Origin of the sequence: Pseudomonas sp. IzPS59 (assembly GCF_014863505.1) — a bacterium.
In the GTDB taxonomy this organism is placed as follows: Bacteria; Pseudomonadota; Gammaproteobacteria; order Pseudomonadales; family Pseudomonadaceae; genus Aquipseudomonas; species Aquipseudomonas kribbensis.
Genome location: NZ_CP062251.1, coordinates 5864014 through 5976125 on the forward strand (window position 1 = coordinate 5864014; position 112112 = coordinate 5976125).

A 112112-nucleotide genomic window follows, 5' to 3' on the forward strand; every position below is an offset into this window, starting at 1 on the left:
CGACGATCATCTTCAGGAACTCAGGCGCGGCCTCCTTGAACAGCGAGGCGATGCGAATCTCTTTCTTGGCCTTGAGCTTGCCGCCCTGCACCCGCGACACCGTGGTGTGCAGACCGAGAGCGCGGTGGGTCAGGTCGAGACGGTTGTCGAACAGTACCTTGTCGATGGCCGGGGCGTTGCGCAGGTATTCCTGTTTCAGGTCCAGCGCGTAGCCGTACAACGCCTTGTCGCTCTGCACATCGTGGCGGCCCGGATAACGTTGGCTCAGGTAATCACCGAGGCGATCGTCGGCAATCAATTGGCGCACCTGATCCTGCAATTGCGCGGGATAGGCCTGGAGGTATTTCAACGCGGTCATGGGCGGCACGGGTCATGAAAAGGCCGCCAGTGTAGCGAATTCAACCGGCCAACGCGCTCCAGTCGAACGGCTCGGCAAAGCGCGTCGCGTCCTCGGCGACCAGCGGCCGCGCCACCAGGAAGCCTTGCACGTACTCACACCCGTGGGCTTGCAGCCATTGATATTGCTCGACGGTCTCCACACCTTCGGCAATTACCAGCAACCCGTATTCCTTGCACAGCTCGATGACCGTGCGCACCAGCGAGGCGTCCCGGGACGAGTCCGGCAATCGGGCGATCAGGTGGCGATCGAGCTTGAGGGTGTCCAGCTCCAGATCCCGCAGATGCGACAGCGAGCAGGACCCGGAGCCGAAATCGTCCAGCGCCACCCGCACCCCGAGATTGCGCAGCAGCTTCAGTTGTTTACGGGTCTCGTCCGGGTTGATCGTCAGCGCCTCTTCGGTCACTTCCACTTCCATCTGATGTGGCTGCAAACCATGGCGCTCCAGAACCTGGCGCAACTCGGTCACCAGATTCGGCAAACCAAACTGGGTATTGCTCAGGCTCACCCCAAGCACCAGATCCCTGGAAAACTCGAACTCCCAGGCCTTACGCTGCCCGGCGCTGCGGTGATAGATCCAGCTGCCGAGCCGGCTGATCAACGTCGCCTCTTCCAGCAACGGCAGGAACAGCCCCGGCGGCACGTCGCCGACACTCGGATGCTGCCAGCGCAGCAACGCCTCGAAACCACGAATCCGGCCGTCGCCAATCGCCACCTGCGGCTGATACACCAGATTGAAATCCCGGTTCTCGATGGCGTTGCGCACGCTCTCTTCCAGCATCAGCCTTGAGCGCGCACGGCCGTTCATTTCGTGATCGTAAAAGCGATATTGCTGACGCCCGGCGCGCTTGGCTTCGTACATGGCGATGTCCGAGGCACGCATCAAACCGTCGAGGTTGTTGCCGCAATCCGGGTACGTGGCGATGCCGATACTGGCGCCCAGGGCAATGTCCATGCCTTCGATCTGCTGACAGATCGACACCCGTTCGATGAGCTTCTCGGCGATCTTCGCCGCTTGTTCGGGGAATTCCAGATCCAGCAGCGCGGTGAACTCGTCACCGCCCATCCGCGCCAGAATGTCGAACGGCCGCAGGCAGGCTTTCAGTTGTTCGGAGACCCAGCGCAACACCCGGTCGCCGGCGTCATGGCCGAGGGAGTCGTTGACCCGTTTGAAGCCATCGAGATCGAGGTACATCAGCACCCAGCTGCTGTCACTGCGCTCACCGCGCAACAGCAGGTTCTCCACCGTCTGGTAAAAGCCACGACGATTGAGCAGCCCGGTCAACGGATCGGTGACAGCCTGAAATTCCAGCTGCTGATGCAGATGCCGCACCACCGACATGTCCAGCACCGTCACCACCATCGCATGCTGTTCGCTCGGCAGCGGCGCGCAGGACAACGCCACCGGCACTTGCTGGCCTGGCGCGGTACGCAGCAACGCATCGTGTAAACGCAGCGTCTCGCCACGTTTGTAACTGGCATAAAACTCGGAATCGGCCCACAGCGGAATGTGCGGTTTCTGCAGGAAATCGAGAAACTCCTGCCCTTCCAGTTCTTTCACCGGCGCGTTGAGCAAGCGGGAAATCGCCGGGTTGGCGAAACGGATCAAACCATCCTCGGCCAACACCAGAATCCCTTCGGCGGCGTTATCCAGCACCGACGCATTGAAGGCCCGCGCCGATTCCAGATCCTGACTCAAGCGCTGCAAGGCCCGGCGATTACGCTGATGCTCCAGCAACGCCTGGACCTTGGGCTTGAGAATCTGCGGGTCGAAGGGTTTGAACAGGTAATCCACCGCGCCACTGGCATAGCCCTTGATCACGGCGTCCTGGGACTGTTCGTTGGCGGTAAGGAAAATGATGGGAGTGAGCCGCGTTCGCTGGCTGCCGCGCATCAGGCGCGCGACTTCGAAACCGTCCATGCCCGGCATCTGCACATCCAGCAGCACCAGGTCGATGTCGTGTTCAAGCAACAGGCTGAGGGCTTCGAAACCGGAAGCCGCGGTCATGACCTGCCAGTCCTGGCGCTGCAGCAACGCGCGCATGCTGATCAGATTTTCAGGGTAATCATCAACGATCAAAAGGACGGAGCTGCCTTCACCTGGCTGGGTTTGCGCGCATTCCATGCTGCTTCTCTTGTCGGGACATCCAATCGGGACGCGGCCGGTTTCTCGTGAAAACCGTACTGTTACTGAGCCTTCACTCTAGTCCTGGATCCGAAAAAGCAGTAGCTGTCATCAGGCCATCATTTAACCAAACCGGTAAGTAGCCGACTAACGGTCATCGCTGCAGCCCCCGAAAACCGGGAAACATGGCATTTCGACAGGATGTTGGCGCCAATCATCCGCCAGACGGCCGTTAACAAAAAATCCCTCTACGCTTATAAAGGCCGCCCCCAAGAGGCGCGGGCTAGAGCTTCTGGCACGCGCGTGCAGCAGAAACAGAGTGGAAGAACCGACATGATCGACCTCGCAACCTGGAACCTCAGCGTTCCCGTTGGCAGCCCGCCCCACACCGTCGAAACCTCCAGACTGGTGAACGGCTTCAAGGATCAGTACTTCCATTCCGACACCGGCACCCTGTTCTTCTGGTCCCCGGTGACCGGCTCGAAAACCGAAAACGCCATCTACCCGCGCACCGAACTGCGCGAAACCTTCAGCAACGGCACCCTGCGCAACTGGTACTACCCGGACGCCGACAACCTGCTGCGCGCGACCCTTTCGGTCAACAAGGTGCCCAGCTCCGGGAAGATCGTTATCGGGCAGATCCACGCCTATGAAAGCCAGAAGCCGCTGGTGAAACTCGAGTATCAGTACAAGAGCAAACTGGATTCCGGCAACCTGGTGATCAAGGTGCGCATGCACCCGGATGACGACGAGGGCCGGGTGATTACTCTGGCGACCGGGATCAAACTGGATCGCGAGTTCAATTACCTGATTCACCTGAGCCCCGGTGGCGCGCTGGGTATCAGCGCGGCCGGGTATCAGTGGGACTCGCAGATCAGCGCGACCTGGCGCAACAAGCCGCTGTACTTCAAGGCCGGCGTGTATGTGCAGGACAACACCGGGTACACCAGCGAGGGTGGGCAGGTGACGTTCAGCAAGCTGGATATCGATCACGATAAATAGTGGCAACGTGCTCGTTTAAGGCCGCTGTTTAAAGGCAGTGCGCGTTACTTCCTGAAGCCTACAACGGCTTGCGTCGCGGCCTACCGCTACGCCAGAATCCGCCGGCTTGTGCGCCTGGAGGGCCGTCGGTAACTTGATTCGGGTCACTGATTCGCAGTGATCGGGTTTAGTAGCCCGAGGGTTCGCGAGGCGTATTTGCACTCCAGAAAGTGAGATATCTCGATATCTGCGCTTGATGGTAGCTGTACGCAGGGCGCTTTCGGGCGCGCCGGTTCGCGTCTCCCCGGTCTACTAACCTGCGTTCAGCTGCCACCCCATCGTTTAGTAGCGATCCGGTGTCGGCTCCATTTCCCGGAGACGAAACATGATTCAATCTACGCCTCATCCACCGGTCACAGACCCGGCCTCCCCCTACGAATCCCTCGATTCCAAAAAACTCAACGAAGCCGCCGAGCGCGCCCTCGACCACTACCTCTGCCCCGGCGCCCGCATCATGGCCACGGTCAACGAACCCGACCCCATGTACTTCGCCAACCCCGCCTGCAACACCGAATCCCTGCTGGCCAACGCCAGCGAAACCCTCGGCTCCGCCAGCGAAATGCTCAACAACTTCGCCGCCACCCTCGCCCCCGCCGACCGCAAAACCGCGATAGGCATTGCGCAACTGGTGATGCTTGGAGAACTGGCGGTAAATCAGGCGCTGGATCACATCGAGCCGAAGTAGGATCGACTACCCGACCAGAGCAGTTCCAAATAAACCCGCCTTTCGGCGGGTTTCTTGCGAGCCCAAGAAAAAATAATTTTTTAATTAAAGCCTGTACCACACAACAAAGGAATTCTTCTCCATTTCTTTCTAGAAAAGCCGTCCCCTAAGAACAAAATGGAATTTTATTAATATAAAAAATTATAAAAAACTGTCAGATATGACAGTAGAAACTTCGACTCTCCTGAATAAAAATGAATATACGCAACACAAACAAGGAGAGAAAAATGGCAACCCCTACCAGTACATCGTATCCGAAACTAACTCCACAAAATGTCCCACTGGGAGAAGTGGTTCCTGGCGGTAAGTATTGGATTAAGAATTCAACCGGAAACTTTGAGCAAATCATCCTTAGAAAAATCAACTTAAAAAATGGAACCATTGAGGTCGTTAAAACCGACCAAAGCGCATTGAGCTTTAACAGCCCAACAATGGATTTCTATCAGGAAGCAGACCCTATGACATGGGTCCTCTATGAACAAAAATAACCCTACATAAAACTAAAATAGATCGGAGAAATAAAATGTATTTCAACGACACCCAATCCAGCGCCTTGGAACTAAAACCAAATGAGCCATTCATCTGTCTACACCAAGGAAAGCTAAGGGAAGACCTTATATTTATTGCCCTCGCGAAAGATGCATTCATCCTCGCGCCCAGTAATTCTCCAAGCAAAGTCAAACCCTACGCAATGAATCAAACAGTACTTCTCATAAAAATCAATGCCCAAAAAATATTTGATGCTTACAACTCCCCCAAAGGAACAGAATACAGTGTCGGATTTACCGGTCCGACTACGCGGAGTCGCCCGTTTTTTCAACAGGCAATCGAAGATGACAACTTTTTTGGTCATAAATGGGGGCACACTAATACCACCAATTGGGAGGAAGAAAATTTTCAAATATCAACCATTCAAGGCACCCAAAGCATCGGCGGCCTTCCCCCCGACAGAAGGCACCCAACAAATCCGGTGTGCTGGTGCAGCCGTTGCAATGGTAATCCCATAGGAGGTTGGGCTCGTATCGAACCGGTTACAAACCCAACTAGCGATCTTCAAACCTATCGGGATAGTCTAACCAGTATAGGAATATCTTGGTAGTCCATTAACTATTAAAGTGCTTGAAAAAAATAAAAAAGAAAAGAAAAAAGAAAAGAAAAAAGGGGTCAGATTTATTTATCCGATAATTGTGCGTACATGCAAAACAAATAAATCGCCCCCTTTTCCATCCCATGTAGGCCATTCGATTTTTATACACCGCGAAGTAATCACCAGCCAACGGAGGTACTTCACATGGCTAAGTACATCGTTTCTCCTGCACCTCTAGTTTTTTACTCCGACAGCAATATTCCAGCAGAACGAAAAATAGGCTTTGACCCCACGGACATGAACAATGTGGCCTATCAACCCCCCTACAACAAACCGTACAGCATGTTTCGGGGGCTCGGTGGCTTTAACGTGAGACCATCCATGCCCACTCAGGCAGGGGATATTTTGGACATCAACATCGACAACACAACAACAAACTCATCTGCAAATAGTAAAAATTATAGTTATACATTTTCACAATCCGCTAATCCAACAACCGTTATTATGGTCGGAATGCCTGACCAAAGAGCGCTCGCTCCTGGAACTCTAGACATCTACGGAACAATTACACGACCCAGCACCAATACCATATACGTGTTCAACTCAACTTTCCTTGATCAGGTACTTCCATAAATTATTCTTGTCAGTTAAACCTACCTTGCCTGCAAAAGTAAAACCACCTCCAGCACCCAGCGCAATTGGTACACCGCCATTGCAGGCAAGCTCTCCTTCACATACAGCACGTATGATTCTGGGCTGTACCTATATTGCCATCTAGAAAACCCGTTCAGCACCCATAATTTCTAATTACTTATAAACCTTTCATCGCCTGTTCGAGAACCCGCGCACTAGGTGATGCGTCCCTCACATTGCTCATAACACATACATCTACAAACAATCGCCAGAAATTCTAAGGAACTGTCAACTTTGACAGTAGCCCCTAAATTGGAACGACACCAAACTACAAAAGCATCTCCAACCGTCTCATGACCTATGAAACGAGCCACATGTACCTTAAGAGAAAACATCATGCCCACTTTTGTCGCTTTACCTATTTCCACCGGCTATTACTACTCAACCGCCATCAACAACAACATCCAAGTTCATCCAAAAATTGGCTTTGACCGAAAAAACCCAAACAACGTGGCCTATACACTTTATGGACTATCCATGACAACACATGTGAAAGATGATGGCTTTAACTTGATGACCGACATCAATACGCACTTCAAAAAAGGTGACATGCTCAGTGTGTATGCTTCAAACCTCTCCAATATCACGGGCTCCTATAAAACTTCTTTTCAAGGCGCACTTGCTTATGACGGCCCAGCGCGTTTCATTTTCACAAGCGCAGAAATGCTTAAGCTAAGCCCTGGAAAAATAAGAATCCTCCTTGACGTCTATTCTCAAACTACTGATACGTACTACGTCCCCAACACTTACGATATAGAGTTTGTAAATCCGTAAACAGCAAAAGTTGACTAATTATTTAACCGTCAACTTCACACTAAAACTGCTACAAGCTGCGCAGACCATGAAAATGTCACCCATATCGGACTTCGACCCAGCAAATCCAGATTTTGTCCGTTACAGGTGACATCCCATCCAGCAGAAATATGAGCTCACCATGAAAGTTCAGGCAAAAAAAAAACCCGCCTCTCGGCGGGTTTCTTTTAATTCAGCTCAACACCCAGTCTCAATTGACCTTGGCGTTCAACTCACCCTTCAGATAACGCTGATACATGCTTTCCAGCGAGATCGGCTTGATCTTCGAAGCGTTGCCGGCAGTGCCGAAAGCTTCGTAACGAGCGATACATACATCGCGCATGGCCTTGACGGTTTCGCCGAAGAATTTACGTGGGTCGAACTCGCTCGGGTTGGTGGCCATCAGGCGACGCATGGCGCCGGTGGATGCCAGACGCAGGTCGGTGTCGATGTTGACCTTGCGCACGCCGTGCTTGATGCCTTCAACGATTTCTTCAACCGGTACGCCGTAGGTTTCTTTGATGTCGCCGCCGTACTGGTTGATGATCGCCAGCCACTCTTGTGGAACCGACGAGGAACCGTGCATCACGAGGTGGGTGTTCGGGATGCGTTTGTGGATTTCCTTGATGCGGTCGATGGCCAGCACGTCGCCGGTAGGCGGCTTGGTGAACTTGTAGGCGCCGTGGCTGGTGCCGATGGCGATGGCCAGGGCGTCGACCTGAGTCTTCTTGACGAAGTCAGCGGCTTCTTCCGGGTCAGTCAGCATTTGGCTGTGATCCAGAACGCCTTCGGCGCCGATGCCGTCTTCTTCACCGGCCATGCCGGTTTCCAGCGAACCCAGGCAGCCCAGCTCGCCTTCAACCGAAACGCCGCAGGCGTGAGCCATGGCTACGGTCTGTTGGGTTACGCGAACGTTGTATTCGTAGTCGGTCGGAGTCTTGCCGTCTTCGCCGAGGGAGCCGTCCATCATCACCGAGCTAAAGCCCAACTGGATCGAGCGCTGGCAGACGTCAGGGCTGGTGCCGTGGTCCTGGTGCATACACACCGGGATGTGCGGGAATTCTTCGATCGCGGCCAGGATCAGGTGACGCAGGAACGGCGCGCCGGCGTATTTGCGGGCGCCGGCCGAAGCCTGGACGATCACCGGGGAGTCAGTCTTGTCAGCGGCTTCCATGATGGCGCGCATCTGCTCAAGGTTGTTGACGTTGAAGGCTGGAACGCCGTAGCCGAACTCGGCTGCGTGGTCCAGCATCTGGCGCATGCTGATAAGTGCCATTGTGTGTGTCTCTCCCGGTTTGGGTCGTTAATCGTGCCAGCCTGCCGGAGCGGCGGCGGCTATTCAAGTGATTGCAGATCGGGGGTTGAGGCCCGGCCTGGTGATTCGATACAGCAAATTCTGTTTTATTCGGCTTTGCAGCCCCGGCCGATCAGATCATTGGTTGCGACCCAGTAGACCAGGCCTTCATTACCTTTGATGTGAAACGCCAGCATGTCGTCGCTGTACAGCGCGCCCGAGGCGCCCGGCTCTTCTTTCAGGCGATAGACCTGATCGCCGCCGCCCAGCCGCACATCGACTGCCTTCTGGCCGGCGTCGGTGTAGCGCCACAGCACCTTGGCCTGGCTGTCGCAGGTCCAGGTGGTCCAGTTATCCACAGGGGCGGACGACTGGAACGGGTTCCACTGCGCACAACCACCCAACAATCCCAGTGCCGCAACGGCGATCAAGCCTTTCATCCGTGTTCCTCGACCGGCAGCGCACGCCGCCGGCCCTGAGTTAAAGAGTCAGACCGGTCAAGGGCAACCATGTTCCTTGGCCGGGGTTTGCGTCTCGTATTTGTCCAGGCCTTCCGGCCCCGAGCGCTTGTTCAGCACCGGGTTGGTTTCGGCCTGCCAGTCGGCCTGGTAGCAGCCTTTCTGTGCCTCGCCGGGTGCCGGCTCCGGCGCAGCCTTCGGGTTACTCCCGCAGGCTGCCAATGTACCGGTCAGCAACAACAGCGCTAACGACTTGACCATCTGAACACTCCTTTGCCTGGCCAAACGGGCGGCCTCAGGCCTTGGCCCGGCTTTCCAGGACTTCAACGGCCGGCAGCACCTTGCCTTCGACGAATTCGAGGAACGCGCCACCGCCGGTGGAAATGTAGGAGATCTTTTCAGCCACGCCATATTTATCGATGGCCGCCAAGGTGTCGCCACCGCCGGCAATCGAGAACGCCGCGCTTTCGGCGATGGCTTCGGCCAGCACTTTGGTGCCGTTGCCGAACTGGTCGAATTCGAACACGCCGACCGGGCCGTTCCACAGAATGGTTTTCGACGATTTCAGCAGCTCGGCGAAGTTGGCCGCGGTTTGCGGGCCGATGTCCAGAATCATGTCGTCAGCAGCGACGTCAGCGATCAGCTTCACAGTCGCTTCGGCGCTTTCAGCGAATTCCTTGGCAACCACAACGTCGACCGGCAGCGGCACGCTGACCTTGGCGGCGATGGCGCGGGCGGTGTCCAGCAGGTCCGGCTCGTACAGCGACTTGCCGACCGGGTGACCGGCCGCAGCGAGGAAGGTGTTGGCGATGCCGCCGCCGACGATCAGTTGATCGCAGATCTGGCTCAGGCTGTTCAGCACATCGAGTTTGGTCGAGACCTTGGAGCCGGCAACGATCGCAGCCATCGGCTTGGCCGGAGCGCCCAGGGCTTTGCCCAGTGCATCCAGTTCAGCGGCCAGCAGCGGGCCGGCAGCGGCGACTTTGGCGAACTTGGCAACACCATGCGTCGAACCTTCGGCGCGGTGAGCAGTACCGAAAGCGTCCATCACGAACACGTCGCACAGGGCAGCGTATTGCTGGGCCAGTTCATCGGCGTTCTTTTTCTCGCCCTTGTTGAAGCGCACGTTTTCGAACAGCACGATGTCGCCGGCCTTGACGTCAACGCCGCCCAGGTAGTCGGCCACCAGCGGCACTTCGCGGCCCAGGGCCTTGCTCAGGTAGTCGGCGACAGGCTTGAGGCTGTTCTCGGCAGAGAATTCGCCTTCGGTCGGACGACCCAGGTGCGAGCAGACCATCACGGCCGCGCCTTTTTCCAGGGCCAGCTTGATGGTCGGCAGCGAAGCCAGGATACGCGCATCGCTGGTGACAACACCGTCCTTGACTGGGACGTTGAGGTCTTCGCGGATCAATACGCGCTTACCTTGCAGATCGAGGTCGGACATCTTCAACACGGTCATGGGTCGCACTTCCTACGGTTTTTTTGAAGTCGCTGTCTGCAGATAGTGTTCTGCAACATCCAGCATTCGGTTGGCAAAACCCCATTCGTTGTCGAACCAGGCCAGGATGTTCACCAGCCGTGGGCCGGAAACGCGGGTCTGACTGGCATCGACAATGGCCGAATGTGGGTCATGGTTGAAATCACAACTTGCGTGGGGCAGCTCGGTGTAGGCCAGCAGACCTTTGAGCGGGCCGCTGGTGGCAGCCTCGCGCAGGATCCGGTTGACCTCGCCGGCGTCGGTGTCGCTCGCGGTCTGCATCGTGATGTCGAGGCAGGACACGTTGACCGTCGGCACGCGTACGGCTTTGGCCTGGATTCGCCCGGCAAGTTCCGGCAGCAGACGCTCGATACCACGCGCCAGACCGGTGGACACCGGGATCACCGACTGGAACGCCGAACGGGTGCGGCGCAGGTCTTCGTGGTGATAGGCGTCGATCACCGGCTGATCGTTCATCGCCGAGTGAATCGTGGTGATCGACACGAATTCCAGCCCGATCGCCTTGTCCAGCAGACGCAACAGCGGCACGCCGCAGTTGGTGGTGCAGGAGGCGTTGGACACCAGCAGTTCGTCGCCGGTCAGGCAATCCTGATTGACGCCGTAGACGATGGTGGCGTCGACATCCGCTTCGCTGGCCATCGGCTGCGAGAACAGCACCCGCGGCGCGCCGGCGTCGAGGAAACGCTGGCCGTCTTCACGGGTGTGGTAGGCGCCGGAGCATTCGAGCACCAGATCGACGCCCAGGGACGCCCAATCGATGCTTTCGGGGGTGGAACTGCGCAGAACCTTCACGCAGTTGCCATTGATATGCAGACAATCGCCGTCGACCTTCACCTCGCCGGGAAACCGGCCGTGGGTGGAGTCGAAGCGTGTCAGGTATTCGATGCTGGCCATGTCGGCCAGATCGTTGATCGCGACAATTTCAAACCCTGCCGTCGAGCCTCGCTCGAACAACGCACGCAAGACGCAACGACCAATCCGGCCGTAGCCGTTGAGTGCAACTTTGTAGGGACGCGGTTGAGGCATGGGGTTCTCGATTACCGTGGTGAAACCGTCAGTGTTGCGGTGCTTCAACTACCGCTATCGCGAGCAGGCTCGCTCCCACAGGAAAATGCATTCCAATGTGGGAGCGAGCCTGCTCGCGATGGGCGGCAGCCCAGACGACAAAACTTCTGGATCAGTCTTCCAGCAGCTCTTCAGCCTGACCCAGGATGTTTTCCAGGGTGAAGCCGAACTCTTCGAACAGTGCCGAAGCCGGAGCCGATTCGCCGTAGGTGGTCATGCCGATCACGCGACCTTCCAGACCCACGTACTTGAACCAGAAGTCGGCGTGGGCCGCTTCGATCGCGATACGCGCGCCGACCTGCAACGGCAGGACCGATTGCTTGTAGCTGGCGTCCTGAGCGTCGAACGCGCTGGTGCATGGCATGGAAACCACGCGAACCTTGCGGCCCTGCTCGGTCAGCTTGTCGTAGGCCTGAACGGCCAGGCCGACTTCCGAACCGGTAGCGATCAGGATCAGCTCAGGCTCGCCTGCGCAGTCTTTCAGCACATAGCCACCACGGCTGATGTCGGCGATCTGGCCGGCATCACGGGTTTGATGCTGCAGGTTCTGACGCGAGAAGATCAGCGCCGACGGGCCGTCCTTGCGTTCCAGGGCGTTTTTCCAGGCCACTGCCGATTCAACAGCATCGGCTGGACGCCAGGTGTCGAGGTTTGGCGTGCTGCGCAGGCTGGTCAGTTGCTCGATCGGCTGGTGCGTCGGGCCGTCTTCGCCCAGACCGATGGAGTCGTGGGTGTAGACGTGGATCACACGCTGCTTCATCAGAGCGGACATGCGCACGGCGTTGCGGGCGTATTCCATGAACATCAGGAAGGTCGCGCCGTAAGGCACCAGACCGCCGTGCAGGGCAACGCCGTTCATGATCGCGGTCATGCCGAATTCGCGCACGCCGTAGTACATGTAGTTGCCGCTGGCGTCTTCGGCGCTGACGCCTTTGCAGCCTTTCCATAGGGTCAGGTTGGAACCGGCCAGGTCAGCCGAACCGCCCAGCACTTCCGGCAGCAGCGGGCCGAACGCGTTCAGGGCGTTCTGGCTGGCTTTACGGCTGGCGATGGTTTCGCCCTTGGCCGCGACTTCAGCGATGTAGGCGTCAGCCTTCTCGGAGAAGTCAGCTGGCAGTTCGCCGCTCAGGCGACGGATCAGTTCGTTGGCTTCGGTCGGGAACGCGGCGGAGTAGGCAGCGAAACGCTGGTCCCACTCGGACTCGACGGCGCGGCCCTTTTCCTTGGCATCCCACTCGGCATAGATGTCGGCCGGGATTTCGAACGGACCGTGGTTCCAGTTCAGCGCCTGGCGGGTCAGGGCGATTTCCGCGTCACCCAGCGGGGCGCCGTGGCAATCTTCCTTGCCCTGCTTGTTCGGCGAACCGAAACCGATGGTGGTCTTGCAGCAGATCAGGGTCGGCAGCGGGCTCTTGCGCGCGGTCTCGATGGCGGTCTTGATCTCTTCCGGGTCGTGACCGTCGACGTTGCGGATCACCTGCCAGTTGTAGGCTTCGAATCGCTTCGGCGTGTCATCGGTGAACCAGCCCTCGACTTCGCCGTCGATGGAGATGCCGTTGTCATCGTAGAAGGCGATCAGCTTGCCCAGGCCCAGGGTACCGGCCAGGGAAGCGACTTCGTGGGAAATGCCTTCCATCATGCAGCCATCACCCAGGAACACGTAGGTGTGGTGGTCGACGATGTTGTGGCCAGGACGGTTGAACTGCGCGCCCAGTACCTTTTCAGCCAGGGCGAAGCCCACGGCGTTGGCCAGACCCTGACCCAGCGGGCCGGTAGTGGTCTCGACGCCCGGGGTGTAACCGAATTCCGGGTGGCCCGGGGTGCGGCTGTGCAGTTGACGGAACTGTTTCAGGTCGTCGATCGACAGGTCGTAGCCGGTCAGGTGCAGCAGCGAGTAGATCAACATCGAGCCGTGGCCGTTGGACAGCACAAAGCGGTCACGGTCGGCGAAGGATGGATTGCTCGGGTTGTGCTTGAGGTAGTCGCGCCAAAGCACTTCGGCAATATCTGCCATACCCATAGGGGCACCGGGATGGCCGCTGTTGGCTTTTTGCACGGCATCCATGCTGAGGGCACGAATGGCGTTGGCACGCTCACGACGGCTAGGCATCGCTGATCTCCTGGGTGTGAATAGATTGAAACGGAAAAAAGGAGGGCATTTTCCCTCACCCGAGCGCCTCGGGGCAATGACAGATAGTCATCCGGAGGCGTTTTTCCCATGGATAACATCGGTTTCGGCTGGTGAAACCTTTCCGCTGTTCGTCTGTAGAGTTAACCGGTCAGTGAGAAGTGCAATAAAAAGTGCCACCCATCGAGCAATATCAAAACTTTTTGATATTGGCCTTGCGGTGTTTTCCGGCCGTCTCTAGACTGCTGGCCCTATGAACTTACGCGTGCCTTCCATTCGCCATGACGATTGCGACGAGCTGGCGGCCCTGTGCAAGGCCGGCGGTGATCCGTTGCGGCTGAATGTATTGCGCGCCCTGGCCAACGATTCGTTCGGCGTACTGGAACTGGCGCAGATTTTCGATATCGGCCAGTCCGGCATGAGCCATCACCTCAAGGTGTTGGCACAAGCCGATCTGGTGGCGACTCGCCGTGAAGGCAATGCGGTTTTCTATCGCCGCGCCCTGCCCCACACCGAGCTGCTGGGCGGCAAGTTGCACGCGGCGTTGTTAGAAGAAGTCGACAATCTGGCGCTGCCGACCGACGTGGAAACACGGATCGCACAGGTCCATGGGCAGCGTGCTGCCAACAGCCAGGACTTTTTCGCACGGGTCGCGGAGAAATTCCGCGCCCAGCAGGATTTGATTGCCGGCCTGCCGCAGTACCGTGAAAGCGTGCTGGCCCTGCTCGACAAACTGAATTTCAATGGCGCTGCCACGGCCATTGAAGTCGGCCCCGGCGATGGTGCATTCCTGCCGGAACTGGCGCGCCGCTTCGGCACCGTAACCGCACTGGACAACAGCGCGGCGATGCTCGAACTGGCCCGTCAGGTATGTGAACGTGAAAAGCTGACTAACGTCAGCCTGCAATTGGCCGATGCATTGAATGGCGTGAGCCTTCAGGCCGATTGCGTGGTGTTGAACATGGTGTTGCACCATTTCGCCGCGCCGGCCGAAGCGCTCAAGCACATGGCCAGCCTGCTGCAACCGGGCGGTAGCCTGCTCGTGACAGAGTTATGTAGCCACAACCAGAGTTGGGCCAGGGAGGCCTGCGGTGATCTGTGGTTGGGGTTTGAACAGGACGATCTGGCCCGTTGGGCCACCGCTGCGGGACTCGTTCCCGGGGAAAGCCTCTATGTAGGCTTACGTAATGGTTTCCAGATCCAGGTCCGCCATTTTCAGCGACCGGCTGGCGACACTCACCATCGGTAAATTCAGGAAAACATCGAGATGAGCGAATACTCCCTCTTCACCTCCGAGTCCGTGTCTGAAGGACATCCGGACAAAATCGCCGACCAGATTTCCGATGCAGTGCTGGACGCCATCATCGCCCAGGACAAGCACGCACGCGTTGCCGTGGAAACCCTGGTCAAGACTGGCGTGGCCATCGTTGCCGGTGAAGTGACCACCAGCGCCTGGGTCGACCTGGAGCAGATCGTTCGTGACGTGATCTGCGACATCGGCTACACCAGCTCCGAAGTCGGCTTCGACGGCGCAACCTGCGGCGTGATGAACATCATCGGCAAGCAGTCCCCTGACATCAACCAGGGCGTTGACCGTGCCAAGCCTGAAGATCAGGGCGCCGGCGACCAGGGCCTGATGTTCGGCTACGCCAGCAACGAAACCGACGTGCTGATGCCGGCACCGATCACCTTCTCCCACCAGCTGGTTCAGCGCCAGGCCGAAGCCCGTAAATCGGGTCTGCTGCCTTGGCTGCGCCCGGACGCCAAGTCGCAAGTGACCTGCCGTTACGAAGGCGGCAAGGTTGTGGGTATCGACGCTGTTGTTCTGTCGACCCAGCACAACCCTGAAGTGTCGTACAAAGACCTGCGCGAAGGCGTGATGGAGCTGATCGTCAAGCACGTGCTGCCTGCCGAACTGCTGAGCAAGGACACCCAGTTCCACATCAACCCGACCGGCCAGTTCATCATCGGCGGCCCGGTGGGTGACTGTGGTCTGACCGGTCGCAAGATCATCGTCGACAGCTACGGCGGCATGGCCCGTCACGGCGGCGGCGCGTTCTCGGGTAAAGATCCATCGAAGGTTGACCGCTCGGCTGCCTACGCTGGCCGTTACGTTGCCAAGAACATCGTGGCTGCCGGCCTGGCCGAGCGTTGCGAGATCCAGGTTTCCTACGCGATCGGTGTGGCCCAGCCTACCTCGATCTCGCTGAACACCTTCGGCACCGGCAAGATCAGCGATGACAAGATCATCAAACTGGTCCGCGAAGTGTTCGACCTGCGTCCATACGCGATCACCACCATGCTCGACCTGCTGCACCCGATGTACCAGGAAACTGCAGCCTACGGCCACTTCGGCCGTGCTCCGCAGACCAAGACTGTTGGCGAAGACACCTTCTCCACTTTCACCTGGGAAAAAACCGACCGCGCCGACGCTCTGCGTTCTGCTGCCGGCCTGTAATTTTCCTGGCGGTACAAAAAGCCCCGCACGGTTCGCCGTGCGGGGCTTTTTCATGGCCGCGAAACACCCGGCAAAACAGCCGCCCGGCCCGCTGGAAAATCCCGGCTAGCCTTCAGGTATCTCCCTGAGCAAGGACGCTCACGATGCCTGCCACACTGCGCCTGTTTTGCATTTTCCTCCTGCTCTGCGCCCACCTCAGCGCCTTCGCTGGCGATTGTCCGGACTGGACTGCCAACCGGGCCCGAAGCGAAATCACTGCCCTGCAACAACAGATCGATCAATGGGACGACGCCTATCACCGCGAAGGCCGGTCGCTGATCGCCGATGAACTCTACGATCAGTCCCGTACCCGGCTCGGCGAATGGCGCCAGTGCTTCAAACATCCTTCACCGCCCAAGCCGTTACGGACTGCGGCTGGTCCGGTCGCACATCCAATCGTCCACACCGGCCTCGACAAGCTTCACGACGCTACAGACATCGAAGCCTGGCTGCGCGACCGCAAGAACGTCTGGGCACAACCCAAGGTCGATGGCGTGGCCGTCACGCTGATCTATCGTGCCGGGCGGTTGCAACAGGCAATCAGTCGCGGCGACGGAATACGCGGGCAGGACTGGACTGCATCGGCACAGAAGATCAGCGCCATTCCCCAAGAGCTGACACAACCGCTGGATCTGTCAGTACAGGGCGAACTCTATTGGCGACTGAACGACCATATCCAGGCCCGCACCGGCAGCGCCAACGCCCGTGCAACAGTCGCCGGCCTGATGGGACGCAAGGACTTGAGTGCCGAGCAGGCAGCGGGCATCGGGCTTTTTGTCTGGGACTGGCCGCTGGGACCGAGCAGCCTGACAGAGCGAATCACGGGGCTGGCAACACTGGGCTTCGCCACGACAGAACCTTACAGCCAACCCGTCAGTGGTCTTGCCGATGCGCAGCAATGGCGCGATCACTGGTATCGCTCGCCACTGCCCTTTGCCAGCGACGGCATCGTCCTGCGTCAGAGCCAGCGTCCTGCTGCCGAACGCTGGCAGGCGCGCCCGCCTTACTGGGCCGTGGCCTGGAAATACCCGTTTGCCCAGGCGCTGGCCGATGTGCGCAAGGTCGATTTCAAGGTCGGTCGCACCGGGCGCATCACCCCTGTACTGGAACTGGCGCCGGTCATGCTCGACGACCACCAGATCAGGCGGGTCAGCGTCAGCTCGCTCAAACGCTGGCAGGAACTGGACATTCGTCCCGGCGATCAAGTGGCGATCAGCCTGGCGGGACTAACGATTCCGCGACTCGACAGCGTCGTGTTGCGCAGCACGGAGCGCGTCGAATTGGACGTTCCTCTCGCCAGCGACTTTCACCCGCTAAGCTGCTGGCAACCGACGCCCGGATGCGAGAGTCAGTTCCTCGCGCGCCTGATCTGGCTTGGCGGCAAGCAAGGGCTGGCACTGCCCCATGTCGGGCGCGGTACTTGGGAGAAACTTCTGGATACAGGCCGCCTGAACAACCTGCTGGATTGGTTGGCCCTCGACGAGCCAGAGCTTGCTAAGATTGCCGGCCTCGGCGAGCGCAGCAGCGCCCGCCTGCTCCACAGTTTTTACAGCGCTCGCCAGCGGCCGTTCACCCAGTGGCTCAAGGCCCTGGGGTTACCGCCGACCGGTCAGGCCTCTTTGGCTGATTCATGGCAAGCGCTGGCACAACGAAATACCGAACAATGGCAGGCAGAACCCGGAATCGGCCCCGGTCGCGCGGCGCAATTGAGCGCTTTTTTCCGCGACCCGCAGGTGCTGGCCCTGAGTGAAACCTTACGCGCCGCCGGAATCGACGGTTTCTGAACATGCATCCCGGCAAGCCGGGAACCCAACGGTCGCCGAAGCGCTCCAACAGCGCAGTGCTTTCCCGACCCGATTGCCTTTGCACATGGAGCTTTTATGAAATTTCTCGCACCGCTCGCCATGCTGACTCTTTGCGCCGTAATGGCCGCACCCGCGATGGCTGGCGAAGACGCCCCGGGCCTCACCGGTTGCGCCGCCAAGAAGCAAGGCATCATCAATCAGATCGAACAGGCCAAATCCCGCGGCAACGCCGATCAGCAGGCCGGTCTCGAAACCGCCCTGCGCGAAGTCACCGAACACTGCACCGACGCCGGCCTGAAGAAGGAACGTGAAAACAAGGTGCTCGACGCCAAGCACGAAGTGAGCAAGCGCCAGGCCGATCTCGACAAGGCCATGAAGAAAGGCGACCCGGAGAAGATCGACAAGCGCAAGAACAAGCTCGCCGAGTCCCGCAAGGAATTGCAGGACGCGCTGGACGAACTGGACAAGTAATCCGCCAGGCAATGTGCGGTGAAAGAGCCCTCTCCGTCACCGCACGTCAGGATCAATGATCCCGAAACTCTTTATGACAGGCACTGCAGGCATCTTCGACCTTCTGCACCGCCGGCCCCAGGTTGCTGGCCTTGTACGGCTGAACCTTGCTGGCGACCACCAGTTCACCGGTGGCCGCCTCAAGGGTGCGGGCCATTTCCTGGAAACGTGCCTGTCGCTGCCAGACATCGTCCTTGGCGCTGGTGTGATCTTCCTCGCGCACCGAAGGAAAATGCTTCCACGGTTCATGGGACAGCGCATCGAGCTTGATCGCGCCTTCCGTGAATTTCGGCCCGTCGAAGGGGATGCGCCCGCGCAGCATGCCGCCCAGGTCTTCGCCGGTCTTGAGCATCTGCTTGAAGATCGCCTTGCGCTGACCCAGTGGGGAATTGGGATCGACACCGCCGCAGGCGGACAAGGTCAGACAGGCCAGCAATACAACAGAAAGTCTTTTAAGAGTCATGGTGGCTTCAGGTCACGGAATTCGGCGGCCAGTATCCTCGCGTCACCGCCAAACACCAATAGCCCTATTAATAATATGGGTTGCCGGCGCGCATGGAGCACGCCTGCAACCGACACAGGAAATTCTCCATGAACAGCCGTTTCAAGGCCTGGCGCCACCCACTCATCGCAACCCTGCCGCTGCTGGCCATTCTTGCCGGCTGCACCGGAGGCGACAGTGCCAAGCCGAAAACCCACGCCCTGGCCACTTACTCCAGCGCCACCTGGGAAGCCCTGCCTGCGGTTTCCGACAACGATCTGGTGGCCGGTTTCGGTTCATGGCGCAGCGCCTGCACCCGGCTCAAGGCTGACCCGGTCTGGGGCGCCACCTGCGCGGCGGCGGCCAATGTGCCGCAAAGCGCTGGCGATATCCGCACGTTCCTCAAGCAAAACCTCGATGTGTTCGGCCTGCGCGCCGAAAATGACAATCCCAACGGTCTGATCACCGGTTACTACGAACCGGTCTATCCCGGCAGCCTGACGCAAACCGCAACCGCCAATGTGCCGGTGTATGGCGTGCCCGAAGACATGATCATCGTCTCCCTGGACAGCATTTACCCTGAGCTGAAAGGCAAACGACTGCGCGGACGCATTGAGGGCCGCGTGCTGAAACCTTACGACGACGCCGCGACCATCGAGAGCAAAGGGGTCAAGGCACCCGTAGTCGCGTGGCTGACCGACCCGATGAACCTGCAATTCCTGCAGATCCAGGGTTCGGGGCGGATTCAGACCGATGACGGCCGGCAACTGCGCATTGCCTACGCCGACCAGAACGGCCACCCGTACCGGCCGATCGGCCGCTGGCTGGTGGAACAGGGTGAGCTGAAGAAAGAAGACGTGACCATGGGCGCCATCAGCAACTGGGCCAAGGCCAATCCGTCGCGCATTCCGGAATTGCTGGGCAGCAACCCGAGTTATGTGTTCTTCACCCGCAACCCGGACAGCAACGAAGGCCCCCGCGGCTCGTTGAATGTGCCGCTGACCGCCGGTTACAGCGCGGCGGTGGATCGCAAGGTGATTCCGCTGGGCAGCCTGTTGTGGCTGTCGACCACCCGCCCTGACGGCACGGCACTGGTACGCCCGGTGGCTGCGCAGGACACTGGCGGCGCAATTGCCGGCGAAGTTCGTGCGGATCTGTTCTGGGGCACCGGCGATGCCGCCGGGCAACTGGCCGGCGACATGAAGCAGCAAGGGCAGATCTGGATGCTCTGGCCAAAAGGCGCGGCATTGCCGCAAGTGCCGCAGGTGGCCGACAAGCAGTAAGCGCAACGCAAAAGATCGCAGGCCTCGTCAGCCTGCGATCTGTTCAGTTTCAGACCGAAACGAAGAAGAAACTGGCAATCAGCCCCATCCCGACAAACCACACCAGCGACCGCAGAATCGCCCAGTCCGCCAGATAGCAAATGATGTAAAGCAGGCGACTGGTGATGAACAGCACTGCCAGCACATTGACCGTCACCAACTGTGCCGTGCCCACCAGGTGCGCGACGATCACCGCCGCCGCAAAGGCCGGCGTCACTTCAAAACTGTTCAATTGCGCCGCATGGGCCCGTCGCGCCACACCGTTCAGGCTTTCAAGAAAATCCCGGGGATCGTGATTGTCGCTGAGCCGGTAACCACCGACAGCCTTGGCCACGCCCGTGCACACATAGGGCAGAAAGATCGCAATGAAAACGCACCACAGAGCCACCGTCATAACGCCGTCCTTTTTCAGTTTTTAGAGTTGGCGGGTCAGAACTTCATCACCAGCATGCCGATCAGCACCAGCCCACAGGCTAAGAGCCGTGGCCGGCCGAAAGGTTCTTTCAGGTAACGCATGCCGAACAGCACCACCAGAATCACGCTGATCTCGCGCAACGCCGCGGCCTCGGCAATCGACCCCAGCTGCATCGCCCACAGCACCAGAGCGTAGCTGAACAACACACAGAACCCGACCGCCAGCCCCAGCTTCCATTGTTCGCGCCAGAACTGCAGGAACGCCGGCCGCTTGGCCACCCACGCCAGCATCGGGAACGGCCAGGCGCTGAGCAGCGTGACCCAGACCAGGTAATCCAGCGGATGCGACCAGCGCCGCAAGGCCTGGCCATCGATGTAGGTGTAGCAGCCGATGCACAGCCCGATCAGCGCCACCACCGGCAGCATCGACCACGGCAGGTGTTTCCCGCCGCCGCCCTGCCAGAGCAGGCAGGCCATGCCCAGCGGGATCAGCATGATCCCGAAGATCTGCTGGGTGCTCAGCACTTCGCCGGCGAAGATCAGGGTCAGCGCCAGCACCACCAATGGCGACAGCCCGCGCATCAGCGGATAGACCAGCCCCAGGTCGCCGACCCGATAGGCCTGGATCAACAGATAGCGATAAAGCAGCTCGAACGCCGCCGACGCCAGAATCCACGGCCAGATTTCCTGCGGCGGCAGGCTGATGAAAGGAAACGCCAGCGCGACGAACAACAGCGCCACAGTGTCCATGCAGGCCACCACCAGCAACCGCTCGGCGCTGAACTTGATCAGGGTATTCCACGCGGCGTGCAACAGCGCCGCCACCAACACCAGAGCTGTCGCCAGCACGTGTCACTCCTTCATTCTTGTTTTTGAACCCGAGCCATTTGATCAGGTCTTTGATTCGCGATGTGTCAGGCGCTGTTTATACGTCAAGCGACCTCGCCACACCCGGTTGCGCACAGACAAATGCCAAAAAAACCTGCCCGGGTCACACAATTGTGCCCCCGCCCGGTGTCTACCCATCCAACCCTTGCGCCCATGAACAGGTGCGCTGTCTTTTCATCCCCCATCCAAAGGACCCCGGATGCTTGAACTTGTCGCCGCTTTCATCTGCCTCACCACCCTCCTCACTTTTGTGAATTTCCGCTTCATCGGTTTGCCTCCGACCATCGGCGTGATGGTTACCGCACTGATGTTTTCCCTGTTGCTGCAAGGCCTGAGCCTGCTCGGCTACCCCGGCCTCGAAGAACGCGTACAGCAACTGATCGGCCAGATCGACTTCGGTGATCTGCTGATGAACTGGATGCTGTCGTTCCTGCTGTTCGCCGGCGCCCTGCACGTCAACCTGAACGACCTGCGCAGCTATCGCTGGCCCATCGGCCTGCTGGCGACCTTCGGTGTATTGATCGCCACCGCCGTGATCGGCAGCCTCGCCTACTACATCTTCGCCCTGTTCGGCTGGCACGTGAGCTTCCTCTACTGCCTGTTGTTCGGCGCACTGATTTCCCCGACCGACCCGATCGCGGTACTCGGCGTGCTGCGTACGGCCAACGCCTCGAAGCCGTTGAAAACCACCATTGTCGGCGAATCTCTGTTCAACGACGGCACCGCTGTGGTGGTGTTCACCGTGTTGCTGGGCATCGCGCAACTGGGCGAAACCCCGACCATCGGCGCCACCGCCATGCTGTTTGCCCATGAAGCCATCGGCGGCGTGCTGTTCGGCGGGCTGATCGGATATCTGGTGTACCTGATGATCAAGAGCATCGAGCAGCACCAGATCGAAGTCATGCTGACCCTGGCGCTGGTGATCGGTGGCTCGGCGATGGCCACCGAACTGCACGTCTCGGCGCCGATTGCGATGGTGGTCGCCGGTCTGATCATCGGTAACCTCGGTCGCAACCTGGCGATGAACGACATGACGCGCAAATACCTGGACGGTTTCTGGGAATTGCTCGACGACATGCTCAACGCCCTGCTGTTCGCGCTGATCGGCATGGAGCTGTTGCTGCTCCCGTTCAACTGGCTGCACGTGGCGGCGGCAAGCTTGCTGGCGCTGGCGATCCTGTTGTCGCGCCTGCTCACCGTGGCCCCGGCCATTGTCCTGTTGCGGCGCTGGCGCACCGTTCCGCGCGGCACCATCCGGATCCTGACCTGGGGCGGTTTGCGCGGCGGGGTTTCGGTGGCATTGGCCCTGGCCCTGCCGCTGGGCCCCGAGCGCGATCTGCTGCTGAGCATCACCTACATCGTGGTACTGTCGTCGATCCTGTTGCAGGGGCTGACCATCGGTAAACTGGTCAAGCATGCGACTCGCGACGAGCCGGCGCACCACTGATCATTTCTTGATCTGCTGCGGGTCGGGCTTTTCCGCCTGATCCGCAGACTCCTTCGGTTTGCCGCTTTCGCTGCGGATCTGCGCATGGCTGATCAGGGCGAAGATGAAACTGCCGCCGATGATGTTCCCCGCCAGGGTCGGCCCGGCAAACACCGCCCAGAAATCACTCCACGGCAACTCGCCGGCAAACACCAGATACGACACCTCCGCCGAACCCACCACGATGTGGGTGAAGTCGCCGAGCGCCATCAAGTAGGTGATGAGGATGATGATCCACATCTTCGCGCTCTCCATGGACGGGATCATCCAGACCATAGTGGCGATCATCCAGCCGGAAACGATGCCCTTGGCGAACATCTGGCTCGCGTGGTTTTCCATGACCTTGCGCCCGATTTCGAGGAAGGCGGCGTCGGTCTTGCTGTCGAAGATCGGCAGTTCGAGCATCACGTAAGCCACCAGAATCGTCCCGCACAGGTTGCCGAACAGCACGACTGTCCAGAGCCGGATCAAGCGGCCGAAATTGCCGAGCGTCGGCTTGGTCATGACCGGCAGGACAGCGGTCAGGGTGTTTTCGGTGAACAGTTGCTGGCGAGCCAGAATCACCGCGAGGAAACCGGCGCAGTAGCCGAAGCTGGCGATCACTTTGAATTCGTCGCCCTCGGGCAACCGCGAATTGAGCAGGCCCATACCCATCAGCGACAGGCCCATGGTCAACCCGGCCGCCAGCGCCGACCACCACAGCGCGGCGATGCTGCGCTCCAGTTCCTGATCGCCCTGTTTGCGGATGATTTCATGCAGGACCGCCGCCCGGGGCGGCTGGCTTTTCTCGACTTCGTGTTGTTCCTTGGCCGAGAGGTCAGGGGTCTTGCCGTCTGTTGGCGTGGTCATGGCGGGAAACCGGTGGCAGAGTCATAAAGCTACGACACGCGCCATTCGGCTTCCGTTCTGTGGGGTGCGCCGATTACTCGGTAACGGGCGTTTCATCCTTGAACTGGTCTTTGACGTATTTGATCTCGGTCCGCCCGTGCGGCGCCGGCAGGCCGTCTTCGCCGAGGTTCACAAAAACCATCTTCTCGACGGTCAGGATGCTCTTGCGGGTGATCTTGTTGCGCACTTCGCAGGTCAGGGTGATCGAGGTGCGGCCGAACTCGGTGGCGGTGATGCCCAGTTCGATGATGTCGCCCTGGCGCGAGGCGCTGACGAAGTTGATCTCGGAAATGTACTTGGTCACCACGCGCTGGTTGCCCAGCTGAACGATGGCGTAGATCGCCGCTTCTTCGTCGATCCAGCGCAGCAGGCTGCCGCCGAACAGGGTGCCGTTGGGGTTGAGGTCTTCGGGTTTTACCCACTTGCGGGTGTGGAAATTCATCTTCACTCCTGAGCGTCTTGCCGAATGATGGGGCCATCTTGGCAGACTGAGCGGTCATGCTCCATGAGGCTTCTACTATGGTCGCTATTAGCGATCTTCATTTGGCCGACAGAAACCCTTTGGAAGATCAGTCTAGACGGCTATAATCGCCCCCGTTTCAAAACGGTAACGTTCGCTTGATACCGTTTTCCCGCCACCTGTCCGAGGGGCGCTGCAGCAGGTTCAACCTGTCAGGCTCGGATGGGGCGTTGACTGGCTCAGGCCGGACACTAAACGCACAACGGCGCCCATTCGCATACATTACGAATGGAGGCTCTCATGAGCGCTGTTATCACGCCTGCAGATTTTAACGATTACAAAGTTGCCGACATGTCCCTGGCTGCCTGGGGCCGTCGCGAAACCATCATCGCCGAGTCGGAAATGCCGGCTCTGATGGGTCTGCGTCGCAAGTACGCTTCCGAGCAGCCGCTGAAAGGCGCGAAAATCCTCGGCTGCATCCACATGACCATTCAGACCGCCGTGCTGATCGAAACCCTGGTTGCCCTGGGTGCCGAAGTTCGCTGGTCGTCCTGCAACATCTTCTCGACTCAGGATCAGGCCGCCGCTTCCATCGCCGCTGCCGGCATCCCGGTTTTCGCCTGGAAAGGTGAAACCGAAGAAGAGTACGAGTGGTGCCTGGAGCAGACCATCCTGAAAGATGGCCAGCCATGGGACGCCAACATGATCCTCGACGACGGCGGCGACCTGACCCAGCTGCTGCACGACAAGTACCCACAGGTTCTGGACCGCGTTCACGGCGTGACCGAAGAAACCACCACCGGCGTACACCGTCTGCTGGACATGCTGGCCAAGGGCGAACTGCGCATCCCGGCCATCAACGTCAACGACTCGGTGACCAAGTCCAAGAACGACAACAAGTACGGCTGCCGTCACAGCCTGAACGACGCCATCAAGCGCGGCACCGACCACCTGCTGTCCGGCAAGCAAGCGCTGGTCATCGGCTACGGTGACGTGGGCAAGGGCTCGGCCCAGTCCCTGCGTCAGGAAGGCATGATCGTTAAAGTGTCCGAAGTCGACCCGATCTGCGCCATGCAGGCCTGCATGGACGGTTTCGAACTGGTTTCGCCGTTCATCGACGGTATCAACGACGGCACCGAAGCGAGCATCGACAAAGCGCTGCTGGGCAAAATCGACCTGATCGTGACCACCACCGGTAACGTCAACGTTTGCGACGCAAACATGCTCAAAGCCCTGAAGAAGCGCGCCGTTGTCTGCAACATCGGTCACTTCGACAACGAAATCGACACCGCTTTCATGCGCAAGAACTGGGCATGGGAAGAAGTGAAGCCACAGGTACACAAGATCCACCGTACCGGCCCGGGCGCTTTCGACGCTCAGAACGACGACTACCTGATCCTGCTGGCCGAAGGCCGTCTGGTGAACCTGGGCAACGCCACTGGTCACCCAAGCCGCATCATGGACGGTTCGTTCGCCAACCAGGTTCTGGCGCAGATCTTCCTGTTCGGCCAGAAGTACGCCGACCTGTCGCCAGCCCAGAAAGCCGAGCGCCTGACCGTTGAAGTACTGCCGAAGAAACTCGACGAAGAAGTGGCCCTGGAAATGGTTCGCGGCTTCGGCGGCGTGGTCACTCAACTGACCAAGCAACAGGCTGACTACATCGGCGTGACCGTCGAAGGCCCGTTCAAGCCGCACGCTTACCGCTACTAAGAGCAGCTGCGAGCTTCAAGCTTCAAGCGGCAAGCAAGGCCACAAGCCGGGCTTGCCGTGCGAAGCCCGAAAGCTCTGCCCCTATTTGTCAAAACAGTGTCAGGCCGCAAGCTTCAGGCACAAGAGACCGGCGCACCTCCGCTGCTCTTGCAGCTTGAAGCTTGCAGCTTGTAGCTGGAGGTCCCCTCCATGTCCCAAGACCGTCGCTACAGCTTCGAGTTCTTCCCGACCAAGACCGATGCTGGGCATGAAAAACTGCTCGCCACTGCCCGTCAGCTGGCCACCTACAACCCTGATTTCTTTTCCTGCACCTACGGCGCGGGCGGTTCGACCCGTGACCGCACGCTGAACACCGTGTTGCAGCTGGAAAGCGAAGTCAAAGTACCCGCCGCCCCGCACCTGTCGTGCGTCGGCGACAGCAAGGACGACCTGCGCGGCCTGCTGAACGAGTACAAGGCTGCCGGTATCAAGCGCATCGTTGCCCTGCGTGGCGACCTGCCGTCCGGCATGGGCATGACCAGCGGCGAGCTGCGTCACGCCAATGAGCTGGTTGAATTCATTCGTGAAGAAACCGGCAATCATTTCCACATCGAAGTCGCCGCTTACCCGGAGATGCATCCGCAAGCGCGCAACTACGAAGACGATCTCGCCAACTTCGTGCGCAAGGCCCGTGCCGGCGCCGACAGCGCGATCACCCAGTACTTCTTCAACGCCGACAGCTACTTCTACTTCGTCGACCGTTTGCAGGCGCTGGGCGTGGACATTCCGGTGGTTCCGGGGATCATGCCGATCACCAACTACAGCAAACTCGCGCGTTTCTCCGATGCCTGCGGTGCGGAAATCCCGCGCTGGATCCGCAAGCAACTGGAAGCCTACGGCGATGACAGCCAAAGCATTCAGCGCTTCGGCGAGCAAGTCGTCAGCGAAATGTGCGAACGCCTGCTGCAAGGCGGCGCTCCTGGCCTGCACTTCTATTCCATGAACCAGGCCGAACCGAGCCTGGCAATCTGGAACAACCTGAAGTTGCCACGCTGAGACCGCTGTACGCTTCAAGCTGAAGGCTTCATGCAACAACAGAAGATCGCAAGTTTCGATAGCTCCTGGTGGGTTGTCGCAACTGCGATCTTTTGCTTTTAAGGCCCGAAACAGAGCTTCTGCAGCCAGTTTCTGGCTCTTTGGCGTTTCTCGTCGTAATCTCAAGTCATGCCTTTGATCACGCAGTTATTCGCCGTGCTGGTTTTTGCTTGCCTGAGCTTTGCGGCTCGAGGCGAGAAGCTGCGTATCGTCACCGAACCGTGGGCGCCGTACGTTTACGAAGAGAACGGCAAGAACCTCGGGCTGGACTACGAAACCACTGCCATTGTGTTCAAACGTCTGGGCATCGATGTCGAGTGGCAGTTCCTGCCATGGAAGCGTTGCCTGTCGATGCTCGAAACCGGGCAAGCCGACGGTGCGCTGGACATCTTTCACAGCGACGAACGCGACGCCACCCTGCTCTACCCGAGCGAACCGCTGTCGGACGTCGAGTTCGTGATGTTCTACGCCAACGAGCGGCCGCATCCTTTTCGCAGCCTTGAAGACCTCAAGGGCCTGACCATCGGCACCTCGCCGGGATATCTGTACAGCCCGGACTTCAGTGAATCGACCCTGTTCAACCGGGAACCGGCCCCGACCCATGAAGCCAACTTCGGCAAACTGGTGCGCGGGCGCATCGACCTGCTGATCACCGATCGCCGCGTGGGTCAGCATTTGCTGGATGAACTGAATATCCGCGATCAGATCACCGAAAACCCCACCGTCATCAGCCGCCAGAGCCAGTTTCTGGCCGTGCGGCGCAATGCGGGGATGGATTTGCTGGTGCAACGCTTCGGCGCCGAGCTCAAGCGTTTCAAGCGTGAGCCGGCCTATGCCGAGCTGAGCGCGCGCTACGGTGCAGCCCCGGTTTCGGAAAAACCCTTGAGCAGCGCCACGGCCAGCGGCAAAACCGTTGAGCAGCAGGAAAGCGGCGCGCGGTGATTGCTCTGTTATACTCCGGCGTTCCCGCCAGGCTCACGCCCGGACGCCCGGAACCGTAACAGGCCTCCCGACCCGCTACAGCGCAGCTTTTCAGCCCGCGCGAGCGCTCCGGACGTGCCTTCGGAACCGCAGCAGGACCGGACGGGATTGCGTCCTCTTAAACGCCATTCGCGCCAGGCAAGACTCCCATTGGGCCAAGCCCTAACTAAAACAGGATTACTCATGTCCTTTGCTTCCCTCGGTCTCTCCGAGGCTTTGGTCCGCGCTATCGAAGACGCGGGCTATACCGAGCCTACTCCGGTGCAACAGCGGGCCATTCCCGCCGTGTTGCAAGGTCGCGACCTGATGGTTGCGGCACAGACAGGTACCGGTAAAACCGGCGGTTTCGCCCTTCCGATCCTGGAGCGGCTGTTCCCCAACGGTCACCCGGACAAATCCCAGCGCCACGGCCCGCGCCAGCCGCGCGTCCTGGTCCTGACCCCGACCCGCGAACTCGCGGCCCAGGTACACGACAGCTTCAAGATCTACGCCCGTGACCTGAAATTCGTCAGCGCCTGCATCTTCGGCGGCGTCGGCATGAACCCGCAGGTTCAAGCCATGTCCCGTGGTGTGGACGTACTGGTTGCCTGCCCGGGTCGTCTGCTCGACCTGTGCGGCCAGGGCAGCATCGATCTGTCCCACGTTGAAATCCTCGTGCTGGACGAAGCCGACCGCATGCTCGACATGGGCTTCGTCCATGACGTAAAGAAAGTCCTCGCCCGCCTGCCGGCCAAGCGCCAGAACCTGCTGTTCTCGGCGACCTTCTCCAAAGACATCACCGACCTCGCCGGCAAGCTGCTGCACAACCCGGAACGCATCGAAGTGACGCCGCCGAACACCACGGTCGAGCGCATCGAACAACGCGTCTTCCGCCTGCCGGCCAGCCACAAGCGTGCGCTGCTGGCTCACCTGATCACCGCTGGCGCCTGGGAACAGGTACTGGTGTTCACCCGCACCAAGCACGGCGCCAACCGTCTGGCCGAGTACCTGGACAAACACGGCCTGCCGGCTGTGGCGATCCACGGCAACAAGAGCCAGAACGCCCGCACCAAAGCCCTGGCCGACTTCAAGGCCAACCAGGTACGCATTCTGGTTGCCACCGACATCGCGGCGCGCGGCCTGGATATCGACCAGTTGCCACACGTGGTCAACTTCGAACTGCCGAACGTCGATGAAGACTACGTGCACCGCATCGGTCGTACCGGCCGTGCCGGTCGTTCGGGCGAAGCGATTTCGCTGGTCGCGCCGGACGAAGAGAAACTGCTGAAAAGCATCGAACGCATGACCAAGCAGAAAATCGCCGACGGCGACCTGATGGGCTTCGACGCCAGCACCATCGAGGCCGAGAAGCCTGAAGTGCGCGAGCGTCCAGACATGCGCAACCCGCGCAACGGTCGTGGCCCGCGCGGCGACGGCCCGAATGGCGGCGGCGGTGGCGGCGGTCGTAAAGACAAAGGCAAAGACAAGGGCAAGGAAAAACCTGCCGGCGAACGCGGTGAGCGTGGCGAGCGTCCAGCCCGTCAACAGAAACCGCGCGAAGGCACCCCGGCCCGCGAACAGCGTCAGCCAAGCCAGCCGCCACGTGCTGCGGCTGATCGCGCTCCGGACGAGTTCCTCGACGACGATATCGATAACTTCGGCAACCGCGTTGACTACGTGCCGAAGCAGGCACCTGCCGGCGGCCGTGGCCGTCGTCCTGGCGCTCCGGCGCAGGGCGCAGGTTCGGGCGCGCCACGCGGCGGTCAGTCGCAAGGTCGTCAGAACGGCCCGCGCAACAGCAACGGTTCGAGCACCGGCACCCCGCCGGGCAAACGCAACGGCCCGCGTAACGGTGCCCCGCGTGATGGTCAGGGTCGTCGCGACGAAAATTCGCGCAACCGCCGTCCGGCCCGTGACGATCAGCAACGTGCCGAACCGGCCGTGCAGAACCCGCGCAGCAGCGGCCCGAAGATCATGCACAAGGAATCGAAAGCCGACCGCTTCCCGACGCCTGAGCAGCTCGATCAACTGCCAAGCCGCCCACGCGGTGAGAAACCGGCCTTGCTGACCCGCAATCGCTGAGTTTCGACAAGGCAATAAAAAACGCCCCCGGTCGCAAGACCGGGGGCGTTTTTGTATGTCTGGCGAAAATTACTTCGCTTTGACACCTTCGAACGAGATGTACAGGTCGACTTTGTCGGACTGTGGCCCCAGGTCCATCATCTTGCCGAAATCAGAACGCTTGATGCTGGTGGTGCCTTCGAAGCCGGCACGGTAGCCGCCCCATGGATCCTTGCCTTCACCCAGGAAAGTGGCCTTGACCACGATCGGCTTGGTCACGCCGTGCAGGGTCAGGTCGCCGGTCACGTCGGCAGTGTCTTTGCCATCGGCGTTCTTGCCGGTGGATTTGACGCTGGTGGAGACGAACTTGGCGTCAGCGAATTTGCCCACGTCCAGGAAGTCTTTGCTGGCGATGTGCTTGTCACGCTCGGCGTGGTTGGTGAACACGCTGGCGGTCTTCACGTCGAACTCGATCTTGCTGTCTTCAGGCTTGGCAGCATCGAAGCTGAACTTGCCGCTGATGTCCTTGAAGGTACCGGTGATGTAGCTGTAGCCCAGGTGGCTGATCTTGAAGTCGACGAAGGCGTGCTGGCCTTCCTTGTCGACGGTGTAGTCAGCGGCCATTACGTTGGCGGACAGCACGGCAGAACCGATTGCCAGAGCGGCCAGAGTCTTTTTCAACATGCTTTCTTTTCCTTTGAGTCGAGGTTGAGCTTCAGGCTTTGCGACCGAGCATTCGAGTGAGGGTCGCATCACGATCGATAAAGTGGTGCTTCAATGCTGCCAACGCATGGAGGCCGGAAAAAATTACCAGCGCCCACGCCAGGTACAAATGAATCACCCCGGCGGTATCTGCCTGATCCGGTAGTCCGGAAACCAGTGCAGGAACTTCAAACAGGCCAAACACCGGAATCCCGACACCGTCTGCGGTGGAAATCAGGTAACCGGCAATCATCACGGCGAACAGCGCAAGGTACAGAAACCCGTGGCCGAACCTGGCGCCGATGCGAGTCATGCGGCTGTAGCTCTGCAGTGTTGGCGGCGGTGGGCTGACAAAGCGCCACAGCACCCGCAACACCATCACAGCCAGCAGCACCAGACCAATGCTCTTGTGCAGATCCGGCGCGTCTTTGCGCCAGGTGCTGTAGTAATCCAGCCCCACCATCCACAGACCGAGCGCGAACAGCCCGAAGACCGCCAGCGCCACACCCCAGTGCATGAAGATGCTGACCCAACCGTAGCGCGAAGAAGAATTACGTAGCTGCATTGCCCAAATCCTGTGAGAACTGCGAACCAAGACTAGCGAGTTATCTATCGAATTAAAGCGGAAAATTTCGCTTTGAAATATCGAGAAATACGATCAAGAGTCTTGAACAAGTGAGTTAAGGAAAGATTAAAGGTGAAAAGTGTGACGGGAGATTAGCTGGCGAGCGAGCAAACACAGGATGCTCGCTGTTTCACAGGCAATAAAAAAGCGCGGCCTGAAAGCCGCGCTTTTTCATTCACCGCAAAGCCTTACTGCGCTTTGGTATCGGTCGCTGCCGCCGGGGCCGCAGCTGGTTTGGCGGCTGGCTTCTTCGCCGGTTCAGCCTTTTTCGCTGCCGGTTTGGCCGGGGCTTTTTTCGCCTCGGTCTTGGCCGCAGGTTTCTTCGCTGCCGGCTTGGCTGGCGCTTTCTTGGCTGGCTCGGCTTTCACCGGAGCCGCAGGCTTCGGCGCTTCAACCGGGGCTGGCGCAGGAGTCGGTGCAGGCGCCGGAGCGGCTGGAGCAGGTGCCGGCTCTGGGGCTTTTACTGGCTCTGGTTTCTTGTCGTCATCCGAACCGCCGAACAGGTTGGTGAAGAAGTTGCCTTTCTTCGCCGCCGTGGCCGCACCCGCTGCGCCTGCCGCTGCTGCTGCGGTGGCCGCCGCCGGGCCGACCTTGATCGGTTCGAAGGATTTGCCTGCCGCCAGGTCTTCCACCTGACTGGCCGCACGCTGACCGGTACGCAGTGCGCCTTCCAGGGTGCCCGGATACAGGGTGTCGGTGTGCTCGCCGGCAAACGCTACGCGTTGCAGCGGACGCTCCCACAGGCGCCAGTACTTGCTGATCTGGCCCGGGCCAAAGGCCAGGTACGAACCGCCAGTCGACGGGTCGGTGCTGTAGCGACGGATTTCATAACCGGTGAACGCGCCACGGGCCTGTGGATAAAACGCGTGCAGACGAATCAGCACCTGATCGACCATCTGCTTGTCGCCGAAGGCCTGCATGACGCGGGCGTTGTCGCCGGACAGGTTGATCACCACGTTGGCGCCGCCCTTCAGGGCCGGCTCGATCCACAACATGCCCAGACCGGTGTTGCTATAGATCTCGCCGGACATCCGCGCCTTGCTTTCCCAGACTGGCGTCTTGAACTTCAGCATGATCTGGTCGCGCCAGCCGTAGTTGGTGCCCTTGATCGCGGCCAGGTGCTGGGCATCCAGGGCCGGGGTCAGCTGGATCTTGTCGAGGGCGCGCAATGGCACCGCCAGTACGACGTAGTCTGCCTGATAGCCGACGCTGCCGACTTTGACGGTCACGCCGTCCTTGTCCTGGACGATCGCGGAAACCGGCGAGCTGGTCTTGATGGTTTTCAGCTGCTTGACGAAGGCCTGGGCCAGCACCGGGCTGCCGCCGACCAGACGCGAAGCGCGCATATCACGGTCGGATACGCCGCGATAAACGCGACTCTGCTGCGCGTAGTACAGCAGCGACAGACGCGACGGCTCGTCGTAATGGGTGCGGATATCCTGGTTGATCAACTGACGCGCGGTGGCAGGCAGGTTCTGCTTGTCGAGCCAGCTTGACACGTTGATCTGGTCCAGCGCGTGAAGAGTGTTGGTCGCCGCCGGGTTCTGCGGATCGTCGATCGAGCGCGCCAGATCGTCACGGGTTTTCTCGAAGGTTTTCAACGCCTGCGCAGTGGCCGGTTGCTTGGTGGCCAGATCGGCAGCGGAGAAATATTCGCCATCGATCAGGTAACCCGGGGTACGCACGAATTCAGGGGCCGGCGTGGTGCTCAGCTTGAAAGTCGAGACGTACTTGTTCAGCACAGGCTGCGCCTTGTCGTTGCCGATCCACTCGCTGGTGGCCATACCCGAGCGACCACCCAGGCTCGGCTTGGCTTCCAGCAGCGTGACCTGCCAGCCCTTGTTCTGCAGTTCGTAAGCCGCGGTCAGGCCCGACAGGCCGCCGCCGATCACGATCGCGGTTTTTTCCTTGGCCAGCGCCGTAACGCTGAAAAGCCCCAACACCACAAGCGCACAGGCGCGCAGCCAACCGACAGACATTCAGCGAACTCCGGAAAAACACGTAGGAAAAAGCAGTTTTGCGGGTCAGACGACCCAAAGAACCGCGAAGAATACGTCAGCCATCAAAACGCCGCCAGCGACGTCTATCGGCCCATACAAAGTAGCTCAATCGACGCAATGGGTTGTCCCGGCGCGACGCATTGCATAGGCTTGCGCGATTGTTTGCCCGCGCCTGACGCGAGCCGCCTCGAGGAGACTGAACATGGGCCTGAACAACCAGTGGATGCAACGCGATCTCGCGGTGCTGTGGCATCCCTGCACCCAGATGAAAGACCACGAACAGCTGCCGCTGATCCCGATCAAGCGCGGTGAAGGCATCTGGCTGGAAGACTTCGAAGGCAAGCGCTACCTGGATGCCGTCAGTTCCTGGTGGGTCAACGTGTTCGGCCACGCCAACCCGCGCATCAATCAGCGCATCAAGGATCAGGTCGATCAGCTGGAACACGTGATTCTCGCCGGCTTCAGCCATCAACCGGTGATCGAGTTGTCCGAGCGACTGGTGAAGATGACGCCGGAAGGCCTGAACCGGGTGTTCTACGCCGATAACGGTTCGTCCTGCATCGAAGTCGCGCTGAAAATGAGCTTTCACTACTGGCTCAACCGCGGCCAGCCGAACAAGAAGCGCTTCGTCACCCTGACCAACAGCTACCACGGCGAGACCATGGCGGCGATGGCGGTCGGCGATGTGCCGCTGTTTACCGAAACCTACAAAGCGCTGCTGATGGACACCATCAAGGTGCCGAGCCCGGATTGCTACCTGCGTCCGCAGGGCATGAGCTGGGAAGAACACTCGCGCAACATGTTCGCCGCCATGGAACAGACGCTGGCGGAAAACCATGACAGCGTCGCGGCCGTGATCGTCGAGCCGCTGATCCAGGGCGCCGGCGGCATGCGCATGTATCACCCGGTGTACCTCAAGCTGCTGCGCGAAGCCTGCGATCGTTATGGCGTACACCTGATCCACGACGAAATCGCCGTCGGCTTCGGCCGCACCGGGACGATGTTCGCCTGCGAACAGGCCGGCATCCGCCCGGACTTCCTGTGCCTGTCGAAAGCCCTGACCGGCGGTTATCTGCCGCTGGCGGCGTGCCTGACCACCGACGAGGTGTACAGCGCGTTCTACGACGATTACCCGACCCTGCGCGCCTTCCTGCATTCGCACAGCTACACCGGCAACCCGCTGGCCTGTGCGGCAGCATTGGCGACCCTGGATATCTTCGAACAGGACAACGTGATCGAAAACAACCGGGCGCTGGCGCAACGCATGGCGTCGGCCACGGCGCATCTGGTGGATCATCCGAATGTTTCGGAAGTCCGCCAGACCGGCATGGTGCTGGCCATCGAGATGGTCAAGGACAAGGCCACCAAAGAGGCCTACCCGTGGCAGGAACGTCGCGGCCTGAAAGTGTTCCAGCATGCCCTGGAGCGTGGCGCGTTGCTGCGTCCGCTGGGCAGCGTGGTGTATTTCCTGCCGCCGTACGTGATCACCCCGGAGCAGATCGACTTCCTCGCCGAAGTCGCCAGCGAAGGCATCGACATTGCTACCCGTGACAGCGTCAGCGTGGCGGTGCCGAAGGATTTCCATCCCGGGTTCCGTGATCCGGGCTGATTGACTCCACTTAAGCTTCAGCGGTGACCGGACTACCGTCATCGCTGGCAAGCCAGCTCCCACAGGGAATTGCGTAGACCTGTGGGAGCTGGCTTGCCAGCGATAGGGCCGCCAGACTTTTACAATTTTTTCGAGACTCCGAATGAGACTGTCCCGCTTCTTTATCGACGCCCCGCTCAGCACCGGCGAACACGAACTGCCGGAAGCCCAGGCGCATTACATCAGCCGCGTGCTGCGCATGGCCGAGGGCGATGCGGTGCAGTTGTTCGACGGTTCCGGCCACGAGTTTCGCGGATCGCTGGTGGAAGTCGGCAAGAAGCGTGTCGTGGTGCAGATCGACGAGCAGTTCGCCGGTCAGGTTGAATCACCGCTGCACATCCATCTCGGCCAGGGTCTGTCCCGGGGCGAGCGGATGGACTGGGCAATCCAGAAAGCCACCGAGCTGGGCGTGAATGAAATCACCCCGATCTTCAGCGAACGCTGTGAAGTCCGCCTCAAGGACGAACGCGCCGACAAACGCCTGCTGCACTGGCGCCAGGTGGCGATCAGCGCCTGCGAGCAATGTGGTCGTTCGCGCGTGCCGGTGATTCATCCGCCGGTGTTGCTGGCGGACTGGCTGAAACAGACCGAGGCCGAACTGAAACTGGTTCTGCACCCGGTGGCCGAGCCGTTGGTCAGCCATGCCAAACCATCGACCCTGGCGTTCCTGATCGGCCCCGAAGGCGGCTTGTCCGACGCCGAAGTCGAGCAGGCCAAGACCAACGGCTACCACGCCGCCCGCCTCGGCCCCCGCGTGCTGCGCACCGAGACGGCGCCGGTTGTGGCGCTGGCGGTGGCGCAGCAACTGTGGGGTGATTTCTAAGCATTTGGCGTTCACGCCGCACGGGGATTGAACCCGTGCAAATCAATCGATGTGCGCCATTGGCCGATCAGCTCGCTGAGCAACTGCCCGCTACCGCAGGCCAGAGTGAAACCCAGCGCGCCGTGGCCAAGGTTGAGCCACAGATTGCGATAGACCGTGGCGCCCAATAGCGGAACGCCGGTGGGGGTGGCTGGACGCATGCCGGCCCACTCCACGGCGGCGTCGTAGTCGCCGGCATCGGGAAAAGTGTCGCGGGCCTGGCGCTTGATCAGCGCCAGCCGTTCGGGATCCACCGCCGGGTCGAAACCGACGATGTCGACCATGGCCGCCACCCGCAACTGTTCGCCGATGCGCGCGTAGACAATCTTTCGGTCGTAGTCGGTGATGCTCACGTCCGGCGCCCGGTGCTCGTTGCCGATCGGCACGGTAAGGCTGTAGCCCTTCAGCGGATACAGCGGCAGGCGCAGGCCGGGCAGCGCCAGCAACGGACTGCGATGGCCGGCGGCGATCACCAGTTGTTCGACCGGCAGAGTTTCGTCGCCTAGCTCAATCGCCGTGACGGTGCCGACGTTGTGGCGAATGCCGGTGACTGCCTGACCGAGGCGAAACGCACAGCGGCCCGACGCCTTCAATTGCGCCGCCAACTGTTGGCAGAAGCCGTGACAGTCGCCGACTTCTTCATTCGGCGTGTAGATCGCGCCCACAAACGGCGCATCAGCCAGTGCCGGCTCCAGTTGCGCACATTCGGCAGCGGACAAAACCTGCTGTTGCTGCGGATCGGCCAGGCCCTGGCGCGCATGATCGAAGCTGGCGGCGTTACGGAAGGTCACCAGTTTGCCGTTACGCCGCCAGTTGAAGCCGGCGAGTCCGTCGTCCTCGCGCCAGCGCTTCAATGTACTCTGGCTGAACAGCGCCAGACGCAACAGATGCGCCGCGTTTTCCCGGTTGACCGAAGTGCGGCACGCAGCAAGAAATGAGGCCATCCAGCGCCACTGCGCCGGGTCCAGGCGCGGGCGCAGCTTCAGCGGTGAGTCGCCGCGCAGCATCCAGCCGATCGCCTGCAACGGCACCCCGGCATCGGCCAGCGGCGCAACGTATCGGTAGGACAATTGGCCGCCGTTGGCGAAACTGGTTTCGCTGCCCAGCGACTGCCGCGCCTCGACCACTGTCACTTCGAAACCGTCGCGCACCAGCGCCCAGGCCGTTGCCAACCCGATCACGCCGCCGCCGATGATGCACACACGCTGAGCCATGTCCGTCCTTAATTCTTTTTGAAGACGAGGCCGAGGTTAGGGTGAGGTGACAGGCGCCGAACAATGAATAAAGATGCCAGACCTATAAACAAAGGTTATGGACTTGCCATGCGCCTTCGTCACATCGAGATTTTCCAGGCCATCCGCCAGACCGGCTCGGTCAGCGCCGCTGCGCAATTGCTGCACGTCTCGCAACCGGCGGTGACCAAAGTGCTGCAGCACGCCGAGCAGCAGTTGGGTTTCCCTTTGTTTTTGCGGGTGCGCGGCAAGTTGCAGGCGACCCCGGAAGCGCTGGAGTTGGAGCGCGAAGTCGACAAGGTCACCGAAAGCCTGCAAGGCGTGCGGCGCCTGGCCCAGAGCCTGCGTCGCGAGCCCGGCCACAGTCTGCGAATCGGTGCAACCCCGGCCCTGGCGCTGTCGTTGCTGCCGCCAGCGATCCGGCAATGGACTGCACAGTTCCCGGACATTGCCTGTGAACTGTCCAGTGCCCACAGCCGCGAACTGATGCAGAACCTGCTGATGCGCGAAGTGGACGTAGCCCTGACGTTGCAGTTGCCGGATCATCCGGGGCTGAAGGCGCAGGCATTGGCATCGGGCGTGTTGGTGGCGCTGGCGCCGAAAGGTTATTGGCCGGAGGAAGACGCCGGCCAGCCGTTGCCGCTGATGGCTCTGGCCGGGGCGCCGCTGATCGGGCTGTCCAGCGCCGACCCGCTGGCCGCCCGCCTTGATAGTTATCTCGAAGCAGTCGAACCGCCGCCGCGGGTGCGGATTGCCGTGCAGACTTATTCGCTGGCCCGGGCGATGGTTGAATCCGGGGCTGGCGTGGCGGTAATCGATCCGTTCACCGCGCTCGGTGCCTCATCGGCCGCCACCACTATCCGCCCGTTGGCGCCGCCCTTGCCGATCACGTTGTACGCAGTGACCCGTGCCACCGAACCGCCACCGCATACCCTCGGCGACTTGTTGCAGATATTCAGCAGACGCGCGCAGATACAACTGCAAACCCTGGTCCCTGTGGGAGCTGGCTTGCCAGCGATTGCGGTGGCCCCATCAACACATGAGTGACTGACAGTCCGTCATCGCGGGCAAGCCCGCTCCCACAAGGTTTTGGGTGATCTACAAGACGTAAAACAGAATCGCCACAAAGTGCAGCAGGCTCCCGGCGATCACGAACAGATGCCAGATCCCGTGCGCATGTCGCAACCGGTGATCAAGGGCAAAAAAGATAATCCCCACGGTGTACAGCACGCCGCCCGACGCCAGCCAGGCAAACCCCGCCGTCCCCAGCGCGTCGATCAGCGGCTTGACCGCCACCAGCACGATCCAGCCCATCACCGCGTAGATCACGATCGACAGGATCCGCGCTTCCGAACGCGGCTTGATTTCTTGCAGGATGCCGATCAGCGCCAGGCCCCAGACAATCCCGAACAACGTCCAGCCCCACGGCCCGCGCAGGGTCACCAGACAAAACGGCGTGTAACTGCCGGCGATCAGCAGGTAGATCGAAAAGTGATCGACCTTCTTCATGATCGCTTTCTTGCGCCCGCGCACGCTGTGGTACACGGTCGATGCGCTGTAGAGCACCAGCAACGTAAAGGCGTAAATCGCCACGCTGACGATCTTCCACGGGCTGCCGTCGAGACTGGCGATTACCAGCATCCAGACGCCCCCGACAAACGCCGCTACCGCCCCGACCAGATGCGTCCAGGCGTTCAGTTTTTCTCCGTGATACATGTGTCGCACACCTCGATTTCATTACCGCAGCGCGCAAGGCTCGGGCCTTGAGCGTAAAAGCGCAATGTTTCCGTTCAACGCGGGCCTGCACCTGTCCTGATATTTGGGCACAATCGAGCAATACCAAGAAGAGTCCGCGCCATGCTGATCGACGAAGAATTGACCCTGAAAAAACTCGAGGTGTTCCTCGCCTTCATGCGCACCGGCAACCTCGCCCGCGCCGCCGCCGAACTGCAGACCAGCAACGTCAGCGTGCACCGCGCGATCCATTCGCTGGAAAGCGCCCTGCGCTGCCCGCTGTTCAAGCATGAAGGACGCAACCTGACGCCGCTGGAGAGCGCCTATGTACTCGAAGAGCGGGCGCAGAAGCTGATTCAGGACGTGGTCGAAAGCGTACGCCTGACCCGCGAAGCCGCCGGGTTCTCGGCCGAGCGTTTCAAGCTCGGCTCGCTGTATTCGCTGACGGTGAAAACCGTGCCGCAGCTGATCATGGGCCTTAAGATCCGCCGCAGCGAACTCAACATCGACCTGATCCTCGGCTCGAACATCGACCTGCTCTACAAGCTGAAAAACATGGAAGTCGACGCGATCCTCGTGTCGCTGGACGACAGCGTCAACGACCCGGACTGCGAGCAGATTCCACTGTTTTCCGACGACATCTTCCTCGCCACCCCGGCCGATTCGCGCTTCGCCCAGCGCAGCGAAGTGGATCTGGCCGAGGTGCGCGATGAAACCTTCATCACCCTCACCCAAGGCTTCGCCACCCATCAGGACGGCATCCGGGTGTTCAGGCAGGCGGGGTTCGAGCCGAAGGTGGCGATGCAGGTCAACGACATCTTCACCCTCCTGAGTATGGTCAGCTCCGGGGTGGGTTATGCGTTGCTGCCGGGGAGGATTGCCGCAGTGTACGAGAACCGGGTGAAGCTGATTCCGTTGCAGGAGAAGTACCGGTTGCAGCAGCACATTGGCGTTGTGTTTTTGAAGGCCAAGGAGCGGGATCCGAATTTGCTGGCGTTGCTGGCGGAGTGTCGGATGTATGCGAATCGCCAGTTGGCGGTGTGATCAAAAGCAGATCAACAGCAAATCAAAAGCCTACCCCCTCACCCCAGCCCTCTCCCCCAAGGGGGCGAGGGGAAAGGGAGCAGACCGGGGGCCTTTCAAGACCTGAGTTCGACTCGGAACTGTCAGGTCGGCGTAACTCAAATATTCACCTCGGTTAGTCCCCTCTCCCTCCGGGAGAGGGCCAGGGTGAGGGCGTTTTTGACGTTCAGCCCACAATTCCACGTACGATGAAGAACAACAACGATGGCCCCAGCAAGCAACCAAGCCCGGTGTGGAAAGTAGCCGTCAACGCCCCATAAGGCACCAACCGCCGATCCGTCGCCGCCAACCCCGCCGTCACGCCACTCACCGTCCCGGCCAACCCGCCAAACACCATCGCCGAACGCGGGTTATCCAGGCCCATCCAGCGCGCCGCCACCGGGGTGCCGACCATCACCAGAATCGCCTTGATCAACCCGGTGGCAATCGACAGCGCCATCACATCCGAGGTCGCGCCAATCGCCGCACCGGTCACCGGACCGACGATGTAAGTCACCGCCCCCGCGCCGATGGTGGTCATGCTCACGGCATCGCGATAACCGAACGCGTAAGCCATGCACGCGCCGACAATGAACGGCAGGATCGTGCCCAGCAGCAACGCGATCACGCCAATCAAACCGGCCTTCTTCGCCTCGGTCGCCTGCACCTCGAACGCGGTGGCAACGATGGCGAAATCCCGCAGCATTGCGCCGCCCATCAGGCCGATGCCGGAGAACAGCGACAGGTCCGCCAGGCCTTTCTGGCCGCCGGTCATGGTGCCGCCAACCCAGGCCAGCACCAAGCCAATGACGATGGCAATCGCCGAGCCGTGAATCCGCCCGAACGTCAGGCGTTTCGAGAGAATCACCGAGACCCACATGATCACGCCGACGAAGGCGAACGCCGTGATCAGACCGTTGTGTTCCAGACCTTTTTCAATGAGATCCCACATGTCAGCGACCTCCTACGGGTGTGCCGACCGGGGAAACTTCCGCCGGTTCGTCGGGCAAGGGTTCACCCTTGTGGGTGCGGCTGATCAGGGCAATGGTGCAGCCACAGACCACCACCGAACCGATTGCCGCCAGCACCGCCACCGGGCCGCCGTGCAGGGCGGTGACGACGTTCTGTTGCGCGGCCATCGCCACCACCACCGGAATGTACATGGCGCCCCAGAAGCCGACGCCCATCTCGCAGTCCTTGGTCATGCCGCCGCGTTTTTGCATCCACAGCCGCGCGCAGATCAACAGGATCATCGCGATGCCGACCCCGCCGACGTTGGATTTGACCCCCAGCAACACGCCGAGCAGGTCACCCATGATCACCCCTGCCAGCGTACAGATCGCCAGCAGCGCCACACCGTAAATAATCATTGTTGTAGTCCTCAAAGTGCATCGTCGAATGTTGTTTTTGTTGTTCGAAGCCTGGGGGTCTAGAGTCGGCGGCCCTCCTCTTCACGCAACAGCGCCTGCAAGGTGTCGAGCCGGGCACTGTCGAAGGCAGTGACAGTCCCCTGCTCGAACACCCGGCGCGCCAGCCCGGTCAGCACCGCACCGGGCGGCAGTTCGATCTGTAGTCGCACGCCGCGCTCGTAGGCGCTTTGCACGGTGCCGCGCCAGTCCACCACGCGGCACATGTTGAAGGCGAGATCGTCGCGCAGCGCTTCTACCTTGGTCACAGGCCTTGCGCGACTGCCGCTCAGGTAAGCGATTTTGGGTGTTTTCAGGTCCACGTTGGCGAAGGCTTCGACGAGTGTCTGCGCAGGTTCATCCAACAACGGGCAGTGTGACGGCACGCTGACCGCCAGACGTTTTGCCAGCCCGGCGCCACGGCTGCGGGCCAGCTCGGCGACCGCTTGCATCGCCTTGTCGCTGCCGGCAATCACCACTTGGTTTTCGGCATTGATGTTGGCCAGGTACACCGGTGTTTCTGCACCATGCACCTGCGCCAGCAGCGTTTCGACTGTGGATAATTGCAGACCGATGATCGCGGTCATGCCGAAGCCCTGTGGATAAGCCTTCTGCATCAACTCGCCGCGCAGGCTGACCAGATGCAACGCATCGCTGAAGCTCAGCGCTTCGGCGACCACCGCTGCCGGATACGCACCGATGGACAGGCCGGCGACGTAGTCTGCGGTGAGTCCGTCCTGCAGCAACTGCCGCGAGGCCGCGACGCCGGCGATCAGCAAGCAAAGCTGAACCGCCCGGGTGCTGCGCAAGGCTTCGCTGGAGTCCAGGCGCAAGATATCTTCTCCGAGGCTGTCGCTGGCCTCGATCAGCGTTTCCCGAGGCAAACGCTGGAGCATGCCGGGCTGCTGCGCGCCCTGACCGGGAAACACCAGCAGACTGCTCACGCTGCCTGCTCCTGCGGGTTCCATGGGTCGCTGACCAGACAGGCTTCATGGGCATTTTTTAGCAGCACCCGCGAAGCATTCCCGGCCCACTCGCGCAGGGCGACGGCACCGAATGGCGTCTGCAATTGCAGGTCGACCCGGCAGATCGCCTGATCGAAAATCGCGACCAGTTTGCGTGCCTGATTACGGGTGATGAGTTGCGGTGTACGCAGGATCAGATCGAGATCACTGGCTTCGTGCATTGCCGTAAAACCGCTCGCCAGTTCAAACCCGGCACTGCCGCTGACACCCCAGACCCAACCACAATCATCGAGCACCGGCCGCAGTTGCCGGAGCGCCTTCATGACTGGCAGATCACGCTCGCTCTCGACATGACAAAGGGCTTCCGGGCTGACCCGACAGGCAATCGAATCAACAGGCATGAACGCCGCCAGCCGCTGCTCGCGCAACACACCGCGTACGCCCACCGCGATCAGACCTTCAGTGCTCAGCGCCCGCCGCACCACCACCGGTTGCCCGGCCGCCAGCGAATCAATCGCCCACTGCGGCGCATCCGCCGGCAACTGCGCTGGCGTCATGCCCCACAGCAAGTCATGGGCGAGAACGCTGTTCACCACTGCGCCCTCAGCAGTTCACGTACACGACTGGAGGCTTCACGGTTTTTCGCGCCGAGACGATTGCTCAAATCCGTCGCGCCAATATTGCCGATGGCCTGCTTCAGGCATTCGCCGACTCGCGCCAGATCCTCCGCTGTCGGCTGCTCGATCTGCTGCACCGACAGGGTTTCCCAGAGCAATCCGAGGCTGGCATAGCTGTCGATGTCATAGGCCATCGGCGGCACGCTGGACGCCAAGGCTTCCAGCTCTTCGACGCTGCGCAAGGTCACCCGCGCCGCCGACGCCTTGCCCATCGCATGCACCATCACCCCCGGATCACGCAGGGCGATCAAGCGATTGGCCTGATATCCGTGAGCGAGAAACGCCCCGGACATGGCCTTGCCCACCAGCAGCGCAATCACCGGATGCCCGGCCAGGCGAGCGCGGGCGTAGGCGTCCGCCGCCCCCGCCAGGGCCTGATGAATGCCAAGGGCTTCTTCACGCCGGCCATAGGCCTGGCTCGGCACATCGACGATGGCAATCAAGGGACGCTTTTGCGTTTTGTCACGGTCGGCGGTGATCGCGTCATCCACCGCTTTGGCCAGGCCCCAACCTTCGAGCAGTCCGACTTCGCCGTTGCGAGCCCGAGGGAAACGGTTTTCCGGGTCGGCGACCACGGCAATAAAACGCCCAAGTGGGCCGTCGGCGACCTTCAACGATGGCGGCAAACCTTCAACAGCGTTCGCACCAGCGCTCAAGGCGTTGAACCAGTTCAAACCGCGCACGGAATACCCGCTCATGAGCGCTCTCCTTGATACAGATCGCGAACCACCGAAGGCTCGATTTGCTTGTCAGTGTCCAGGCTCGTCAGACGTTGCAGGAACCATTCGGCCCGCTGACTGCGCGGTTGTGTCGGCAAGCCTTGTTGCAGCAACTCGCCGACCTGCTGGCGAATCTGCGCCACGTCATCGGCGACATAACGATCCACCAGACCACTGGCGAAACGTTGCTCGCCACCGGTCAGGCTCCAGATGAAGGGCCGGTCACGGGAGTCGTATTCCTCGATCCCGGCTTCCTGCTCGATCACCTGTGGGCCGTTCAGACCGAGGCGTGCTTCCTGGGTCACCAGCAAATAGCTGCACAGCGCGGCGGCAATCGACATCCCGCCAAAGCAACCGACGCTGCCGGCCACCACACCGACCACCGGTTGGTACTGCTGCAAATCGACAATCGCCGCGTGGATGTCGGCAATCGCCGCCAGTCCGAGGTTGGCTTCCTGCAAACGTACGCCGCCAGTTTCCAACAGCAGAATGGCGCGGGTCGGGATACCTTTGCGGTTGTCCTCGGCGGCCAGTTCAAGTGCGCCAGCGATTTTGGCGCCGCCGACTTCACCGAGGCTGCCGCCCTGAAACGCGCCTTCGATGGCCGCGATCACCACCGGCAAACCGTCGAGGCTGCCCTTGGCGATCACCACGCCGTCATCGGCCTGCGGCACTACGCCCTGACGTTCCAGCCATGGCGACATGACGCGTTGAAACGGATCGAGCAGTTCGCGGAAGGTGCCGGTGTCGAGCAAGGCTTTCGCCCGCTGCCGTGCGCCGAGTTCGACGAATGAATGTTTGTGCAAAAGTGCCGAGGTGTCAGTCATGGCCGATCTCCTCGAAGCCTTGTTCCAGTCGCAGACGAACCACACCGGGGGTCGCGCCGAAGTCGTGGATATCGATGGCCATCGCCGGTGGTGTGGTGCCATCGAACATCCGCGCAAACAGATGCTGCCAGCGCTGCTGCGCACCGTTGACCGAGGTCTGCACATTGATGGTCAGCTTGCCGGCCAGGCCCGGTTCGATCAGCACTTCCAGATCGCCCGAGCCGACACAACCGACCAGCGCCCGACCGCGTGGCGGCTGCCCGGCGGGGAATTCAAAGGATAAGGTTTCCATCAAAACGCTCCCTGAAGGATGCCGTCGCGCTCGAACCGGTCGAGCAACAGCGTGGCGGCGAGCAAGTCGGCGGCGCCACCGGGCGAGGCATTCAATGCGATGAGTTGTTGATCCAGCTCGTGCAGGCGACGGCGACCAGTGAGGCTGGCACTGCCACCGGCATCGAGCACTGCCTGGGCGCCATGTTGCATGGCGTGCAGGCCCGGTTCGCCGGCGCGATACAGCACGCAGGTGTCGGCGAGGTCGGTCATGATCGCCAGCAAGGCATCGAGCCGGGCGTTCTGTTCGCCATGGCCGGCGAAGCGGCTGCGCTTAAGCTGCGGCAAGCCGCGTTGCACCACGGACGGGAAGCCAAGCTGCGCTTCTTCCCGGGCACCGCGAGCGCCATAGCGTTGGGCGACTTGGGCGCCGTGGCTCAGCGGGCGCGGTGCATAACGGTCATCGAGCAACGCCAGACGTGCAGCGCGCAAAGTAACGGCGCTGGTGGATTTCGTCTCCAGCGCAGCGGCCGTGACCAGCAGGCCCAACGCCCAGATCGCACCGCGATGGGTGTTCACGCCGTGGGTGGTGGCGAGCATCGCTTGCTCGCCTTCCCGGCCGATGCGGCCAATGGCTTCGCGCAGCGGCAAGCCGACCTCGCCGAACTCAAGCGCGGCCTCGGCCATTTCCTTGAACGCCGGCCACAACGCCAGCGCCGAGGCGTGCATCAATCCCAGGTGCAGGTCGGTGTGCGCACCGTTGCCACGGCGGTCGACCAGCGCCGGTTTCGGCGACAGGTCGGCTTCGTCGATCAGCGCATCCACGGCCAGATCCGCTAACCGGTCAGCCAAGGAAACAGGTTTCGCTTTCAGGTTGAGTGCGTGCATTACCAGCTCCTGAACTTGGCGGGCGGGTTGTAGAGGCCGCCGGACCACTCGACCAGATCGGCCACGCTCTTCGCCGCGAGCAGTTCGCGGGTGGCGTCGGTGCGACGGATGCCGAGGTCTTCGGGCAAGGCGATCAGGCCTTCGCGGCGCATGCGCTCGGTGTCTTTCGGGTTGTGGCGCAGGCCGATGGCGGTGACACCCGCAACGGCGGCGATCATCGCCTGACGTTCTTCCAGCGAACGCGCCTTGTACAGGTAGGCGATGCCTTCTTCGGTGAGCAGGTGGGTGACGTCGTCGCCGTAGATCATGATCGGTGCCAGCGGCATGCCGCTTTTCTTCGCCACCTCCACCGCGTCGAGGGTTTCGACAAAGGTCGGTTTGCCGCCCTCCTGGAACGTCTCGACCATCTGCACCACGAGTTTCTTGCCGCGTTCGAGCATCGGCTGTTGCGATTCATCGTGGCGCATGTCGAGCCATGCCGGGGTGCCGTGACGCCGGCCGCGCGGGTCGTGGCCCATGTTCGGTGCGCCGCCGAAACCGGCAAGGCGGCCTCGGGTAACGGTTGAAGAATGGCCATCGCCATCGACTTGCAGGGTAGCGCCGATGAACAGGTCCACCGCGTATTGCCCGGCCAGTTGGCAGAACATCCGGTTGGAACGCAGCGAGCCGTCACGCCCGGTGAAGAACACGTCGGGACGGGCGGCGATGTAGTTTTCCATGCCCAGTTCGGTGCCGAAGCAATGCACGCTTTCGACCCAGCCGCTTTCGATGGCCGGGATCAGCGTCGGGTGCGGGTTGAGGGTCCAGTTGCGGCAGATCTTGCCCTTGAGGCCGAGGGATTCGCCGTAGGTCGGCAGGATCAATTCGATGGCCGCGGTGTTGAAACCGATGCCGTGGTTCAGCGACTGCACATTGTGTTTTTCGTAGATCCCTCGAATCGCCATCATCGCCATCAGCACATGTACAGGTTTGATGTGCCGGGGATCGCGGGTGAACAGCGGTTCGATGTAGAACGGCTTGTCCGCCACCACCACGAAATCCACCCACGATGCGGGAATGTCCACGCGGGGTAACTCGCTGACGTCGTCCACCAGTTGATTGACCTGGACAATGACGATGCCATCGCTGAACGCCGCCGGTTCGATCAGCGCCGGGGTGTCTTCGGTGCTCGGGCCGGTGTAGATGTTGCCAGCCCGGTCGGCCATGAACCCGGCCGAAAGCACGACGTTGGGAATCAGGTCCACTACCAGCCGGGCGTAGAGTTCGATGTAGGTGTGGATCGCGCCGACCTCCAGCAGGCCGTCTTCGAGCAACTGGCTGATGCGCAGGCTCTGGGTGCCGGCAAAAGAAAAGTCGAGCTTGCGGGCGATGCCGCGTTCGAACAGGTCCAGATGCTCGGAGCGACCGACACTGGGCATGATCATGTGCAGGTCGTGGAGCTTTTCAGGATCGGCCTTGGCCAGGGCGCGGGAAAGAAAATCCGCCTGCTTCTGGTTGTTGCCCTCCAGCACCACACGGTCGCCGGGCAGGATCAGCGCTTCGAGCGCCGCGACGATCCTGTCGGTGGGCAACACCGCACCGTCGGCCAGCCCGCGCACCTTGTCGAGGCGTCGCTGCTTCTCGTCGCGCCGCCGCGTCCAGCGCGAGTCGGGGGAAATTGTTGTTGTCATGCTCACTCCACGGGGTTCGCTGTCGTGGAGCAACCTTAGGAGTGTCGGGTGGGGGCATCAATCAAGCGCGGCGCGTGATCGTTACGCCTGGAGTAACGATTACGCCAAGCCTGCATCTACCAGCAGTTTCTCCAGCGCCAGCAGATCCGGCACCTTCGCCACCTGTTCCCCGACCTGCACCGCCGCCTGCTCCAGCGCACACAGCGGCACGTCGACATAACTCAACTGGCTGTCGAGCTTGTACGAGCGTGGAATCCCCTGCACCAGCAAGGCAATGAAGCGCAGCGTCGGCAATCCGCCGAGGGCGTTGAGGATGACGATCCGGGCCCGTTCGCCGATGACGATCTTGTTGCCGCACGCCGACTCGAAACTCAGCAGCGGTATCTGCCGCTCGCGCCAGGTCACCCGGCCCAGATACCACGGCGGTGTATCGAGATCAAAGGCACTGGACTGGTAGTCGATCAGCTCGGCCACGGCGACGTTGGGCAGGATCAGGTTGCGATCGGCCAGCGGCAACAGCAGCCCGGTGAGCTGGCTGCTGCGTTGGTTATGACGCCGCTCATGCATGTTTTTTGCTCCACAGGGCAATGCTTTCGAGCAGCACCGATTCCTGGTACGGCTTGCCGAGGTAGTCGTTGACGCCGATGGCCATGGCGCGGTCGCGGTGTTTCTGGCCTGTGCGCGAAGTGATCATGATGATCGGCAGGTGTTGCAGGCGTTCATCGTGGCGCACCTGGGTCGCCACTTCGAAGCCGTCCATGCGCGGCATTTCGATGTCGAGCAGCATCAGGTCGGGCATGTGTTCTTCGAGCAGCAGCATCGCATCGACCCCGTCCTTGGCAGTCAATACGTTCATGCCGTGGCGTTCGAGCAGACGGCTGGTGACCTTGCGCACGGTGACTGAGTCGTCGACCACCAGCACCAGCAGCGGCTTCTGTGGTTCGCTCTCGATTTCGTGACCGGCCGGACGCTGCGGCAATCGCGCCTGCATCGCGCGGATCGGCGCCAGCAGATCGAGGATCAGCACCACCCGGCCATCGCCGAGAATTGTCGCCCCGGACACACCCTGCACCGCCGCGAACTGCGGGCCGAGGCTCTTGACCACAATCTCGCGGGTGCCGGCCATGGCGTCGACCTGCACCGCGATGTGCCGGTCGTTGCACTGCACCAGCAGCACCGGCAGCGGCAGGCTCTGGCCCAGCAGTTTCGGCCGTGGCGCGGTTTTCAGCAGCTCGCCCAGATAGCACAGTTCATAACGCTGGCCGCCGTACCCGTAGCGCGGCGGATCGTGACGGAAATGCCCATCCAGTTCATTCGGCAACACGCGGACGATGCCGTCGATGGTGTTCAACGGAATTGCGTATTGATCCTCACCGCACTGCACCATCAGCGCACGGTTGACCGACACGGTGAACGGCAGGCGAATGCGGAAATGCACGCCCTGCCCCGGCACCGAATCGATGCTCATGGTGCCGCCCAGTTGCCGCACTTCTTCGTGGACCACGTCCATGCCCACGCCGCGCCCGGAAATCTGGGTGATTTTCTCGGCCGTGGAGAAGCCCGGTTGCAGGATGAACTGCAACACTTCGCGGTCGCTGATTTCCGCGTTCGGTGCCAGCAGGCCGCGCTTGATCGCCTTGCGCCGCACCGCGTCCAGCGGCACGCCAGCGCCGTCGTCGCGGATGTCGAACACGATGTCGCCGCCCTCACGGGACAGGTCGAGGCTGATCTGACCCTGAGCCGGTTTGCCGGCAGCGAGTCGCACCTCGGCGGGCTCCAGACCATGGTCGACGGCGTTGCGCAGCATGTGCTCCAGCGGCGCCGCCATACGTTCGAGAACGTTGCGATCCATCTCGCCTTCAGCGTTGCCGACGGTGAAGGCCACGTCCTTGTTCAGCTCTTCGGCAACCTGACGAACGATGCGCTTGAGTCGCGGCAGCATGCGCTCGAACGGCACCATGCGCGTGCGCATCAGGCCTTCCTGCAATTCGGTGTTGATCCGGCCTTGCTGTTGCAGCAGGTTCTCGGCGTCGTGGGTGCGCCGGTCGAGGGTTTCCTTGAGGTCGAGCAGGTCGGAGGCGGATTCAAACAACGCCCGGGACAACTGCTGCAACTGCGAATGGCGATCCATTTCCAGCGGATCGAATTCTTCGTAGCCCAGACGTTCGGCGTCCACTTGCTGACGGCTGAGAATCCGCCCCTGGGTTTCTGTGTCGAGCCGGCGCAACTGGTCGCGCATACGCTCGATGGTGGTTTCCATTTCGTTCAGCGCGGTCTGCGCATCGCTGACCTGTTGCTCGATACGCCCACGGAAAATCGAAGTTTCGCCCGCGAGGTTGACCAGCTCATCCAGCAGTTCGGCGGAGACCTTGACCATGTCCGCGCCGGCCTCGGCAGCGGGCGCGGCGGGTTCGCTCTTCAAGGGCACAGGCAGTATCGGCGCAGGCGTTTCCACCGCCACCGGGTGGCTGAAATTCTGGATCGCGCCGATCAGTCGATCCGCCGGCGGGCATGGCTGGCCGGCGCGCACCGCATCGAGCATCTGCGCCAACCGGTCATGGCCGCGCTGCAACAGGGCAAACAGTTCGGCGCTGCTTTGCAGGGTGCCGGAGGACAGACTTTCGTAAAGGTATTCCAGCTCATGGGCGAGGTCGCCGATCGGGCCGATTTCCACCATCCGCGCGCCGCCCTTGAGGGTGTGCAGATCGCGCAGCAGGGTTTCCACTTCCTGGCGGTTGCCGGGTTCAGCCTGCCAGCGCAGCAGCGCGGCGCCGGAGTTTTCGATGATATCGAAACCTTCTTCGAGGAAGATTTCCAGCAGCTCCGGGTCGTGTCCGGCGCCTTCATGACTGGCGGCCTCCGGCGGCGTCTCGGAAGCGCCTGACTGGCCCTGACGGAACTGGCGGATCGCGTCGATCAGGTCCAGCGCCGGTTTCAGCGGCTGATGGTCATGCAACTGATCGAGGTACAACGCCAGTCGCTCATGGCTTTGCAGCAACAGTCGCCCCAACGCATCGCTGTGGTTGTAGCGGCGATCCACCAGACCTTCGTAAAGGTTCTCCAGCTCCTGGGCCAGGTCGCCGACCGCCTCGACCTCGGCCATCCGCGCACCGCCCTTGAGGGTGTGCAGGTCCCGCTGCAGCGACGACAGCGGCGCGCCGTTTTCCGGTTCGTTCAACCAGCGCTGCAAGGCCTGTCCGGCGCTGTCGAGGATGTCCACCGCCTCTTCGAGGAAGATCTCGACGATCTCGTCATCCGCGCCGATCCCGCTGGTGCTTTTTTGCAGTTCGGCAGTGGCGCTGCCCAGTTCGGAAATGCTCAGGGTCCGACTGCCGTCGCTGCGGATCAGGCCCATGGCCGACGGGTCGAGGCCTTCGTCGAGCAGTTCGTGCAGCGCACGGATACGCTGGGGTTGCGGGGTGATTTCCTGGCCGGCGGCGAGCTCGTCGAGCATGTTGATCAGCGCTTCATGGGCCTGCTGCGCCTCATGGAAAAACCGCTCGCTGACCGCCAGGCTGCTTTCTTCCACCGCGCCGTACAAATCCAGCAAGGCTTCGCACAACACGTCCACCGGCAGCAGATCCGCCAGGTGCGCGGCCTCGCCAAGGGTCGTCAGTTCATCCAGCAGCGCACTGAGTTCCTGACGCTCGCCGGGATGCTGCTGCCAGCGCTGCAAGAGGTTTTCGGCGTCGAGCAGGATGTCCATGCCCTGGGCCAGGAAGTTGTTGATCAGCTGCGGATCGCGCTTGACCCGCAGGCTGCTGCTCGGCGCGTTAAGGATGGATTCCAGCCGTTCGCTCAGCAGGGTTTCGGTACGCTTGATCAGCGACTGCGCACCGACAATCGGTGCCAGCGGATCGTGCTTGAGCTGACGCAGACCGACGCGAAACAGGCCTTCGGCTTCCAGCAGCAACTCCACTTCGTCGAGGTCCAGGGCCAGTTGGTGGGCCTTGAACTCCCGGGCCAGTTTGTCCAGCGGCGCCGCCAGTTCGGCGATCGGCAATACACCGGCCATCGAGGCGCTGCCCTTGAGGGTGTGCAGCGCACGTTGCAATTCATCGCTGGCCTGCAACGGCACGTGTTCGGCGGCCTGATCGAGGAAACGGTTGAGGCTGGCGAGGTGGGTTTCAGCTTCGTTGCGGAAAATCTCCAGCAACAGCGGATCGAGCGCCGCGACGTCTTCCATGTCTTCGGCCGGCAGCGGTGTGTCGCCCTTGGCCAATGCATGGGCCCGAGCCGCGAGGTGATCGACATCCTGGCGCTGACGCTGACCATTGATGGCGAATTCGGCGATCAGGTCCGGCAGCAACAGCAGCGTATCGGCCAGCAATTGCTGCACCGCCGGCGACGGTTCAACGCTGTGTTCCAGCACACGGTTGAGCAGGTTTTCCACCGCCCAGGCCAGTTCACCGAGTACCAGCGCACGGACCATGCGCCCGCTGCCTTTCAGGGTGTGGAACGCCCGGCGCAGCTCACTAAGGGCTGCGCGGTCCTGCGGATCGGCGGTCCAGCGCGGCAGGTAGTCGCGCAGGACATCGAGCACTTCCTCGGTCTCTTCGAGGAACACTTCACGCAACTCATCATCCACCGGTTCTTCATCGGCCGGCGGTGGCAGCAGGCTGCCGGGCGTGGTCAATGCGGGCGGGTTGACCGCCGACACCGGGCTGGCCAGCACATCGGCCAGCGACTGGGCGATTTGTGGATCATCGAGTTCCTGCAGGTCCTGCATGACCAGCGCTTCGCTGGGGCTGAGCACATCCTCGAGCATGGGCACATGCTGTTCGCTGGGCGGCTCGTCAGGAAAGTAGCCGAGACGGGCCAGGCTCTTCTGCGCAACATCCAGCAATTGCTCACTCGGTGCCTGCGGGTCATCGGTCAGGCGTTCGAGGTAATACTCGAGACTGGTGATGACATCGGCGAGGTTATCCAGTTGCTGCCAGCCCGGCTCGTGGGGATCGAGCAGCAGATGCTCGCGGATGAAGCCGTTGCAGGCTTCCAGCAGGCTCGCCGCACGGGTCAACGGAATCATCGCCAGCGCGCCACGCACCTGGGTCAGCAGCGCCGGCAAGGGTTGCAGCTGCTGGCGATCCCAGTCGGCGTCGATGTAGTCGACGATCATGTCCTTGGCCTGTTGCAGGCAGATGCGTGCTTCCTTGATCACGATCTGGTGGATCTGCGTCAGGTCGGTGGTCGGCAGGCGCGAGCCTTCCGGGCTTTCCGGTTCCACCGTGCCGACCATCCCGGCCAGCGTCGCTTCGACGTAGAGCAAGGCACCGGCGACATCCATCAGCGTGGCGTCGTTCGGTTCGCGCTGGCCCTGGGCGAGGCTGAGCACCACCGCCAGTTGATCGATGATGACCTTGCGCGGCTGGCCAAAACCGAGCACCGCGAGGGTGTCGGCGATCTGCCGCAGCGGCGCCAGCAGGCTGTCCAGATCCGAGGTGTGCTGGCGGTCGCTGCGCACGAACAGGTCGAGGCGCTCCTTGACCCGCACCAGCTCTTCGCACAACGCCGCGAGCACCGAGCGCATCGCATCGCGGTCGGGGCCGGCCAGGCGCGCGCGTTCTTCGTCGACCATCGCGCTGTCGGGCAACGCGTCGTCCAGAGAGTAGCGATCTTTCATGGTCAGCATCTGCCCGGTGGGATGTTCGGCTTTGGCAATATAGAACAGCAGGCTTTTGAACAGCTCGGGCGGCGGTGGCTGGTTGAGGCCGGCCATGCCTTGTTCGAGCAGGCGCTTGAGTTCCTTGTCGGCGTCCTTGAACAGGCTGCGCAGGGCCGGGCTGTTGGCGATCCGGCCTTCGCGCATGCCTTCGACCAGCGCCGAGGCGACCTGCCACAACGGACTCAAGGGTGAATCGCCACTCAAGGCTTCGAGGCGGGTGAAGACTTTGCTCAGATAACCGAGGTGCGTCTGGTCGTCCTGTTCGCGGAGCAAGCCTACCAACGCCATCTGCAACATTTGCCGCAACTTGCGCAGCACATTGGGCAGTTCCGCCGGTTCCAGCAGGGCCAGTGCTTCAGGGCTCAGCGGAGGCAACTCCGGCAATTGCGGGCTGAACAGGCTGGTCTCGGACAACAGGCTTTCGCCCCGGGCGCTGCGCAGATCGTTGATCAGCGGCAGCACCACCAGCGGCAAGTCACGGCGTGCACTTTGCACGCGGTCGAGGTAGGTCGGCAGTTGACCGAAGGCCTGCAACAGCAGGTGCAAGGCTTCGTCGCGGTGGCTGACACGGTCGTTCTGCAGGGCTTCGACCAGATGCTCCATCTCTTCGGCGAGCAAGGCCGCGCCATAGAACTCGACCATCTGCAGACTGCCGTGGACCTGATGGATGCACGCCAGGCACTCGTCCAGCCCGGGCACCGACTGCGGATCGTCGAGCACGGCTTCGATGGCCTGATGCGCCTGCCTCAGCGTTTCGGCAATTTCGCCCTTGACCCATTCGAGGGCCACGTAGTCGTGCCGGTCGCCCATAGCCACTCCGCTCGACATGATCTCGCCCGCAGGCCTCACGCCTTGCCCGTGGCGGGCGTAGCCGCCGCCGGCAAGGTGAACCCGGACACCGAACGCCGCAACTGACTGGCCATTTTCGTCAGGTTGCCGATGCTTTCGGCGGTGGCCGTGGAGCCGGACGAGGTCTGCGAGGTGATCTGCTGGATCACGTTCATCGTCAGGGAAATCTGCCCGGCCGAAGACGTCTGCTGCTGCGCCGCGTTGGAAATGCTCTGGATCAGAGCCGCGAGGGTCTTGGACACGCCTTCGATTTCTTCCAGGGCCACACCGGCATCCTGCGCCAGCCGCGCGCCGCGCACCACTTCGGTGGTGGTCTGTTCCATGGAAATCACGGCTTCGTTGGTGTCGGTCTGGATCGCCCGCACCAGCGTCTCGATTTGCCGGGTCGCGGCGGACGAACGTTCGGCCAGCCGCTGCACTTCGTCGGCAACCACGGCAAAACCGCGCCCGGCGTCACCGGCCATCGACGCCTGAATCGCCGCGTTGAGGGCGAGGATGTTGGTCTGGTCGGCAATGTCATCGATCAGGCTGACGATGTCGCCGATTTCCTGGGACGACTCGCCCAGGCGCTTGATGCGTTTGGCGGTGTCCTGGATCTGTTCGCGGATGTTGTCCATGCCGTGGATGGTGTTGTGCACCACCTCGTTGCCCTTGTTGGCGATTTCCACCGAACGCTCGGCCACCGCCGAGGATTCGGCAGCGTTGGCCGACACCTGATCGATGGACTGGGCCATGTCGTTGATCGCGGTCGAGGCTTCGGAAATCTGCTGGGCCTGATGCTCCGAGGCCTGGGCCAGGTGCATGGCGGTGGCCTGGGTTTCCTGCACGGCGGCGGCGACCTGGCCGGCGGTGAGGTTGATGGTCGCCACCAGGTCACGCAACTGGTCGACGGAATAGTTGATCGAATCGGCGATGGTCCCGGTGAAGTCTTCGGTCACCGAGGCGGTCACCGTCAGGTCGCCGTCGGCGAGGTCTTCGATTTCATCCAGCAGACGCATGATCGCGTTCTGGTTGCGCTCGTTCTTCTCAGCGGTTTCGCGCAACTGACGGTTGGTTTCCCGGACCATGACCATGCCGATCAGAATGATCGACGCCAGTGCCAGCAGGCCCAGCACGTAGCCGCCGATGGTGTCGGTGCTGCGCCCGCCGGCGAGGTTTTCGAAACCGGTGGCCAGGTGCGAGGCTTCGTCGAGCAGGGTCTGCGACAGGCTGAAGATGTTGGTGGCGGACTCGCGGACCTTGAACAGCTCCGGCGAGGTCTCGAGGATTTCATCCACCGAACCGGAAACGAACTGGAACAGCTCGGCGATTTCGCTCAGGCGCGCACGGGCATCACGGTCCTCGACCTGGCTGATCTTCAGCGTCGGGTTGCCTTGCAGCATGCCGTTGAGCACCTGACCGAAGCGCGTGGCGTCACGGCCGAAGGCATCGGCGGCCTGTTGCGAGTTTTCATCGCCGGAGAGCACGGTGTTGACCGCGCCGAGAATCCGCTCGGCCAGCAGCGACTGACGCTGGGCCATCGCCACCTGCGCCGCCGGGGCGCCGCGTTGCAGGAGGATCTCGACGACCTTTTCGTATTCGATCTGCAACTGCGGCACGGTTTCGGCGAGGGTTGCGGCGACCTGATGCAGGGACAGCACAGTCTGTTCGCTGGACAGGATGGCGTCGGTGTTTTTCAGCAGGCGTTCCCAGTCCAGCTGCACGGCGCGCATTTCCGGGCGAACGGTGGACGGTGCCGGCGGCAGGCCGGTGGCCGGGTCGCCCTTCTTCAGATACCCCCAGCGCTGGGCGAAATCGTTGCGCGCATCGCTGAGCAGCTTGAACGCGGCGGCCTTGCCGGCGGCGGCTTCGGTGGCGTTCTTGGCGATCCGCTGGGACAGCACCCGCAGCTCTCCGGCGTGACCGATGTACTGTTTGTCGTAGTTGGCCTGGGTGTTGAGGTAAGCGAAATTGGCGAACAGCAGCATGATGAACACGATCAGCGCGATGAACAGCACGATGATCTGCGAGCGGCTGCGCGAGCCTTCTGCGGGCTTGCTGGTTTTTGCTTTGATCATCGGTCCTCGCCTGTTAAACCGCGACGTGCATGAAACTCGGTGACTGCGCCAGCGCAAACAGGCTGAACACTCGCCAGTTCTGCTCGCGCCGGAAATAGCCTTTGACGAACTCGCCCTTGGAGCCTTGCCGTTTACGGATCGAGACGGGTTCGAAGCTGTCCTGCTCGAAGTGCTGCAAGCCGAAAACCTCGTCGACCAGCACACCGGCAAACACGTCCTGATGCTCCACGACCAATACCCGCCGCTGCTTGCGCATCGGTGACAGCTCATGGCCGAAGAATCCGCACAGGTCCATGATCGGCAACAACCGCCCGCGCAGATTGGCGACGCCCTTGACCCAGGGCTTTACCCCCGGCATCTGGGTGAAGCGCGGCTCGGGCAGCACTTCGCTGACCTCGCCCATCGGCGCGACGTACCAGTGCTCGCCGAGGCGAAAGCCGATGCCGCTCCAGCGATCCTGGCGCGCGGGTTGCGACGGCAGGTCCGCCGCCAGCAGGCGACAGCGCTGGTCGATCTGCCACAACAGTTCGAACGCGGTCAGCGACTCGCTCATGGCGGCGCGATCAACCGGCCAGCACGTTGTTCAGGGTCTTGATCAGCGTGTCTTCGTCGACCGGTTTGGTCAGGTAATCCCTGGCGCCCTGGCGAGTGCCCCAGACCTTGTCGGTTTCCTGATCCTTGGTGGTGATGATGATGACCGGGATGTGGCTGGTTTCAGCGTCCTTGGTCAGTTGGCGGGTCGCCTGGAAACCGTTGAGGCCGGGCATGACGATGTCCATCAGCACCGCGTCGGGTTTTTCCTGACGGGCCAGGGCCACGCCGTCGGCGCCGTTTTCGGCTTTCAACACTTCGTGGCCGTGCTTTTCCAGCATGCCGGTCAGTTTGTACATTTCGGTCGGCGAGTCATCGACGATCAGAATACGTGCCATGGTCTTCCCCATTTTTTCTTGTCGACACCGGGCCCGCTGGCCGAGCGTCACTGTGCGTGTCTTACTGCGGCAAATCAGCGGCAAAGCCCGGAACATGGGCCGCAATCGCGTCGAGCAGTTCTTCCTTGCTGAAAGGTTTGGTCAAAAATTGATCGGAACCGACAATCCGCCCCTTGGCCTTGTCGAACAGCCCGTCGCGGGACGACAGCATGATCACCGGCGTCGCCTTGAAGGCACTGTTGTTCTTGATTAAAGCGCAGGTCTGATAACCATCCAGACGCGGCATCATGATGTCGACAAAAATGATCCCGGGGTGGTTGTCGGCGATCTTCGCCAGGGCGTCGAAACCGTCGATCGCCGTGATGACTTCGCACCCTGCATTTTTCAACAGGGTCTCGGCGGTGCGACGAATCGTTTTCGAGTCGTCGATCACCATGACCTTCAAGGCGCTGGACTGCTGTTCCATAAGGGGGCTCTACCGTCGCCTTTGCGAATCAATTTGTCCGTTTTGCGATGACTGATGGCTGGAAACCCTTGATGTTCAAGGGCCAGCACGGCTGGGAGCCTTTTTAGCACAGTCTCCTGACGCAATCTATCGACGGGTTTTTCCTTGACCGAAAACCCGCCCGGAGCCACTCTGGCGGCACTTTTTTCATACCGATCCGGTAGCCAATTTTCGAGGAAAACCCAATGAGCGTTCGCGTCGGGATAGTCATGGACCCAATTGCCAGCATTTCCTATAAAAAGGATAGCTCGCTGGCCATGCTGCTGGCGGCGCAGAAGCGCGGCTGGGAACTGTTCTACATGGAACAGAAAGACCTTTATCAGGGTGAAGGTCAGGCACGGGCACGGATGAAGCCGCTGAAAGTCTTCGCCAACCCGGAAAAGTGGTTCGAACTGGGCGCCGAACAGGATTCCCTGCTGAGCGACCTGAACGTGATCCTGATGCGCAAGGATCCGCCATTCGACATGGAGTTCGTCTACTCCACCTACCTGCTCGAACAGGCCGAAACCGCCGGCGTACTGGTGGTCAACAAGCCGCAGAGCCTGCGCGACTGCAACGAGAAACTGTTCGCTACGCTGTTCCCGCAGTGCACGCCGCCAACCGTGGTCAGCCGCCGCGCCGACGTGCTGCGTGAATTCGCCGCCAAACATGGCGATGTGATCCTCAAGCCGCTGGACGGCATGGGCGGTACTTCGATCTTCCGTCACCGCGTCGGCGATCCGAACCTGTCGGTGATTCTGGAAACCCTGACCGCCCTCGGCACCCAGCAGATCATGGGCCAGGCCTACCTGCCGGCGATCAAGGACGGCGACAAGCGCATCCTGATGATCGACGGCGAGCCGGTGGATTACTGCCTGGCGCGGATTCCGGCCCAGGGTGAAACCCGTGGCAACCTCGCCGCCGGCGGCCGTGGCGAAGCCCGTCCGCTGACCGACAAGGATCGCTGGATTGCCGCTCAGGTCGGCCCGACCTTGCGCGCGAAGGGCCTGCTGTTCGTCGGCCTGGATGTGATCGGTGAACACCTGACCGAAATCAACGTCACCAGCCCGACCTGCATCCGCGAGATCGACAATGCCTTCGGCACCGACATCGGCGGGATGCTGATGGATGCCATCGAGAAAAAGCTGCAAGCTTGATGCACATCACATGCAGCCTGTCGCTTGATGCTTGAAGCCCAAGGCGTGAAACCAACATTGCGTTATCATGCGCGGCCTGTGAAAAACGCGATGTTGGTTTTCTTGTCATGACACTTCCGTCCGATCTGCCTGCTGAACTCGCCCACCGCGGCGTGCGCCCGGTCGATCGCCTCGGATTTACCCTGTTTCTCGCGGCGTTGATCCATCTGGCGCTGCTGCTCGGCGTGGGATTCACCATGGTCGAGCCCAAGCAGATCAGCAAAACCCTGGAAATCACCCTCGCCACCTTCAAGAGCGAAACCAAGCCCAAGAAGGCCGACTTCCTCGCTCAGGAAAACCAGGAAGGCAGCGGCACCCTCGACAAGAAGGCGATCCCCAAGACCACCGAGGTCGCGCCGTTCCAGGACAATCAGGTCAAGAAAGTCACCCCGCCACCGGCCGCCAAGCCGGAAGTGCAGGAAGCCGCGCCCAAGGCTGCGGTGACCACCGTCGCGCCGAAGCCGAAAAAGGCGCCGACCAAGAAAGAAGAAGCCAGGACCGAGACCAAACCGACGGTCGACGCCCCGACTTTCGACAGCTCGCAGCTCTCCAGCGACATCGCCAGCCTCGAAGCCGAACTGGCCAACGAACAACAGCTGTACGCCAAGCGCCCGCGCATCCATCGCCTGAGCGCGGCCTCGACCATGCGCGACAAGGGCGCCTGGTACAAAGACGAATGGCGCAAGAAGGTCGAGCGCATCGGCAACCTCAATTACCCCGAAGAAGCCCGGCGCCAACAGATTTACGGCAATTTGCGTCTGATGGTGTCGATCAACCGCGACGGTTCATTGTATGAAGTGCTGGTGCTGGAATCTTCCGGCCAGCCACTGCTGGATCAGGCGGCGCAGCGCATCGTGCGGCTGGCTGCACCTTTCGCACCGTTTACCGGGGATCTATCGGACATCGACCGGCTGGAAATCATCCGCACCTGGAAATTCGCCCGGGGCGACCGGCTGTCCAGCAACTGAGCCGATCTTTTGACCGCTCCAGCTTGTCAGTTCGCCCCCCGAACGCCACACTACCGCACATGAAAAACGTCAGCCCCAGCTACCTCAAGCATCACTTCCTGATCGCCATGCCACACATGGCCGACCCGAACTTTGCCCACACCTTGACCTACATCGTCGAGCACACGGCCAATGGCGCAATGGGGCTGGTGGTCAACCGACCGCAAGAGCTGAATCTGGCCGACATCCTCGAGCAACTGCGCCCGGACATCGATCCGCCAGCGCTGTGCCAGCATGTACCGATCTTCATCGGCGGCCCGGTGCAGACCGATCGCGGTTTTGTCCTGCATCCAGCGGGCAAGACGTTCCAGGCCACCGTCGAGCTGGACGGCGACCTCGCACTGTCCACCTCGCAAGACGTGCTGTTCGCCATCGCTGACGGCGTCGGCCCGGCCAAAAGCCTGATTACCCTCGGTTACGCCGGTTGGGAAGCCGGGCAACTGGAGGCTGAAATGGCCGACAACGCCTGGCTGACCTGCCCGTACGACGCCGACATCCTGTTCAACACCAGCAGCGAACTGCGCCTGGAAGCGGCGGCCAAGCACCTGGGGATCAACCTCAACCTGCTGACCAGCCAGGCAGGGCACGCCTGATGGCCCTGCGCCTGATCCTCGGCTTCGACTACGGCACCAAACAGATCGGCGTGGCGGTCGGCCAGGTGATTACCGGCCAGGCTCGCGAGCTGTGCACCTTGAAGGCGCAAAACGGTGTGCCGGACTGGAATCAGGTCGAAGCCCTGATAAAGGAATGGAAACCCGATGCCGTGGTGGTCGGCCTGCCGCTGAACATGGACGGCACGCCCAGCGAGATGTGCGCCCGCGCCGAGAAGTTCGCCCGTCGCCTCAACGGCCGCTACAACCTGCCCTTCTATACCCACGACGAGCGCCTGACGACCTTCGAAGCCAAGGGCGAGCGACTGGTGCGCGGCGGGCAGAAAGGCAGTTACCGCGACAACCCGGTGGACGCCATCGCCGCCGCCCTGCTACTGCAGGGCTGGCTCGACGAAAACACCGCACTGTTTGAATCCTGACAAGCGCTACGGCGCTTTTCTTTTGGCTACAACCCGAGCCCCGGTTCGCGAGAACCGGCTCGACCCCGAGAAGGAGCAACCATGAGCCTGCCCAATCCCGCCGATCTGATCAGCCAGATGGCGACACGCCTCAAGGCGCACCTTGCCCAGCGTGGTATCAGCGAACCGCGTTACATCGGCATCCGCACTGGCGGCGTCTGGGTCGCCCAGGCCCTGCTCGAAGAGCTGGGCAGCGATGCGCCACTGGGTACGCTGGACGTTTCCTTCTACCGCGACGACTTCAGCCAGAACGGCCTGCACCCGCAAGTGCGCCCGTCCGCCCTGCCCTTCGAGATCGAAGGCCAGCATCTGGTGCTGATCGACGACGTACTGATGAGCGGCCGGACCATCCGCGCCGCCATGAACGAACTGTTCGACTACGGCCGCCCGGCCAGCGTGACGCTGGTCTGCCTGCTGGACCTGGACGCCGGCGAACTGCCGATCCGCCCGAACGTGGTTGGCGCGACGCTGTCGCTGGCCGCCCACGAGCGGGTCAAGCTGTCCGGCCCGGAACTGGCCCTCGAACTGCAAGACCTTGCCCTTTAATCCGCCCTATTGAGAGTCCCCTTCGCGATGACGCCTCTAGATACCAAGCGCCCGCTGCAGCTCAATGATCAGGGCCAGCTGCGCCACTTCCTCTCGCTCGACGGCCTGCGCCGCGAGTTGCTGACGGAAATCCTCGACACCGCCGACTCGTTCCTCGAAGTCGGTGCACGGGCCGTGAAGAAGGTCCCGTTGCTGCGCGGCAAGACCGTGTGCAACGTGTTCTTCGAAAACTCCACCCGCACCCGCACCACCTTCGAACTGGCGGCCCAGCGGCTGTCGGCGGACGTGATCACCCTGAACGTGTCGACCTCGTCGGCCAGCAAGGGCGAAACCCTGCTCGACACCCTGCGCAACCTCGAAGCCATGGCCGCCGACATGTTCGTCGTGCGCCACGGTGACTCGGGCGCCGCGCACTTCATCGCCGAGCATGTCTGCCCGCAGGTGGCGATCATCAACGGCGGCGACGGCCGTCATGCCCACCCGACCCAGGGCATGCTCGACATGCTGACCATCCGTCGGCACAAGGGCAGCTTCGAAAACCTCTCGGTGGCTATCGTCGGCGACATCCTACACTCGCGGGTGGCGCGCTCGAACATGCTCGCCCTGAAGACCCTCGGCTGCCAGGACATCCGTGTGATCGCACCGAAAACCCTGCTGCCGATCGGTATCGAGCAGTACGGCGTGAAGGTCTACACCGACATGACCGAAGGCCTGAAGGACGTCGACGTGGTGATCATGCTGCGCCTGCAACGTGAGCGCATGACCGGCGGCCTGCTGCCGAGCGAGGGCGAGTTCTACCGCCTGTTCGGCCTGACCACCGCGCGTCTGGCCGGCGCCAAACCCGATTGCATCGTCATGCACCCGGGGCCGATCAACCGTGGCGTGGAGATCGAGTCGGCGGTGGCTGACGGCCCGCACTCGGTGATCCTCAATCAAGTCACCTACGGCATCGCGATCCGTATGGCCGTGCTGTCCATGGCCATGAGCGGACAAACCGCGCAGCGTCAATTCGAGCAGGAGAACGCCCAGTGAAGCTCAGCATTCTCGGCGCCCGCGTCATCGATCCAAGCAGCGGCCTGGATCAAATCACCGATATTCACGTTGAAGCCTGCAAGATCGTCGCCCTCGGAGCGGCACCGGCCGGTTTCACCGCCGTGGAAACCATCGACGCCCAAGGCCTTGTCGCCGCTCCGGGCCTCGTCGACCTGAACGTTGCCCTGCGCGAGCCGGGCTACAGCCGCAAAGGCACCATCGCCAGCGAAACCCGCGCGGCGGCGGCCGGTGGCGTGACCAGCCTGTGTTGCCCGCCGAAGACCAAACCGGTGCTCGACACCTCCGCCGTGGCCGAGCTGATCCTCGACCGGGCCCGCGAGGCCGGCAACACCAAGGTGTTCCCGATCGGCGCCCTGAGCAAAGGTCTGGACGGCGAACAACTGGCCGAGCTCGTTGCCCTGCGCGACGCCGGTTGCGTGGCGTTCGGCAACGGTCTGGAGAGCTTCCGCAACACCCGCACCCTGTGCCGGGCGCTGGACTACGCGGCAACGTTCGACCTGACGGTGATTTTCAACTCCCAGAATCACGACCTCGCCGACGGCGGCCTGGCCCACGAAGGCGCCACCGCCAGCTTCCTCGGCCTGCCGGGTATCCCGGAAACCGCTGAAACCGTGGCCCTGGCCCGGGACCTGCTGCTGGTCGAGCAAACCGGCGTGCGTGCCCACTTCAGTCAACTGACCAGCGCTCGTGGCGTGGCCCTGATTGCCCAGGCCCAGGCCCGTGGCCTGAAAGTCACGGCGGATGTCGCCCTGTATCAGCTGATCCTGACGGACGAAGCGCTGATCGACTTCAGCAGCCTGTATCACGTGCAACCACCGCTGCGCACCCGCGCCGACCGCGACGGCCTGCGTGAAGCGGTGAAGTCCGGGGTGGTCTCGGCGATCTCCAGCCATCACCAGCCCCATGAACGCGATGCGAAACTGGCACCGTTCGGCGCGACCGAGCCGGGCATCAGCAGCGTCGAACTGCTGCTGCCGCTGGCGATGACGCTGGTCGAGGATGGTCTGCTGGACCTGCCGACCCTGCTGGCACGCCTGAGCACCGGCCCGGCCGAGGCCCTGCGCCTGCCGGCAGGCAAGCTGGCAGTGGGTGGCGCGGCGGATATCGTGCTGTTCGATCCGAAGGCCTCTACCGTGGCCGGCGAGAGCTGGCTGTCGAAAGGCGAGAACTGCCCGTTCCTCGGTCACAGCCTGCCGGGTGTGGTGCGTTACACGTTGGTGGATGGCCGGATCAGCCATCAGGCATGAAGACTGGAGGTAGCAGGCTGCAATGGCCTGCTACCTCTTGAACTTCATTTGATAGCGACAAACATCCTTATTGGAAAAGTTTCGCTCAAAGTCACTGTTCGCAACATCAAATCTCCCTCACCGGTCTCCTGCCGTTAGATCTGCACCAAGTGGCGCAGGAAAGCGGCTACCCGCCATAAAGAAATCTCCGACGTTTTACACCCGCCCTGTAAAAACAGCCGCGAAACAATCAGAAACAGCCTACAAAGTTCTCGTAGGTAACATCTACATAGAGTCATTAACATAAAACCGTCAGAAGGATAACTAATACCCACAAGGATGAGCACATGAAAAATGGACTTACGCTTCCCCCTATTATCACCAGAGGTACAACAGGAAACTCTGGCGGTTTTACAGTCGACTCCGGATTCAGATGGGGGACCTATGCAACAGCAGATTGGCAGGGCGCAGGAGAGGCCATCATCACCCATGACGGTCAAACCTATTCACTGCCACTGAGCAATGGTCCCGTAATAACCTCAGCAGAAATGGATATGTTTCATGCCTGGCTCGAGATGAAATCCGGAATCAAAGCCTTCACCTATGAACTGCAAATGGTGAACAAGGCAATTAACAACGATGCTCTGGGTGGAATCCGCGACCTCTGGAGGATCACGGAAAGCGACAACTACTTACTGAACAGTTCCACCATTATCAGCCATGGTTATTTCAAGAACAAAGTCATTAACTTCAGCTTGGCTGACTCATTTGCGGCACAGCAAAAACTAAGCCCCATAGAAGCACTGATCAAAGTCGCAGCGACGGCTCCGTACAACGTGAATTACGAAACGCTCACAACCGAGCTTTCCGGAGGTACCTTCAGCCCGATCAAAGCCTTCGCTCATTATCTCTGGGGAAATGGTGAGAGGATGAGGGTCAACATCAACAACATTGGCCTGAACGTCAGAGCCAATGAATTGCCATTATTGGCAAGCTCTATTGCAAGCACTCGAGAAGCTGGTACTTATTACTTGTCCGACCCCAGAATTCCTTACGCTACCATCAATGACAGCAACGTCACCGGAGCTTATCTAGGAAGAATAACGATAAAGATGGAGGGAAACTTCATCAGAGACAACACAGGATCCTGGGTTTTCGATGGCGTTATCAGAGCATATACTGACACTTACGACTTCGACGCAAGCAACCGATCAACTGCCCTTGAGTTATTAACGACAGCAGGCAGAGTATTTTCTGGAACACATTACGAAATCGACATTTTTGGTGAGCATAAAATAAGGCTAAGCGGAACTGGGTTTAATCCTGCCCAGTAAGCTTCAGCATTCTTACAGACATCCGAACGATGGAGAGCGAATGGACAGGACCTGCAGATTATTGAGATATCTATACCCGACCGCTCTCGTACTTACATCTGGCGCAGGAGTGCTCGTACTAATAGAAAATCTCAAATCAGAAACTTATGACATAAGCCAGGATACAATCGGCTTGCCCATTGGTGTGACGCTGATGATTTTCCTGACACTTGCACTAATGCACCTACTGCAGATTCTCCTATTAGGCTGGGCACACACCAATTCGCTCAGAGGTCTGTTATTGAAAATATCAGCCTACTTGATAGCGACACTATCGCTATTGATTCTGGTTGACAGGATTGTGTACTGGTCCATGCCCCATCACACCGTCATTGCAATACTTTATGGTGTCACTGCCCTTATGTTTGTCGCTTTCCAAATGCAAACCTTCGCGCAATCGAAATAGCACAGATGCAAAACCGGAAGTCGAAGGGGGACCTGCCAGCGCACGAACTGCGCCGGCGGTTCTCCCCTCGCCATCACTTACTGAAAGGCGCCCCGCCCTTCGGCGTTTCGCACCGACACTTGATCGTTCAGCGTCCAGAAGTCATACAGCACGCCCAGAAAGAACAAGCCGCCGGTCAGCAGGTACAGCAAGCCTGTGATCCACTTCCCCTGATACATCCGGTGCACGCCGAACGCGCCGAGGAATGTCAGCAGAATCCACGCCACGTTGTATTCGATTGGCCCCGCCGCAAAGCGCAGGTCCGCTTCCCGGTCCATCGCAGGGATCAGGAACACGTCGATCAGCCAGCCAATTCCCAGCAATCCAAAGGTGCAAAACCAGATCGTCCCGGTCACCGGCTTGCCGTAATAAAAGCGGTGCGAACCGGTAAAACCGAAGATCCACAACAGGTAACCGATCACCTTGCTATGGGTGTCCTTTTCCTTCACTTGTGGCAGTTGATAGCGGTTCATGAAGACCTCGATACACGCGATAGATAAATTTTCTTTAATTCTTTGTGACTTTTTTACATGTAGCCGACGTACGGCAAATGCTACCTTGTGGTCCGTCAAAGCCTTATAGCACCTGACTTCTGTCCGACAATTGCGTCTATTTGCCGCTTGTTTGGTTCCGTTGCCCGCCTTTTGAATCGACCAACGGCCTCGGAAGTGACAAAAAAGCTGTTATAAAGTTGCGCGCTAACACATAAGAGCCCTGCCTAATGCGTCCATTTTTCAAGACATGGCTAACTATTTGCCTATTAATGCCACTGGCCGCCCACGCCACCAATCGTGAGCAACGTCTTCCCAACGTCAACGGTTTCACTCCCAAATCCCATGCCTCTGCTCCGTCGAACAAAGGCAAGCAAACGAAACACACCACGCTCGCCAGCAAGGGTCACGGCAAGCTGGTTCCACCGATGGCGAACAAGGAAAGCAGCAACGTCCTCAGTCGTGCGGTGAACGTCCTCGGTACACCTTACCGTTGGGGCGGCAGCAGCCCGAGTAAAGGTTTCGACTGCAGCGGCCTGGTGAAATACGCGTTCAACGACGCGACTTTCGACCTGCCCCGCACCTCGAATGCCATGGCCAGCGGTCATGGCGAGAAAGTCGAGCGCAAGGATCTCAAGCCTGGCGACCTGATTTTCTTCAACATCAAGAGCCGTCGGGTCAATCACGTTGCCATCTACCTGGGCAACGACCGCTTCATCCACGCACCGCGCCGTGGCAAAGCGGTGAGCATCGATACGCTGAACAAGCCGTATTGGGAACAGCATTACGTGGTTGCCAAGCGCGTGCTGCCGAAAGAACCGGGCGGCAAGCAGATGCGCGTGGTTCAACGCTGATCCTTGCAGATCACAAAAAACGCAGCCCTCGGGCTGCGTTTTTTTTCGCCACTAGAAATTATCCGGCGTCCGCGCCTTCTCCCGCGCATGTTCGCGACTGATCAGGCCCTTGGTCACCAGATCTTTCAGGCACATGTCGAGTGTCTGCATCCCCAGCGACCCGCCGGTCTGAATCGCCGAATACATCTGCGCCACCTTGTCCTCGCGGATCAGGTTCCGGATCGCCGACGTTCCCAGCATGATCTCGTGGGCCGCCACCCGGCCACCGCCGATCTTCTTGATCAGCGTCTGCGAGACCACGGCCAGCAACGACTCGGACAACATCGAGCGCACCATCGACTTCTCGTCCCCTGGAAACACGTCCACCACCCGGTCAATGGTCTTGGCCGCCGAGGTGGTGTGCAGCGTGCCGAACACCAGATGCCCGGTTTCCGCAGCGGTCAGCGCCAGGCGGATGGTTTCCAGGTCGCGCATCTCGCCCACCAGGATCACGTCCGGGTCCTCACGCAGCGCTGAACGCAACGCCGTGGCAAAACTGCGGGTATCGCGGTGGACTTCACGCTGATTGATCAGGCATTTGCGCGATTCGTGGACGAATTCGATGGGGTCTTCGATGGTCAGGATGTGGTGATGACGGTGAGTGTTGAGGTAATCGATCATCGCCGCCAGGGTGGTGGACTTTCCGGAGCCGGTCGGCCCGGTCACCAGCACCAGCCCGCGCGGGGCGTCGGTGATCTTGCGAAAGACATCACCCATGGCGAGGTCTTCCATGCTCAGCACTTTCGACGGGATGGTGCGGAACACGGCGCCGGCGCCACGGTTCTGGTTGAAGGCGTTGACCCGAAAGCGCGCCACACCCGGCACTTCGAAGGAAAAGTCGGTTTCCAGATGTTTCTCGAACTCCACCCGCTGGGTGTCGTTCATGATGTCGTAGAGCAGCTCGTGCACCTGTTTGTGATCCAGCGCCGGCAGATTGATTCGCCGCACATCGCCGTCCACACGGATCATCGGCGGCAGTCCGGCCGACAGGTGCAGGTCGGAAGCGCCCTGTTTGGCGCTGAAGGCCAGCAGTTCAGTGATATCCATAGCGTCCCTCAATTCCAGTAGAATGCCGCGAACCTTCAGACCGCTGGCGCCTCTTGATGTCCACGATAGCAGACAACATCTCACTGGTTAGTTCGCGCATTCAGGCAGCCGTCAAAGCCGCCGGCCGCGATGAAAACAGCGTCCAGCTGCTGGCCGTGAGCAAGACCAAACCCGCCCAAGCCCTGCGCGAAGCGTACGCCGCCGGCCTGCGCGACTTTGGCGAGAACTATCTGCAGGAAGCCCTGGGCAAACAGCTCGAACTGGCCGACCTGCCCTTGATCTGGCACTTCATCGGCCCCATTCAGTCGAACAAGACCCGCTCGATTGCCGAGCACTTCGCCTGGGTGCACTCCGTGGATCGCCTGAAAATCGCCCAACGCCTGTCCGAGCAACGCCCGGCGGATCTACCGCCACTGAACATCTGCATTCAGGTCAATGTCAGCGGTGAGGCCAGCAAGTCCGGCTGCACCCCGGCCGACCTGCCGGCCCTGGCCGAGGCCATCAGCGCCCTGCCGCGCTTGAAGTTGCGCGGGCTGATGGCGATTCCCGAGCCGACCGAAGATCGCGCCGAGCAGGATGCCGCATTCGCCGCCGTCCAGACATTGCAGGCCGGCCTCGATCTGCCGCTCGACACACTTTCCATGGGCATGAGCCACGACCTCGAGTCGGCCATTGCCCAGGGCGCTACCTGGGTCCGTATCGGTACGGCCCTGTTTGGCGCCCGCAACTACTCCCAATCTTGATGATTTCCAGATAAGGACCTGACATGAGCAACACGCGTATTGCGTTTATCGGTGCCGGCAACATGGCCGCCAGCCTGATCGGCGGCCTGCGGGCCAAGGGTCTGGAAGCCGCACACATCCGCGCCAGCGATCCGGGCGAAGAAACCCGCAACCGGGTCAGCGCCGAGCATGGCATCGAAACCTTCGCCGACAACGCCCAGGCCATCGACGGCGCCGACGTTGTCGTGCTGGCGGTCAAGCCGCAGGCCATGAAAGCCGTGTGCGAAGCCATCCGCCCGAGCCTGAAGCCGAATCAACTGGTGGTGTCCATCGCCGCCGGCATCACCTGCGCCAGCATGACTGCATGGCTTGGCGAGCAGCCGATCGTGCGTTGCATGCCCAACACCCCGGCACTGCTGCGTCAGGGCGTGAGCGGCTTGTACGCCACCGGCGAAGTGAGTGCCGAACAGCGCCAGCAGGCTGAAGAGCTGCTGTCCGCCGTGGGCATCGCCCTGTGGCTGAACGAAGAGCAGCAACTGGACGCGGTCACCGCCGTCTCCGGTTCCGGCCCGGCGTATTTCTTCCTGCTGATCGAAGCCATGACCGCCGCCGGCGTCAAACTCGGCCTGCCGAAGGAAACCGCCGAGCAACTGACCCTGCAAACTGCACTGGGCGCCGCGCACATGGCGGTTTCCAGCGACGTCGACGCCGCCGAACTGCGCCGCCGCGTGACCTCGCCAGCGGGCACCACGGAAGCCGCGATCAAATCGTTCCAGGCCGGCGGCTTCGAAGCCCTGGTGGAAAAAGCACTCGGCGCCGCCGCGCACCGCTCGGCCGAGATGGCCGAACAACTGGGCAAATAAGGAGCCTTACATGATTGGATTGAACACCGCAGCGGTCTACGTGCTGCAAACCCTCGGCAGCCTGTACCTGCTGATCGTGCTGCTGCGCTTCGTCCTGCAACTGGTACGGGCGAACTTCTACAACCCGCTGTGCCAGTTCGTGGTCAAGGCCACCCAACCGCTGCTCAAGCCACTGCGCCGGATCATCCCGAGCCTGTTCGGCCTGGACATGTCGTCGCTGGTGCTGGCAATCCTCGTGCAGCTGGCGCTGATGGCGCTGACCCTGCTGCTGACCTACGGCACCACCGGTAATCCGTTGCAACTGTTTATCTGGTCGATCATCGGCGTGACCGCGCTGTTCCTGAAGATTTTCTTCTTCGCCCTGATCATCAGCGTGATCCTGTCGTGGGTCGCTCCGGGCAGCCATAACCCGGGCGCCGAACTGGTCAACCAGATCTGCGAACCGGCCTTGGCGCCGTTCCGCCGCTTCCTGCCGAGCATGGGCGGCCTGGACCTGTCGCCGATCTTCGCCTTCCTCGTGCTGAAGCTGATCGACATGCTGGTGATCAACAACCTAGCGGCGATGACGATGATGCCGGAAATCCTGCGCCTGTTGATGTGAGCTGGTTTCGTTGGGACGGTGACGACCTGATCCTCGAGTGTCACCTGCAACCGGCAGCCCGCAGCGATGACTTCGCCGGGCTGCACGGTGATCGCCTGAAAATCCGCCTGACCGCCCCGCCGGTCGAGGGCAAGGCCAATGCGTACCTGATGGGGTTTCTGGCCAAGGCTTTTGGGGTTTCCAAGAGTCAGGTCAGTTTGCTCAGCGGTGAGTTGAACCGGCAGAAGCGGGTGAAGATCTGCTCGCCGAAGAAACTCCCGGATTTACCCGGTTTAGCTCTTCCTTGATCGCTCCCACGCTCCGCGTGGGAACGAGCGCAAATCAGGCCTGATCGTTGCTTGCCGCTGGGGGCAGCGGTCTTTAGACTTACGCCTCATTTCAACGAGAGCAGGGTCGATGCCAGCTGCCTTTCCCCCCGATTCTGTTGGTCTGGTGACGCCGCAAACGGCGCACTTCAGCGAACCGCTGGCCTTGGCCTGCGGCCGTTCGCTGGCTGCTTATGACCTGATCTACGAAACCTACGGCACGCTGAACGCGCAAGCGAGCAACGCCGTGTTGATCTGCCACGCCTTGTCCGGCCACCACCACGCCGCCGGCTACCACAGCGTCGACGACCGCAAGCCCGGTTGGTGGGACAGCTGCATCGGCCCCGGCAAACCGATCGACACCAACAAGTTCTTCGTGGTCAGCCTGAACAACCTCGGCGGCTGTAACGGTTCCACCGGCCCGAGCAGCCTCAACCCGGACACCGGCAAGCCGTTCGGCGCCGATTTCCCGGTGCTGACCGTGGAAGACTGGGTGCACAGCCAGGCACGCCTCGCCGACCTGCTCGGCATCGGCCAGTGGGCCGCGGTGATCGGCGGCAGCCTCGGCGGCATGCAGGCGCTGCAATGGACCATCACCTATCCGGATCGCGTTCGCCACTGCCTGGCCATCGCCTCGGCCCCCAAGTTGTCGGCGCAGAACATCGCCTTCAACGAAGTGGCGCGCCAGGCGATCCTCACCGACCCGGAATTCCACGGCGGCTCGTTCCAGGAACAAGGCGTGATCCCCAAGCGCGGCCTGATGCTGGCGCGGATGGTCGGGCACATCACCTACCTGTCCGACGACTCCATGGGCGAAAAATTCGGTCGTGGCCTGAAGAGCGAAAAGCTCAACTACGACTTCCATAGCGTCGAGTTTCAGGTCGAAAGCTACCTGCGCTATCAGGGCGAAGAATTCTCCGGGCGTTTCGATGCCAACACCTATCTGTTGATGACCAAGGCGCTGGATTACTTCGATCCGGCAGCGAACTTCGACGATAACCTGGCGAAAACCTTTGAAGGCGCGAAAGCCAAGTTCTGCGTGATGTCGTTCACCACCGACTGGCGCTTCTCCCCGGCCCGCTCGCGGGAACTGGTGGACGCACTGATGGCTGCGCGCAAGGACGTCAGCTACCTGGAAATCGACGCGCCCCAGGGCCACGACGCCTTCCTGATTCCGATCCCGCGCTATTTGCAGGCATTCGGCAATTACATGAACCGAATTACGGTGTGAACAAGCCATGAGAGCTGATCTGGAAATCATCCAGGAATGGATCCCCGCCGGCAGCCGCGTGCTCGACCTCGGTTGCGGTGACGGCGAGTTGCTGACCTGGCTGCGCGACCACAAGCAGGTCACCGGTTATGGCCTGGAAAACGACCCGGACAACATTGCCGAGTGCGTGGCCAAGGGCATCAACGTCATCGAGCAGGACCTGGACAAGGGGCTGGGCAACTTCGCCAGCAACAGCTTCGACGTGGTGGTGATGACCCAGGCCCTGCAGGCCGTGCACTACCCGGACAAGATCCTCGACGAAATGCTGCGGGTCGGTCGCCAGTGCATCATCACCTTCCCCAACTTCGGCCACTGGCGCTGCCGCTGGTATCTGGCGAGCAAGGGCCGGATGCCGGTGTCCGAGTTCCTGCCGTACACCTGGTACAACACGCCGAACATTCACTTCTGCACCTTCGAAGACTTTGAAGAACTTTGCCGCGAACGTGAGGCGAAGGTCATTGATCGGCTTGCCGTGGATCAACAGCACCGCCACGGGTGGGCCAGTAAGCTATGGCCTAATCTGTTAGGTGAGATCGGTATCTACCGCGTCAGCAGCCCGGGGCTGCAGGATCACAGAATCGCGGTCTGAACCACGACATTGCGAGGAGAACGAACATGGGACGCCTGATTACCACGCTATTGGCCGCCTGCCTGAGCCTGTCGGCCATGGCAGCTGATGCCATCAAGAGCGAGCGCCAGGAAACCTTCGGCGACGTGACGGTGCACTACAACACCTTCAACTCGACCTACCTGCAACCGGACATCGCCAAGGCTGCCGAGCTGATCCGCAGCAAGAATCAGGGCGTGATCAATGTCTCGGTGATCAAGGACGGCAAGCCGTTGATCGCCAATGTCACCGGCACGGTGAAAGATCTGACCAGCCAGACCGTGACCCTGAATTTCCGCCAGGTCACCGAACAGGGCGCGATCTATTACATCGCCCAGTACCCGGTGGAACAGCAGGAAACCCGCACCTTCGAAATCAAGGTGCAGAACGGTGACAAGATCAACACCATCAATTTCAACCAAGAGCTTTTCCCCGGCGAATGATGAACCTCAAGCAACTCGTACTGGCCAGCCATAACGCCGGCAAACTCAAGGAACTCCAGGCCATGCTCGGCGAGTCGGTGCAATTGCGCTCGATCGGCGAGTTCAGCAGCGTGGAGCCGGAAGAAACCGGTCTGTCGTTCGTCGAGAACGCGATCCTCAAGGCCCGCAATGCCGCGCGCATCTCCGGGCTGCCGGCGCTGGCTGACGATTCGGGTCTGGCGGTGGACTTCCTCGGCGGTGCGCCGGGCATCTACTCGGCGCGCTACGCCGACGGCAAGGGCGACGCGGCGAACAACGCCAAGCTGCTCGACGCCTTGAAGGACGTGCCTGAAGCCGAGCGCGGCGCACAGTTCGTCTGCGTGCTGGCGCTGGTGCGTCACGCCGACGATCCTCTGCCGATTCTGTGCGAAGGCCTGTGGCACGGGCGCATCCTGACCGCCGCCAGCGGCGAGCACGGTTTCGGCTACGACCCGTTGTTCTGGGTGCCGGAGCGTAACGTGTCCAGCGCCGAACTGAGCCCGAGCGACAAGAACCAGATCAGCCACCGCGCCCGTGCAATGGATCTGCTGCGCCAGCGTCTGGGCTTGAAATGACCGATAGCTCCTCCGCGTCGTCGCTGATCATCGGCGGCGCCGCCTCCTCGCCTCGGGCGCCGTTGCCGACGCTGCCGCCCCTGGCGCTGTACATCCACATCCCGTGGTGTGTGCGCAAATGTCCGTATTGCGACTTCAACTCCCACACCGCCAGCCCGGTGCTGCCGGAACAGGAATATGTCGATGCGCTGCTTGCCGACCTCGATCAGGATCTGCACGCGGTCTACGGCCGTGAGTTGAGTTCGATCTTCTTTGGCGGTGGCACGCCGAGCCTGTTCAGTGCCGAAGCCCTTGGGCGCTTGCTGGAAGGCGTGAAACAACGCATCCCGTTTGCCGATGACATCGAAATCACCCTGGAAGCCAACCCCGGGACCTTCGAGCAAGCGAAGTTCGTCGCCTACCGCAAACTGGGGATCAATCGCCTGTCGATCGGTATCCAGAGCTTCCAGCAGGAAAAGCTCAAGGCCCTGGGCCGCATCCACAACGGCGACGAAGCGGTGCGTGCCGCCGGCATGGCGCGCCAGGCCGGGTTCGATAACTTCAACCTCGACCTGATGCACGGCCTGCCGGACCAGTCGCTGGATGATGCCTTGAGCGATCTGCGCCAGGCGATCGAACTGAAGCCGACGCACATTTCCTGGTATCAGCTCACGCTGGAGCCGAACACCGTGTTCTGGAACCAGCCGCCGGTGCTGCCGGAAGACGACACGTTGTGGGACATTCAAGAAGCCGGGCAAGCGCTGCTGGCCGAACACGGTTACGCGCAGTACGAGGTTTCGGCCTATGCGCAACCCGGTCGCCCGGCGCGACATAACCTCAACTACTGGAGTTTCGGCGACTTCATCGGCATCGGCGCCGGCGCTCACGGCAAGCTCAGCCATCCGGACGGGCGCATCGTGCGCACCTGGAAGACGCGCTTGCCGAAGGACTACCTCAACCCGGCCAAAAGCTTCCAGGCCGGCGAGAAAGCCCTGACCAACGACGAGATGCCCTTCGAGTTCCTGATGAATGCCCTGCGTCTGACCGCCGGCGTCGAATCACGCCTGTATCCCGAGCGCACCGGCCTGCCGCTGGAAAGCCTCGACGAACACCGGCGCGAGGCCGAACAAAGCGGTCTGTTGCAGGTCGAACCGTCACGTCTGGCGGCCACCGAGCGCGGACAACTCTTTCTCAACGATTTGCTGCAGAAATTTCTGAGCTGAATGGCTCCCGGGGAAACCGCATGGATTTGATACTCGACCTGCTCGCCACTGTCTCCCGCTGGAGCCGCAGCAACCTCTCGGAAATCGCCCTGGCCCTGGTGGGCTGCCTGCTGGTGTTGTTCGGCGCCGACTTCAAAGGCTGGGTCGAGCAACGCCTGGGCAGCATCGCCGGCGCCCTGCGCGTCCCGCTGATGGCCCTGCTGTGCATGGTCGGCAGCGGCGCGGCGCTGATCTACGCCACGCCGTGGGTGGTGAAGGGGCTGAGCCAGTTCAACAACTACAGCCTGGCGCCGGTGTTGTTGGTGGTGCTGGTTTTGATCGGCGTAGTCGCCGACCGACGCTGAACACAGACAGGGAAGTTCATGAGCAAGAAACTGCTGGACGAAACAAGCAAATTTCTCAGCTTCGTGCTGCGTCATGAGCCACAGGCGATCGGCCTGACGCTGGATTCCGAAGGCTGGGCGAACATCGACGCCTTGATCGGTGGCGCGGCGGGGGACGGTAGAACGCTGGATCGCGCGCTAATCGAAAACGTCGTGGCGAGCAGCGACAAGAAGCGCTTTTCGATCTCCGCCGACGGTCAGTCGATTCGTGCGGTTCAGGGACACTCGACGAAAAGCGTGGAGCTGCAGTTCGAAGAAAAGCAGCCTCCAGAAACGCTATATCACGGCACCGCGACGCGCTTCATGGACTCGATCAACGAGCAGGGATTGATCCCGGGATCACGCCATCACGTGCATCTGTCCCAGGAAACTGCTACCGCCTCGGCGGTTGGGCAACGTTACGGAACGGTGGTGATTCTGAAGGTTGCAGCGCGGCAGATGCAGGAACAGGGTTTCAAGTTCTATCAGGCCGAGAATGGTGTCTGGCTGACAGAGCGGGTTCCGGCGGATTTTCTTTCTACGGTGTAATGTCCGAGTACTGCTAAAACAACTGTGGGAGCCAATGGCTCCCACAGTTTTATTGCGTGATGCTTAAGCGAGCTTTTCGAACTTCAGATCCCACACGCCATGCCCAAGACGTTCGCCGCGGCGTTCGAACTTGGTGATCGGGCGCTCGGCCGGGCGTGGCACGCACTTGCCGTCTTCGGCGAGGTTGCGATAGCCCGGGGCGACGTTCATCACTTCCAGCATGTATTCGGCATACGGTTCCCAGTCGGTGGCCATGTGCAGAATGCCGCCGACTTTCAGCTTGCTGCGCACCAGTTCAGCGAAGGACGCTTGAACGATGCGGCGCTTATGGTGGCGGCTCTTGTGCCACGGGTCCGGGAAGAACAGCATCAGGCGATCGAGGCTGTTGTCGGCGATGCAGCGGTTGAGCACTTCGATCGCGTCGCAATCGTAGACCCGCAGGTTGGTCAGGCCCTGAGTCAGCACGCCGTTGAGCAGCGCGCCGACACCCGGACGGTGAACCTCGACACCGATGAAATCCTGTTCCGGCGCAGCGGCTGCCATTTCCAGCAGCGAGTGGCCCATGCCGAAACCGATCTCCAGCGAACGCGGCGCGGAACGGCCGAACACCTGATCGTAATCCACCGGCGCATCGGCCAGCGGCAGGACGAACTTCGGCGCGCCCTGATCCAGGCCGCGTTGCTGGCCTTCGGTCATGCGCCCGGCGCGCATCACGAAACTCTTGATGCGGCGGTGTTGGCGCTCGTCGCCTTCTTCCGTCTGGATTGGCGTGTCGTTCGATTCAGTCATCAATAGCTCTTACTTGATCAGACCATCCAGCGGCGAAGAGGCGCTGGCATAGAGTTTTTTCGGCATGCGGCCGGCGAGGTAGGCCAGGCGGCCCGCGACGATCGCGTGTTTCATGGCTTCAGCCATCATGATCGGCTGCTGGGCGTGGGCGATGGCCGAGTTCATCAGCACGGCGTCACAGCCCAGCTCCATGGAGATGGTGGCGTCGGAAGCGGTGCCGACACCGGCATCCACCAGCACCGGGATCTTGGCTTCTTCAAGGATGATCTGCAGGTTGTACGGGTTGCAGATCCCCAGGCCCGAGCCGATCAGGCCGGCCAGCGGCATCACCGCGATGCAGCCGATTTCCGCCAGTTGCCGGGCGATGATCGGGTCATCACTGGTGTAAACCATCACGTCGAAACCTTCCTTGACCAGCACTTCGGCGGCCTTGAGGGTTTCGATCACGTTGGGGAACAGGGTTTTCTGGTCGGCCAGCACTTCCAGCTTCACCAGGTTGTGGCCATCGAGCAGCTCACGGGCCAGGCGGCAGGTGCGCACGGCTTCGATCGCGTCGTAGCAGCCAGCGGTGTTCGGCAGGAAGGTGTAGCGATCCGGCGACAGCACTTCGAGCAGGTTCGGCTCGCCTTCGATCTGGCCCAGGTTGGTGCGGCGCACGGCGAAGGTGACGATCTCGGCACCCGAGGCTTCGATGGCCAGGCGGGTTTCTTCCATGTCACGGTACTTGCCGGTACCGACCAGCAAACGCGACTGGTAAGTACGACCGGCCAGAACGAAAGGCTTGTCGCTACGAACGATGCTCATGGGAAATCCTCTGTTGGGGTGAGGGTCTTGCAGAATTCTCGGCCCATCCAGGCCTGGCGACTAGCCGCCGCCGATGGCGTGCACCACTTCGACGTTGTCGCCGTCGTTGAGCGTGGTGTCGGCATGCTGGCTGCGCGGGACGATATCCAGATTGAGCTCGACCGCGACGCGGCGTCCGGTCAGGTCCAGACGGGTCAGCAGGGCCGCAACGGTTTCACCGTCGGGCAGTTCAAAGGATTCACCGTTCAACTGAATGCGCATGCGCAACGCCGCCATCACTTTTTAGGGGGTGGCATTCTAGCCCGATCATGACCTAAAGGTCAGCACCAAGCGTCAAGCGGTTGGCTGCAGGCGCCAGGCGGCGAGTCCGAGGCACAGCCAGCCGATCAGGAACGCCAGGCCACCGAACGGGGTGATGATGCCGAGCTTGCCGATGCCGATGGTGGTCAGCAGGTACAGACTGCCGGAGAACAGCAGGATGCCGATGCTGAACGAGATGCCGGCCCAGGCGACCAGACGCCCCTGAAGCTGCGTGGCCAGCAGCGCCACGCCGAACAGCGCCAGCGCGTGCACCAGTTGATAGGTGACACCCGTGTGGAAGATCGCGAGGTACTCGGGGGTCAGACGGTTTTTCAGGCCATGAGCGGCGAATGCGCCAAGGCCGACACCGGTGAAACCAAAGAAGGCAGCCAGCATCAGAAAGCTACGCAGCATGTAGAACTCCACTCAGACTCGATCGGCAGGGTCTGTATAATGGCCCGCTCAACCGGTTCGGCCAAGCCATCTCTATGCTGCGTTTATTTCTCCGTCGCTTCACGAAGGCCCTGCTCTGGTTCGCGGGCGGCAGCGTATTGCTGGTGTTAATGTTTCGTTTCGTGCCGCCGCCGGGCACGGCGCTGATGCTCGAGCGCAAGATCGAATCCTGGGTCGACGGCGAGCCGATCGATCTGCAACGCACCTGGAAGCCGTGGGACGAGATCTCCGATGACCTGAAGGTCGCGGTGATTGCCGGCGAAGACCAGAAATTCCCCGAGCACTGGGGTTTTGACCTGAGTGCCATCAAGGCCGCACTGGCCCACAACGAACTCGGCGGTTCGATTCGCGGTGCCAGCACGCTGAGCCAGCAAGTGTCGAAGAACCTGTTTCTGTGGTCCGGCCGCAGTTATCTGCGCAAAGGACTGGAAGCGTGGTTTACCGCGCTGATCGAAGTGTTCTGGCCCAAGCAGCGGATTCTTGAGGTGTACCTGAACAGTGTCGAGTGGGATGACGGCGTGTTTGGCGCTGAAGCGGCGGCACGGCATCACTTCGGCGTTGCCGCCAAGTCATTGTCCCGCCAGCAGGCGAGCTATCTGGCAGCCGTGCTGCCCAATCCCCGGGTCTGGAGTGCCAGTCACCCGACTTCTTATGTTTCACGGCGGGCCGGATGGATTCGCCAGCAGATGAGTCAGCTGGGCGGCGATAGCTATCTGCTGACACTCGATGATTCACGTCGCGCACCCTGGGCCCAATGACTTTTTGAAGCGCACACAAAAACGCCCCGATCATCACTGATCGGGGCGTTTTTTATTGCCGGACTACCGGTTACGCGGCAATCGACAACTTGAGCTTGTTCATCGCGCTCTTCTCGAGCTGACGGATCCGCTCGGCCGACACGTTGTACTTCTGCGCCAAGTCGTGCAGCGTGGCTTTCTCTTCTGCCAGCCAGCGCTGGTAGAGGATGTCGCGGCTGCGCTCGTCCAGCACTTCCAGTGCTTCGTGCAGATTGTGATTGGAGTTGTCGCTCCAGTCGGCATCTTCCAGCTGACGCGCCGGGTCGTACCGGTGGTCTTCCAGGTAGTTGGCCGGCGACTGGAAAGCACTGTCGTCGTCCGCTTCGGCGGCCGGGTCGAAGGCCATGTCATGGCCGGTCAGGCGACTTTCCATCTCACGCACTTCACGGGGCTCGACACCGAGGCTCTCCGCCACACGATGGACTTCCTCGTTGTTCAGCCAGGCCAGACGCTTCTTCTGGCTGCGCAGGTTGAAGAACAGCTTGCGCTGGGCCTTGGTGGTCGCGACTTTCACGATCCGCCAGTTGCGCAGGATGAATTCGTGAATCTCGGCCTTGATCCAGTGCACCGCGAAGGACACCAGACGCACGCCCATTTCCGGGTTGAAACGCTTCACGGCCTTCATCAGGCCGACGTTGCCTTCCTGGATCAGGTCAGCCTGAGCCAGACCGTAGCCGGAATAGCTACGGGCAATGTGTACGACAAATCGCAGGTGGGCGAGCACCATCTGCCGAGCCGCCCCAAGATCCTGCTCATAGTAGAGACTCTCGGCCAGTTCACGCTCCTGCTCCGGCGTCAGCAATGGAATGCTGTTGACGGTGTGCACATAGGCTTCCAGGTTTGCGCCCGGAACCAATGCATACGCAGGTTGCAAAGAATTGGTCATACGAAAAAACCTCCGACTTACATACTCGCGCCTTTCGGCACTGCGAAAAATTGACCGGGAACTCAGGTACAAGTTCCCAAAAAACCGCAAGGTCAATCACGCGCAAAAAAGATTCTACTTCGGCGCCAGCTCCCTGAGATGACGTGCGACTGCAATCCATGCACCGATATAACCCAACAGCACCGCGCCAAGCAAGAGCGACAGACCGTCGGCAACTGGCACTCCGGCCAGTGCGAAATCACTGCCGTACAAGCCGGCCAGCCCGACCACCGCATCGTTCAGCCAGTTCAGGCCGAACGCCAGCACACCCCAGGACAGCAGCCCCGCACCGAAGCCATACAACGCGCCCATATAAAGGAAGGGACGACGCACATAGCTGTCGGTGCCGCCGACGAGTTTAATCACTTCTATCTCTGTGCGGCGGTTTTCAATATGAAGACGAATGGTATTGCCTATCACCAAAAGTAATGCGGAAACCAGCAACACCGTCAGACCGAAGACAAAGCGGTCGCCGAGCTTGAGGATGGCGGCCAGACGCTCGACCCAGACTAGATCAAGTTGCGCCTGTTGTACCTTGGGCAGCTCGGAAAGTTTTTGTCTTAATGCTTCCAGGGTCGGCTTGTCGACCTCGTTCGGCGTGACCAGCACCACGCCCGGCAGCGGGTTTTCCGGCAGCTCGCGCAGGGCTTCGCCCAGTCCGGACTGCTGCTGGAACTCTTCCAGCGCCTGATCGCGGCCGACATATTCAGCATCAGCTACGCCCGGCATGCCCTTGATCTGATCCCGCAGCTTCTCGCCCTGAGCCGGACTGGCTTCAAGCTCCAGATACAGCGAGATCTGCGCCGCACGCTGCCACGAACCGCCCAGACGCTCGACGTTGTTCAGCAACAACGACAGGCCCATCGGCAGGCTCAGTGCAACTGCCATCACCATGCAGGTGAAAAAACTGCCGATCGGCTGCTTGCCTAGACGACGCAGGCTGTCCAGCAGGCTGGCACGATGGCTTTCGATCCAGGCGTGGAACAGCGTGGCGAAGTCCGGACCATCGTCCTCATCGTGCTTTTTCTTCTTTGGCGGCTGCGGATCGGCGGCCTTCGGGGCCACGCGCTCGGAAACCTTCGGACTACGTGTTGCACTCATTCGCCAGCCTCCCCGTCGCCGATCAATCGGCCGCGCTGCAGGGTCAGCATGCGATGGCGCATGCGCGCAATCAGGGCCAGGTCGTGACTGGCGATCAGCACGCTGGTGCCCAGACGGTTGATGTCTTCGAAAACCCCCATGATCTCGGCCGCCAGACGCGGGTCGAGGTTACCGGTCGGTTCGTCCGCCAGCAGCAGGGCCGGGCGGTGCACGATGGCGCGGGCGATGCCGACGCGCTGTTGCTGACCGGTGGACAGGTCGCCGGGGTACAGATCGGTCTTGTCCGAGAGCGCCACGCGCTCCAGTGCCGAATCGACGCGCTTGGCGATTTCCGCCTTGGACAACCCGAGGATCTGCAACGGCAGTGCGACGTTGTTGAACACCGTGCGATCGAACAACAGTTGATGGTTCTGGAACACCACACCGATCTGCCGACGCAGGAACGGAATCTGCGCATTGCTGATGGTGCTCAGGTCTTGCCCGGCCAGCAGCAGCTTGCCGCTGGTCGGACGCTCCATCGCCAGCAGCAGGCGTAACAACGTGGATTTACCGGCACCGGAGTGGCCGGTGACAAACAGGAACTCGCCGCGACGGACTCGAAAGCTCAGCTCATGCAAGCCGACGTGACCGTTCGGGTAGCGCTTACCGACCTGTTCGAAACGAATCATGAACGCTCCCGCTCGGCAAACAATGCCTGGACAAAGGGTTCGGCTTCAAAGGTACGCAGATCGTCGATGCCTTCACCGACGCCGATGTAGCGGATCGGCAGGCCGAATTGCTTGGCCAGGGCGAAAATCACCCCGCCCTTGGCGGTGCCGTCTAGCTTGGTCAGCGCCAGGCCGGTCAGCTCGACGGTCTGGTTGAATTGCTTGGCCTGGTTGATGGCGTTCTGGCCAGTACCGGCGTCGAGCACCAGCAGCACTTCGTGCGGCGCATCGGCGTCGAGCTTGCCGATCACCCGGCGAACCTTTTTCAGCTCTTCCATCAGGTTGTCTTTGGTGTGCAGGCGGCCGGCGGTGTCGGCGATCAGCACATCGATGCCACGGGCCTTGGCGGCCTGCACGGCGTCGAAGATCACCGAGGCCGAGTCCGCGCCAGTGTGCTGGGCGATCACCGGAATCTTGTTGCGCTCGCCCCAGACCTGCAATTGCTCGACAGCGGCGGCACGGAAGGTGTCACCGGCGGCGAGCATGACTTTCTTGCCTTCCAGTTGCAGCTTCTTCGCCAGCTTGCCGATGGTGGTGGTTTTGCCGGCGCCGTTGACGCCAACCACGAGGATCACGAACGGCTTGTTCTGCGAAGCAATCTTCAGCGGCTGCTCGACCGGTTTGAGCATCGCGGCCAGTTCGGCCTGCAGGGATTTGTACAGTGCGTCGGAATCGGCCAGCTCTTTGCGGGCGACCTTCTGGGTCAGACGCTGAATGATCACCGAAGTCGCCTCGACGCCGACGTCGGCGGTCAGCAGTCGGGTTTCGAGGTCGTCGAGCAGATCATCATCGATGGCCTTCTTGCCGAGGAACAGGCTGGCCATGCCCTCGCCGATGCTGGCGCTGGTCTTCGACAGGCCTTGCTTGAGGCGGGCGAAGAAGCCGGCCTTGGTTTCTTCGGTGCGCGGAGCCTCCACCGGAGTTTCGACGACCGCGACAGGCGCTGCGACGACCGGTGCAGGTGCAGGTGCAGGTGCAGGTGCAGGTGCAGGTGCAGGTGCAGGTGCAGGTGCAGGTGCAGGCTCGGGCGCAGTGACAATCGGTGCAACCGGCGCAGCGACCACCGGCTCGGGAATGACAGGTGCAGGTTCGGCCACCGGCGCATGAACAGGCTCGGGAGTGAACGCAACCGGTGCCGGAATCGGCGGCGTGACGTGCGGCGCAGCCTCTTCAACCAGTGCCACCGGCTCTTCCGCCACCGGCAAGGTCAGCCACGGCTGGGCAGCCGGGGTCAGCGGCAGCTCAGCGGCAGCCGGCGCTTCAGGCTCGACTTCGGCCACCGGTTGCAATACCGGCTCGGCAATCGGCAGCACAACCGGGGCCGGCACTTCTTCTATGACAGGTGCTGGTGCCGGGGCAGGCTCAGGAATGGCTGTCGGCTGTTCGACGACGGGTTCCTGCGGCTTTTTGCGCAGCCATCCGAACAGGCTTTTCTTCTCGCCAGCCGCAGCTGGGGTCTTCTTGTCGTCGTTGGAACCAAACATGGAGGACGGCTATCTCACGGTAGCGACGCGCCACAGGGGCGCCCCGGCAAATAAATATTCGATGCAGAACAGACTGTGTTTCACCCAGCTTGTTCACGCGCAACATTTTGTCGAGGCGCCAAAAGCACCTCAAAGGTCTGTAAATACGAAGGACTGGAACAGCATCGTCGGCGAAAACGCAGAGTTTAGCTGACAAACTCAAAGCTTCTGCCGGTAACCCGTACAACCTATAGACCGATCAGTGGCCTGATAGGCGTGGCCGCCAGTAAAACGGATCAGTATCCTAGCACCTCCTCGCCCGCCTAGGCTAAGACCAAGCGGGCAGCCGAACAGGTTTAAAAACGAATGAATGCTCTAGCCCGCCGCGCCGCTGGCCTGCTGCTCAGCACAGTCTGCCTGCCACTTTCGGCCCTGGCGGCCGACCCGCAACCGACCCACGAATTCACCCTCGACAACGGTCTGAAAGTCGTCGTGCGCGAAGACCATCGCGCGCCAGTGGTGGTGTCGCAGGTCTGGTACAAGGTCGGTTCCAGCTACGAAACCCCGGGCCAGACCGGTCTGTCCCACGCCCTCGAGCACATGATGTTCAAGGGCAGCGAGAAAGTCGGCCCCGGCGAAGCCTCGTTGATCCTGCGTGACCTCGGCGCCGAAGAGAACGCCTTCACCAGCGATGACTTCACCGCCTATTACCAGGTGCTGGCCCGCGACCGACTGGGCGTAGCCTTCGAACTGGAAGCCGACCGCATGGCCAATCTGCGCCTGCCGGCCGACGAGTTCGCCAAGGAAATCGAAGTCATCAAGGAAGAGCGCCGCCTGCGCACCGACGACAAGCCGATGTCCAAGGCCTACGAGCGCTACAAGGCCATGGCCTACCCGGCCAGCGGTTATCACACGCCGACCATCGGCTGGATGGCCGACCTCGACCGGATGAAGGTCGAAGAACTGCGCCACTGGTATCAGTCCTGGTATGTGCCGAACAACGCCACGCTGGTGGTGGTCGGTGACGTGACCCCGGACGAGGTGAAAACCCTCGCCCAGCGCTACTTCGGTCCGATCCCTAAACGCGATGTGCCACCGGCGAAGCAGCCCCTGGAACTGGCCGAACCCGGCGAACGCCAGATCACCCTGCATGTGCAGACCCAATTGCCCAGCCTGATGCTCGGTTTCAACGTGCCGAGCCTGGCCACCGCCGAAGACAAGCGCTCGATCAACGCCTTGCGCCTGATCTCGGCGCTGCTGGATGGCGGCTACAGCGGGCGCATCCCGACCCAGCTGGAGCGCGGTGAAGAGCTGGTGTCCGGCGGTTCGTCGAGCTACGACGCCTATACTCGCGGCGACAGCCTGTTCACCCTGTCGGCCACGCCGAACACCCAGAAGAAAAAGACCATGGCCCAGGCTGAAGCCGGCCTGTGGAAACTGCTGGAACAGCTGAAAACCACCGCACCGTCCGCTGAAGAGCTGGAGCGCGTGCGGGCGCAAGTCATCGCCGGCCTGGTTTTCGAACGCGATTCGATCACCAGCCAGGCCACCGCCATCGGCCAACTGGAGACCGTCGGTCTGTCGTGGAAGCTGATGGACACCGAACTGGCCGATCTGGAAAGCGTCACCCCGCAAGACATCCAGAACGCCGCCAAGCTGTATTTCACCCGCGAACGTCTCAGCATCGCCCACGTCCTGCCACTGGAGACGACTCATGAGTGAGCGCAAAACCCCACGCCTGCTGCTCGGCCTGATCGCCGTGGCAGTCATTGGCTCCGCCGCGCTGTATCTGGTGCCGAGCGACAACAGCAAGGCCAGCGAAGCGCTGGATAACGCCAAGTCCAGCCAGAAGCTGCAATCGCTGGCCGAACTCGACGGCAAGGCCCCGGCCAGCCGCAAGCTCGACGTGCAGACCTGGAACACTGCCGAAGGCGCCAAGGTACTGTTCGTCGAGGCTCGCGAACTGCCGATGTTCGATATGCGCCTGATCTTCTCCGCCGGCAGCAGCCAGGACGGCAACGCGCCGGGCCTGGCCCTGCTGACCAACGCCATGCTCAACGAAGGCGTGGCGGGCAAGGATGTCGGCGCCATCGCCCAGGGCTTCGAAGGCCTGGGCGCGGATTTCGGCAACGGCGCCTACAAGGACATGGCCATCGTTTCATTGCGCAGCCTGAGTGCCGCCGACAAACGTGAGCCGGCACTGAAACTGTTCTCGGAAGTGATCGGCAAACCAACCTTCCCCGCCGACTCCTTCGCACGCATCAAGAACCAGATGCTCGCCGGTTTCGAGTACCAGAAACAGAACCCCGGCAAACTCGCCAGCCTGGAATTGATGAAGCGTCTGTACGGCGATCACCCGTACGCGCACTCCAGCGATGGCAGCGCGCAAAGCGTGCCGAAGATCACCCTGGCGCAACTGCGTGAGTTCCATGCCAAGGCGTATGCCGCCGGCAACGTGGTGATTGCGCTGGTCGGCGACCTGTCCCGCAGCGAAGCCGAGGCGATTGCCAATCAGGTCTCCGCCGCCCTGCCGAAAGGCCCGGCGCTGGCGAAGATTGCCCAGCCGCAGGAGCCGAAGGCCAGTGTCGGCCACATCGAGTTCCCGTCGAAGCAGACCAACCTGATGCTCGCGCAACTGGGCATCGACCGTGACAACCCTGACTACGCTGCACTGTCGATGGGCAACCAGATCCTTGGTGGCGGTGGCTTCGGCACCCGTTTGATGAGCGAAGTCCGCGAGAAACGTGGCCTGGCCTACGGCGTGTATTCGGCATTCAGCCCGATGCAGGCACGCGGCCCGTTCATGATCAATCTGCAGACCCGCGCGGAAATGAGCGAAGGCACCCTGAAACTGGTGCAGGACGTGCTCGCCGACTACCTGAAGACCGGCCCGACCCAGAAAGAACTCGACGACGCCAAGCGCGAACTGGCCGGCAGTTTCCCGCTGTCCACCGCGAGCAACGCCGATATCGTCGGTCAGCTCGGTGCCATGGGCTTCTACAATCTGCCGCTGAGCTATCTGGACGACTTCATGCGTCAGTCCCAGAGCCTGACCGTCGAGCAGGTCCGCGACGCCCTGAACAAACACTTGAGCACGGACAAAATGGTCATCGTCAGCGCTGGCCCGACCGTGCCGCAAAAGCCGTTACCGGCCCCATCTGATAAACCTGCCGAGCAGCCGCTCGGGGTTCCGGAGCATTAATGGCCAGTCCAAAGAAACCTGTACAAAAACTGCACAACGGTGTGAACCAGTTGCGCATCATCGGCGGCGAGTGGCGCAGCCGAAAGCTGAGCTTTCCGGACGCGCCAGGCTTGCGTCCGACGCCGGACCGGGTGCGCGAAACCCTGTTCAACTGGCTGGCGCCGTACGTTGCCGGGGCCAAGGTGCTCGATCCGTTCGCCGGCAGCGGCGCGCTGTTTCTGGAAGCATTGTCCCGTGGCGCGTCCATGGGCCAGGCGCTGGATGCCAGCCACGTCGCGGTCTCGAGCCTGAAAGAACACCTCGGCACCCTGCGCTGCACCAACGGCCAGGTGCAGACCGCTGATGCGTTGCGCTATCTGGAAACCCAGACCGCGACCGCTTTCGACCTGGTGTTCCTCGACCCGCCGTTCAACCAGAACCTGCTGCCCGCCGTGTGCACGCTGCTGGAAGAGCGCCAATGGCTGGCCGATGATTCGTGGATCTACACTGAAAGCGAAACCGCGCCATCGACCCTCGGCCTGCCAGGCAACTGGCGCCTGCACCGTGAGCAGAAATCCGGGCGGGTGTACTACGCGTTGTGGCAACGTATGGCAGTGATCGCCGGTTAACCGACCGGCCTGAAAAAGCGGCGAGTCTCAGCCGAGGCTCGCTGCGCTGCATCGAGAGCAATCGTGTCCCCTTCGTCAAAACCGTTCATCCCCGCCTTCGGCCTCGGCAATCCGCACCTGCAAACCTTGTGGGGGCCGCTGTGGCGCAAGACCGTACACCTTGATCGCCAGCGCGAACGCCTGTGGCTGGAGGATGGCGATTTCCTCGACCTCGACTGGCATGGCCCGCACAGCGCCGAGGCGCCTCTGGTGCTGGTTCTGCATGGGCTGACCGGCTCTTCCAACTCGCCTTACGTCGCCGGGATCCAGGCAGCGCTCGCAGCCCAAGGCTGGGCCAGTGTCGCGCTGAACTGGCGCGGTTGCTCGGGCGAGCCGAACCTGTTGGCGCGCAGTTACCATTCCGGCGCCAGCGAAGACCTTGCCGAAACCATCCGCCATCTGAAAGCCAAGCGGCCATTGGCGCCGCTGTATGCGGTCGGCTACTCCCTCGGCGGCAACGTATTGCTCAAGCATCTGGGGGAAACCGGCAGTGCCAGCGGCGTGCTCGGCGCAGTGGCGGTTTCGGTGCCGTTTCGACTGGATCAATGCGCCGACCGTATCGGCCAGGGGTTTTCGAAGGTCTATCAGGCGCACTTCATGCGTGAAATGGTCGCCTACATCAAGAACAAGCAGCGCCAGTTCCAGCACGACGGGCGCGAGGATGGTCTTGCCGCACTGGCCGCCCTCGGCTCGCTGGACAACATGCGCACGTTCTGGGATTTCGATGGCCGGGTGACCGCGCCGCTGCACGGTTTTGCCGATGCCGAGGATTACTATCGCCGGGCATCAAGCCGCTACTTTCTGGGCGAGATCCGCACGCCGACCCTGATCATTCAGGCGGCGGACGACCCGTTCGTGTTTCCCCACAGCCTGCCTTCGGCCAGTGAGCTGTCGAGTTCGACCGCATTCGAATTGCAGGCCCGGGGTGGGCATGTCGGTTTCGTCGACGGCTCATTCCGCCAACCGGGTTATTACCTGGAACGGCGCATTCCCCAGTGGCTGGCCGAAACGGGGCGCGGGTGAAGTCATGAGCGATCAGGGCGAGTCGATCCGTTTCTGGCAAACCGCGCCGCTGGCCGGCGTCGAGCTGCTCTCGGCGCGTTACATCGAGCACCGCTTCGCCCCGCACGTCCACGACGGCTACGTGATCGGCATGATCATGGCCGGCGCCCAGCGCTACCGTTATCGCGGTGCCGAACACCTCGCTGGCAGCGGCACGCTGGTGCTGATCAACCCGGATGAATTGCACACAGGCCACAAAGGCACCGAGGACGGCTGGCTGTACCGGGCGTTTTATCCGGACACCGACAAGATTGTCTCGCTGCTCGAAGAACTGGAACTGCCGACCGCGCCCATGCCGGCCTTTGGCGCGACGCTGTATCGGGACCCGGATCTGGTCAACGGCTTCAGCCAGTTGCACCGCTTGCTGGAAAGCCCCGCCACCGCGCTGCAACAGCAGACGGTGTGGCGCGAAATGATGATGCTGCTATTGCAACGTCACGCGGCGGTGCAGATCAACGGCAAACCCGGAAAAGAACACCGTGCGGTGGTGATGGCCAAGGAGTTGCTGCACACCCAACTGGCGGCGCCACCCTCGCTGGAGGAACTGGCAGCGGCCGTGAACCTGTCGCCTTTCCACTTCGCCCGGGTGTTCCGCCGCGCCACCGGCATGCCACCGCACACCTGGCTGATGCAACAGCGGATTGCCTGCGCGCGGGGCTTGTTGCAGAGCGGCTGCCTGCCGGTGGAAGTCGCCACGCAACTGGGCTTTGCCGACCAGAGTCATCTGAGCCGGCAGTTCAAACAGGTTTACGGCGTGGGGCCAGCGGCCTATCGCAGTGCGCGACTGGACCGCTGAACGCGCTTACTCACCCGTGGCAACACCATGCGAAGGCTCGTTGATCCACTCGCTCCACGATCCGGCATACAGCGTACCCAACGGATAACCCGCCAGGCACAGGGCGAACAGGTTATGGCACGCCGTCACCCCGGAGCCGCAATACGCCACCAGATCGTTCGGCGAACGCTCGCCGAGTTTCGCGGCAAAGCGCAGCTTGAGTTGATCCGCCGGCAGGAAACGTCCATCGCTGTCCAGATTCTCGGTAAACGCCGCACATTGCGCGCCGGGAATGTGCCCGGCAATCGGGTCGATCGGCTCCACCTCACCCTTGAAACGCGGCAAGGCCCGGGCATCGAGCAGAGTCAGGGCCGGTTGGCCGAGGCGCTGCTGCAATTGCTCGGCGCTGAGCAGCAAATGCTTGTCCGGCTGACCGCTGAACGTCCCGCGCGCCACCGAAGGCGCATCCAGGCTCAGCGGCAGGCCGGCCGCATGCCAGGCCTTGAGCCCGCCATCGAGAATGAACACGCCGTCGCGCTTGCCCAGCCATGCCAGCAACCACCAGGCACGCGCCGCGTAGGCACCGGGGCCGTCGTCATACAGAACCACGTCGCTGTCGTTGTTGATACCGAAGGCTTGCAGGCGCTCGATCAACGCCGCCGGCTCCGGCAACGGATGACGTCCGGTCACGCCCTTGGTCACCGGCCCGCTCAGGTCGCGCTCAAGATCGGCAAAACTCGCCCCGGCAATGTGCCCTTCGGCATAGCTGCGCTGGCCGTAATCCGGGTCTTCGAGGGCAAAACGGCAATCGAGAATCACCAGCCCCGGTTGCTCCTTGCGGGCATCCAGCGTGGTCGGGCTGATCAGTTGCGCAATCGGCATAGCGAACGACTCCTGTGAGCGGATGGGTCAGGACCTTTCTTCGAGGGCCTGGGCCAACGGTACGTAGAATTCTTCGAACAGTGCATTGACCTCATCGCGGGCCTGCTCGGTGACAAATCCCGCTTCCAGCACCAGCACCTGATACACGCCACGTTTAATGGCCTGTTCGCTGAGGTGGTTGGAATTTTCCCGGGTGGTACACAGAAAGCGTACCCAGGAGGTGAGGATGATCCACGCGTTGAGGGTCAGGGATTCGATCTGCACCCGGTCCATTTTCAGAATGCCGGCGGCGACGAAACCTTCATAGATCGCCGCACCCTGAATCACGCAGCGCTGGGAAAAGCGCCGGTAACGTGCGGCCAGGTCCGGGTCGCTGTCGAGCAGGTGCTCGAGATCCCGGTGCAGAAAGCGGTAGCGCCACATCGCCGACAGCAGTTCCTTGAGATAGAAGCGCTTGTCTTCGACCGTCGCCGCACGCCCCTGAGGCGGGCGCAGGAAGCTGTCCACAAGGCTTTCGTACTCACTGAACAACACGGCGATGATCGCCTGCTTGTTGGGGAAGTGGTAGTACAGGTTGCCCGGAGAAATCTCCATGTGGGCCGCGATGTGATTGGTGCTGATGCTGCGCTCGCCCTGCTGATTGAACAGCTCGAGGCTGTTCTGCACGATGCGCTCGCTGGTTTTGATCCGTGGGGCCATGGCTTGAGCTTTAATTCAGAGTGCGTTGGGGGGCATCTTACGACCTAACCGGAACGGGATAAAACCATGATGCCCAAGGAAGTCATTTGACTTTCTAGAGCATAGACTCTAGAAAGTTCCTCACGACAACAAATCCGGAGCCGACAATGACCGCCGATATTGCCTACCTGCAATCGTTGCAACAGCCGCTGGAAGAGCTCAACCGGTTGTTCAACGCGCAGCGCGCCGCCTACGCCGCCAACCCGATGCCACCTGCCGCCCAGCGTCAGCAGTGGCTCAAGGCCTTGCGCGATCTGCTGAGCAGCGAACGGCAGGCATTGATCGAGGCGATCAGTTCGGATTTCAGCCACCGCAGCGCCGATGAAACCCTGCTCGCCGAGTTGATGCCCAGCCTGCACGGCATTCATTACGCCAACCGGCATATCAGCCAGTGGATGAAGCCTTCGCGGCGCAAGGTCGGCGTCGCGTTCCAGCCAGCGTCGGCGAAAGTCGTGTATCAGCCACTGGGCGTGGTCGGCGTGATCGTGCCGTGGAACTACCCGTTGTTCCTGGCCATGGGCCCGCTGACCGGCGCGCTCGCAGCGGGCAACCGGGTGATGCTCAAGCTCAGCGAATCGACCCCGGCCACCGGCCTGCTGCTCAAGGAATTGCTGGCGCGGATTTTCCCCGAAGACCTGGTGTGCGTGGTGCTCGGCGAGGCCGATGTCGGTGTGGCGTTCTCGAAACTGCGCTTCGATCACCTGCTGTTCACCGGCGCCACCAGCATCGGCAAGCATGTGATGCGCGCAGCGGCGGAAAACCTCACGCCAGTGACCCTGGAGCTGGGCGGTAAATCCCCGGCCATCGTCTCCCACGACGTGCCGCTCAAGGACGCCGCCGAACGCATCGCCTTCGGCAAGACCCTCAACGCCGGACAGACCTGCGTAGCGCCGGATTACGTATTGGTGCCGGAAGAACGGGTCGGCGGTTTCGTCGAAGCCTATCGCCAGGCCGTGCGCGGGTTTTATCCGACACTCGCCGACAACCCGGACTACACCGCGATCATCAACGAACGCCAACTGGCGCGACTCAACAGTTACCTCAGCGACGCCACCAGCAAGGGCGCGCTGCTGATTCCGCTGTTCGAGCAGGGCCAGGGCCGACGCATGCCGCACAGCCTGCTGCTGAATGTCAGCGACGAGATGACGGTGATGCAGGACGAAATCTTCGGCCCGCTGTTGCCGATCGTGCCGTACCGGGACCTGGATCAGGCATTTGCTTACATCAATCAGCGCCCACGTCCTCTGGCTCTTTACTACTTCGGCTACGACAAACGCGAACAGAACCGCGTGCTCCACGAAACCCACTCCGGTGGCGTCTGCCTCAACGACACGCTGCTGCATGTGGCCCAGGACGATATGCCGTTCGGCGGTATCGGGCCGTCGGGAATGGGGCATTACCACGGGCACGAAGGTTTTCTGACCTTCAGCAAGGCCAAGGGTGTGCTGGTTAAACAGCGCTTCAACGCGGCGAAGCTGATCTATCCGCCGTACGGCAAATCCATTCAGAAACTGATCCAGAAACTGTTCATTCGCTAACGTCACCGCCGGGTAATAACAACAATGCACCCAAGCCTGACCGAAACACCTGCCCTCTCACGCCGTGGCCTGCTGAAATTCAGCCTCGGCGCCACGGCTTTCCTCGCCACTGCCGGCCTCGGCGCCAGCCTCAGCGGATGTTCGTCGAGTGTATCGGCCAACGGATTCGCCACATTGCGCAGCGGTGACCTGCTGTTTCTGCGCGCGCTGATTCCGGTAATGCTCGATGGCGCCGTCGTGGTGGAAAAGATGCCCGCCGCTGTCGACGGAACCCTGAAGTCCCTGGACTACAGCCTCGATCACCTGTCGCCGGAAATGCTCAAGCTCACCAGGCAACTGTTCGACGTGCTGGGCATGGCCGTGACCAGGGGACCGCTGACCGGAATCTGGGGCAGTTGGGAGAACGCCAGCCCCGAGGCGATCCGCCACTTTCTCGAACGCTGGGAAAACAGTTCATTGAGCCTGCTGCGCATGGGCCACAGCTCCCTGCAGCAAATGGTGATGATGGCCTGGTACACCCGCGCCGAATCCTGGGCCCACTGCGGTTATCCCGGCCCGCCCACGGTTTAAGACCTGCGACGCCTCCGAACAATAATAAGAGAGCCTGATTGATGCCCGTACCCGACCCGTTTCGCGAAGGCCTTGCCCGTGGCTGGAAAACCTACAACGGCGCGCAATTGACCGATGACCTGACCCTGGAAACCGACGTGGCCATCATCGGCAGCGGTGCCGGCGGCGGCACCACGGCGGAAATCCTCAGCGCCGCCGGCTACAAGGTGCTGCTGATCGAAGAAGGCCCGCTCAAGACCAGCAGCGACTTCAAGATGCTGGAAGACAAGGCCTACAGCAGCCTCTATCAGGAAGGCATCGGCCGCATGAGCAAGGACGGCGCGATCACCATCCTTCAGGGTCGTGCGGTCGGCGGCACCACCCTGATCAACTGGACCTCGAGTTTTCGCACCCCCGAACCGACCCTCGAACACTGGGCCAAGGAACACAACGTCAAAGGTCACAGCCCTGTCGACATGGCACCGTGGTTCGAAAAAATGGAGCAACGCCTCGGCGTCGCCCCGTGGATGGTGCCGCCCAACGCCAACAACGACGTAATCCGCAAAGGCTGCGAACAACTCGGCTACAGCTGGCACGTGATCCCGCGCAACGTGCGCGGCTGCTGGAACCTCGGCTACTGCGGCATGGGCTGCCCGACCAATGCCAAGCAATCGATGATGGTCACGACCATTCCGGCGACCCTGGAAAAGGGCGGCGAGCTGCTCTATCTGGCCCGCGCCGAAAAACTGCTGATCAACGGCGACAAGGTCACCGGCCTGCAATGCGTGGCGATGGACGAACGCTGCGTCGAGCCGACCGGGCGCAAGATCACGGTCAAGGCCCGCCATTACGTGCTGGCCGGCGGCGGCATCAACAGCCCTGCCCTGCTGCTGCGCTCGGACGCGCCGGATCCGCATCAACGCCTCGGCAAACGCACCTTTTTGCACCCGGTGAACATGTCCGCCGGGCGCTTCGACGAGGTCATCAACCCGTTTTACGGAGCGCCGCAGTCGATCTACTCCGACCATTTCCAGTGGAAGGACGGCACCACCGGGCCGATGGCCTTCAAACTCGAAGTGCCGCCGTTGCACCCGGCGCTGGCCGCTACCTTGCTCGGCGGATTCGGCCAGGAAAACGCGCAGCACATGGCGGATCTTCCGCACACCCACGCCATGCTGGCGTTGTTGCGTGACGGCTTTCATCAGGACAGCCAGGGCGGCAGTGTCGAATTGCGCGGAGATGGTTCGCCGGTACTCGACTACCAGGTATCGTCCTACGCCTGGGACGGTTTGCGCCGGGCCTTCCACGTCATGGCCGAGATCCAGTTCGCCGGCGGCGCCAAAGCGGTGATGCCGATGCACGCCGATGCGCGTTATGTGAACAGCCTGGCCGAGGCGCGCAAAATGATCGACGGCTTGAGCCTTGAGCTGTACCGCACCCGCCTGGGCAGCGCCCACGTCATGGGCGGTTGCGCAATGGGCGAAGACCCGAAAACCGCCGTCACCGACAGCCTTGGCCGCCATCATCAGCTGCGCAATCTGTCGATTCACGACGGCTCGCTGTTCCCCACCAGCATCGGCGCCAACCCGCAGTTGTCGGTGTATGGTCTGACGGCGCAACTGGCGACATCCCTCGCCGAACGGCTGAAAACCCCGTGAAAAAGCCGAAGATTCGTACCGTCCATAGTGCTTTCTTACCCAAAAGGCGACTTGGCCGACCGGGACGGCTGCGATACCATCCGACTCCCCAACGGATTCCCGCCAGGACGACGCGATGAACCGAGTGTTGTACCCAGGTACCTTCGACCCTATTACCAAGGGCCATGGCGATCTGGTCGAACGCGCCTCGCGCCTGTTCGACCATGTGATCATCGCCGTCGCCGCCAGCCCCAAGAAGAATCCGCTGTTCCCGCTGGAACAACGGGTCGAGCTGGCCCGCGAGGTCACCAAACACCTGCCCAACGTGGAAGTGGTCGGCTTCTCGACGCTGCTGGCGCATTTCGCCAAGGAGCAGAACGCCAATGTGTTCCTGCGTGGTTTGCGCGCGGTGTCGGACTTCGAATACGAATTCCAGCTGGCCAACATGAACCGCCAGCTGGCGCCGGATGTGGAGAGCCTGTTTCTCACCCCGTCCGAGCGTTATTCGTTCATTTCCTCGACACTGGTGCGGGAAATTGCAGCCCTGGGCGGCGATATCAGCAAGTTCGTCCACCCGGCCGTGGCTGACGCCCTGACCCTGCGCTTCAAGAAGTAACGACCGTTCAAACGGCGCCCGCGTGCACTGCGGGCGCCAATGCGGCACAATTGCGCGCATTGATTCATAGCGCCCGGGCTCCCCGCCCCGGCTGGAGTTAGCATGTCCCTGATCATCACCGACGATTGCATCAACTGCGACGTCTGCGAACCTGAGTGCCCGAACGCCGCCATTTCCCAGGGCGAAGAGATCTACGTGATCGACCCGAACCTGTGCACCCAGTGCGTCGGCCATTACGACGAACCGCAGTGCCAGCAGGTCTGCCCGGTGGATTGCATTCCACTGGACGAAGCCCATCCGGAGACTGAAGAACAGTTGATGGAGAAGTACCGCAAGATTACCGGCAAGGCTTGAGTCGCTGACCGCGATCGCAGCGCCAGGCTGCGATCGCGTCATTCACGCTGCTCGAATCCTTCCCCGGTACAGCCCAGGCAACGCACGAACGCCGCTTTTGCCGGTGCCACCACCAACGCCTCCCCCGCATCGCCGACACCGCCACCCAGCGCGGTAAACGGCAACGACACCACAAACACGCCTGCACCGATCACTGTCGCCGCCACCAGCAAGGGGCGGGCAATCAGCAGATCGCCGATCATGGCGTAGGCCGGTGGATTCTGGATGGCGTATCGCGGATCACCGCTGCCGCCTTCCGTGGCCTGAACGGTCAGGCTGGAACACAGCAGCAGTGCGAGGAGCAGGGCTTGCGAGGACTTCATGGCACGATCCTTCGGGCTGAACAGTGAGACAACTCACTATAGACCGTAGGACTTTTTCAGCTTTTCGTCAGGTCTGGCAGCGCGGGCAGAAAACGCTGGCCCGCTGGCCCAGCTTCACTTCCCGCAGGCCCGTGCCGCAGACCTTGCAGTGTTCGCCACCGCGGCCGTAGACAAACAGCTCCTGCTGGAAATACCCCGGCTGTCCGTCGCCACCGATGAAGTCGCGCAACGTGGTGCCGCCGCGCTCGATGGCGGCGGCGAGGATGCGTTTGATCTCGATCGCCAGCTTCAGATAACGCGCCCGGGAAATGCCCTTGGCTTCGCGGCGCGGATCGATGCCGGCGGCGAACAGCGCTTCGGTCGCGTAAATATTGCCGACCCCCACCACCACCGCGTTGTCCATGATCAACGGTTTGACCGCCATCGACCGTCCGCGTGACAGCTGAAACAAACGCTCGCCATCGAACAGATCGGTCAACGGCTCCGGCCCCAGACGAATCAGCAATTCGTGATTGAGCGGGTCGTTGCTCCAGAGCATCGCGCCGAAACGTCGCGGATCGGTGTAGCGCAGGGCCAGGCCCGACTCCAGTTCGATATCCACATGCTCATGCTTGGCCGCCGGCATCCCGACCTCGACCAATCGCAAATTGCCCGACATGCCCAAGTGACTGATCAGCGTACCGACTTCGGCGTTGATCAGCAGGTACTTGGCGCGTCGCTCGACCAGCACGATGCGCTGGCCGGACAGGCGCACATCGAGGTCTTCGGGAATCGGCCAGCGCAGCCGCCGGTCACGCACGATCACCCGGCTGACGCGCTGGCCTTCCAGGTGCGGGGCGATGCCGCGGCGGGTGGTTTCGACTTCCGGCAATTCAGGCATGGGGGTCTCGAATCTTGAGTGTCTTGATCAGTGAGCGCCGAGTTCGCGGATCGTCTGCTTCAGGGTTTCGAAGTCGTAATCCGAGAGACCGATGTATTCCAGCACCAGCGGCCCGACCGCCTGCCACTCGAAGTCTTCGCTCTGGTTGCCCAGCACCCGGTACGACGCGCAGATGTGCTCGGCCATTTTCAGGATCGCCAGCAGGTTTTTCATCTGGCTGTTGCGCGAAGTCTCGTCGCTGAAGATCGCCATGGCGTTGTGGTGGTTGGCGATGGCCGCACTGACGTGCTCCGGCAAGCGCCAGGACTTGGCGGTGTAGTAACCGACCACCGAGTGATTGGTGTTGTAGACATCGTTCTCGGTGTCCACGACCCGGCGTTCGGCACTCGCGTTGGCGTAGGCCCTTTCGAGCGTCGTCATGTAATCCGGGAAACGCTGAAGCATCAGCGGCACGCCGCAGTCATGGAACAGGCCCAAGGCGTAGGCCTCGTCGCTCGCCTCGGTGCCGACGCGCTTGGCCAGGGTCAGGCAGGTCATGGCCACGTCCTGGGCGGTGTCCCAGAAACGGTTGAGCGTGACGATGGTGTCGTCGTTCATCTCGCCCTTGATCGACTGCGCGTTGATCAGGTTGATGATCGAGCGGCTGCCCAGCAGGTTCACCGCGCGCTTGATCGAGGTGATCTTGTTGCTCAGGCCGTAATACGGCGAATTGACGATTTTCAGCAACGAACCGGACAGGCCGGGATCCTGGGAGATCAGCTTGGCGATCGTCTCCAGGTCCGGGTCGGGCATGTACTGCTCCATTTGCAGATCCACCATGATCTGCGGTTGCGCCGGCACGCTGATGCCTTGCAGGGACTGTTGAATCTGTTCGGTGGTCAGCTCTTGGGACATAAGTACATACTCTTGGACAGGCGGCGATTCTAACCCCTAAAAACCGACGAACGACACATCGGGGGCAGATCGGCGGAAACTTTCATTCAAGACCATGGACAGAATTCTGCCTTCGTCCGTTTGCGCGCCGCGCTTGTGCGCCACATGTCCAGCACCGAACCCGCGTGCTTCGCAACACGGTATACTCCCGCTCTTTTTTCCGGAGCGACGTCATGTCCCTGCCTAGCTTGCGCCTCAAAGCCAACGCCGACCGTCGCCTGCGCGCCGGCCACCTGTGGGTCTACAGCAACGAAATCGACGTGGCCGCCACCCCGTTGCACGGCTTCAAGGCCGGCGACCAGGCCATCCTCGAAGCCGCCGGCGGCAAGCCGCTGGGCATCGTGGCCATGAGCCCGAACAACCTGATCTGCGCTCGCCTGCTGTCGCGCGACATCAAGCTGCCGCTGGACAAGTCGCTGCTGGTGCATCGCCTGAACGTGGCGCTTTCCCTGCGTCAGCGCCTGTTCGACAAACCGTTCTATCGCCTGGTCTACGGCGACTCCGACCTGCTGCCGGGTCTGGTGGTCGACCGTTTCGGCGACATCCTCGTGGTGCAGATCGCTTCCGCCACCATGGAAGCCCATAAAGATGATGTGATCGCGGCACTGACCCAGGTGCTCAAGCCGAGCGGCATCCTGTTCAAGAACGACTCCGCCGCCCGTGACGCCGAAGGTCTCGAGCGCTACACCGAAACCGTGTTCGGCCTGGTGCCGGAGTGGGTTGCTCTGGAAGAGAACGGCGTGAAATTCGAAGCCCCGGTAATCCAGGGTCAGAAGACCGGCTGGTTCTACGACCACCGCATGAACCGCGCTCGCCTGGCGCCTTACGCCAAAGGCAAACGCGTGCTGGACCTCTATAGCTACATCGGTGGCTGGGGTGTGCAGGCAGCCGCATTCGGCGCCAGCGAAGTGTTCTGCGTCGATGCCTCGGGCTTCGCCCTCGACGGCGTCGAGCGCAATGCCGCGCTGAACGGTTTCGCCGACAAGATGACCTGCATCGAAGGCGACGTCTTCGAAGCCCTGAAGGAACTCAAGGCCAGCGAAGAACGCTTCGACGTGATCGTGGCCGATCCGCCTGCGTTCATCAAACGCAAGAAGGACATGAAAAACGGTGAAGGCGCCTACCGTCGCCTGAACGAGCAAGCCATGCGCCTGCTCAACAAGGACGGCATCCTGGTCAGCGCTTCGTGCTCGATGCACCTGCCGGAAGACGATCTGCAGAACATCCTGCTGACCAGCGCCCGCCACCTGGACCGCAACATCCAGTTGCTGGAACGCGGCGGTCAGGGCCCGGATCACCCGGTGCACCCGGCCATTGCGGAAACCCGCTACATCAAGAGCATCACCTGCCGTCTGCTGCCGAACAGCTGACAGACGCACGGCATTGATGCTGTCGAAAGGGGAGCCCACGGGCTCCCCTTCTTTTTGTCTTCCACTTTGCTTTCCTACATTTATTGTCCTGCCAGCGTGCAGGATATTTCCTTAACTATTTTATTTACTGGAATTTAACTTACACACTCACTTCCAGCCAAAGATCATTCCGACAAAATTACTGGATTATTCCTACTTAATATTTGCTTGCGATTAATCCATTACAAACTATTATTAAGTCGTCACCACGAAGGTGGCACCAACTAACCACGAAGCAACAACGAACAAGGAGTTCAATCATGAAAGCAATTACTCTGGAATCCCGCACCCTCGCAAACCTGGCTTTTCTGGTCGCACCTAAAGCCCGTTAAGTAAGGTGGGCGCTGGGTATGCCGGCTACCCAGCGCCTCTGGCAAAACACTCATCCAGAGCAGCGTGCCCCAACATGCATATAAATCCTTATTTATTCATACTGCCACGAACGCCCGGCCAGATAGTCTGGAACTACAAAGACCATACTCAGCACGAACTTGATTTCAAATACTCTTCTCGACTGGCACAACTTATTCACGAGCCGGCTTTATATGACAGCGACAGCACAATAGACACGCAACTTCTAAATGCCGGAATACTGACTTCCTTAAAAATCACAGCGCCGGTCTGGGGCTGGGATGAACTGTCCAGGATCTACCATATCGGCACGCGGAACATTCCCTGCGAACACACGCCCCGAAATATTCAGGAATGGTCCAGGCAATACCTCGAACACTGCAACACCGTGCTTGCCACTTCGCCTCCGGCCGACGTCCCTGTGGACACCGGCCCGACCGCACTCATCGCCCTGCCCGCACCTCTGACACTGAATGACGACAGCCTGTCGGGTTCACTGATCCGGCGAAAGACTTGCCGATCCTTCACCGGCGCCCCCCTGTCGCTGGACGATGTCGGCACCTTGCTATACCTGACCCTCGGTTACCTGCGAGAACGCGAAGCCGACCGCGACGACAGCATCGCCGAAGGGCTTGGCGCGCGGCGCGGCAGCCCTTCCGGGGGCGGTCTCAATGCCTGCGCCGGGTTTGTGCTGGTGCAGAACGTCGACGGGCTGCCACCCGGCGTATACGCCTATCACCCGGCGGAACACGCCCTGAGCTTCATTAATCCCTTGCCCGACACAGCACTGGGCAATCTGCTGGGAGGCCAGCACTTCATCAATAACCTGCCACTGGGCCTGTTCATCACCGCACGCTTCGACAGGCTCTGGTGGAAATACCCGCACTCGCGCGCCTATCGAATGGCATTCGTCGAAGCCGGGCACCTCTCGCAGACGTTTCAACTGGTGGCCACGGCCCTGGGCATGAACACCTGGCTGACCGGTGCGTTTTCCGACGACCAGGTCGAGAACTTGCTGAAACTCGAGAACCGTGCGGAACAACCTTTGTTCTTCGTCGGTTGCGGAGAAAGCGACGGTCAGGCGATGTGCCAGGAAATGCGCGATCTGCTGCGTGAGACGCCAGCATGAGCCTTCTCTCCCAGGCCCCGGCCTTCGAGTTTTCACTGGGCGACTGGAACACTCGCGCTACGGTGCGTGCCAGTTCCCACGATTACCGTTTGCCGGATGACGTAGCGCAACAGCTGGAAACCCGCCACTGGTTTCCGCCGGCATTTCTGCCCTACCTCGCCCACCCAGCCATCGAAGCTGCGGGCCGCTCGGTAGTGCACCGGCTCACGGCCAATCATCTGGTGCACTTTCTCGACTACACCACCCTGCTCGAACACCGCATCGTCAATCGCGCCGTGGAAGTCATCGCCCACGGTGAACTGCCGGTCGATGTTCCGCTGCCCATGAAAACCGCCGCGCTGCAGCTCTACACCGATGAGGGCTACCACGCCCTGTTTTCCCATCAGGTCGCGGAACAGATCGCCGGGTTCTACGGCATCACCGGACGCCCGGTGATGCCCAGGCGGATCACTCGCATGATCAGGCTGATCGACGAAACCCTTCCGCAGCAGCGACCGCTGACAGGGTTTCTGCTCGGCTTCGTCTCGGAAACCATCATTGCCCGGGAATTGCTCGACGTCTGCCGGGACAGCCTGGTGTCCGGGGTCAACGACATGCTGCGCGATCACCTCACCGACGAGGCGCGACACAGTCGCTACTTCACCGAAGTGTTCCATTACCTCTGGCTGCATCTGGTACCGCAGCAACGAGCTTTCGCCGCCACCACCCTGCTCGAGATCTTCGGGATTTTCTTCGAAACCGATGAACAGTGGCTGCGGCAAAGCCTGTGCGATGCCGGGATTGCCGACGGTGCCGTGCTGGAAATACTCGAAAGCCTGACAACAGCGCAAGCCTCCCGACGACGTGCCCGGACGGGCAGCATCGCCACATTGAATGCACTGAAGAAAGCCGGATTTTTCGCTGAACCTTACAACCAGATACTTTTCGCCAGGGCGGGATTGATCGATGGATAAAGGAAAATCCGGGGTGACGACCCGACAGCGTCGCGGGGCCGTCAGCCTGTTGCTGGCGATGGTGTTGCTGGGTGTTTTTCCGCTGGATGTCGTGCTGCCTTCATTTCCGGCGCTGGCCGAGCACTTTCGCAGCACCCCGGCCGACATCGCGCTGTCCATCAGCCTGTTCGCCGTCGGCATCGCTTTCGCCCAGTTGCTGATCGGGCCGCTGTCGGATGTGATCGGGCGCAAGGGCCTGTTGCTCGCCGGCATGAGCGTTTCAATGCTCGGCGCCCTCGGTTGCGTGATGACCACCGACTATTCGCTGTTCCTGATGTTCCGGGTCGTGCAGGCGCTGGGCTGCGGTTGCTTTGTGCTGTCCCAGGCGCTGGTCCAGGACCTGTTCGAAGGCGAGGAACGCGATCGCCTGCGAATCCTGATGGTCACCGCCGGCGGGATTTTCATCTCGGTATCGCCTCTTGTCGGTACTTTCCTGCAGGCAACCCTGGGTTGGCGTGGCAGCTTCTGGGTGTTCATCGCATTATCGGCCGTGGTACTGCTCAAGGCCTGGCTGTTGCTGGAAAACAGCCGACCGACCACCCGTGGCACACGCACGAACTTCCTCACGGCTTACCGACGGGTGCTGGGAGATTTCGACTTCGTCGGCTACTGGCTGATTTCGGCATTTGCGTTCGCCTGCCACTTTTCATTCATCGTGATCTCGCCACTGATCTTCATGGACCGGCTGCAATTGTCCGCCTACGAGTTCTCGTTGATCCTGCTGATCTACGGTGCGGCTTACGTCACCGGAGGCATTCTCGCCAACGTGCTGAGCAGGCGCATCAGCAGCGGCCAACAGATGGTCGTCGGTCTGAGCCTGATCCTGTTCGCCGGCGTGACCATGCTGTACCTGTCGTCGAACTTCACTCTGGCTCCGGCAACCGTGCTGATCCCGATGTTGATCTGCACCGCCGGCACCACCATTGCCCGGCCGGCCGCCACCTCCCGGGCCATGAGCCTGTTTCCGGACAACGCCGGCACCTCGGCCTCGGCCGGCAGCACAATCATCTTCATCTGCGGCGGGTTGATCAGTGCCTTGATCAGCCTGAGCCCGGCCAATCTGCAATCCACGCTGGGCTACAGCTTCGTGATACTCAGCGGGGTGGCACTGGCATTGAACGCGCGGATCAGTCGGCGCAACGATCTGGTGGAGCAACCACACAGCGATTAATCCTGCCGGTCGTCATTCCGCACGCGGCGTCAGCACTGGAACAACGTTTTGCGCCATTCCCTCCTGACGCCAGCGGTGTAGAATCGCGAGATTCATCGCCATTCATCCCCGGCGGGTTTATGAGCTCAGGCTGAGACCAGCGGCGATCCCGCAACGTCATCGGCAACTTCAGGACACACGGCCATTTCTGAGTGTTCCAGACGTCAATAGAAGCTCACTCCCTTTTGATACCTGATTAGCCGCCCGGAGTGCTCCATGCCAGATTACCGCTCGAAAACATCCACCCACGGCCGCAACATGGCCGGCGCCCGCGCACTGTGGCGCGCCACCGGGATGAAGGATGACGACTTCAAGAAGCCGATCATCGCCATTGCCAACTCCTTCACCCAGTTCGTACCGGGCCACGTACACCTGAAGGATCTGGGCCAGCTGGTTGCCCGTGAAATCGAACGCGCCGGTGGCGTGGCGAAAGAATTCAACACCATCGCCGTGGACGACGGCATCGCCATGGGCCACGACGGCATGCTGTATTCGCTGCCGAGCCGCGAGATCATCGCCGACTCCGTCGAGTACATGGTCAACGCCCACTGCGCCGACGCCATCGTCTGCATCTCCAACTGCGACAAGATCACCCCGGGCATGCTGATGGCCGCCCTGCGCCTGAACATCCCGGTGATCTTCGTCTCCGGCGGCCCGATGGAAGCAGGCAAGACCAAACTGGCCAGCCACGGTCTCGACCTCGTCGACGCCATGGTCATCGCCGCCGACTCCAGCGCTTCTGACGAGAAGGTTGCCGAGTACGAGCGCAGCGCCTGTCCGACCTGCGGTTCGTGCTCCGGCATGTTCACCGCCAACTCGATGAACTGCCTGACCGAAGCCCTGGGCCTCGCACTGCCGGGCAACGGTTCGACCCTGGCCACCCACAGCGATCGCGAACAGCTGTTCCTGCAGGCGGGCCGCACCATCGTCGAACTGTGCAAACGCTACTACGGCGAGAACGACGAGTCGGTACTGCCGCGCAACATCGCCAACTTCAAGGCGTTCGAAAACGCGATGATGCTCGACATCGCCATGGGCGGTTCGACCAACACCATCCTGCACTTGCTGGCCGCCGCCCAGGAAGCCGAGATCGACTTCGACCTGCGTGACATCGATCGTCTGTCGCGCAAGGTGCCGCAGCTGTGCAAGGTCGCGCCGAACATCCAGAAGTACCACATGGAAGACGTGCACCGCGCCGGCGGCATCTTCAGCATCCTCGGTTCGCTGGCCCGTGGCGGCCTGCTGCACACCGACCTGCCGACCGTGCACAGCCGCAGCATGGAAGAAGCCATCGCCAAGTGGGACATCACCCAGACCGACGATGAAGCCGTGCACCATTTCTTCAAGGCAGGCCCGGCCGGCATTCCGACGCAAACCGCGTTCAGCCAGTCGACCCGTTGGGAAACCCTGGATGACGACCGTGAAAACGGTTGCATCCGCAGCTTCGAGCACGCCTATTCGAAAGAAGGCGGCCTGGCCGTGCTGTACGGCAACATCGCCCTGGACGGCTGCGTGGTGAAAACCGCCGGCGTCGACGAGTCGATTCACGTCTTCGAAGGCAACGCGAAGATCTTCGAAAGCCAGGACAGCGCCGTACGCGGCATCCTCGCCGACGAAGTGAAGGAAGGCGACATCGTCATCATTCGCTACGAAGGCCCGAAAGGCGGCCCGGGTATGCAGGAAATGCTCTACCCGACGTCGTACCTGAAATCCAAGGGCCTGGGCAAAGCCTGCGCCCTGCTGACCGATGGCCGTTTCTCCGGCGGCACTTCCGGCCTGTCCATCGGCCACGCTTCGCCAGAGGCTGCGGCCGGCGGCGCGATCGGTCTGGTGCAGGACGGTGACAAGGTGCTGATCGACATTCCGAACCGCTCGATCAACCTGTTGATCAGCGACGAAGAACTGGCGGCACGCCGGGTCGAGCAGGACAAGAAAGGCTGGAAACCGGTCGAGAAGCGTCCACGTAAAGTGACCACCGCCCTCAAGGCCTACGCCCTGCTGGCGACCAGCGCCGACAAGGGTGCGGTGCGTAACAAGGCCATGCTCGACGGCCTGTAAGCGTCAAATCGCAGAAACAAAAATGCCCCGCCAAGTGCGGGGCATTTTTTTGCCTTGAGGCTTACTGAATCTCTTCCGGCTTCACGATCACCCAGTTCTTGTCCGCCGTCACCGGCAAACCTTCCTTCGCCTGAGCTGCCGCGTGCTTGGCCATCATGCCGTTGAGCTGGGTCATGTACTTGTCCTTGCGGTTGACCCACAGGTGAATGCCGCCCTTGGCCACGTCGACGCTGTGGAACAGCATGTAGCCGTCGCTGCTCGGGGTGTCGCCGCCCACCAGCACCGGTTTTTTCCATTCGTCGATGTAAGTCAGGATCGCCGCGTGCTTGCCGGCCATCCAGGTCGCCGGGGTCCACAGGTACGGGGTCAGTTCGAGGCCGAGGTTGGCCTTCTCGTCATACTTGCCGGCAGTGATCTGCTTGCGTGCGGTGGTCAGTTCGCCGGTCTCGCGGTTCTTCAGCAAGGTGGTCACGCCAATGACGTTCTGCGGTTTGACGTTGTAGCCGTACTTCGGATCGGCCGCGACCATGCGCACCAGTTCTTCGGAGGCGGCGGTCATCACGTAGACCTCGATGCCGTTCTCCATCAGTTTGTTGTACAGCTCGGCCTGACCGGTGAAGACTTTCGGCGGCTGCACGTCGATGTTCTTCACCACATCGCCTTCGTAATAGGTCGCCGGCACCGGTTTGCCCGAGGCCATCAGCTCGTCGACGTAGCCTTTGAGTTCCTTGAGGGTGAAGCCGGAGAACACCTGCGCCACCCATGGGTAGCAGACCATGTCGTCGACTTCGCAGAGGCGGTAGTAGTAGCTGAACAGGCTTTCCTTGTGGTCGGCGGTGTCCTTGAACGGGATCAGTTTCAGCGACGGGTCGAGCTTGTCACGGGTGATCAGGCCCTTGTTTTCCATGAACGGCAGCAGCGACTCTTCGAGGTCGTAGCGGTAACTGGTGTTGTCCATGTCGAACACCGCGTAGTTACCCTTGTTGGCGTTGGCCGCGATCATCGCGTCCAGTGCCTTGGCCTGGTCCGCCGGCCAGTGCTTGAGGTCAGTGGCGAACGCTTGGCCAACAAGGCCGAAGCAGAGTGCGGCAGCCAGCAATTTAGGTGCGAACTTCATTCTGCGTTTCTCCCCGATTGAAAGAGATCGACGCTAACAAATCAGTGTGACAGTTACCGTCTGTCAGCGACCGTCCACGTCCCTTTTGCGCCAACTGCATCCCCGAGAGCGACACCCGCTTATTCCAAAAACGACGGACGACCTTTGATTTCGGTATTAAATCATTGGAAATCAAACTGTTAGGCTTGCCGGTTCGCAACAGCCCCGGAAGGTTGTTGGCACAGTCTTTTCTGGAGTCCTCATGAATCTGCCCCTGATTCTCAACTTGCTGGTGTTCCTCGCCCTGCTCTTCGGTCTGGCGCAAACCCGTCACACCTCGTGGAGCCTGGCGAAAAAAGTCCTGCTCGCCCTGGTGCTGGGCGTGGCGTTCGGCGTCGCGCTGCACACGATCTACGGTGCCGGCAACCCGGTGCTGAAAGCCTCGATCGGCTGGTTCGATCTGGTGGGCAACGGTTACGTGCAACTGCTGCAGATGATCGTGATCCCGCTGGTGTTCGCCTCGATCCTCAGCGCCGTGGCCCGTCTGCACAACGCGTCGTCGCTGGGCAAGATCAGCTTCCTGACCATCGGCACGCTGCTGTTCACCACGGCGATTGCGGCGCTTATCGGCATCGGCCTGACCAACCTGTTCGGCCTGACCGCCGAAGGTCTGGTCGCCGGCACGCAGGAAATGGCCCGTCTGCAAACCATTCAGACCGACTACGCCGGCAAGGTCGCCGACCTGAATGTGCCCCAACTGCTGCTGTCGTTCATCCCGCAGAACCCGTTCGCCGACCTGGCGCGGGCCAAGCCGACCTCGATCATCAGCGTGGTGATCTTCGCCGCGTTCATGGGGGTTGCCGCGCTGCAACTGCTCAAGGATGACGCCGAGAAAGGTCAGAAAGTGATCAACGCCATCGACACCCTGCAAGCCTGGGTGATGCGTCTGGTGCGTCTGGTGATGAAGCTGACCCCTTACGGCGTGCTGGCGCTGATGACCAAAGTGGTGGCCGGTTCCAACCTGCAGGACATCATCAAGCTCGGCAGTTTCGTGGTGGTGTCGTACCTCGGTCTGGGCCTGATGTTCGTCGTGCACGGTCTGCTGGTGTCGGCCGCCGGGATCAACCCGCTGCGCTTCTTCCGCAAGATCTGGCCGGTGTTGACGTTCGCCTTCACCAGCCGCTCCAGCGCCGCAAGCATTCCGCTGAGCATCGAAGCGCAGACCCGCCGTCTGGGCATTCCACAGTCGATCGCAAGCTTCGCCGCGTCCTTCGGCGCGACCATCGGCCAGAACGGTTGCGCCGGTCTGTACCCGGCGATGTTGGCGGTGATGGTTGCACCAACGGTCGGCATCAACCCGCTGGATCCGCTGTGGATCGCGACGCTGGTGGCGATTGTGACCTTGAGTTCGGCCGGTGTGGCGGGCGTGGGCGGCGGCGCGACCTTCGCGGCACTGATCGTGCTGCCGGCCATGGGCTTGCCGGTTTCGCTGGTGGCGTTGCTGATTTCGGTCGAGCCGCTGATCGACATGGGTCGTACAGCGCTGAACGTGAGTGGTTCGATCACCGCTGGCGCAATTACCAGCCAGGTGATGCAGCAGACCGACAAGGCCCTGCTGGATGCCGATGAGCATGCGGAGCTTGCCCAGGCTTAAACTCTTTAGCGCCTAAGCGGGCCTCTTCGCTGGCAAGCCAGCTCCCACAGGATTTGTGGTGAACACTGATTGTGTGGACACCTTGGAAACTGTGGGAGCTGGCTTGCCAGCGATGCTTTTAGGCTTTTTCCCAGACTTCGAAGTGGTAAGCCGGTTTGTCGCCTTCAGCCGGATTCGGCACGTTCGACACCAGTTTCCACTGGTTCAGATCGAACTCCGGAAACCACGCATCGCCTTCCGGGCTCAGCGCCACACGGGTCAGATACAGACGATCCGCCTGGGCCAGTCCCTGCGCATACAGTTGCGCCCCGCCAATCAGCATCAACTCGTCGACGCCCTGCTCTTTCGCCCACTCTTCGGCGCGAACCACGGCAGCTTCCAGCGACGGATAGACTTCCGCGCCTTCCAGCACCAGACCGGCCTGACGGCTGACCACGATATTCAAGCGCCCCGGCAACGGACGACCCAGCGAATCCCAGGTCTTGCGACCCATGATGATCGGCTTGCCGAGCGTCGTGGCCTTGAAGTATTTGAAGTCCCCCGGCAGGTGCCAGGGCATGCTGTTGTCGACGCCGATCACACGGTTTTCACCGAGGGCTGCGATCAGGCTGAGGGGGAGTGATTTAGTCATGCCGGCGAGGATACCAGAGCCGCGCTTACCCCGATAAGCGCCACAGCGGTTATGCTCACGGCTCAATCAAGCATCGGGATGCCGCGTGACTGAACTGACTCCACTGCAAAACCTCTGGCTCACCGAAACCGTGCGTCTGCGCGAAGAACACGCAGGCCCGCTGGACGATCTGGAAGCCAATCGCCTGGCCCGCGCGGCCGGCGGCGATCTGCCGGGACGCATTCAACGCCGGGCCTTGTGGCTGGCCGAGCGCGACGGCCTGACCTCTGCGCTCAAGCACTGGCTGCAAGGCGCGCGTCTGGCGCTGGTGCTACTTGCGATCTTCGCCGTGTTGAGCGGCGCTGGTCTGGCCTTTGCCGCACTGGGCCAGACGCCGGTCAATGTGTTCTGGGCCCTGGGCAGTCTGCTCGGGCTGAATCTGATTTTGCTGTTGAGCTGGGCCCTGGGGCTGATCTTCGCTGGCGAACACGGTGCCACCCTTGGCCGCTTGTGGCTGTGGCTCAGTGAAAAATTCGCCCGCGACGCCAAGGCGGCGCAACTGGCGCCGGCCTTGCTGCTGATGCTGCAACGCCAGAAACTCAATCGCTGGGCGCTCGGTACGCTGGTCAATGGCCTGTGGCTGCTGGCGATGGTCAGCGCACTGGTATTGCTACTGACACTGATGGCGACCCGGCGCTACGGTTTCGTCTGGGAAACCACGATTCTCAGCGCCGATACCTTCATCAACATGACCCAGGCCCTCGGCGCATTGCCGGCGCTGCTGGGTTTCAACGTGCCGACCGTGGACATGATCCGCGCCAGCGGCGACATTGCGCTGAACATCGAAAGCGCCCGTCAGGCCTGGGCGACCTGGCTGGTCGGCGTGCTGGTGGTGTACGGCGTGCTGCCGCGTCTGCTGCTGGCGCTGTTTTGCTTCTGGCGCTGGAACAGCGGCAAGGCTGCGTTGCGTCTGGACCTGAACCTGCCCGGCTACGCTCAACTGCGCGAACGCCTGATGCCGACCAGCGAACGCCTCGGCATCACCGACCCCGAGCCTGCGCAATTGCACCGCGTCGAAAGCACGGTCGGCGAACACGCCAGTGACGGCGCGTTGCTGGTGGCGATCGAACTCGACGATCAACACTCCTGGCCACCGGCACTGCCGAAAAACGTCAGCAACGCCGGCATCCTCGACAGCCGGGAATCGCGCAACAAACTCCTCGAACAGCTCAGCCGCTTCCCGCCGGCGCGCCTCGCGATTGCCTGCGACCCACGACGCTCGCCGGATCGCGGCAGCCTGGCGCTGATTGCCGAGCTGGCGCGCAATGCCACCGCGACCCGGGTCTGGCTGTTGCAGGCGCCGCAAGGACAGGCGCTGGACGCCGAGCGTTTGGGCGACTGGCACGTGGCGCTGCAACAGCTTGAGCTGGAGTTTGCCGATTGCGCCCCGTTGAACTGGCTGGAGCACGGACATGACTGATGCCTGGAAAGCGCCGCTGAAACTGGCGGTGGTCGGCCACACCAACGTCGGCAAGACTTCGCTGTTGCGCACCCTGACCCGCGATGTCGGCTTCGGTGAAGTCTCCCATCGCCCGAGCACCACGCGGCATGTCGAAGGCGCGCGGCTGTCGGTGGATGGCGAGCCGTTGCTCGACCTCTACGACACACCGGGCCTGGAAGACGCCATCGCCCTGCTGGATTTTCTCGAGCGTCTGGAACGCCCCGGCGAACGCCTCGACGGCCCGGCGCGTCTAGCGCGATTTCTCGACGGCAGCGAAGCACGCCAGCGTTTCGAACAGGAAGCCAAGGTGCTGCGGCAACTGCTCGACTCCGATGCCGGCCTGTATGTGATCGACGCCCGGGAACCGGTGCTGGCCAAGTACCGTGATGAACTGGAAGTGCTGGCCAGTTGCGGCAAACCTTTGCTGCCGGTGCTGAATTTCGTCAGCAGCGCCAACCACCGAGAGCCGGACTGGCGTGAAGCACTGGCGCGTCTCGGCCTGCATGCGCTGGTGCGCTTCGACAGTGTCGCTCCGCCGGAGGATGGTGAGCGGCGGCTTTACGAAAGCCTCGCGTTGCTGCTGGAAAACGCCCGCCCGCAACTTGAACGGCTGATCGCCGATCAACAGGCCCAACGCCTCGCCCGCGAGCAAAGCGCCGCACGCCTGATCGCCGAACTGTTGATCGACTGTGCCGCGTGCCGACGCAGTGTGGCGAGCAACGCCGAGCAGGAACAACAGGCCATCAGCGAACTGCGCAAAGCCGTGCGCCAACGCGAACAACGCTGCGTCGAAGCGCTGCTCAAGCTCTACGCCTTTCGCCCGCAGGACGCCGCCGCCAGTGATCTGCCGCTGCTCAACGGCCGCTGGGGCGATGACCTGTTCAACCCGGAAACCCTCAAGCAATTGGGCGTGCGGGTCGGCGGCGGGATTGCGGCCGGTGCAGCGGCCGGTGCGGGGGTGGATTTGCTGGTGGGCGGTATCACCCTCGGCGCCGCCGCCCTGGCCGGCGCGATTGCCGGCGGTGCCCTGCAAACCGCCCGCAGTTATGGCAATCGCCTGCTCGGCAAGATCAAAGGGCAGCGGGAGCTGACGGTCGACGACAACGTGCTGCGTCTGTTGGCCCTGCGCCAGCGCCAACTGCTGCAAGCGCTGAATGCCCGTGGTCATGCGGCGCTGGACAGCATTCAGGTGGCAACGCCGCAGGACAAGACCTGGCGCGAGGGCAAGCTGCCCGAAGCCCTGAGCAAGGCCCGGGCGCATCCGCAGTGGTCTTCGCTCAATCCCCATCCGAAGCTGAATCAGGCGGAACGGCAGGAGCAGATTGAGTCGTTGGTGGGGAAGGTGCTTGAGCTTTAAACCCCAGCCCCTCACCCCAGCCCTCTCCCGGAGGGAGAGGGAGCTGACCGTGTTGTTCTTGGGTCATACATCGACCTGAGATATTTAAGTCGAACTCAGGTTTGAAAAGCATGAAGATCGGCTCCCTCTCCCACCGGGAGAGGGCTGGGGTGAGGGCAACAATCACTGGGCAGACAACAAAACTTCAGCCTTGCGCTTGAGAACAGACAAATCCATCACCGGCACCGCCATCTCCTTCGCCAGTTCATCCCACTGGCGCATCCGCAGGCTGACGGCGCACAGCGGATCCTGCTCGAACGTATCGGCTTCGGCCTCCGTCATCACCCCGCCCTGATATTCCAGGGTGCGGCGGCTGGCTTCGCTCAAGCGCTCGTAATAACCCGGCTCCCTGAGCGTCAGATAGCGCTTGGCCTGGACGTGATATTCCACCAGCCGCGCCAGGCGTTCACTGAATCCGGCTTCACGCAAATAGTCGGCACCGAGGCGCTCGTGACTGACCACGCCATAACCGCCCATGTTCTCCGCGCCTTCGGCACACAAATGGCCGATGTCGTGGAAGAACGCAGCGAGTACCACTTCATCGTCAAAGCCTTCGGCGATGGCCAGTTGCGCGGCCTGGGACATGTGCTCGATCTGCGACACCGGTTCACCGATGTAGTCGCTGGCGCCGAACCGCTCATAGAGGCCGAACACCCGGTCGATGACTTGTTCGTGACTCAACATCAGTTCTCTCCAAAAAGCTGTGCGACATTGCCCTCGGCCATGGCCGGGCCGACGCTCATGCCGACGCCGCTGTGCATCAGCGCCACACTCAGCCCCGGCGCCGGACGCAGGAACGAAAACGGCCCCGGCCCCCGGGAACCATAGACACCCTGCCAGCGCTCGACCACCTGCACCTTGCAGCCAAGGGTCTGTTCGGCCAGCTCCAGCATCCAGTTGTCGACCTGCTCGGAGTTGAACGGTGATGGATCGCTGCCGTAATGGTGCGAGTCGCCGATGATCAGTTCGCCGTAAGGCGTCGGGCTGATCAGCAGGTGAATGCCGTTTTCCTGCAGGTGCGGTTGTTCGCGCAGGATCTGCGCCTGCACCGCCGCCGCTTCCGGCAGATCGGCGAAGGCGCCGTAATGCACGCAGCTGAGGCCGGTGAGCAGAGCGTGTTGCAGGTTCAGGTCGATCTGCGGCCGGGCGCGGAGCATTTGCAGGCGGCAGATCTGCGGGTCGAGGGCGGCAATCGGCTCGGCCAGCAGGGTCTGATAATCGTGGCCGGAACAGACGATGATCTGCTCGGCGGTGAAGATCCCGGCGGTGCTGTGCAGGCGCCCCGGTTCGACGTCACGCACCAGCGTCGAGAAGTGAAACTCGACGCCAAGTTCGCGGCGCAGGTAATCGATCAGCGCCGGAATCGCTTCCCGGGAATACAGCTGTTGATCGTCCATGCCGTGCAGTGCGGCGCGGTGATGGCTGAACTGGCCGCCGTACAGATCGCGCAATGCGGCACCGCGCAGCAGCTCGACGCGGTAGTCGTGCTCCACGGCGCGCCCGGCACAGAAGGCTTCGAGCAAGTGCTCTTCGGCCTCGGAGCGAGCGAACAGGTACGAACCGTTACGCTTGAGTTGCAGGCCGGCGACCTGCGCCCACTGGCCCCAGATTTCGCGGCTGGCCTTGGCCAGTTCGAGCATCGGGCCCGGTGGCTGGCCGGTGACCAGTGCCTGGCCGAAGTTGCGAACGGACGCGCCGATTGGCGTGGCGGTGCGCTCGAAAACCGTGACCTTGAGACCGCACCGGGCGGCCGCGTAGGCGTGGGACAGGCCCAGGATACCGGCGCCGACGATCAGCAAGTCTTTGTGTTGTGTCATCTAGAAGTGCTCTGAAAAAGAGACCGCCATCGCCGGCAAGCCAGCTCCCACAGGATTTGTGGTGAACACTGATTGTGTGAACACCTTGGAAACTGTGGGAGCTGGCTTGCCAGCGATGGGGCCCTGTCAGTCGATGAAGATCTTACTTGGCAGCGACTTTCTCGGACTTGCCGTCATAGCGCTTGCGCCATTCGGTCAGGATCTCGTCGCGGTTCTTCGAAGCCCAGGCAAAGTCGTTCTTGATCAGGCGCTGTTCGTAGTCGGCCGGCAGTTCGGTCTGCGGCTTGGCGATGCCCGGCTGAGCGAGGACGGCGAAGTTTTCCTTGTACAGATCCATCGCCGGGGCGCTGGCGGAGAAGTCGGCCAGTTTCTTCGCGGCTTCT

Annotated in this window: 112 protein-coding genes and 1 riboswitch (2 of these 113 only partly in view); of the genes, 59 read left to right on the forward strand and 53 right to left on the reverse strand. The window is 61.3% G+C overall.

The window, feature by feature from the left end; genetic code table 11:
• Positions 1-358, reverse strand: partial view of a M48 family metallopeptidase gene (locus IF189_RS26355; protein WP_085709125.1) — the 5' portion only. The gene continues 134 nt to the left of window position 1, outside the view; 358 of the gene's 492 nt are visible here — the first part of the coding sequence; its start codon is at positions 356-358; its stop codon lies beyond the left edge, outside the window.
• 40 nt (positions 359-398) lie between these two features.
• Positions 399-2522, reverse strand: a complete 2124-nt coding sequence (locus tag IF189_RS26360) for a putative bifunctional diguanylate cyclase/phosphodiesterase (protein WP_192552477.1) — start codon at positions 2520-2522, stop codon at positions 399-401.
• Between the two features lie 333 nt (positions 2523-2855).
• Here IF189_RS26360 and IF189_RS26365 point away from each other — a divergent pair, with 333 nt between their 5' ends.
• The 6 genes from IF189_RS26365 (at position 2856) to IF189_RS26390 (ending at position 6841) form a co-directional block, all read left to right on the forward strand.
• Positions 2856-3524, forward strand: coding sequence for a polysaccharide lyase family 7 protein (locus IF189_RS26365; RefSeq protein ID WP_134828365.1), 669 nt, complete (start codon positions 2856-2858; stop codon positions 3522-3524).
• A gap of 364 nt (positions 3525-3888) precedes the next feature.
• Complete coding sequence (locus tag IF189_RS26370) at positions 3889-4248, forward strand: DUF6124 family protein (RefSeq protein ID WP_192552478.1); 360 nt, start codon at positions 3889-3891, stop codon at positions 4246-4248.
• Positions 4249-4514: 266 nt separating this feature from the next.
• Positions 4515-4775: a hypothetical protein gene (locus IF189_RS26375; RefSeq protein WP_192552479.1), complete on the forward strand. Its 261-nt coding sequence runs from the start codon at positions 4515-4517 to the stop codon at positions 4773-4775.
• Positions 4776-4810: 35 nt separating this feature from the next.
• Positions 4811-5386 carry a hypothetical protein gene (locus IF189_RS26380; protein WP_192552480.1) on the forward strand — a complete coding sequence of 192 codons (576 nt, stop codon included), beginning with the start codon at positions 4811-4813 and terminating at the stop codon, positions 5384-5386.
• A 192-nt stretch (positions 5387-5578) separates the two neighbouring features.
• Positions 5579-6007: a hypothetical protein gene (locus IF189_RS26385; protein WP_192552481.1), complete on the forward strand. Its 429-nt coding sequence runs from the start codon at positions 5579-5581 to the stop codon at positions 6005-6007.
• A gap of 396 nt (positions 6008-6403) precedes the next feature.
• On the forward strand, positions 6404-6841 hold the full coding sequence (locus IF189_RS26390) for a hypothetical protein (RefSeq protein ID WP_192552482.1): 438 nt from the start codon (positions 6404-6406) through the stop codon (positions 6839-6841).
• Positions 6842-7070: 229 nt separating this feature from the next.
• Here the strand turns inward: IF189_RS26390 and fba are convergent, their stop codons facing one another.
• The 6 genes from fba to tkt all read right to left on the reverse strand — a co-directional run bounded on the left by fba (position 7071) and on the right by tkt (position 13284).
• Positions 7071-8135, reverse strand: coding sequence for a class II fructose-bisphosphate aldolase (gene fba, locus IF189_RS26395; protein ID WP_007959708.1), 1065 nt, complete (start codon positions 8133-8135; stop codon positions 7071-7073).
• Between the two features lie 125 nt (positions 8136-8260).
• On the reverse strand, positions 8261-8593 hold the full coding sequence (locus IF189_RS26400) for an MliC family protein (RefSeq protein WP_114886030.1): 333 nt from the start codon (positions 8591-8593) through the stop codon (positions 8261-8263).
• Between the two features lie 57 nt (positions 8594-8650).
• A complete protein-coding gene (locus IF189_RS26405) occupies positions 8651-8872 on the reverse strand; it encodes a hypothetical protein (RefSeq protein WP_085688661.1) in 222 nt (73 codons plus the stop codon).
• Between the two features lie 34 nt (positions 8873-8906).
• Positions 8907-10070 (reverse strand): phosphoglycerate kinase, encoded by a 1164-nt coding sequence (locus tag IF189_RS26410; RefSeq protein WP_011336326.1) that lies wholly within the window; start codon positions 10068-10070, stop codon positions 8907-8909.
• A gap of 12 nt (positions 10071-10082) precedes the next feature.
• Complete coding sequence (gene epd, locus IF189_RS26415) at positions 10083-11135, reverse strand: erythrose-4-phosphate dehydrogenase (protein ID WP_192552483.1); 1053 nt, start codon at positions 11133-11135, stop codon at positions 10083-10085.
• 151 nt (positions 11136-11286) lie between these two features.
• Entirely contained in the window at positions 11287-13284 is a 1998-nt protein-coding gene (gene tkt, locus IF189_RS26420; protein ID WP_119427571.1) for a transketolase, read from the reverse strand.
• 271 nt (positions 13285-13555) lie between these two features.
• On the opposite strand from tkt, the gene IF189_RS26425 reads away from it, so the two are divergent.
• The 4 genes from IF189_RS26425 to IF189_RS26440 all read left to right on the forward strand — a co-directional run bounded on the left by IF189_RS26425 (position 13556) and on the right by IF189_RS26440 (position 18075).
• Positions 13556-14551 (forward strand): ArsR/SmtB family transcription factor, encoded by a 996-nt coding sequence (locus IF189_RS26425; protein ID WP_134828370.1) that lies wholly within the window; start codon positions 13556-13558, stop codon positions 14549-14551.
• Positions 14552-14569: 18 nt separating this feature from the next.
• Positions 14570-15760 (forward strand): methionine adenosyltransferase, encoded by a 1191-nt coding sequence (gene metK / locus IF189_RS26430; protein WP_027610621.1) that lies wholly within the window; start codon positions 14570-14572, stop codon positions 15758-15760.
• Between the two features lie 143 nt (positions 15761-15903).
• Positions 15904-17583, forward strand: coding sequence for an NAD-dependent DNA ligase LigB (ligB, locus tag IF189_RS26435; RefSeq protein ID WP_192552484.1), 1680 nt, complete (start codon positions 15904-15906; stop codon positions 17581-17583).
• A gap of 96 nt (positions 17584-17679) precedes the next feature.
• Positions 17680-18075, forward strand: coding sequence for a DUF1090 domain-containing protein (locus tag IF189_RS26440; RefSeq protein ID WP_085709113.1), 396 nt, complete (start codon positions 17680-17682; stop codon positions 18073-18075).
• Positions 18076-18127: 52 nt separating this feature from the next.
• Here IF189_RS26440 and IF189_RS26445 read toward each other — a convergent pair whose 3' ends face one another.
• Entirely contained in the window at positions 18128-18577 is a 450-nt protein-coding gene (locus tag IF189_RS26445) for a c-type cytochrome (protein ID WP_192552485.1), read from the reverse strand.
• A gap of 128 nt (positions 18578-18705) precedes the next feature.
• On the opposite strand from IF189_RS26445, the gene IF189_RS26450 reads away from it, so the two are divergent.
• Entirely contained in the window at positions 18706-19878 is a 1173-nt protein-coding gene (locus IF189_RS26450) for a murein transglycosylase A (RefSeq protein ID WP_134828374.1), read from the forward strand.
• 49 nt (positions 19879-19927) lie between these two features.
• Here IF189_RS26450 and IF189_RS26455 read toward each other — a convergent pair whose 3' ends face one another.
• Together IF189_RS26455 and IF189_RS26460 are read right to left on the reverse strand one after the other, a co-directional pair.
• Entirely contained in the window at positions 19928-20311 is a 384-nt protein-coding gene (locus tag IF189_RS26455; protein ID WP_085709110.1) for an MAPEG family protein, read from the reverse strand.
• A gap of 35 nt (positions 20312-20346) precedes the next feature.
• Complete coding sequence (locus IF189_RS26460; RefSeq protein WP_134828376.1) at positions 20347-21180, reverse strand: EamA family transporter; 834 nt, start codon at positions 21178-21180, stop codon at positions 20347-20349.
• A gap of 238 nt (positions 21181-21418) precedes the next feature.
• On the opposite strand from IF189_RS26460, the gene IF189_RS26465 reads away from it, so the two are divergent.
• Positions 21419-22666 (forward strand): cation:proton antiporter, encoded by a 1248-nt coding sequence (locus IF189_RS26465; protein WP_192552486.1) that lies wholly within the window; start codon positions 21419-21421, stop codon positions 22664-22666.
• On the opposite strand, the gene IF189_RS26470 is transcribed toward IF189_RS26465, so the two are convergent.
• Both IF189_RS26470 and IF189_RS26475 read right to left on the reverse strand, forming a co-directional pair.
• Positions 22667-23554, reverse strand: coding sequence for a formate/nitrite transporter family protein (locus tag IF189_RS26470; RefSeq protein ID WP_192552487.1), 888 nt, complete (start codon positions 23552-23554; stop codon positions 22667-22669).
• Between the two features lie 73 nt (positions 23555-23627).
• Positions 23628-24035, reverse strand: coding sequence for an acyl-CoA thioesterase (locus tag IF189_RS26475; protein ID WP_007959686.1), 408 nt, complete (start codon positions 24033-24035; stop codon positions 23628-23630).
• A gap of 197 nt (positions 24036-24232) precedes the next feature.
• Positions 24233-24331: riboswitch (S-adenosyl-L-homocysteine riboswitch) on the forward strand.
• 22 nt (positions 24332-24353) lie between these two features.
• On the opposite strand from IF189_RS26475, the gene ahcY reads away from it, so the two are divergent.
• The 4 genes from ahcY (at position 24354) to IF189_RS26495 (ending at position 29879) form a co-directional block, all read left to right on the forward strand.
• Positions 24354-25763 (forward strand): adenosylhomocysteinase, encoded by a 1410-nt coding sequence (gene ahcY / locus IF189_RS26480; protein ID WP_127800358.1) that lies wholly within the window; start codon positions 24354-24356, stop codon positions 25761-25763.
• 189 nt (positions 25764-25952) lie between these two features.
• Entirely contained in the window at positions 25953-26798 is an 846-nt protein-coding gene (metF, locus tag IF189_RS26485) for a methylenetetrahydrofolate reductase [NAD(P)H] (protein WP_114886047.1), read from the forward strand.
• Between the two features lie 168 nt (positions 26799-26966).
• Complete coding sequence (locus IF189_RS26490; protein WP_192552488.1) at positions 26967-27779, forward strand: substrate-binding periplasmic protein; 813 nt, start codon at positions 26967-26969, stop codon at positions 27777-27779.
• Between the two features lie 222 nt (positions 27780-28001).
• Positions 28002-29879, forward strand: coding sequence for a DEAD/DEAH box helicase (locus IF189_RS26495; RefSeq protein ID WP_192552489.1), 1878 nt, complete (start codon positions 28002-28004; stop codon positions 29877-29879).
• Between the two features lie 69 nt (positions 29880-29948).
• Here IF189_RS26495 and IF189_RS26500 read toward each other — a convergent pair whose 3' ends face one another.
• The 3 genes from IF189_RS26500 to IF189_RS26510 all read right to left on the reverse strand — a co-directional run bounded on the left by IF189_RS26500 (position 29949) and on the right by IF189_RS26510 (position 33164).
• The gene (locus tag IF189_RS26500) at positions 29949-30542 is read right to left on the reverse strand and encodes a YceI family protein (protein ID WP_085731599.1); all 594 of its coding nucleotides are present in this window, start codon (positions 30540-30542) and stop codon (positions 29949-29951) included.
• A gap of 31 nt (positions 30543-30573) precedes the next feature.
• Complete coding sequence (locus tag IF189_RS26505) at positions 30574-31125, reverse strand: cytochrome b (RefSeq protein ID WP_119427560.1); 552 nt, start codon at positions 31123-31125, stop codon at positions 30574-30576.
• Between the two features lie 248 nt (positions 31126-31373).
• On the reverse strand, positions 31374-33164 hold the full coding sequence (locus tag IF189_RS26510; protein ID WP_192552490.1) for a flavin monoamine oxidase family protein: 1791 nt from the start codon (positions 33162-33164) through the stop codon (positions 31374-31376).
• A 223-nt stretch (positions 33165-33387) separates the two neighbouring features.
• Between IF189_RS26510 and IF189_RS26515 the strand changes: the two genes are divergently transcribed.
• Both IF189_RS26515 and IF189_RS26520 read left to right on the forward strand, forming a co-directional pair.
• Positions 33388-34794, forward strand: coding sequence for an adenosylmethionine--8-amino-7-oxononanoate transaminase (locus tag IF189_RS26515; protein ID WP_192552491.1), 1407 nt, complete (start codon positions 33388-33390; stop codon positions 34792-34794).
• Between the two features lie 142 nt (positions 34795-34936).
• Entirely contained in the window at positions 34937-35656 is a 720-nt protein-coding gene (locus tag IF189_RS26520; protein ID WP_134828382.1) for a 16S rRNA (uracil(1498)-N(3))-methyltransferase, read from the forward strand.
• Positions 35657-35667: 11 nt separating this feature from the next.
• Here IF189_RS26520 and IF189_RS26525 read toward each other — a convergent pair whose 3' ends face one another.
• Positions 35668-36909, reverse strand: a complete 1242-nt coding sequence (locus tag IF189_RS26525; protein ID WP_134828383.1) for a D-amino acid dehydrogenase — start codon at positions 36907-36909, stop codon at positions 35668-35670.
• A 108-nt stretch (positions 36910-37017) separates the two neighbouring features.
• On the opposite strand from IF189_RS26525, the gene IF189_RS26530 reads away from it, so the two are divergent.
• Positions 37018-37974, forward strand: coding sequence for a LysR family transcriptional regulator (locus IF189_RS26530; RefSeq protein ID WP_134828384.1), 957 nt, complete (start codon positions 37018-37020; stop codon positions 37972-37974).
• 51 nt (positions 37975-38025) lie between these two features.
• On the opposite strand, the gene trhA is transcribed toward IF189_RS26530, so the two are convergent.
• Positions 38026-38643: a PAQR family membrane homeostasis protein TrhA gene (gene trhA / locus IF189_RS26535; RefSeq protein WP_114886061.1), complete on the reverse strand. Its 618-nt coding sequence runs from the start codon at positions 38641-38643 to the stop codon at positions 38026-38028.
• A gap of 141 nt (positions 38644-38784) precedes the next feature.
• Here trhA and IF189_RS26540 point away from each other — a divergent pair, with 141 nt between their 5' ends.
• Complete coding sequence (locus IF189_RS26540) at positions 38785-39705, forward strand: LysR substrate-binding domain-containing protein (protein ID WP_085709096.1); 921 nt, start codon at positions 38785-38787, stop codon at positions 39703-39705.
• 205 nt (positions 39706-39910) lie between these two features.
• Here the strand turns inward: IF189_RS26540 and madM are convergent, their stop codons facing one another.
• The 15 genes from madM to pilG form a co-directional block, all read right to left on the reverse strand.
• A complete protein-coding gene (gene madM / locus IF189_RS26545) occupies positions 39911-40675 on the reverse strand; it encodes a malonate transporter subunit MadM (RefSeq protein ID WP_085709095.1) in 765 nt (254 codons plus the stop codon).
• Between the two features lies 1 nt (position 40676).
• Positions 40677-41093 (reverse strand): malonate transporter subunit MadL, encoded by a 417-nt coding sequence (gene madL, locus IF189_RS26550; RefSeq protein WP_085709094.1) that lies wholly within the window; start codon positions 41091-41093, stop codon positions 40677-40679.
• Between the two features lie 59 nt (positions 41094-41152).
• Entirely contained in the window at positions 41153-42073 is a 921-nt protein-coding gene (gene mdcH / locus IF189_RS26555) for a malonate decarboxylase subunit epsilon (protein WP_134828386.1), read from the reverse strand.
• Positions 42070-42690 carry a malonate decarboxylase holo-ACP synthase gene (locus tag IF189_RS26560; RefSeq protein WP_134828387.1) on the reverse strand — a complete coding sequence of 207 codons (621 nt, stop codon included), beginning with the start codon at positions 42688-42690 and terminating at the stop codon, positions 42070-42072. Before IF189_RS26560 ends, mdcH begins: the two co-directional genes overlap by 4 nt.
• Positions 42684-43469 (reverse strand): biotin-independent malonate decarboxylase subunit gamma, encoded by a 786-nt coding sequence (gene mdcE, locus IF189_RS26565; RefSeq protein ID WP_134828388.1) that lies wholly within the window; start codon positions 43467-43469, stop codon positions 42684-42686. The genes IF189_RS26560 and mdcE overlap by 7 nt, the downstream gene beginning before the upstream one ends.
• Positions 43466-44317, reverse strand: coding sequence for a biotin-independent malonate decarboxylase subunit beta (locus IF189_RS26570; RefSeq protein ID WP_134828389.1), 852 nt, complete (start codon positions 44315-44317; stop codon positions 43466-43468). Before IF189_RS26570 ends, mdcE begins: the two co-directional genes overlap by 4 nt.
• A complete protein-coding gene (locus IF189_RS26575) occupies positions 44310-44609 on the reverse strand; it encodes a malonate decarboxylase subunit delta (RefSeq protein ID WP_003229075.1) in 300 nt (99 codons plus the stop codon). The genes IF189_RS26570 and IF189_RS26575 overlap by 8 nt, the downstream gene beginning before the upstream one ends.
• On the reverse strand, positions 44609-45475 hold the full coding sequence (locus IF189_RS26580) for a triphosphoribosyl-dephospho-CoA synthase (RefSeq protein WP_134828390.1): 867 nt from the start codon (positions 45473-45475) through the stop codon (positions 44609-44611). Before IF189_RS26580 ends, IF189_RS26575 begins: the two co-directional genes overlap by 1 nt.
• A complete protein-coding gene (gene mdcA / locus IF189_RS26585; RefSeq protein WP_134828391.1) occupies positions 45475-47145 on the reverse strand; it encodes a malonate decarboxylase subunit alpha in 1671 nt (556 codons plus the stop codon). Before mdcA ends, IF189_RS26580 begins: the two co-directional genes overlap by 1 nt.
• A 99-nt stretch (positions 47146-47244) precedes the next feature.
• A complete protein-coding gene (locus tag IF189_RS26590; protein ID WP_096817632.1) occupies positions 47245-47712 on the reverse strand; it encodes a chemotaxis protein CheW in 468 nt (155 codons plus the stop codon).
• Entirely contained in the window at positions 47705-53620 is a 5916-nt protein-coding gene (locus IF189_RS26595) for an Hpt domain-containing protein (RefSeq protein ID WP_192552492.1), read from the reverse strand. The genes IF189_RS26590 and IF189_RS26595 overlap by 8 nt, the downstream gene beginning before the upstream one ends.
• A gap of 35 nt (positions 53621-53655) precedes the next feature.
• Positions 53656-55716 carry a methyl-accepting chemotaxis protein gene (locus IF189_RS26600; protein WP_085709085.1) on the reverse strand — a complete coding sequence of 687 codons (2061 nt, stop codon included), beginning with the start codon at positions 55714-55716 and terminating at the stop codon, positions 53656-53658.
• Positions 55717-55729: 13 nt separating this feature from the next.
• Positions 55730-56269 carry a chemotaxis protein CheW gene (locus IF189_RS26605; protein WP_085709084.1) on the reverse strand — a complete coding sequence of 180 codons (540 nt, stop codon included), beginning with the start codon at positions 56267-56269 and terminating at the stop codon, positions 55730-55732.
• A gap of 10 nt (positions 56270-56279) precedes the next feature.
• Positions 56280-56645, reverse strand: a complete 366-nt coding sequence (pilH, locus tag IF189_RS26610; RefSeq protein WP_011336365.1) for a twitching motility response regulator PilH — start codon at positions 56643-56645, stop codon at positions 56280-56282.
• A gap of 61 nt (positions 56646-56706) precedes the next feature.
• On the reverse strand, positions 56707-57111 hold the full coding sequence (gene pilG, locus IF189_RS26615) for a twitching motility response regulator PilG (RefSeq protein ID WP_085709083.1): 405 nt from the start codon (positions 57109-57111) through the stop codon (positions 56707-56709).
• 224 nt (positions 57112-57335) lie between these two features.
• Here pilG and gshB point away from each other — a divergent pair, with 224 nt between their 5' ends.
• The 8 genes from gshB (at position 57336) to IF189_RS26655 (ending at position 64560) form a co-directional block, all read left to right on the forward strand.
• On the forward strand, positions 57336-58286 hold the full coding sequence (gene gshB / locus IF189_RS26620) for a glutathione synthase (RefSeq protein ID WP_114886081.1): 951 nt from the start codon (positions 57336-57338) through the stop codon (positions 58284-58286).
• 107 nt (positions 58287-58393) lie between these two features.
• On the forward strand, positions 58394-59293 hold the full coding sequence (locus IF189_RS26625) for an energy transducer TonB (RefSeq protein WP_192552493.1): 900 nt from the start codon (positions 58394-58396) through the stop codon (positions 59291-59293).
• A 59-nt stretch (positions 59294-59352) separates the two neighbouring features.
• Positions 59353-59925 (forward strand): YqgE/AlgH family protein, encoded by a 573-nt coding sequence (locus IF189_RS26630; RefSeq protein ID WP_134828394.1) that lies wholly within the window; start codon positions 59353-59355, stop codon positions 59923-59925.
• Positions 59925-60362: a Holliday junction resolvase RuvX gene (gene ruvX / locus IF189_RS26635; RefSeq protein ID WP_085709079.1), complete on the forward strand. Its 438-nt coding sequence runs from the start codon at positions 59925-59927 to the stop codon at positions 60360-60362. Before IF189_RS26630 ends, ruvX begins: the two co-directional genes overlap by 1 nt.
• 81 nt (positions 60363-60443) lie before the next feature.
• Entirely contained in the window at positions 60444-60947 is a 504-nt protein-coding gene (gene pyrR, locus IF189_RS26640) for a bifunctional pyr operon transcriptional regulator/uracil phosphoribosyltransferase PyrR (protein ID WP_114886085.1), read from the forward strand.
• Positions 60948-60974: 27 nt separating this feature from the next.
• Positions 60975-61979 (forward strand): aspartate carbamoyltransferase catalytic subunit, encoded by a 1005-nt coding sequence (locus tag IF189_RS26645; RefSeq protein WP_025109148.1) that lies wholly within the window; start codon positions 60975-60977, stop codon positions 61977-61979.
• Positions 61976-63247: a dihydroorotase gene (locus tag IF189_RS26650; protein ID WP_192552494.1), complete on the forward strand. Its 1272-nt coding sequence runs from the start codon at positions 61976-61978 to the stop codon at positions 63245-63247. Before IF189_RS26645 ends, IF189_RS26650 begins: the two co-directional genes overlap by 4 nt.
• Before the next feature lie 326 nt (positions 63248-63573).
• Entirely contained in the window at positions 63574-64560 is a 987-nt protein-coding gene (locus tag IF189_RS26655; protein ID WP_134828396.1) for a lipid II-degrading bacteriocin, read from the forward strand.
• A 522-nt stretch (positions 64561-65082) separates the two neighbouring features.
• Here the strand turns inward: IF189_RS26655 and IF189_RS26660 are convergent.
• Positions 65083-65517: an NINE protein gene (locus IF189_RS26660; protein ID WP_192552495.1), complete on the reverse strand. Its 435-nt coding sequence runs from the start codon at positions 65515-65517 to the stop codon at positions 65083-65085.
• 248 nt (positions 65518-65765) lie between these two features.
• On the opposite strand from IF189_RS26660, the gene IF189_RS26665 reads away from it, so the two are divergent.
• Positions 65766-66389, forward strand: coding sequence for a C40 family peptidase (locus IF189_RS26665; RefSeq protein WP_085709074.1), 624 nt, complete (start codon positions 65766-65768; stop codon positions 66387-66389).
• Positions 66390-66440: 51 nt separating this feature from the next.
• Here the strand turns inward: IF189_RS26665 and IF189_RS26670 are convergent, their stop codons facing one another.
• Entirely contained in the window at positions 66441-67475 is a 1035-nt protein-coding gene (locus IF189_RS26670; RefSeq protein ID WP_192552496.1) for a type IV pilus twitching motility protein PilT, read from the reverse strand.
• Positions 67476-67531: 56 nt separating this feature from the next.
• Here IF189_RS26670 and IF189_RS26675 point away from each other — a divergent pair, with 56 nt between their 5' ends.
• From IF189_RS26675 to IF189_RS26725, 11 genes are all read left to right on the forward strand, one after another.
• Positions 67532-68218 carry a YggS family pyridoxal phosphate-dependent enzyme gene (locus IF189_RS26675; RefSeq protein WP_192552497.1) on the forward strand — a complete coding sequence of 229 codons (687 nt, stop codon included), beginning with the start codon at positions 67532-67534 and terminating at the stop codon, positions 68216-68218.
• Between the two features lie 23 nt (positions 68219-68241).
• On the forward strand, positions 68242-69060 hold the full coding sequence (gene proC, locus IF189_RS26680; RefSeq protein WP_085731569.1) for a pyrroline-5-carboxylate reductase: 819 nt from the start codon (positions 68242-68244) through the stop codon (positions 69058-69060).
• Between the two features lie 10 nt (positions 69061-69070).
• Entirely contained in the window at positions 69071-69661 is a 591-nt protein-coding gene (locus IF189_RS26685; protein WP_134828399.1) for a YggT family protein, read from the forward strand.
• Positions 69658-69948: a DUF167 domain-containing protein gene (locus IF189_RS26690; RefSeq protein WP_134828400.1), complete on the forward strand. Its 291-nt coding sequence runs from the start codon at positions 69658-69660 to the stop codon at positions 69946-69948. Before IF189_RS26685 ends, IF189_RS26690 begins: the two co-directional genes overlap by 4 nt.
• Positions 69949-70057: 109 nt before the next feature.
• On the forward strand, positions 70058-71197 hold the full coding sequence (gene metX / locus IF189_RS26695; RefSeq protein ID WP_085731566.1) for a homoserine O-succinyltransferase MetX: 1140 nt from the start codon (positions 70058-70060) through the stop codon (positions 71195-71197).
• Positions 71198-71204: 7 nt separating this feature from the next.
• A complete protein-coding gene (gene metW / locus IF189_RS26700) occupies positions 71205-71825 on the forward strand; it encodes a methionine biosynthesis protein MetW (protein ID WP_096817600.1) in 621 nt (206 codons plus the stop codon).
• 26 nt (positions 71826-71851) lie between these two features.
• A complete protein-coding gene (locus IF189_RS26705) occupies positions 71852-72286 on the forward strand; it encodes a DUF4426 domain-containing protein (protein ID WP_085709066.1) in 435 nt (144 codons plus the stop codon).
• Positions 72283-72879, forward strand: coding sequence for an RdgB/HAM1 family non-canonical purine NTP pyrophosphatase (gene rdgB, locus IF189_RS26710; protein WP_085709065.1), 597 nt, complete (start codon positions 72283-72285; stop codon positions 72877-72879). Before IF189_RS26705 ends, rdgB begins: the two co-directional genes overlap by 4 nt.
• Entirely contained in the window at positions 72876-74081 is a 1206-nt protein-coding gene (gene hemW, locus IF189_RS26715; RefSeq protein ID WP_134828401.1) for a radical SAM family heme chaperone HemW, read from the forward strand. Before rdgB ends, hemW begins: the two co-directional genes overlap by 4 nt.
• Positions 74082-74101: 20 nt before the next feature.
• Positions 74102-74425 carry a DUF3392 domain-containing protein gene (locus IF189_RS26720; protein WP_085709063.1) on the forward strand — a complete coding sequence of 108 codons (324 nt, stop codon included), beginning with the start codon at positions 74102-74104 and terminating at the stop codon, positions 74423-74425.
• An 18-nt stretch (positions 74426-74443) separates the two neighbouring features.
• A complete protein-coding gene (locus tag IF189_RS26725) occupies positions 74444-74992 on the forward strand; it encodes an RNA 2'-phosphotransferase (RefSeq protein ID WP_134828402.1) in 549 nt (182 codons plus the stop codon).
• A 63-nt stretch (positions 74993-75055) separates the two neighbouring features.
• Here IF189_RS26725 and trmB read toward each other — a convergent pair whose 3' ends face one another.
• From trmB to IF189_RS26745, 4 genes are all read right to left on the reverse strand, one after another.
• The gene (trmB, locus tag IF189_RS26730; protein ID WP_085646976.1) at positions 75056-75781 is read right to left on the reverse strand and encodes a tRNA (guanosine(46)-N7)-methyltransferase TrmB; all 726 of its coding nucleotides are present in this window, start codon (positions 75779-75781) and stop codon (positions 75056-75058) included.
• A 9-nt stretch (positions 75782-75790) separates the two neighbouring features.
• Entirely contained in the window at positions 75791-76585 is a 795-nt protein-coding gene (locus IF189_RS26735) for a thiazole synthase (RefSeq protein WP_103385342.1), read from the reverse strand.
• A gap of 60 nt (positions 76586-76645) precedes the next feature.
• The gene (thiS, locus tag IF189_RS26740; protein WP_007953386.1) at positions 76646-76846 is read right to left on the reverse strand and encodes a sulfur carrier protein ThiS; all 201 of its coding nucleotides are present in this window, start codon (positions 76844-76846) and stop codon (positions 76646-76648) included.
• 72 nt (positions 76847-76918) lie between these two features.
• The gene (locus IF189_RS26745; RefSeq protein ID WP_119427533.1) at positions 76919-77299 is read right to left on the reverse strand and encodes a DUF423 domain-containing protein; all 381 of its coding nucleotides are present in this window, start codon (positions 77297-77299) and stop codon (positions 76919-76921) included.
• Between the two features lie 74 nt (positions 77300-77373).
• Here IF189_RS26745 and mtgA point away from each other — a divergent pair, with 74 nt between their 5' ends.
• Positions 77374-78096, forward strand: a complete 723-nt coding sequence (gene mtgA, locus IF189_RS26750) for a monofunctional biosynthetic peptidoglycan transglycosylase (protein ID WP_134828403.1) — start codon at positions 77374-77376, stop codon at positions 78094-78096.
• A 70-nt stretch (positions 78097-78166) separates the two neighbouring features.
• Here the strand turns inward: mtgA and rpoH are convergent, their stop codons facing one another.
• The 4 genes from rpoH to ftsY all read right to left on the reverse strand — a co-directional run bounded on the left by rpoH (position 78167) and on the right by ftsY (position 82352).
• Positions 78167-79021 carry an RNA polymerase sigma factor RpoH gene (gene rpoH, locus IF189_RS26755; RefSeq protein ID WP_003229146.1) on the reverse strand — a complete coding sequence of 285 codons (855 nt, stop codon included), beginning with the start codon at positions 79019-79021 and terminating at the stop codon, positions 78167-78169.
• Positions 79022-79135: 114 nt separating this feature from the next.
• A complete protein-coding gene (ftsX, locus tag IF189_RS26760) occupies positions 79136-80161 on the reverse strand; it encodes a permease-like cell division protein FtsX (protein WP_134828404.1) in 1026 nt (341 codons plus the stop codon).
• Positions 80158-80829: a cell division ATP-binding protein FtsE gene (gene ftsE / locus IF189_RS26765; RefSeq protein WP_008065082.1), complete on the reverse strand. Its 672-nt coding sequence runs from the start codon at positions 80827-80829 to the stop codon at positions 80158-80160. Before ftsE ends, ftsX begins: the two co-directional genes overlap by 4 nt.
• Positions 80826-82352, reverse strand: a complete 1527-nt coding sequence (ftsY, locus tag IF189_RS26770) for a signal recognition particle-docking protein FtsY (protein ID WP_192552498.1) — start codon at positions 82350-82352, stop codon at positions 80826-80828. Before ftsY ends, ftsE begins: the two co-directional genes overlap by 4 nt.
• A 345-nt stretch (positions 82353-82697) precedes the next feature.
• Here ftsY and IF189_RS26775 point away from each other — a divergent pair, with 345 nt between their 5' ends.
• From IF189_RS26775 to IF189_RS26795, 5 genes are all read left to right on the forward strand, one after another.
• Positions 82698-84053, forward strand: a complete 1356-nt coding sequence (locus tag IF189_RS26775) for a M16 family metallopeptidase (RefSeq protein ID WP_085709057.1) — start codon at positions 82698-82700, stop codon at positions 84051-84053.
• Positions 84046-85533, forward strand: coding sequence for a M16 family metallopeptidase (locus IF189_RS26780; RefSeq protein ID WP_134828407.1), 1488 nt, complete (start codon positions 84046-84048; stop codon positions 85531-85533). Before IF189_RS26775 ends, IF189_RS26780 begins: the two co-directional genes overlap by 8 nt.
• Entirely contained in the window at positions 85533-86141 is a 609-nt protein-coding gene (gene rsmD, locus IF189_RS26785) for a 16S rRNA (guanine(966)-N(2))-methyltransferase RsmD (protein WP_114886109.1), read from the forward strand. The genes IF189_RS26780 and rsmD overlap by 1 nt, the downstream gene beginning before the upstream one ends.
• Before the next feature lie 63 nt (positions 86142-86204).
• Positions 86205-87203 (forward strand): hydrolase, encoded by a 999-nt coding sequence (locus IF189_RS26790; protein ID WP_192552499.1) that lies wholly within the window; start codon positions 86205-86207, stop codon positions 87201-87203.
• 4 nt (positions 87204-87207) lie between these two features.
• A complete protein-coding gene (locus IF189_RS26795; protein ID WP_192552500.1) occupies positions 87208-88038 on the forward strand; it encodes an AraC family transcriptional regulator in 831 nt (276 codons plus the stop codon).
• Positions 88039-88044: 6 nt separating this feature from the next.
• Here the strand turns inward: IF189_RS26795 and IF189_RS26800 are convergent, their stop codons facing one another.
• The gene (locus tag IF189_RS26800; RefSeq protein WP_192552501.1) at positions 88045-88899 is read right to left on the reverse strand and encodes a sulfurtransferase; all 855 of its coding nucleotides are present in this window, start codon (positions 88897-88899) and stop codon (positions 88045-88047) included.
• A gap of 27 nt (positions 88900-88926) precedes the next feature.
• On the reverse strand, positions 88927-89598 hold the full coding sequence (locus IF189_RS26805; RefSeq protein WP_065258928.1) for a TetR/AcrR family transcriptional regulator: 672 nt from the start codon (positions 89596-89598) through the stop codon (positions 88927-88929).
• A 146-nt stretch (positions 89599-89744) separates the two neighbouring features.
• On the opposite strand from IF189_RS26805, the gene IF189_RS26810 reads away from it, so the two are divergent.
• The 5 genes from IF189_RS26810 to IF189_RS26830 all read left to right on the forward strand — a co-directional run bounded on the left by IF189_RS26810 (position 89745) and on the right by IF189_RS26830 (position 94331).
• Positions 89745-91175: a coniferyl aldehyde dehydrogenase gene (locus IF189_RS26810; protein ID WP_134828411.1), complete on the forward strand. Its 1431-nt coding sequence runs from the start codon at positions 89745-89747 to the stop codon at positions 91173-91175.
• Positions 91176-91199: 24 nt separating this feature from the next.
• The gene (locus tag IF189_RS26815) at positions 91200-91745 is read left to right on the forward strand and encodes a twin-arginine translocation pathway signal protein (protein ID WP_192552502.1); all 546 of its coding nucleotides are present in this window, start codon (positions 91200-91202) and stop codon (positions 91743-91745) included.
• Positions 91746-91786: 41 nt separating this feature from the next.
• The gene (locus tag IF189_RS26820; protein ID WP_192552503.1) at positions 91787-93382 is read left to right on the forward strand and encodes a GMC family oxidoreductase; all 1596 of its coding nucleotides are present in this window, start codon (positions 91787-91789) and stop codon (positions 93380-93382) included.
• Positions 93383-93497: 115 nt separating this feature from the next.
• Positions 93498-93977: a pantetheine-phosphate adenylyltransferase gene (gene coaD / locus IF189_RS26825; protein ID WP_003229157.1), complete on the forward strand. Its 480-nt coding sequence runs from the start codon at positions 93498-93500 to the stop codon at positions 93975-93977.
• A 102-nt stretch (positions 93978-94079) separates the two neighbouring features.
• Complete coding sequence (locus IF189_RS26830; RefSeq protein ID WP_003195146.1) at positions 94080-94331, forward strand: YfhL family 4Fe-4S dicluster ferredoxin; 252 nt, start codon at positions 94080-94082, stop codon at positions 94329-94331.
• A gap of 38 nt (positions 94332-94369) precedes the next feature.
• On the opposite strand, the gene IF189_RS26835 is transcribed toward IF189_RS26830, so the two are convergent.
• The 3 genes from IF189_RS26835 to IF189_RS26845 form a co-directional block, all read right to left on the reverse strand.
• Positions 94370-94693: a multidrug transporter gene (locus IF189_RS26835; protein ID WP_085731548.1), complete on the reverse strand. Its 324-nt coding sequence runs from the start codon at positions 94691-94693 to the stop codon at positions 94370-94372.
• Positions 94694-94760: 67 nt separating this feature from the next.
• Positions 94761-95573, reverse strand: a complete 813-nt coding sequence (gene mutM, locus IF189_RS26840; protein ID WP_192552504.1) for a bifunctional DNA-formamidopyrimidine glycosylase/DNA-(apurinic or apyrimidinic site) lyase — start codon at positions 95571-95573, stop codon at positions 94761-94763.
• A 27-nt stretch (positions 95574-95600) separates the two neighbouring features.
• The gene (locus IF189_RS26845) at positions 95601-96413 is read right to left on the reverse strand and encodes an HDOD domain-containing protein (protein WP_192553608.1); all 813 of its coding nucleotides are present in this window, start codon (positions 96411-96413) and stop codon (positions 95601-95603) included.
• Positions 96414-96679: 266 nt separating this feature from the next.
• Here IF189_RS26845 and IF189_RS26850 point away from each other — a divergent pair, with 266 nt between their 5' ends.
• The 5 genes from IF189_RS26850 to ilvD all read left to right on the forward strand — a co-directional run bounded on the left by IF189_RS26850 (position 96680) and on the right by ilvD (position 103655).
• The gene (locus tag IF189_RS26850) at positions 96680-97876 is read left to right on the forward strand and encodes a class I SAM-dependent rRNA methyltransferase (RefSeq protein WP_085709044.1); all 1197 of its coding nucleotides are present in this window, start codon (positions 96680-96682) and stop codon (positions 97874-97876) included.
• A gap of 445 nt (positions 97877-98321) precedes the next feature.
• On the forward strand, positions 98322-99395 hold the full coding sequence (locus IF189_RS26855; RefSeq protein WP_192552505.1) for a SagB family peptide dehydrogenase: 1074 nt from the start codon (positions 98322-98324) through the stop codon (positions 99393-99395).
• The gene (locus IF189_RS26860; protein ID WP_192552506.1) at positions 99392-100348 is read left to right on the forward strand and encodes a diiron oxygenase; all 957 of its coding nucleotides are present in this window, start codon (positions 99392-99394) and stop codon (positions 100346-100348) included. The genes IF189_RS26855 and IF189_RS26860 overlap by 4 nt, the downstream gene beginning before the upstream one ends.
• On the forward strand, positions 100341-101558 hold the full coding sequence (locus IF189_RS26865; protein WP_134828416.1) for a multidrug effflux MFS transporter: 1218 nt from the start codon (positions 100341-100343) through the stop codon (positions 101556-101558). Before IF189_RS26860 ends, IF189_RS26865 begins: the two co-directional genes overlap by 8 nt.
• A 255-nt stretch (positions 101559-101813) precedes the next feature.
• Positions 101814-103655, forward strand: coding sequence for a dihydroxy-acid dehydratase (ilvD, locus tag IF189_RS26870; protein WP_064380052.1), 1842 nt, complete (start codon positions 101814-101816; stop codon positions 103653-103655).
• A 61-nt stretch (positions 103656-103716) separates the two neighbouring features.
• Here ilvD and IF189_RS26875 read toward each other — a convergent pair whose 3' ends face one another.
• A complete protein-coding gene (locus tag IF189_RS26875) occupies positions 103717-104772 on the reverse strand; it encodes a haloacid dehalogenase-like hydrolase (protein WP_114886132.1) in 1056 nt (351 codons plus the stop codon).
• A 241-nt stretch (positions 104773-105013) separates the two neighbouring features.
• On the opposite strand from IF189_RS26875, the gene IF189_RS26880 reads away from it, so the two are divergent.
• The gene (locus tag IF189_RS26880; RefSeq protein WP_134828418.1) at positions 105014-106405 is read left to right on the forward strand and encodes an L-cystine transporter; all 1392 of its coding nucleotides are present in this window, start codon (positions 105014-105016) and stop codon (positions 106403-106405) included.
• A 118-nt stretch (positions 106406-106523) separates the two neighbouring features.
• On the opposite strand, the gene IF189_RS26885 is transcribed toward IF189_RS26880, so the two are convergent.
• Entirely contained in the window at positions 106524-107036 is a 513-nt protein-coding gene (locus IF189_RS26885; RefSeq protein WP_134828419.1) for a dihydrofolate reductase, read from the reverse strand.
• A gap of 85 nt (positions 107037-107121) precedes the next feature.
• Between IF189_RS26885 and IF189_RS26890 the strand changes: the two genes are divergently transcribed.
• Together IF189_RS26890 and IF189_RS26895 are read left to right on the forward strand one after the other, a co-directional pair.
• On the forward strand, positions 107122-108495 hold the full coding sequence (locus tag IF189_RS26890) for a DUF2868 domain-containing protein (protein ID WP_134828420.1): 1374 nt from the start codon (positions 107122-107124) through the stop codon (positions 108493-108495).
• Positions 108488-109873, forward strand: a complete 1386-nt coding sequence (locus IF189_RS26895) for a GTPase/DUF3482 domain-containing protein (protein WP_192552507.1) — start codon at positions 108488-108490, stop codon at positions 109871-109873. Before IF189_RS26890 ends, IF189_RS26895 begins: the two co-directional genes overlap by 8 nt.
• Before the next feature lie 162 nt (positions 109874-110035).
• Here IF189_RS26895 and IF189_RS26900 read toward each other — a convergent pair whose 3' ends face one another.
• The 3 genes from IF189_RS26900 to IF189_RS26910 form a co-directional block, all read right to left on the reverse strand.
• Positions 110036-110596: a phosphonate degradation HD-domain oxygenase gene (locus tag IF189_RS26900; RefSeq protein WP_192552508.1), complete on the reverse strand. Its 561-nt coding sequence runs from the start codon at positions 110594-110596 to the stop codon at positions 110036-110038.
• Positions 110596-111729 (reverse strand): TIGR03364 family FAD-dependent oxidoreductase, encoded by a 1134-nt coding sequence (locus tag IF189_RS26905; protein WP_192552509.1) that lies wholly within the window; start codon positions 111727-111729, stop codon positions 110596-110598. The genes IF189_RS26900 and IF189_RS26905 overlap by 1 nt, the downstream gene beginning before the upstream one ends.
• Before the next feature lie 142 nt (positions 111730-111871).
• Positions 111872-112112, reverse strand: the final stretch of a protein-coding gene (locus tag IF189_RS26910) for a putative 2-aminoethylphosphonate ABC transporter substrate-binding protein (RefSeq protein WP_192552510.1). Its footprint extends 785 nt past the window's final position; the window shows 241 of its 1026 coding nt (coding positions 786-1026); its start codon lies beyond the right edge, outside the window — the gene reads right to left on this strand; it ends in the stop codon at positions 111872-111874.

Bases quoted from the DNA above. Each gene is read 5' to 3' on its own strand.
- IF189_RS26360 (WP_192552477.1), bottom strand. From the start codon at position 2,522: ATGGAATGCGCGCAAACCCAGCCAGGTGAAGGCAGCTCCGTCCTTTTG.
- IF189_RS26365 (WP_134828365.1), top strand. From the start codon at position 2,856: ATGATCGACCTCGCAACCTGGAACCTCAGCGTTCCCGTTGGCAGCCCG.
- IF189_RS26370 (WP_192552478.1), top strand. From the start codon at position 3,889: ATGATTCAATCTACGCCTCATCCACCGGTCACAGACCCGGCCTCCCCC.
- IF189_RS26375 (WP_192552479.1), top strand. From the start codon at position 4,515: ATGGCAACCCCTACCAGTACATCGTATCCGAAACTAACTCCACAAAAT.
- IF189_RS26380 (WP_192552480.1), top strand. From the start codon at position 4,811: ATGTATTTCAACGACACCCAATCCAGCGCCTTGGAACTAAAACCAAAT.
- IF189_RS26385 (WP_192552481.1), top strand. From the start codon at position 5,579: ATGGCTAAGTACATCGTTTCTCCTGCACCTCTAGTTTTTTACTCCGAC.
- IF189_RS26390 (WP_192552482.1), top strand. From the start codon at position 6,404: ATGCCCACTTTTGTCGCTTTACCTATTTCCACCGGCTATTACTACTCA.
- fba (WP_007959708.1), bottom strand. From the start codon at position 8,135: ATGGCACTTATCAGCATGCGCCAGATGCTGGACCACGCAGCCGAGTTC.
- IF189_RS26400 (WP_114886030.1), bottom strand. From the start codon at position 8,593: ATGAAAGGCTTGATCGCCGTTGCGGCACTGGGATTGTTGGGTGGTTGT.
- IF189_RS26405 (WP_085688661.1), bottom strand. From the start codon at position 8,872: ATGGTCAAGTCGTTAGCGCTGTTGTTGCTGACCGGTACATTGGCAGCC.
- IF189_RS26410 (WP_011336326.1), bottom strand. From the start codon at position 10,070: ATGACCGTGTTGAAGATGTCCGACCTCGATCTGCAAGGTAAGCGCGTA.
- epd (WP_192552483.1), bottom strand. From the start codon at position 11,135: ATGCCTCAACCGCGTCCCTACAAAGTTGCACTCAACGGCTACGGCCGG.
- tkt (WP_119427571.1), bottom strand. From the start codon at position 13,284: ATGCCTAGCCGTCGTGAGCGTGCCAACGCCATTCGTGCCCTCAGCATG.
- IF189_RS26425 (WP_134828370.1), top strand. From the start codon at position 13,556: ATGAACTTACGCGTGCCTTCCATTCGCCATGACGATTGCGACGAGCTG.
- metK (WP_027610621.1), top strand. From the start codon at position 14,570: ATGAGCGAATACTCCCTCTTCACCTCCGAGTCCGTGTCTGAAGGACAT.
- ligB (WP_192552484.1), top strand. From the start codon at position 15,904: ATGCCTGCCACACTGCGCCTGTTTTGCATTTTCCTCCTGCTCTGCGCC.
- IF189_RS26440 (WP_085709113.1), top strand. From the start codon at position 17,680: ATGAAATTTCTCGCACCGCTCGCCATGCTGACTCTTTGCGCCGTAATG.
- IF189_RS26445 (WP_192552485.1), bottom strand. From the start codon at position 18,577: ATGACTCTTAAAAGACTTTCTGTTGTATTGCTGGCCTGTCTGACCTTG.
- IF189_RS26450 (WP_134828374.1), top strand. From the start codon at position 18,706: ATGAACAGCCGTTTCAAGGCCTGGCGCCACCCACTCATCGCAACCCTG.
- IF189_RS26455 (WP_085709110.1), bottom strand. From the start codon at position 20,311: ATGACGGTGGCTCTGTGGTGCGTTTTCATTGCGATCTTTCTGCCCTAT.
- IF189_RS26465 (WP_192552486.1), top strand. From the start codon at position 21,419: ATGCTTGAACTTGTCGCCGCTTTCATCTGCCTCACCACCCTCCTCACT.
- IF189_RS26470 (WP_192552487.1), bottom strand. From the start codon at position 23,554: ATGACCACGCCAACAGACGGCAAGACCCCTGACCTCTCGGCCAAGGAA.
- IF189_RS26475 (WP_007959686.1), bottom strand. From the start codon at position 24,035: ATGAATTTCCACACCCGCAAGTGGGTAAAACCCGAAGACCTCAACCCC.
- ahcY (WP_127800358.1), top strand. From the start codon at position 24,354: ATGAGCGCTGTTATCACGCCTGCAGATTTTAACGATTACAAAGTTGCC.
- metF (WP_114886047.1), top strand. From the start codon at position 25,953: ATGTCCCAAGACCGTCGCTACAGCTTCGAGTTCTTCCCGACCAAGACC.
- IF189_RS26490 (WP_192552488.1), top strand. From the start codon at position 26,967: ATGCCTTTGATCACGCAGTTATTCGCCGTGCTGGTTTTTGCTTGCCTG.
- IF189_RS26495 (WP_192552489.1), top strand. From the start codon at position 28,002: ATGTCCTTTGCTTCCCTCGGTCTCTCCGAGGCTTTGGTCCGCGCTATC.
- IF189_RS26500 (WP_085731599.1), bottom strand. From the start codon at position 30,542: ATGTTGAAAAAGACTCTGGCCGCTCTGGCAATCGGTTCTGCCGTGCTG.
- IF189_RS26505 (WP_119427560.1), bottom strand. From the start codon at position 31,125: ATGCAGCTACGTAATTCTTCTTCGCGCTACGGTTGGGTCAGCATCTTC.
- IF189_RS26510 (WP_192552490.1), bottom strand. From the start codon at position 33,164: ATGTCTGTCGGTTGGCTGCGCGCCTGTGCGCTTGTGGTGTTGGGGCTT.
- IF189_RS26515 (WP_192552491.1), top strand. From the start codon at position 33,388: ATGGGCCTGAACAACCAGTGGATGCAACGCGATCTCGCGGTGCTGTGG.
- IF189_RS26520 (WP_134828382.1), top strand. From the start codon at position 34,937: ATGAGACTGTCCCGCTTCTTTATCGACGCCCCGCTCAGCACCGGCGAA.
- IF189_RS26525 (WP_134828383.1), bottom strand. From the start codon at position 36,909: ATGGCTCAGCGTGTGTGCATCATCGGCGGCGGCGTGATCGGGTTGGCA.
- IF189_RS26530 (WP_134828384.1), top strand. From the start codon at position 37,018: ATGCGCCTTCGTCACATCGAGATTTTCCAGGCCATCCGCCAGACCGGC.
- trhA (WP_114886061.1), bottom strand. From the start codon at position 38,643: ATGTATCACGGAGAAAAACTGAACGCCTGGACGCATCTGGTCGGGGCG.
- IF189_RS26540 (WP_085709096.1), top strand. From the start codon at position 38,785: ATGCTGATCGACGAAGAATTGACCCTGAAAAAACTCGAGGTGTTCCTC.
- madM (WP_085709095.1), bottom strand. From the start codon at position 40,675: ATGTGGGATCTCATTGAAAAAGGTCTGGAACACAACGGTCTGATCACG.
- madL (WP_085709094.1), bottom strand. From the start codon at position 41,093: ATGATTATTTACGGTGTGGCGCTGCTGGCGATCTGTACGCTGGCAGGG.
- mdcE (WP_134828388.1), bottom strand. From the start codon at position 43,469: ATGAGCGGGTATTCCGTGCGCGGTTTGAACTGGTTCAACGCCTTGAGC.
- IF189_RS26570 (WP_134828389.1), bottom strand. From the start codon at position 44,317: ATGACTGACACCTCGGCACTTTTGCACAAACATTCATTCGTCGAACTC.
- IF189_RS26575 (WP_003229075.1), bottom strand. From the start codon at position 44,609: ATGGAAACCTTATCCTTTGAATTCCCCGCCGGGCAGCCGCCACGCGGT.
- IF189_RS26580 (WP_134828390.1), bottom strand. From the start codon at position 45,475: ATGCACGCACTCAACCTGAAAGCGAAACCTGTTTCCTTGGCTGACCGG.
- mdcA (WP_134828391.1), bottom strand. From the start codon at position 47,145: ATGACAACAACAATTTCCCCCGACTCGCGCTGGACGCGGCGGCGCGAC.
- IF189_RS26590 (WP_096817632.1), bottom strand. From the start codon at position 47,712: ATGCATGAGCGGCGTCATAACCAACGCAGCAGCCAGCTCACCGGGCTG.
- IF189_RS26595 (WP_192552492.1), bottom strand. From the start codon at position 53,620: ATGGGCGACCGGCACGACTACGTGGCCCTCGAATGGGTCAAGGGCGAA.
- IF189_RS26600 (WP_085709085.1), bottom strand. From the start codon at position 55,716: ATGATCAAAGCAAAAACCAGCAAGCCCGCAGAAGGCTCGCGCAGCCGC.
- IF189_RS26605 (WP_085709084.1), bottom strand. From the start codon at position 56,269: ATGAGCGAGTCGCTGACCGCGTTCGAACTGTTGTGGCAGATCGACCAG.
- pilH (WP_011336365.1), bottom strand. From the start codon at position 56,645: ATGGCACGTATTCTGATCGTCGATGACTCGCCGACCGAAATGTACAAA.
- pilG (WP_085709083.1), bottom strand. From the start codon at position 57,111: ATGGAACAGCAGTCCAGCGCCTTGAAGGTCATGGTGATCGACGACTCG.
- gshB (WP_114886081.1), top strand. From the start codon at position 57,336: ATGAGCGTTCGCGTCGGGATAGTCATGGACCCAATTGCCAGCATTTCC.
- IF189_RS26625 (WP_192552493.1), top strand. From the start codon at position 58,394: ATGACACTTCCGTCCGATCTGCCTGCTGAACTCGCCCACCGCGGCGTG.
- IF189_RS26630 (WP_134828394.1), top strand. From the start codon at position 59,353: ATGAAAAACGTCAGCCCCAGCTACCTCAAGCATCACTTCCTGATCGCC.
- ruvX (WP_085709079.1), top strand. From the start codon at position 59,925: ATGGCCCTGCGCCTGATCCTCGGCTTCGACTACGGCACCAAACAGATC.
- pyrR (WP_114886085.1), top strand. From the start codon at position 60,444: ATGAGCCTGCCCAATCCCGCCGATCTGATCAGCCAGATGGCGACACGC.
- IF189_RS26645 (WP_025109148.1), top strand. From the start codon at position 60,975: ATGACGCCTCTAGATACCAAGCGCCCGCTGCAGCTCAATGATCAGGGC.
- IF189_RS26655 (WP_134828396.1), top strand. From the start codon at position 63,574: ATGAAAAATGGACTTACGCTTCCCCCTATTATCACCAGAGGTACAACA.
- IF189_RS26660 (WP_192552495.1), bottom strand. From the start codon at position 65,517: ATGAACCGCTATCAACTGCCACAAGTGAAGGAAAAGGACACCCATAGC.
- IF189_RS26665 (WP_085709074.1), top strand. From the start codon at position 65,766: ATGCGTCCATTTTTCAAGACATGGCTAACTATTTGCCTATTAATGCCA.
- IF189_RS26670 (WP_192552496.1), bottom strand. From the start codon at position 67,475: ATGGATATCACTGAACTGCTGGCCTTCAGCGCCAAACAGGGCGCTTCC.
- IF189_RS26675 (WP_192552497.1), top strand. From the start codon at position 67,532: ATGTCCACGATAGCAGACAACATCTCACTGGTTAGTTCGCGCATTCAG.
- proC (WP_085731569.1), top strand. From the start codon at position 68,242: ATGAGCAACACGCGTATTGCGTTTATCGGTGCCGGCAACATGGCCGCC.
- IF189_RS26685 (WP_134828399.1), top strand. From the start codon at position 69,071: ATGATTGGATTGAACACCGCAGCGGTCTACGTGCTGCAAACCCTCGGC.
- metX (WP_085731566.1), top strand. From the start codon at position 70,058: ATGCCAGCTGCCTTTCCCCCCGATTCTGTTGGTCTGGTGACGCCGCAA.
- metW (WP_096817600.1), top strand. From the start codon at position 71,205: ATGAGAGCTGATCTGGAAATCATCCAGGAATGGATCCCCGCCGGCAGC.
- IF189_RS26705 (WP_085709066.1), top strand. From the start codon at position 71,852: ATGGGACGCCTGATTACCACGCTATTGGCCGCCTGCCTGAGCCTGTCG.
- rdgB (WP_085709065.1), top strand. From the start codon at position 72,283: ATGATGAACCTCAAGCAACTCGTACTGGCCAGCCATAACGCCGGCAAA.
- hemW (WP_134828401.1), top strand. From the start codon at position 72,876: ATGACCGATAGCTCCTCCGCGTCGTCGCTGATCATCGGCGGCGCCGCC.
- IF189_RS26720 (WP_085709063.1), top strand. From the start codon at position 74,102: ATGGATTTGATACTCGACCTGCTCGCCACTGTCTCCCGCTGGAGCCGC.
- IF189_RS26725 (WP_134828402.1), top strand. From the start codon at position 74,444: ATGAGCAAGAAACTGCTGGACGAAACAAGCAAATTTCTCAGCTTCGTG.
- trmB (WP_085646976.1), bottom strand. From the start codon at position 75,781: ATGACTGAATCGAACGACACGCCAATCCAGACGGAAGAAGGCGACGAG.
- IF189_RS26735 (WP_103385342.1), bottom strand. From the start codon at position 76,585: ATGAGCATCGTTCGTAGCGACAAGCCTTTCGTTCTGGCCGGTCGTACT.
- thiS (WP_007953386.1), bottom strand. From the start codon at position 76,846: ATGCGCATTCAGTTGAACGGTGAATCCTTTGAACTGCCCGACGGTGAA.
- IF189_RS26745 (WP_119427533.1), bottom strand. From the start codon at position 77,299: ATGCTGCGTAGCTTTCTGATGCTGGCTGCCTTCTTTGGTTTCACCGGT.
- mtgA (WP_134828403.1), top strand. From the start codon at position 77,374: ATGCTGCGTTTATTTCTCCGTCGCTTCACGAAGGCCCTGCTCTGGTTC.
- rpoH (WP_003229146.1), bottom strand. From the start codon at position 79,021: ATGACCAATTCTTTGCAACCTGCGTATGCATTGGTTCCGGGCGCAAAC.
- ftsX (WP_134828404.1), bottom strand. From the start codon at position 80,161: ATGAGTGCAACACGTAGTCCGAAGGTTTCCGAGCGCGTGGCCCCGAAG.
- ftsE (WP_008065082.1), bottom strand. From the start codon at position 80,829: ATGATTCGTTTCGAACAGGTCGGTAAGCGCTACCCGAACGGTCACGTC.
- ftsY (WP_192552498.1), bottom strand. From the start codon at position 82,352: ATGTTTGGTTCCAACGACGACAAGAAGACCCCAGCTGCGGCTGGCGAG.
- IF189_RS26775 (WP_085709057.1), top strand. From the start codon at position 82,698: ATGAATGCTCTAGCCCGCCGCGCCGCTGGCCTGCTGCTCAGCACAGTC.
- IF189_RS26780 (WP_134828407.1), top strand. From the start codon at position 84,046: ATGAGTGAGCGCAAAACCCCACGCCTGCTGCTCGGCCTGATCGCCGTG.
- rsmD (WP_114886109.1), top strand. From the start codon at position 85,533: ATGGCCAGTCCAAAGAAACCTGTACAAAAACTGCACAACGGTGTGAAC.
- IF189_RS26795 (WP_192552500.1), top strand. From the start codon at position 87,208: ATGAGCGATCAGGGCGAGTCGATCCGTTTCTGGCAAACCGCGCCGCTG.
- IF189_RS26800 (WP_192552501.1), bottom strand. From the start codon at position 88,899: ATGCCGATTGCGCAACTGATCAGCCCGACCACGCTGGATGCCCGCAAG.
- IF189_RS26805 (WP_065258928.1), bottom strand. From the start codon at position 89,598: ATGGCCCCACGGATCAAAACCAGCGAGCGCATCGTGCAGAACAGCCTC.
- IF189_RS26810 (WP_134828411.1), top strand. From the start codon at position 89,745: ATGACCGCCGATATTGCCTACCTGCAATCGTTGCAACAGCCGCTGGAA.
- IF189_RS26815 (WP_192552502.1), top strand. From the start codon at position 91,200: ATGCACCCAAGCCTGACCGAAACACCTGCCCTCTCACGCCGTGGCCTG.
- IF189_RS26820 (WP_192552503.1), top strand. From the start codon at position 91,787: ATGCCCGTACCCGACCCGTTTCGCGAAGGCCTTGCCCGTGGCTGGAAA.
- coaD (WP_003229157.1), top strand. From the start codon at position 93,498: ATGAACCGAGTGTTGTACCCAGGTACCTTCGACCCTATTACCAAGGGC.
- IF189_RS26830 (WP_003195146.1), top strand. From the start codon at position 94,080: ATGTCCCTGATCATCACCGACGATTGCATCAACTGCGACGTCTGCGAA.
- IF189_RS26835 (WP_085731548.1), bottom strand. From the start codon at position 94,693: ATGAAGTCCTCGCAAGCCCTGCTCCTCGCACTGCTGCTGTGTTCCAGC.
- mutM (WP_192552504.1), bottom strand. From the start codon at position 95,573: ATGCCTGAATTGCCGGAAGTCGAAACCACCCGCCGCGGCATCGCCCCG.
- IF189_RS26850 (WP_085709044.1), top strand. From the start codon at position 96,680: ATGTCCCTGCCTAGCTTGCGCCTCAAAGCCAACGCCGACCGTCGCCTG.
- IF189_RS26855 (WP_192552505.1), top strand. From the start codon at position 98,322: ATGCATATAAATCCTTATTTATTCATACTGCCACGAACGCCCGGCCAG.
- IF189_RS26860 (WP_192552506.1), top strand. From the start codon at position 99,392: ATGAGCCTTCTCTCCCAGGCCCCGGCCTTCGAGTTTTCACTGGGCGAC.
- IF189_RS26865 (WP_134828416.1), top strand. From the start codon at position 100,341: ATGGATAAAGGAAAATCCGGGGTGACGACCCGACAGCGTCGCGGGGCC.
- ilvD (WP_064380052.1), top strand. From the start codon at position 101,814: ATGCCAGATTACCGCTCGAAAACATCCACCCACGGCCGCAACATGGCC.
- IF189_RS26875 (WP_114886132.1), bottom strand. From the start codon at position 104,772: ATGAAGTTCGCACCTAAATTGCTGGCTGCCGCACTCTGCTTCGGCCTT.
- IF189_RS26880 (WP_134828418.1), top strand. From the start codon at position 105,014: ATGAATCTGCCCCTGATTCTCAACTTGCTGGTGTTCCTCGCCCTGCTC.
- IF189_RS26885 (WP_134828419.1), bottom strand. From the start codon at position 107,036: ATGACTAAATCACTCCCCCTCAGCCTGATCGCAGCCCTCGGTGAAAAC.
- IF189_RS26895 (WP_192552507.1), top strand. From the start codon at position 108,488: ATGACTGATGCCTGGAAAGCGCCGCTGAAACTGGCGGTGGTCGGCCAC.
- IF189_RS26900 (WP_192552508.1), bottom strand. From the start codon at position 110,596: ATGTTGAGTCACGAACAAGTCATCGACCGGGTGTTCGGCCTCTATGAG.
- IF189_RS26905 (WP_192552509.1), bottom strand. From the start codon at position 111,729: ATGACACAACACAAAGACTTGCTGATCGTCGGCGCCGGTATCCTGGGC.